Here is a 111903-nt window from a genome sequence, read left to right on the forward strand (position 1 = left end):
CTGCGGGCGACGCCGCCGACAGCGGGCCGTACGCCTCCAGCCAGCACACCTCGCTCTCCGCGTCGAGGCGGACGTGCTCCAGCTGGGTGCGGGCCAGCCCGGCCTGGATCTCGCGGTAACCGCCGGCACCGGGTCCGCCGAGCCATTCCTGCCAGCGCCGGCCGCCGGTCCCCGCCCCCCACACGAACTGCTTGCGGCCGCGCAGTTCGTCGGTGGAGGTCTGCACCAGGCCGTGGCCGTCGGCGTCCAGCGCGGCGATCCAGCGGCGCCGCCCGTCCGGGATGTCGTAGAACCAGTCCGCCGGGTACGGGGGTTGGGCGTCGGGATCCGGAGCGGACACCCGGTGCAGTCGTCGTTCGGCGCCGAACTCCCAGGCCTCGTCGGCCGGGACGACGATCCGGCGGTCCTCCGGTACGGCCGTGCTGGACCACCAGTAGCCGGGCACCGGGTGTTCGTGCGGATTGCGGACGCGGACGCAGGCGTACAGGAAGTCGGAGCCGTCCGGCAGCCAGAGGTCGACCTGGAAGGGCAGGTCGCGCAGCCGTTCCCATTCCCACAGGCGGAGCATGTCGCCGCCGTCGGGTGCGGGGACACGGGCCGCGTGCAGCGGGGCGCAGGAGAGCGTGGTGTGGCCGGTGGCGCCGATGTTCCACTCGATGCCGCCGGCGTACCAGGCGCCGTTGAGGGCGAGGTTGGCGGGCTGGAACACCGGGTTGCGGTACAGGAGTTCGCGGCCGCTGGGCAGGTGGACGAGGGAGGCGACGCGGCCGCCGAGGCCGGGCAGGACGGTGGCGCGCAGCCGGTCGTTCTCGATCACCAGGGCGTCGATCTCGCGAGGCGTGCGGGTTCTGCCGTAGCCGTCGCGGATGCGTACCGGGAGGAGGCTGCGCAGCGGTTCGTGGCCGAGCTGCCGGGCCATGTCCCGGGGCAGGTCCTCCCGGTCACGCTCGTCGACGCGGTGAATCTCGTCGAGGAGGCGGAGCGGCGGCAGCGGGTTGTCCGGGCCAAGCTCCGCCGCGGGCAGGGTCAGTACCTCACGTCGGATCCTCGTCACGATCACCATGGAACCCGGCGCCGGGTGAGCTGGCCAGGGGAGCTGCCGGTCAGGATTGCGCAAAGGCCGACGGGCCGAAGTCAGCGGGCGGCCCGCATCTCCGCCGTGATCGCCCAGCGTTCGTGGTCCCGCCAGGCCCCGTCGATGTAGATCATGTTCGGCGAGAAGCCCTCCAGCCGGAACCCGGCACCGCGGGCGAGCGCGATGGACGCGGCGTTGCCGGGCTGCGCGTTGATCTCCAGCCGGTGCAGCCGCATCGGCCCGAAGGCGTGATCCACGACCAGGCCCATCGCCTCCCGCATCAGGCCGCGCCCGGCCGCGTGCGCGAACACGCCGTAGCCGAGCGCACCGCACTGGAAGCCGCCCTCGACGATGTTGTTGATGTTGATGAACCCGGCGATCGCCCCGCCCTGCTCGCCGCCCTCCTTCTCGCACACCAGGAAACCCGCCTTGCTGCGGTCCTCGATCAGCCGTCCCGCGTAGCCGGCGTAGGCCGCGTCGGTGGTGGGCGGGAACAGCCAGGGCTCGTGGAGGTCCTTGCTCTCCCGGGCGCGGGCGATGAACTCGGCGCCGTCCTCGTAGGTGTACGGGCGGATCCCCACCCGGGGGCTCTCGGCGAGATAGCGGGAAGCGGTGTGCGGCATCCCGACACCCTACGCGGAACTGCCTGCGGCGCGGGTGAGCTCTCAGCGCAGGGCAGGCTCTCGCAGGGTCAGCGTGCCCGCGTCCGCGTCCAGCTCGGCGGCGACCCCGAGCGGCATGGTCAGGGCCGCCTCGCAGTGCCCGAACCCGAACTCCTCCAGCACCGGCACGCCGAGGCCGCCGAGCCGGTCGAGGAGCATCGGCCGCACCTGCTCGTAGGGCCCGCACCGGTCCCAGGAGCCGAGCAGGATCCCGGCGACGCCGTCGAGCAGGCCGGACCGCAGCAGCTGCGTGATGCTGCGGTCGAGGCTGTACGGCGCCTCGCCGACGTCCTCAAGGAGGAGCAGGCCGCCCCGCACGCCGGTGCGGGTGTGCGGGGTGCCGACGCCTGTGGCGAGCAGCCGCAGGCAGCCGCCGACGGTGACGCCCGTGGCCCGGCCGCCCACCAGCGCGGCGCCCCGGGAGGGGATGGTGCGGACCGTCTCCGGGGCGAAGAGGGTGGCCCGCAGGTGTTCCTGTGCCTGGGCGCTCTTGACGAAGTCGGCGCCGGCGGCCACCGGCCCGTACAGGGTGGCGAGGCCGAGCCGGGTCGCGAACGCCTCGTGCAGCACGGTCGCGTCGCTGAAGCCGACGAACACCTTCGGGCCGGCCGCGCGCATCGCCTCCCAGTCGAGCAGGTCGACGAGGCGCTGGGCGCCGTAGCCGCCGCGCGCGCAGAGGACGGCGGAGACGGACGGGTCGCACCAGGCCCGCTGGAGGTCGGCCGCGCGCTCGGCGTCGGAGCCCGCGAGGTACCCCAGCCGGCCGTCCGTGGCGAGCACGTGGGGTGCCGCCACCGGGTCGAGGTCCCAGCCGCGCAGGATGTCGAGACCGGCCTGGAGCCGCTCCTCCAGCACCGGCCCGCTCGGCGCCACGACGGCGACGCGGGCTCCGGCGGAGAGCCTGGCGGGCCTCGTCAGTTCGGTCACTTCGGCCGCTTCGGTCACTTCACCAGCTCCAGCTCGGGGATTTCGGGCACGTCCAGCCCGAACACCTGAGCGTAGAGGGCGAGCTCGGCCTCCAGCGCGCGGACCAGGGTCTCCGCGCGCCGGAAGCCGTGGCCCTCGCCCGCGAAGGTGAGGTGCGCGTGCGGCACCGGGCGGCCGTCGAGCCGGGCGAGGAAGCGTTCGCACTGCGCGGGCGGGCAGATCACGTCGTCCAGCCCCTGGAGCAGCAGGAAGGGCGCGGTGAGCCGGTCGGCGTGCTCGCTGGGCGACCGCTCGGCGTACCGTTCGGGCACCTCGGCGAGCGGGCCGATCAGGGATTCCAGGTACCGGGACTCGAAGTCGTGGGTCTCCCCCGCGCCCCAGCTGGTGAGGTCGAGGACGGGGTAGGAGATGGTGCCGCAGGCGTAGACGTCGGTGCCGGTCAGGGAGGCGGCGGCGGTCCAGCCGCCGGCGCTGCCGCCGCGGATCGCGAGCCGGGCCCGGTCGGCGGTGCCCTCCTCGGCGAGGGCGAGCGCGACGGCCGCGCAGTCCTCGACGTCGACCACGCCCCACTGCTCGCGCAGCCGCTCCCGGTACGCCCGCCCGTATCCGGTGGAGCCGCCGTAGTTGACCTCGGCGACCCCGATGCCCCGGGTGGTGAAGTAGGCGATCGCGAGGTCGAGGACGAGCGGTGTCCTGCTGGTGGGGCCGCCGTGCGCCCAGACGACGAAGGGCGGCAGCTCGCCCTCGGGGGCGGTGTGGCCGGGGTGGTGGGGCGGGTGGATGTGGGCGTGCACCTCGCGGCCGCCGGGGCCGGCGAAGGTGCGGACCTGCGGATCGGGGTAGTAGGCGGGGTCGACCGCGTCCCGGTGCGGGGTGCCGACGACCCGGGCGCGGCCGGAGGAGGTGTCGAGTCCGACGACCTCGTGGGCGGTGCGCGGGCCGGCGCCGACCGCGAGGACGCGGGTGCCGTGCACGGCGAGGGTGGCGGAGAACTCGGTCCACGGCCCGGCCGCGTCGGCGATCTCGCCGGTTTCCGGATCGAGTATCCCGAGGGTCATCGCCCCGCGGCCGTGCAGGACCGCGATCATCCCGTTGTCCAGCGCTGCGAACCAGTTCTGGCCGAGCCGCCAGAGCGGCCCCGCGAACTCCTCCTCGCGCGGGCAGAGCGGCTCGTCGTCGCGGTACAGGTTCCACCAGCCGCTGCGGTCGCTCGTGTACAGCAGCCGGTCGTCCGCGGACCACTCCACCTGGGCGACGGACTCGGTGGGACCGCCGGCCACGGTGCGGACCGCGTGCAGGACGCCGTCGGCGCCGACCTCGCCGACCAGCAGTTCCGTGCCGTCCCACGGCATCCGCGGATGGTCCCAGGCCAGCCAGGCGGCTCGGCGTCCGTCGTGCGACAGGCGCGGTCCGGTGACGAACCGGTGCCGTCCGTCGGTGAGTTCGCGCACCGCGGCCCGGTCGCCGGCGGCCGAGCCGTCCAGCGGTACGGCGGCGAGCACCCGGCGCACGTCGGTGGGCGCATCCCCGGTGAACTCCTCGAGGACGCACCAGACCTCGTCCCGGTCGAGCAGCAACTGCGGTTCGGCCCAGCGGGGTCCGGGCGGGGTCAGCGGCCGGGGTGCCTCACCGGGCCGGCAGAGGTACAGCCGCTGGTCGTCGAAGTGAACGAAGACCAGGAGCGGTTGGCCGCTGCCGTCGGGTACGGCACCGGCCCAGGGCCGTCCGCCGTACTCGATGACCCGGCTGCGCACGTTCCACGGCGCGGGCAGCACGGACTCGCCGGTGGAGCCGCGGACCAGGGTCCGGCGGCCGCCCTCCGCCGGCCGGGGCTCGGTCCACCAGGGTTCGTCGCCGACGAAGCCCACCCATTCGGCGAAGCCTTCGTGCGCCGCCGCCAGGGCCGCGTCGACGGGTGAGGGCCACGACCCGTACGCCTTCGTCTCCACGTTCTCTCCTCAACTCCTATGCCGTGCGCAGGAAGCGGTCCAGGACCCGGACGCCGAAGTGCAGGGCCTCGACGGGGACGCGTTCGTCGACGCCGTGGAACAGGGCCTGGTAGTCAAGGCCCTCGGGGAGCTTGAGCGGGGCGAAGCCGTAGCCGGTGATGCCGAGCCGGGAGAACTGCTTGGCGTCGGTGCCGCCCGACATGCAGTACGGCACCACGTGCCCGTCGGGGGCGAACTCCTCGACGGCGGCCCGCATCCGGGCGTACGTCGGTGAGTCCAGCGGCGCCTGGAGGGCGACCTCGCGGTGGTGGAACTCCCAGTCGACGTCGGGGCCGGTGAGGCGGTCGAGGGTGGCGCGGAACTCGTCCTCGGTGCCGTACAGGTAGCGTCCGTCGACGAAGGCGACGGCCTCGCCGGGAATCACGTTGACCTTGTAACCGGCGTTCAGCATGGTCGGGTTGGCGCTGTTGCGGACGGTGGCCTCGACCAGTTTGGCGGCCGGGCCGAGCTTGTCGAGGAGCAGGTCGACCTCGGTGAGGTCGGGTTCGATGCCGTAGAGGACGGCGAGTTCGGTGAGGGCGGCGGAGACCGTCGGGGTGAGCCGGAGCGGCCACCGGTGCTCGCCGATGCGGGTGACGGCGGCGGCGAGCCGGGTGACCGCGTTCTCCGTGTTGACCTTGGAGCCGTGCCCGGCCCGCCCGCGCGCGGTGAGTTTGAGCCAGGCGGTGCCGCGCTCCCCGGCGGCGACCGGGTAGAGCTGCCGTCCGGTGCCGTCGTGGAAGGTGAAGGCGCCGGACTCGGAGACGCCCTCGGTGCAGCCCTCGAACAGTTCGGGGTGGTGGTCGGCGAGGAACCCGGAGCCGTCCTCGGCGCTGGCCTCCTCGTCGGCGGTGAACGCGACGACGATGTCCCGCCGCGGCCGTACCCCCTCCCGGGCCCAGGCCCGCACGACCGCCAGGATCATCGCGTCCATGTTCTTCATGTCGACGGCGCCCCGCCCCCACACGACCCCGTCGCGGACCTCCCCGGAGAAGGGGTCGACGCTCCAGTCGGCGGCCTGCGCCGGTACGACGTCGAGGTGGCCGTGGACGAGCAGCGCGTCCGCGGCGGGGTCGGTGCCCTCGATGCGGGCGACGACGTTGGTGCGCCCCGCGGTCCGCTCCAGGAGGATCGGTTCGAGTCCCGCTCCGGCGAGCCGTTCGGCCGCGTACTCGGCGGCGGGCCGCTCCCGGCAGTCGCCGCCGCCGAAGTTGCTGGTGTCGATCCGGATCAGCTCGGCGGTGAACCGGACGACCTCGTCGAGTGCCTGCTGGTCAGCCATACTGCTCCTCCACCGCGGCCGAGACGATCGTGGTGACCGCCTTGAAGGTGCGGATGCCGTCGTACATGGTCCCCTCGGTGTACGCGACCTTCCGCTCGCCGGCCTGGTCCACGCCGGGGACGACGGTGGCGGCGAGGGCGAGGTGCTCGGCGTCGAACTCCAGGGCGATCGTGAAGGGCCCGCCGGTCACGGGTTCGTGGCGCACCGCGAGCTGGGTCGCGTCCTTGGCGGCGGCGCGGATGTCGGCGGCGGTCCGGGCGGGCGTCCGGCACACGGCCGCGTACCGGGACACGTGGTCCTTGACGGCGACCTTGCGGGCCTCGGGCGCGTAGCCGAGGGCGTCCTCGCAGGCCAGGTCGTCGCCGGTGACCAGGATGACCGGGACGCCGTACTCGGCGACGACGTGCGCGTTGAGCAGGCCCTCGCTGGCGCGGACGTCGTTCAGCCAGACGCCGGTGACGGAGTTGGGCAGGTAGGTGTGGGCGAGGACGCCCTCCATGCCGGCGCCGGTGTGGTAGCCGATGAAGGCGACGCCGTCGACGTCACCGTGCTGGACGCCCTCGACCATGGACAGCGTCTTGTGGCGGCCGGTGATCATCTGGGCGCGGTCGTCGAGCTGCTCCAGGAGCAGGTTGCGCATGCTCCAGTGGGCCTCGTTGATGAGGACCTCGTCGGCGCCGCCGTCGTAGAAGCCGAGGACGGCGGCGTTGACGTCGGAGGTGAACATCGGCCGGCACCGCTCCCACTGCGGCGCGCCGGGCAGCACGTCGCCGGGCCAGGTCACCCCGGTGGCGCCCTCCATGTCGGCGCTGATGAGGATCTTCATGGTGCTTCACGTTACGCGTCGACGGGTGAACTTCCTACGAGGCGGAACGAAGGTCGAGCCCACGCACTGCCGACCGGTGCAAGGAGAACGAACCCGATCGTCATGCCCCGTTGGATTCCGGCTTGTCCGCCGCGACTTCCTCGCAGGACTCGTCGGACGCGTGCGCGGTGATCCGAACCCGGGACGGGTCCGCGGCCCCGTCACGAGCGAGGACGTCGTCCACGAAACGCCGAGCATCCTCCCGCGTTCCTTGAGAGCGGCCTCCTTGCGCCGGTCCGCCTGATGGGCGCATGTGTCGGCGTAGGCGGAGGTGCCGACGTCGTTCGGATGGCAGCTCGCCCGGCTGAGGCACCGGAGGTCGCCGTCGCCCTCGGGGGCCGTCACGATCGTGTCGATGGGTTACATCGACGCCCCCTCGCCGCTCGAAAGAAGCACTCCGCCCACACCGTCTTGCCCGGCCCGTCGGACCGCGCGTGCCAGCCCCAGCGGGACGCGAGCCCCGCGACGAGGACCAGCCCCCGGCCCGCGGTGTCCTCGGGGTCCGGCGCGCGCAGGGACTCCGGGCGGGGCGGTGCGCGTTCGGCACGGGTGTCGGTGACCTCGATCCGGACCACCGTACGAGCGGGTCCGGTCACGTACAGACGCAGGTGGAAGTCCCGGCCGGACACATGCCCGTGCCGCACCGCGTTGGCGCTCAGCTCGCCGACGACCAGCGCGATCGCCTCGTGCGGGCCGCCGCCGTACGGGATCCCCCAGCTGTCCAGCCGGTGCGCGGCCGGCCTGCGGGCGAGCCGGGCGCCGCGCGGGGTGGAGGTGAAGCGCATCTCGAAGTCGCTGCCGGGTTTGTTCGTCATGCCGACAACGGTGTCCGCGGTCGCGTAGCGTGACCAGCGGTGACGCACTGACGCGGGCCGGTCGTACGCGCGATGGCGGTACGAGTACGAGCGGCGCGGCGTGACGCCGTCCCGGACAAGGGCGTTGGGGCAGGGAGGTGGTACGGGTGACCGAGGTGACGGACGAAGAGAACACCGCGGGCCAGGCGGCGGACGCCTCGGGCCGGGGCGTGGTCGCCGCGTTCGGCCAGACCATGAAGACGTTGCGGCTGCGGGCGGGCCTGGAACGCGAGGAGTTGGGCCGCCGGATCGGCTACTCCGCGTCCACGGTCACATCGTTCGAGCAGGGCCGACGGATCCCGTCCCCCAGGACCATCGACAAGGCGGACGAGGCGCTGGGGGCGGAGGGGCTGCTCACGGTGTGGAGGGAGCAGGTGGAGAGGGCGCAGTATCCGGTCTTCTTCCAGGGGATGGCCAAGTTGGAGAAGGAGGCCATCGAACTGCTCGCGTACGACACTCTCATGGTCAAGGGCTTGCTCCAGAGCGAGGAGTACATGAGGGCCGTACTCGCCATGCGGCGACCGCCTCTGGATCATGAGACGATCGAGCAGCGGGTTACGGCACGCCTCGCCCGACAGGACATCTTCGACCGCAAGCCCGCACCTCTGCTGAGCTTCGTGATGGACGAGTCGGTTCTACGACGTCCGCTAGGCGGAAAAGACGTACTGCGAGGCCAGTTGGAGCATCTGCTTCTCATCGGACAGAAGCGAAACGTCGAGATTCAGGTCATGCCGCTCGACTGCGAGGAAAGCGCGGGCGTGGACGGGCCGTTCACAGTCGTCACGCGCGATGACGGGAAGAAGTTCGCATACACCGAGGCACAGGGAGCCAGCACCCTTCAGACCGATCCGCAACAGACGGCGCTGGCCGCAGCGCGCTATGGGATCATCCGATCACAGGCTCTCACTCCGCGAGAGTCACTGGAGTTCGTCGAAGGGTTGCTGGGAGAACTATGAACACCGCTGAGTTCTCGGCCGTCGCATCCGACCTCGCCTGGTTCAAGAGCAGCTACAGCGGAGCGGAAGGCGGCGACTGCGTAGAGGTCGCCTGGCTGAAGAGCAGCTACAGCGGAACCGAGGGCGGCCAGTGCGTCGAGGTCGCGGCCGACCCCGGAGTCGTGTATGTCCGTGACTCCAAGGCCGTGGCCGGACCCGTCATCTCCGTGTCGCGTGCGGCGTGGGCGGGGTTCCTCGCGGTCCGCTAGCCCTCAGCTCTCCCGGCCCGCCAGTACCCACTTCGAGGGCAGCACGATCAGCTCGCCGTCCGGCGTGGACTCCGTGGTGTACAGGGGGAGTTCACCGCTCGCCAGGACCGTGAGGCCGGCGTTGCGCAGGTACTCCGGGACCGCGTCGTCGGCGACCTCGCCGGGGGCGATCCCGTGGCGGAAGACCGGGGCGAGTTTGGGCGGCGGGCCCGACGGGCTCTGGGCGAGGCCGCCGAGGACGGGGCGGGCGGCCTCGGAGAGCTCGACGAGGAAGGCCCGGCCGCTGCTGCCGACGAGGGTGGCGATGGAGTCGGCCAGCGGCTGCCGGTCCTCCGGCTCGCACTGGTGCAGGACTCCCCGCATGTAGACGTTGGCGTCGCCGAGTTCCACGTGCAGGGCCTGGGCCGCGCCCTTCTCGGCCGCGTCGAGGAGCCGGTAGCCGGCGCGTCCGCCCGGGTCGGCGTGCCGGGCGTGGTCCAGGGCGGCCTCGGATATGTCGGTGCCGAGGACGCGCGGGAAGCGGTCGGCGAGGAAGCGGGTCTGGGTGCCGTTGCCGCAGCCGAGGTCGACCAGGGGCAGGCCGGGGTCGGTGAGGTGCGGCTCGAAGAGGGCGATGTGGACGCCGGCGGTGACGTCGGGGTCGGCGTCCCAGAACACCGCCCCCGGTTCCTCGGACGCCTCACGCCAGAAGCCCTCCCAGGCACTGCGGTACCGACTCGTCACGCTCATGGCCCAACTCCCCAGGATGCAGCCGTATATGACCCGTCGTAAGTGACGGGCCAGTACGGTCTACCCTGCGCGGGTTTCGGCCACAAGCACCCGGCGCGTTCCTTCACTCCTCGTTCGACATACGTGCGCCCCCGGTCTGCGGTGCGCGGTCAGCGGCGCGGTGCGGTGAGTTCGAACCAGACGGTCTTCCCGGCGGCCGTACGGCTGGTGCCCCACTCCCGGGCCAGCGTGGAGACCACCCGCAGGCCGCGTCCGGCCTCGGCCGCGGGGTCGACGCCGAGCAGGGTCGGCAGGGTGTGGTCGTCGTCATCGACCTCGCACAGCAGGGTCTCGCCGCGGATCAGCCGGAGCTGCACCGGGCGGCTGTGGGAGTGCCGTAGGGCGTTGGTGACGAGTTCGCTGACCATGAGTTCGGCCGGGTCGGCGAGCCGGGCCAGGCCCCAGTCGTGGAGCTGCTCGCGGACCACGGCGCGGGCCCGGCGGACCTCGGCCGGGTCGAGGGCGAGCCGCCATTCGGCGACGTCCTCGGGCTCGATGCCGTTGAGGCGGGCCATCAGCAGGGCGACGTCGTCCTTGCGGCCGCCGCGGGTGTTGAGGGCGCGGATGATGGTGTCGCAGGCGTCGTCCATGGAGGCGGCCGGGTGGGCGGCGGACTCGCAGAGGGTGGCGAGGCCGACGGCGATGTCCTCACCGCGCATCTCGACCAGCCCGTCGGTGCACATGACCAGCCGGTCGCCGGGTTCGACGCGTACCCTCAGCGACTCGAAGGCGACCCCGCCGACGCCTATCGGCGCCCCGGTGGGCAGGTCGAGGAGTTCGCTGCGCCCGTCGACCGCACGGACCAGCACGGGCGGGATGTGGCCCGCGTTGGCGAGGTGCAGTTCGCTCCCGATCGGGTCGTAGACGGCGTAGAGGCAGGTGGCGAGGTAGCCGTCGCCGAGCCGCTGGGCCAGGTCGTCGAGGTTGCGCAGGAGCTGGGCGGGCGGCAGGTCCATGGCCGCCATGGTCTGCACGGCGGTCCGCAACTGGCCCATCATCGCGGCCGAGTTGAGGCCGTGGCCCATCACGTCGCCGACCACCAGGGCGGTGCGGGCGCCGGGGAGTTTCACCGAGTCGAACCAGTCGCCGCCGACCCGCCCGAGCAGGGTGCCCGGGAGGTACCGGGTGGCGATGTCGCAGCCCGCCATGCGCGGCGGGATGTGCGGCAGCATGCTGTCCTGGAGGGTCTCGGCGACGCTCTCCTGGTAGGTGTACATGCGCGCGTTGTCGAGCACGAGCCCGGCGCGGGCGGCGAGTTCGGCGCCGGTGACCCGGTCCATGTCGTTGAACATCTCGCGCTCGGGATGGCGCAGCAGGATCATGAAGCCGAGCACGACGTTGCGCGCCTTCAGCGGGACGACCAGCATCGAGCGGCCGGTGATCAGCGGCCGGATGTCCCGCTTCTCGAACTGGGAGGCGATGGCGTGGCCCATCTCCACGCTGATCCGCGGCACCAGGACCGGTTCTCCGGTGGTCATGCACTGGAAGAACGGGGTGTGCGCCGGGAACGGCATGGCCTCGCCGACCGGGACGACGTCGTCCCAGCGGCCGGGTTCGTCGGTGTGCTCCAGGGCGACCCGGTGCCACATGGTGGTGGTGTCGGGCACGCCGTCCGGGAACCCCTCGCCGGCGACGACCTGTTCGCGCAGGTAGGTGCCGGCGACGTCGGTGAAGCGGGGGACGACGGCTCTGCTGACCTCGACGATGGTGCGGGACAGGTCGAGCGAGGTGCCGATCCTCCCGCTGACCTCGGTGAGGAATTCGAGGCGTTCGCGGACGGCCGCGTACTCCAGGTCCTCGCCCTCGTCGTCGGTGAGTTCGGCGGGCACCGGCAGGCCCTGTGCGGCGGCACTCGCCGCACGCTCGCGGCGGGCCATCCGCTCGGTGCGCCGGGCGACGCCCCAGTCGGGGGTCACGGGCACCCGGTCGTTCTGGCTGAACTCCAGGACGGGATAACCGAGTTCGAGGACCTGGGCGACGATCCGGGCGCTTTCGTCGACGCTCATGCTGGGCAGGATCTCGGGCAGCCTGCGGGCCAGCTCCTCGGCGCCGGGGAAGTCGGTGTGCAGGGCGAAGCCGGGCGCGATGCGCTCGAAGGCGATGCCCTCGTCCTGCTCGGCCCGGCGCAGCCGCTCGGCGTCGGCGGCGAGCACCAGCAGCCGCTCGTTCCCCGGGCCGACCAGCGGATACGCCCACCAGAGCACGTCGGCGCGGTCGCGGTCGGGGACGGTGAGCCGGGCGCGGCCGGCGGCCGGGAAGTTGAGCCGTCCGTCGAGCGAGGACTCCAGGTCGGGGCCGAGTCCGTCGTACGCCGCGTAGGCGCCGTACGGGGTGATCTCGTCGTCCTCGGGGAGCGCGCCGGAGACGGGCAGCAGGTCGAGGACGGAGCGGCCGATGGCGTCCTCCTTGTCGGCCCCGAAGAGCCGCCGGGCGCCGGTGCTCCAGTGTGAGACGTCGCCGTCACGGTCGACGACGACCACGGCCAGGGGGATGCGGCCCGACACGCCGTCCCCAGCACCGAGGCCGGGATGCTTGTCCCGCTCGCTGCCATGGTCCATGGCCCAGGCCCTCTCTCCCCACGGCTCCGCAAAAGATCTGTGCCGCCCGTCACTACCGTACGGTGGCCGCCGGTTGCGATGTGTGGCAATCCTGGAATTGGTTCCAGCGGAGCGCACCGGCGCGCAGGTCCGCGCCCCCGTACGGTGCGCGAACCGCGTCCGCCGTGCCCTGGCCGCTCCCCGCTCTCAGTCCCCTCTCAGTCCTCGTGGCCGAGCTGGAGATCGCGTTCGGTGCGGCCGCCGCCCGCGACCTGGAGGACGGTGGCGACCGGTGGGTAACCGGCGGCGATGACGGTGTACTCACCGGAGGAGAGGTCCACGAACCGGAACGTTCCGTCGGCGCCGGTGGTGAGGGTGTCGACGACGTTGCCCGCGGCGTCGAGCAGCGTCACCCGGGCGTCCTCCACCGGCCGGCCGCCGCCGGCCCGGACGGTGCCCTTCAGCACGGCGCCGCCCGCGAGTTCGACGTTCTGCCGGGTCTCCCGGGAGGCCTGGACGGTGACCGGGAGGGCGGCCGGGCGGAAGGCGGGGGCGCTGCCGGCGAGGGTGTACTCGCCGGCCACCAGCTCGCTGATCACATAGCCGCCCTCGCGGCCGCTGCGGACGCTGGCGACGACCTCGCCGTGCACGTTGGTGAGGGTGACGGTGGCGTCCCGCACCGGGGTGCCGTCGGCGGTGAGCACGCTGCCGGCGAGCCGCCCGGCGCCGCCGAGGACGACGTCCAGCTCGACGGGCCGCTCGCCGACCGTCACGGTGACGGCCTGTGGCTGGTGGCCGCCGGCGGCGGCGATCAGGACGTACGACCCGGAGCCGGGCGTGGCCAGGGCGTAGCGGCCGTCCTCGGCGCTGGCACCGCGGCCGATCTGCCGGCCGACGGCGTCGATGAGGGTGAGCGCGGCGCGCGGCACCACGGTCCCGTCGGGATGCTGCACCGTGCCGCAGACGGGGATCCCGGCGCCGGCCCGGGGCGACCGGGCCTGCGGGATCGGGGTGTCGGCGGCTGTCGGTGACGTTTCGGCGGTGGGGTGGGACACCAGCGGTTTCTCCTTGAGGAAGCAGGCGACGAGCAGACCGAGGACGAGCACCGGGACCAGGTAGAGGAAGATCCTGGGCATCGCGTCGGCGTAGGCGCGGATGTAGGCGTCGCGCAGCGCCGGGGGCAGCGCGTGGACGAGCTGCGGGGTGAGGGACTCGGGGTCGGGCAGGCGGGCGCCGGACCGGGCCGGGAGACGTTCGTGCAGGGCGTCGGTGAGCCGGTCGGCGAAGAGGGTGCCGAAGACGGCGGCGCCGACGCTGCCGCCGATCTGCCGGAAGTAGTTGTTGGCGCTGGTGGCGGTGCCGAGGTCGGCGGGCCGTACGGAGTTCTGCACGGCGAGGACGAGCACCGGCATCACCATGCCGATCCCGGCGCCTAGGACGGCCATCCAGATGCTGTACTGCCAGCGCGGGGTGCCGACCTCGAGGCGGGACAGCAGCCACATGCCCGCGACGGACACGGCGCCGCCGAGCACCGGGTAGATCCGGTAGTGCCCGGTGAGGCTGATGAACTGTCCCGCGACGATCGAGGCGCCGACGATCCCGCCCATCATGGGCAGCATCAGCAGCCCGGACCCGGTCGCCGAGGCGCCGTCGACCATCTGCAGGAAGGTCGGCAGGTAGCTGGCGGCGCCGAACAGGGCGACCCCGACGACGAGTCCGACCAGGCCGGTGACGTTGAAGACGGAGTCCCGGAACAACCGCAGCGGGATGAGGGGTTCGGCCGCGTGGTGCTCGGCGACGGCGAACAGCACCCCGGCGACCAGCGCCCCCGCGCCCAGCCCGAGGACGACGTGCGAACCCCAGGCGTACTCCGTCCCGCCCCAACTGGTCAGCAGCACCAGGCAGGTGGAGGCGGCGGCGAGCAGCAGCGTGCCCAGCACGTCGAAGCGGCCCCGGACCTGCGGCTTCGGCAGCCTGAGCACGAGGGTGATGACGGCCAGCGTGACCAGTCCGAAGGGCACGTTGACGTAGAAGCACCAGCGCCAGGAGAGGTGGTCGGTGAAGTAGCCGCCGAGCAGCGGTCCGGCGACCGAGGCGAGGCCGAAGGCGGCGCCGATCAGGCCCATGAAGCGGCCGCGCTGCCGGGGCGGCACGATGTCGGCGATGATCGCCTGCACGCCGATCATCAACCCGCCGGCGCCGACGCCCTGGAGGGCGCGGAAGGCGATCAGCTGGTCCATGTTCTGCGCCCGTCCGGCGAGCGCGGAGCCGACGGCGAAGACGAGGATGGCGAACTGGAAGACGCCCTTGCGGCCGATGAGGTCGCCGAGTTTGCCGTAGACGGGGAGGCCCACGGTGGAGGTGAGCAGGTAGGCGGTGATCGCCCAGGACATCCTGTCGAGGCCGTGCAGCTCGCCGACGATCTTCGGCAGCGCGGTGGCGACGATCATCTGGTCCAGCGCGGCGAGGAGCAGGGCGAGCATCAGCCCGCAGAAGACCAGCCGGGTACGGCGCGGCCCGAGTCCGGAGACCGGGGCGGGTTCCGGCACGGGGGCGTCCGCGGACACCGCGGCCGGCTCCTCGTACTGCACCAGCGTCGTTCCGCCCACGTACCGCTCCCCTCGTCGCACCTGCGCACAATTGCCGCCTTATTTCCCGTAGGGCGACAACTGCGAGCAAGCGCGGCGAGTTACGGCACGAGACCGGCCGATCCGGAGATCCACCCGAACCGGTGAGGGAGCCAACACCCGCTGTTCATCGGGAGGTTGCCCGCCTCCGGACGAACCGGCACGTGAACCGGATACGCGACCGGTACTACTTCTCGACCTCGGTGGCGAGCTTGTCGAGCACCTGGTCGTAGATCCGGCCGAGGCCCTTGGGCGCGAAGGTCTTCTCGAAGAAGCCGCCGACGCCGCCGGCACCCTGCCAGGTGGTGTGCACGACGACCCGGGACTTCCCCTCGCCGGCCGGGGTGACCCGCCAGGTGGTGACCATGGAGGAGTTGCGGTCCTTCTCGACCAGCTCGCCGTCGGTGGGCTCGCTGACCTCCAGGAGGCAGTCCCGGACCCGCTTGCTGGTGGCCTGCAGCTTCCAGTGGACGAGGGTGCCCTCGCCGTCGCCGCCCTCGCGCACCTCGTACTCGCTGAAGTGCTCGGAGAGCAGCTTCGCGCGCGTGCCGCTGTAGTCGGCGATCGCGTCGAACACCGTCTCCGCGTCCGCGCCGACGACCCGCTCCGTAGTGGCCTCGACCTGCGCCATCGCTTTCCTCCAGCACCTGAGTTCTCGGGGTTGCTCCAAGCCAACCACCCCGGCACCCGGCCGCCCAAATCGGGGTGCCCAAGCGATCGGAAACGTGATCGGAAACGCCGTCCGCGCGGTCTCCACAGATCGTTCGCACGATCATGGGAACAGATGTTCTATTCTGTGGGCAGTGCTACCGAGGAGGCGTCATGCGCTGGGAGAACCTCACCGAGGAGGCCGATCACGGCCGGGCCGGCACCGCGCTGTTCGGCGCGGACGCGGTCACGACCCGGACCTTCGACACACCCGAGTTCCGTGGGATCACGTTCCACGAGGTGCGGGCACGGTCGATCATCAACCGGGTGCCGGGCGCCTCGCGGATGCCGTTCGAGTGGACGGTGAACCCGTACCGGGGCTGCACGCACGCGTGCGTGTACTGCTTCGCCCGCAAGACCCACAGCTACCTGGACCTGGACACCGGGATCGGCTTCGACACCCAGATCGTGGTCAAGACGAACGCACCGGAACTGCTCCGCCGCCAGCTGGGCTCGCGGCGCTGGCTGGGCGACCACATCGCGATGGGCACCAACGTCGACTGCTACCAGCGCGCGGAGGGCCGCTACCGGCTGATGCCGGGGATCATCTCCGCCCTCGCCGACCACGCGAACCCGTTCTCGATCCTGACCAAGGGCACCCTGATCCTGCGTGACCTCGACCTGCTGCGCCGGGCGGCCGACGTCACGGACGTCGGCATCTCGGTCTCGGTCGGCTTCGTCGACCCCGAGCTGTGGCGCACGGTGGAACCGGGCACCCCGGCCCCCGAGCGCCGGCTGGAGGTCGTCCGCGCCCTCGCCGGGGCCGGCATCGGCTGCGGGGTCCTGATGGCGCCGGTGATCCCCTTCCTCGGCGACCACCCGGCCCAGCTCCGGGCCACCGTCCGGGCGATCGCGGCGGCCGGGGCCACCTCGGTGACGCCCCTGGTGCTGCATCTGCGGCCCGGCGCCCGCGAGTGGTTCATGAGCTGGCTCGCGGCCCACCACCCGCACCTGGTCCGGCGCTACGAGCGGCTGTACGCGGAGGGCGCCTACGCACCCAAGTGGTACCAGCGCCGGATCACCCGTCAGGTGCACGAGCTGGCCGCGGAGTACGGCATCGGACCGAACCGCGCGGGCACCGCCCGCCGGATACCGGTACCGCCGGCGCAGGAGGAGCCCGCACTGCCGGAGCCGACCCAGCTCACCCTGCTCTGACCGGCCCGCGTACCTGGGGGCGTTCGGGCGCAACCCTCGGACCAATTGGGTCATTCATCGTCAGAATGCGTTCTTCCGGGTCCCGTTTCCGGGACGATGCGGCGAGGACCGTGGCACGTGCGGTCCGCTCCCCTCCGTCCTGGGAGGACCCATGCGAACACGCGCAGCCGTGCTGTGCGCCGTCGCCGCCGTCGTGGCCGGTTCGTTCACCGTCCCGCCCGCGACCGCCGCCACCCGAGCCCCCGTCCAGGCCTCCCCGGTGACCTGGAAGAAGTGCGGCACCACCGACTACCCGACGCTGCAGTGCGGCTCGGTCAAGGTTCCCCTCGACCACCGGAACCCGCGCGGGCGGCAGATCACGCTCGCCCTCTCCCGCGTCCCGCACACCGCGGCGGCCTCTCAGGGTCCGCTGCTGGTCAACCCCGGCGGCCCCGGCGGCAGCGGGCTGACCCTCGCCGGCTTCGTGGCGTCCACGCTGCCCAAGAAGGTGGCCGCCCAGTACGACGTCATCGGCTTCGACCCGCGCGGTGTCGGGAAGAGCACCCCGGCGATCGACTGCGCCCCCGGCTACTTCGACCCGGTGCGCCCCGACTCGGTCCCGGCCACCCCCGCCCTCGAACAGGCGAACCTGAAGCGGGTGCAGTCCTTCGCGGCGGCCTGCGGCAGGAAGTACGCGCGCCTGCTGCCGTACCTCGACACGGTCGACGCCGCACAGGACCTCGACTCGATCCGCCAGGCCCTCGGCGTCCCACGGATCAGCTACTTCGGCTACTCGTACGGCACCTACCTGGGCGCGGTCTACGCCAAGCTGCACCCGGACCGGATCCACCGCCTGGTCCTGGACTCGATCGTCGACCCCACGGGCGTCTGGTACGACGACAACCTGAGCCAGGACTACGCGTTCAACGACCGCCAGCGCGCCCTGATGGCATGGATCGCGAAATACAACTCGACGTACAAGCTCGGCACCGACCCGGCGAAGGTCGAGGCCAAGTGGTACGCCATGCGGGCCGCGCTGGCGAAGAAGCCGGCGGGCGGCAAAGTCGGCGCCGCCGAGCTGGAGGACACCTTCATCCCCGGCGGGTACTACAACGGCTACTGGCCCTACCTGGCGGACGCGTTCTCCGCCTACGTCAACGGCAGGAAGACCGCCGCCCTGGTCGAGGCGTATCAGAACTTCGCCGCCGTCGATTCGTCCGGCGACAACGGCTACAGCGTCTACGCGGCCGTCCAGTGCCGGGACTCCTCCTGGCCGCGGGACTGGAACCAGTGGCGCAAGGACAACTGGACGGCGTACGCGAAGGCGCCCTTCATGGTCTGGAACAACGCCTGGTACAACGCGTCCTGCGCGTACTGGCCGACGAAGGCGCTGCAGCCGGCGAACATCGCCAACCGGAAGCTCCCGCCGGTCCTCCTGTTCCAGGCCACGGACGACGCGGCCACCCCCTACCAGGGCGGCGTCACGGTCCACCGGCTGCTGGCCGGCTCCAGCCTGGTCGTGGAGCAGGGCGGCGGCAACCACGGCATCACGCTCAGCGGCAACACCTGCCTCGACGCCCGCCTCGCCGCCTACCTGACCGACGGCACGGTCCCGCGCGGCACCGGCACCGCCGACGCGGTCTGCGCCAAGACCCCCGACCCGAAGCCCCTCACCACCAAGGCGGCCTCGACGTCGTCCCGCGGCTCGACCCTGCACGGGCTGCTGGGGTTCCGCGGCTGAGCCGGTCCTGACGTTCCGTCGGGGGCGTTGTCAGACCCGTGGTCCACCATGGACGCATGAGTGATCTGACCCGTATCCCCGCCCCCGACGGAGTCGCCCCCGCCGCGCAGTACACGCACGTGGTGGCGGCGACCGGGCGGCTCGTCGCCGTCTCCGGCCAGCTGCCGCTGGACGAGGACGGCAAGCTGGTCGGCGAGGGCGATCCGGCGGCCCAGGCCCGCCAGGTCTTCGAGAACCTGCGCCGCTGCCTGGCGGCGGCCGGGGCGACCTTCGACGACGTCGTCAAACTCACCTACTTCGTCACGGACATGGCCCATCTGCCGGCCGTCCGCGCGGCCCGCGCCGCCCACATACCCGAGGACCGCCTCCCGGCCGCCTCCGCCGTCCAGGTGGCCGCGCTCGCCGGCCCGCAGTTCCTGATGGAGATCGAGGCGCTGGCGGTGGTGGCGGGCTGACGCCGAATCCCGGGCGGGCCCGGCCGTCCGCTCCCTAGGGTGCCGTCATGACCGACGACTCGCTCCACGGCCCTGCCCTCCGCATCCGCCCGATGACCCTCGCCGACTGCGACCGGGTCTCCGAAATTCGCGTCCGGGGCTGGCAGTACGCCTACCGGGGCCTGATGCCCCAGCCGTTCCTGGACGGGCTCAGTGCCGAGCGGGACGCCGAGCGGCGCCGGGCCCGGTTCCTGGACGGCGCGGACGGGGTGACGGAGCTGGTCGCCGAGCTGGGCGGCGCGATTGTCGGTTGGGCGGCGCACGGGCCCTACCGGGACGGTGAAGTACGCACCCGGGACGCCGAGTTGTACGCCATCTACGTGGACGCGGCGCACCTCGGCACCGGCACCGGGCGGGCGCTGCTCGCCACGGTCCTCGAACAGTGCGCCGGGCACCCCCGGGTGTACCTGTGGGTGCTCAAGGAGAACGCGCGCGCCCGGCGGTTCTACGAGATCGCGGGCTTCGCGGCCGACGGTGCGGAGGAGCCGTACGAGGTCGACGGGGTGCCGGTGCCCGAGGTGCGGTACGTCAGGGAGCTCGGCGTCACCTCTGCCTAGGGATGCGGGCGAGGGCCTGGCCCGCCGCCGCGGCGAGGGCGGGGTGGGCCAGGGCCTCGCTCAGGACGCGGCGGGCGCGGGTGTCGCCGAGGGTGCCGAGGCCGTCCACGCAGGCGAGGGCGACCCTGCGGTAGGGATCGTGCGGGCGCAGCCGGCGCTCCAGGGTGGTGATCAGGGCGGGGACGGACTCCGGCGCGCGGAGTTCGACCAGGAGCCGGACCGGCTGCAGGGCGTAGGCGACGCGGAGTTCGTTGGTGGCGAGGGCGGCGGCCGCGCGCGCGGTGCGCGGGTCCCGGAGCCGGGCGAGGGCGTGGGCGGCGGAGACGCAGCGGGGTGGGTCGCGGTGGTTGAGGAGGAGGACCAGGGTCTCGAAGGCCCGCCGGTCGCCGGCCGTCCCCAGTCGGAACGCGGCCAGCTCCCTGGCCCACAGAGGCTGTCCTGCCGCGGTGAGCACCTCCGCCAGTTCGTCGTGGTCCTCGGTGGCCAGGAGCCGGTCGAAGGCGGCCGTCCCCTGCGACTCCTGCCGCAAACGCTCCGTGAGTGATCGCAACTCTTCGTCCACGAAGCCCAGCGTAGAGGGGTTGCGGCAGACGAGGGACGTACATCACAAACTCGGGGGACTGGCGCGCTCGTTACCCGCCGGTTAAGCTCAATCGAGCGAGTCACCCACTCGCAGTAACGCTCACGCCGGTTTGGTGACGCAGCCGCCGTGAGGACGAAGGTCGGTTCGGTACCTCGTACCGCAGTACGACCCGGCTCCGGGACAGGGCCGGTCGGAATCCGCCGCTCCGGGCGTGTGCGCGCCCGCGGCGACAGCACCGGGCGTGTGCGCTCGCAGCCCGGCACCACCCGCATTCACGCAGCTCTCTCCGCACCCGGTGCGCCCCTCGGCGCACCCGGGCGCGTTCCCAGTCGTCACCCTCATTCCTGGAGTCCCGCGATGGCCACTCCCCAGTCCGACCCTTCCCTGTCCCCGCTCAAGACGATCGCCGTCGTCGGCCTCGGCACCATGGGCACCGGTATCGCCGAGGTCCTCGCGAAGGCCGGCCGCGAGGTGATCGGCATCGACATCAGCGAGGCGCAGGCCGCCAGGTCCCTCGCCGCCCTGGAGGCCGCCACCGCGCGTGCCGTGGAGCGCGGCAGGCTGACCGGGCAGGAGCGCGCCGACGCCCTCGCCCGGGTCCGCACCGGCACCGACCTGTCGGCCGCCGCCGACGCCGACCTCGTCATCGAGGTGGTCCCGGAGTCGTACGACATCAAGCACCAGGTCCTGCGGGAGCTGGACGGCATCGTCCGCCCCGGGACCATCCTCGCCACCGGCACCAACGCGCTCTCCGTGACCCGGCTGGCCGCCGACTCGGCCCGCCCCGAGCGCGTCCTCGGCCTGCACTTCTTCAACCCGGCCCCGGCGATGAAGCTGGTCGAGGTGGTCTCCTCGGTGCTCACCGCGCCGGGCGCCGTCGCCGCCGTCACCGACCTGGCGATCGAGCTGGGCAAGGAGCCGGTCGCGGTCGGCGACCGTCCGGGCTTCGTCGCGGACGGCCTGCTGTTCGGCTACCTCAACCAGGCGGCCGCGATGTACGAGGCGAAGTACGCCTCCCGCGAGGACATCGACGCGGCCATGCGGCTCGGCTGCGGCCTGCCGATGGGCCCCCTCGCCCTGCTGGACCTGATCGGCGTCGACACGGCCCGTACGGTCCTGGAGGCCATGTACGCCGAGTCCCGCGACCGCCTGCACGCCCCCGCCCCCATCCTCAAGCAGCTCAGCGAGGCGGGCCTGACCGGCCGCAAGTCGGGCCGCGGCTTCTACTCCTACGAGGCCCCGGGCAGCGCCACCGTGGTCCGGGACGCGCTGACCCCGCTGGACGGCGCCGCGCTCACCCCGGGCCGCACGGTCCGCTCGGTCGGTGTCGCCGGTTCCGGCACCATGGCCTCCGGGATCGCCGAGGTCTTCGCCAAGGCCGGGTACGAGGTCGTCCTCGCCGCCCGCAGCGAGGAGAAGGCGCAGGCGGCGAAGGCCCGCATCGGCAAGTCCCTGGACCGCTCCGTCGGCAAGGGCCGGATCACCGCCGAGGCGGCCGCCCAGACCCTGGACCTGATCACCCCGGCGGGTTCCTACGACGCCTTCGCGGACGTCGACCTGGCCGTCGAGGCGGTCGCCGAGGACCTGGAGGTCAAGCGGCAGCTGTTCCAGGCCCTGGACAAGGTCTGCAAGCCGGGCGCGGTGCTCGCCACCACCACGTCCTCGCTGCCGGTCGTCGCCTGCGCCCGCGCCACCTCGCGTCCGCAGGACGTGATCGGCATGCACTTCTTCAACCCGGCGCCGGCCATGAAGCTGGTCGAGGTCGTCCGCACCGTGCTGACCGGCGAGGACGTGCACGCCACGGTCCGCGAGGTCTGCGGCCGGATCCGCAAGCACGCCGTCGACTGCGGCGACCGGGCCGGTTTCATCGTCAACGCGCTGCTGTTCCCGTACCTGAACAACGCGATCAAGATGGTCGAGGAGCACTACGCGTCCCTCGACGACATCGACGCGGCGATGAAGCTGGGCGGCGGCTACCCGATGGGTCCGTTCGAGCTCCTGGACGTGGTCGGCCTGGACGTCTCGCTCGCCATCGAGAAGGTGCTGCACCGGGAGTTCCGCGACCCGGGCCTCGCGCCCGCGCCGCTCCTGGAGCATCTGGTGGCCGCGGGCTGCCTCGGCCGCAAGACCGGCCGTGGCTTCCGCGAATATGCCCGCCGCTGACGGCGTCGGCGACTGGTTCCGGGACGAGAAGGACTGGGGCGGCCTGCTCGACCCCGCGGACGTTCCCCCGCCCTTCGCGGGCGGGGGAAACCCCGGACCTGCGCATCAAGCTGCGCACATGCAGTACGTTCGGGTCATGTCCCAGCCCGCCAAGTCCTCACGTACCCCCGCCACGCCGGACGCGCCGGAGAGTGCCGCGGGCAGCCGCGCGGCGGCCCAGCGGCTCAAGATGCGCCGGGAGCTGGCGGCCGCCGCGATGGAGCTCTTCGCGACGAAGGGGTACGAGGCGACCACCGTCGACGAGATCGCGGCCGCGGCCGGGGTCGCCCGTCGCACCTTCTTCCGCCACTTCCGCTCCAAGGAAGAGGCGATCTTCCCGGACCACGACGACACCCTGATCCGCGCCGAGGCCGTGCTGAACGCGGCCCCGGCCCACGAGCACCCGCTCGACACGGTGTGCCGCGGCATCAAGGAAGTCATGAAGATGTACGCGGCGCACCCGGACATCTCGGTCGCCCGCTACAAGCTCACCCGCGAGGTGCCCACCCTGCGCGAGGCGGAGATCGCGTCGGTGGCCCGTTACGAGCGTCTCTTCACCCGCTACCTCCTCGGCCACTTCGACGAGCACGCCCACGCGGACGACGCGAACGACGACCCGCTGCTGGCCGAGGTCGCGGCGTCGGCGGTGGTCACCGCCCACAACCACGTGCTGCGGCGCTGGCTGCGGGCCGGCGGGCAGGGGGACGTCGAGCTGCAGCTGGACCACGCCTTCGCGATCGTGCGGAAGACCTTCGGGAACGGGATCGGGGCGGGCCGGGAGACCGAGCCCCGCCGGGCCGCGCCGGCCTCGGTCGCTTCCCAGGGCGAGGTGCTGGTGACGGTGGCCCGTACCGACGCCCCGCTGGACGAGGTCATGCGGACCATCGAACAGGCGCTCAAGGAGCGCTGAACCACCCTCCGGGAGTGCCCTCGGGCACTCCCCCGCTGTGACGACGGCCACCCGCCCGGGTGGCCGTTTTGGCATGTCAGAGCATCTTTTCAGGCAACTTTCCGACGCCGTTCGATCGATCATCGCTCATTTGTTACGTAAAGATTTCATCTGAGGCGAAGTAGTGGCACTCAGTGCCTTGCGGCCTGACACGCGGTGTCATACGTTGATGGAGTCCGGCCTGTCCCGGGAGCCCACCAGCTCCCCCGCCGGACGCCTGCGTCACAGGCAACCTCCCGCGCCACAAAGCGCTGCCGAAGCACCACCCCGCCGAACCGACGGCACCTTCCCGAAACCCTCAGCAGCACCGACGTAACCCTCAGCGCCCCTTCCCTCGAGGGGCGCAAGCATCGCCGGAGGCAACACCGTGACCACTCAGGCCATTCTGGACGCGATCCAGTCACCGGAATCGACGCCGGCCGACTTCGCGGCCCTGCCGCTTCCCGAGTCGTACCGCGCGATCACCGTGCACAAGGACGAGACGGACATGTTCGCGGGCCTGGAGACCCGCGACAAGGACCCGCGCAAGTCGATCCACCTCGACGAGGTCCCCCTGCCCGAGCTGGGTCCGGGCGAGGCCCTGGTCGCCGTGATGGCATCGAGTGTCAACTACAACTCGGTGTGGACCTCGATCTTCGAGCCGCTGTCGACCTTCGGCTTCCTGGAGCGCTACGGGCGCCTCTCCGAGCTGACCAAGCGGCACGACCTGCCGTACCACATCATCGGCTCCGACCTCGCGGGCGTCGTCCTGCGCACCGGCCCCGGCGTCAACGCCTGGAAGCCCGGCGACGAGGTCGTCGCGCACTGCCTGAGCGTGGAGCTGGAGTCCAGCGACGGCCACAACGACACCATGCTCGACCCCGAGCAGCGGATCTGGGGCTTCGAGACCAACTTCGGCGGGCTCGCCGAGATCGCGCTGGTCAAGTCCAACCAGCTGATGCCGAAGCCGAACCACCTCAGCTGGGAGGAGGCCGCCGCTCCCGGTCTGGTCAACTCCACCGCCTACCGGCAGCTGGTCTCCCGCAACGGCGCCGGCATGAAGCAGGGCGACAACGTGCTCATCTGGGGCGCGAGCGGCGGACTCGGCTCGTACGCCACGCAGTTCGCGCTCGCGGGCGGCGCCAACCCCGTCTGCGTGGTGTCCTCTCCGCAGAAGGCGGACATCTGCCGGTCGATGGGCGCCGAGGCGATCATCGACCGCAACGCCGAGGACTACAAGTTCTGGAAGAACGAGCGGGAGCAGGACCCGCGCGAGTGGAAGCGCTTCGGCAAGCGCATCCGCGAGTTCACCGGCGGCGAGGACATCGACATCGTCTTCGAGCACCCCGGCCGCGAGACCTTCGGCGCCTCCGTCTTCGTCACCCGCAAGGGCGGCACCATCACCACCTGCGCCTCCACCTCGGGCTACATGCACGAGTACGACAACCGCTACCTGTGGATGTCCCTGAAGCGGATCATCGGCTCGCACTTCGCCAACTACCGCGAGGCCTGGGAGGCCAACCGGCTGATCGCGAAGGGCAAGATCCACCCGACGCTGTCGAAGACCTACGCCCTGGAGGAGACCGGCCAGGCCGCCTACGACGTGCACCGCAACCTGCACCAGGGCAAGGTCGGCGTCCTCTGCCTCGCGCCCGAGGAAGGCCTCGGCGTGCGCGACCAGGAGATGCGGGCCAAGCACCTCGACGCCATCAACCGCTTCCGCAACATCTGAGACACCCGAGGTCATAGATGACTGAGCGTCAGATCGCCGAAGGCGGCCGGGAGTCCGCGCCGCAGGCGCCGAGGGAGAAGGACCGGCCGTGGCTCATGCGCACGTACGCCGGCCACTCCACGGCCGAGGCGTCCAACGAGCTGTACCGGCGCAACCTCGCCAAGGGCCAGACGGGCCTGTCGGTGGCGTTCGACCTGCCGACCCAGACCGGCTACGACCCCGACCACATCCTCGCCCGCGGCGAGGTCGGCCGGGTGGGCGTGCCCGTCTCGCACCTCGGTGACATGCGCCGGCTCTTCCAGGACATCCCCCTGGAGCAGATGAACACCTCGATGACGATCAACGCCACGGCGATGTGGTTGCTGGCGCTCTATCAGGTGGTCGCCGAGGAGCAGGGTGCGGACGTCACCAAGCTCCAGGGCACCACCCAGAACGACATCGTCAAGGAGTACCTGTCCCGGGGGACGCACGTCTTCCCCCCGGGGCCCTCGCTCCGGCTGACCACGGACATGATCGCGTACACGGTCTCCCACATCCCCAAGTGGAACCCGATCAACATCTGCAGCTACCACCTCCAGGAGGCCGGCGCCACGCCGGTCCAGGAGATCGCGTACGCGATGTCGACGGCCATCGCGGTCCTCGACGCGGTACGGGACAGCGGCCAGGTGCCGCAGGAGCGGATGGGTGACGTCGTCGCCCGTATCTCCTTCTTCGTCAACGCGGGCGTCCGGTTCGTCGAGGAGATGTGCAAGATGCGGGCGTTCGGCCGCATCTGGGACCAGGTCACCCGCGAGCGCTACGGCATCGAGAACGCCAAGCAGCGCCGCTTCCGGTACGGCGTCCAGGTCAACTCGCTGGGGCTGACCGAGGCGCAGCCGGAGAACAACGTCCAGCGGATCGTCCTCGAAATGCTGGCCGTGACGCTGTCGAAGGACGCACGCGCGCGTGCCGTGCAGCTCCCCGCCTGGAACGAGGCGCTCGGCCTGCCGACGCCCTGGGACCAGCAGTGGTCGCTGCGCATCCAGCAGGTGCTGGCGCACGAGAGCGACCTGCTGGAGTACGAGGACATCTTCGAGGGCTCGCACGTCATCGAGAAGAAGGTCGCCCAGCTGGTCGCGGACTCCCTCGCGGAGATCGACCGGATCCAGGAGATGGGCGGCGCGATGGCCGCCGTCGAGTCCGGCTACCTGAAGTCGCAGCTGGTCTCCTCGCACGCCGAGCGGCGGGCCCGGATCGAGTCCGGCCGGGAGAAGATCGTCGGCGTCAACATCTTCGAGACCACCGAGCCGAATCCGCTCACCGCCGACCTGGACACCGCGATCCAGACGGTCGACCCGGCGGTCGAGGCGAGGGTCGTGGCGGCGATCGGGCACTGGCGCGACACGCGCTACCAGCCGCCGTTCAACCACCCGCGGCCCTGCAAGGCCCTGGAGCGGCTGAAGGAGGCCGCCAAGGGCACCGACAACCTCATGGAGGCCACCCTGGAGTGCGCCCGCGCGGGCGTGACGACCGGTGAGTGGGCCGGGGCCCTGCGCGAGGTGTTCGGCGAGTTCCGGGCGCCCACCGGGGTCTCCTCGGCCCCGATCGCGGTCCCCGTCGAGCCGGGCTCGGCGCTGGCCGGGGTGCGGGCGAAGGTGGACGCCACCGCCCGCGACCTGGGCAGCGGCAAGCTCCGCTTCCTGGTCGGCAAGCCCGGTCTGGACGGTCACTCCAACGGCGCCGAGCAGATCGCGGTGCGCGCGCGGGACGCCGGCTTCGAGGTGGTCTACCAGGGGATCCGGCTGACGCCCGAGCAGATCGTGGACGCGGCGCTGGCCGAGGACGTGCACGCGGTCGGCCTGTCGATCCTCTCCGGGTCGCACGCCCAGCTGGTCCCGGACGTCCTGGAACGACTCCGTGTGGCCGGTGCCACAGATATACCCGTGATCGCCGGTGGCATCATCCCGAACGGGGATGCCGAGCAGCTGCGGGAAGCCGGAGTGGCCGCGGTGTTCACCCCGAAGGACTTCGACATCACCGGAATCATCGGCCGCATCGTCGACGAGATCCGGAAAGCGAACAAGCTCGACCCTCTGGAGGTCCCCGCATGACGACGCCCGTCACGCCCGTCAACCGTCTCCGCCCGCGGCGCTCGTGCCTGGCCGTGCCCGGTTCGAACCCCCGCTTCCTGGAGAAGGCGCAGGGCCTCCCGGCGGACCAGGTCTTCCTGGACCTGGAGGACGCGTGCGCGCCGCTCGCCAAGCCCGGCGCGCGGCACACCATCGTCAAGTTCCTCAACGAGGGCGACTGGACCGGCAAGACGCGCGTGGTGCGGGTCAACGACTGGACGACCGAGTGGACGTACCGTGACGTCGTGACCGTGGTCGAGGGCGCCGGGCAGAACCTCGACTGCATCATGCTGCCGAAGGTCCAGACGGCCCAGCAGGTCGTCGCACTCGACCTCCTCCTCACCCAGATCGAGAAGACCATGGGCTTCGAGGTCGGCAAGATCGGCATCGAGGCGCAGATCGAGAACGCCCAGGGCCTCAACAACGTCAACGAGATCGCCACCGCCTCCCAGCGCGTCGAGACGATCATCTTCGGCCCGGCCGACTTCATGGCGTCCATCAACATGAAGTCGCTGGTCGTGGGCGAGCAGCCGCCCGGCTACCCGGCGGACGCCTACCACTACATCCTGATGAAGATCCTGATGGCCGCCCGCGCCAACAACCTCCAGGCGATCGACGGCCCCTACCTCCAGATCCGCAACATCGACGGCTACCGCGCGGTCGCCCAGCGCGCCGCCGCGCTCGGCTTCGACGGCAAGTGGGTGCTGCACCCGGGCCAGGTCGAGGCGTCCAACGAGATCTTCTCGCCGTCGCAGGAGGACTACGACCACGCCGAGCTGATCCTGGACGCGTACGACTACTACACGTCCGAGGCGGGCGGCAAGAAGGGCTCCGCGATGCTCGGCGACGAGATGATCGACGAGGCCAGCCGCAAGATGGCCCTGGTCATCTCCGGCAAGGGCCGGGCCGCCGGCATGCAGCGCACGTCGAAGTTCGAGATCCCGGAGGCCTGAGCGCGATGCAGTTCGGACGTACGTACGAGGAGTTCGAGGTCGGGGCGACGTACAAGCACTGGCCCGGAAAGACGGTCACGGAGTACGACGACCACCTGTTCTGTCTCCTCACCATGAACCACCACCCGCTCCACATGGACACGAACTACGCCGAGAAGACGACGGACTTCGGCAGGAACGTGGTGGTCGGGAACTACATCTACTCGCTGCTGCTCGGCATGTCCGTGCCGGACATCTCCGGCAAGGCGATCGCCAACCTGGAGATCGAGTCGCTCAAGCACGTGGCGCCGACCTTCCACGGCGACACGATCTACGGCCAGACGACCGTGCTCGACAAGTGGCCCTCCAAGTCGAAGGACGACCGCGGGATCGTCTACGTCGAGACCAAGGGCTACAAGCAGGACGGCACGCTGGTGTGCATCTTCCGCCGCAAGGTGATGGTGCCGACCGAGACGTACATCAAGGAGCGCGGCGGCGAGCAGCCGGGCCGCCCCGAGCTGAAGGAACAGGGGAAGTAAGCGATGGCCCGTCTCGCCCAGACCGCCGGTCTGACCGACATCCAGCAGGAGATCCTCTCCACCGTCCGCGACTTCGTGGACAAGGAGATCATCCCGGTCGCCACCGAGCTGGAGCACCGCGACGAGTACCCGCAGCAGATCGTCGACGGCCTCAGGGAGCTCGGCCTCTTCGGCCTGATGATCCCCGAGGAGTACGGCGGCCTGGGCGAGTCCCTCCTCACCTACGCCCTGTGCGTGGAGGAGATCGCCCGCGGCTGGATGTCCGTCTCCGGCATCATCAACACGCACTTCATCGTGGCGTACATGCTCAAGCAGCACGGCACGCAGGAGCAGAAGGACCACTTCCTGCCACGCATGGCGGCCGGCGACATCCGGGGCGCGTTCTCGATGTCGGAGCCGGGCCTCGGCTCGGACGTCTCCGCCATCACCTCGAAGGCGGTGAAGGACGGCGAGGAGTACGTCCTGAACGGCCAGAAGATGTGGCTGACGAACGGCGGCACGTCCTCCCTCGTGGCCGTCCTGGTCCGGAGTGACGAAGGCCACCCCGAGGGCACCGCACCGCACAAGTCGATGACGACCTTCCTGGTGGAGAAGGAGCCCGGCTTCGGTGAGGTCCGGCCCGGCCTCACCATCCCGGGCAAGATCGACAAGATGGGCTACAAGGGTGTCGACACCACCGAGCTGATCATGGACGGGCTGCGCATCCCGGCCGATCGGGTGCTCGGCGGGGTCACCGGCCGAGGTTTTTACCAAATGATGGACGGGGTCGAGGTCGGCCGCGTCAACGTGGCGGCGCGTGGCTGCGGTGTGGCGCAGCGTGCGTTCGAACTGGGTGTCCGGTACGCCCAGCAGCGTCACACTTTCGGCAAGGCGATCGCCCAGCACCAGGCCATCCAGTTCAAGCTGGCGGAGATGGCCACCAAGGTCGAGGCCGCGCATGCCATGATGGTCAACGCGGCACGCAAAAAGGACTCCGGGGAGCGAAACGACCTTGAGGCCGGGATGGCGAAGTACCTCGCCTCCGAGTACTGCAAGGAGGTCGTGGAGGACGCCTTCCGGATCCACGGCGGCTACGGCTTCTCCAAGGAGTACGAGATCGAACGTCTGTACCGTGAGGCGCCGATGTTGCTGATCGGCGAAGGTACCGCCGAGATCCAGAAAATGATCATCGGGCGAAGGTTGCTCGAAGAGTATCGATTCCAGGGCTGATTGTCCCGGTACGGGGTGTTTTCTTCGAGAAGAAGATCACACCCCGTCAACGGTCTTCGGCCGCCGACTCGGCTTCCTGGCTTGCCCAGTTGCGGCCCCCGACCGGTACGATCCCGGAAAGCCGCCGTCCCCAATTCCCGCGCGGCATCATCCGCTACGAAGGTCATCCATGCCCCACAGCCAAACCTCTGCACATCGAGACAGCCTGGCCGGCGTACGCCTCGCGCGCGGAGCATCGCCGTGGCTTCTCCCGACCGTCGCCACCGCAGCCGTCAGCCTCCTGCGCGCCCGTCGCTCCGGCGCCGCCAAGGCCGTCGCCGTACCCGCCACCGCGCTCGCGGCGGGCATGCTGTGGTTCTTCCGCGACCCCGAGCGTGAGATCGCCCAGGGCCGTGTCATCTCCCCCGCCGACGGTGTGGTGCAGAGCATCATGCCGTGGAAGGACGGACGCACCCGGGTCGCGATCTTCATGAGCCCGCTCAACGTCCACGTCAACCGCGCGCCCCTCGCGGGCGAGGTGACGTCGGTGGAGCACATCCCCGGTGGCTTCGTTCCCGCCTTCAACAAGGAGAGCGAGAACAACGAGCGCGTAGTCTGGCATTTCGACACCGAACTCGGCGACATCGAGATGATCCAGATCGCCGGCGCGGTGGCCCGCCGTATCGTGCCCTACGTCCCGCAGGGCACGAAGGTCGAGCAGGGTGACCGCATCGGTCTGATCCGCTTCGGCTCGCGTGTCGACATCTACCTGCCGGAGGGCGTGGACGTCGCGGTCGAGGTCGGCCAGAAGACGGTGGCTGGGGTGACTCGCATTGACCGTGATTGATCCTGAGACCCAGGCGGGCTGGGTGCCCGAGGCCGACGAGATCGGCGACGACGAGGAGGAGATGCCGCTCTCTCTCCGCCTGTCGATAGCGGACACCCTCACGCTCGGCAACGCCACGTGCGGCTTCATGGCGGTGTACTTCACCACCACCGGCATCCTGATCCCGCACCTCACCGGGGACGACCAGTCGGCCGGCATGGCGCGCCACAGCGCCGCCACCGCCGTCATCCTCATGCTCTGCGCGGCCGTCTTCGACCTGTTCGACGGCCTGGTCGCGCGCAAGCTGCGCTCCTCCCCCATGGGCGCGGAACTGGACAACCTCTCCGACCTGATCAGCTTCGGCCTCGCGCCGGCCTACTTCGTGCTCGTCTACGGCATGGTGGCCGACGACGCGTACCAGAAGGTGGCCGCGGTCGGAGCGGTGGTGGTCCTGCTGGCCGTGGTGCTGCGCCTGGCACGCTTCAGCTGCGTGACACCGCCGAACGGCATGTTCCAGGGCATGCCGAGCCCCTTCGGTGCCCTGACGGTCGTCTCCATCGTCCTCCTGGAGCTCCCCTTCGTGGCGACGCTGCTCGCCATCCTGGGCACGGCCTGGCTGATGGTGAGCCGGGTGGAGTACCCGAAGCCGCGCGGCCGCCTCGCGGTCGCGATGCTGGCCTGGATCGTCCTCTCGATGGGGCTCCTGGTCTCCTGGGCCTTCGACGCGCCCAGCGGCCAGCTCCTCCTCCAGACCGGCTGCGCGCTGCAGCTGGTGATGGGCGCGGTGATCCCGCTGTTCGCCACGGCCCGCCGGGTGAACAACTTCCGCGACAACAGGCGCGAGGCGCGGGCGGCACAGCTGCCCTGACCCGCGCCAGAGCGTGCCATCGGGTGTGGCCCGAGCCTTGTAAGGCTCGGGCCACACCCGTTTCGGCTTCAAGGGCGTACGGGGTTGGCCTTTGACCGGTCAACCACCCCGGGCCGCGGCCGAGTTGCAGAGGAAGAGCCAGAGTAGGACGGTGGAAATTGGGTTGAACTTTACGGGTATTTGTCCCCATTCGGGGATGGGGATTACCCATCTCTTACGGATCGGAGGACAGCCATGGCTGCACCCACCCACAAGGACTACTCGGTCCCGCACATCTCGAAGCTTCCGGCGAACGAGGGCGACACCGTGCACCTCTTCGTCCGCGAGTACGACGGCACCCAGGGCAACCAGCCGCACGAGGTGGTGCTGATGCTCCACGGCCGGAGCGTGCCGGTTCTCGCCGGGTACGACCTCACGGTTCCCGGTTCCACCATCGACTACAACTGGGCACAGGACCTGGCCAAGCACCACTACGACGTCTTCCTGATGGACCTGCAGGGCAACGGACGGTCGCCTCGCCCGAAGATGGACGAACCCCGCAACACCAGCCCCACGCAGCGCAACGTCCTGTCCCCCAATCCGCTGTCGCCCCCGTACACCGGCCCGCCTCTCTACCCGCACCAGCTGGGCAACACGGAAAGCGAATGCGCGGAGCTGGCCACCGTGGTCGACTTCATCAGGTCGCTGCCCGCCAGGGACAAACCCATGGACTTCATCGGCTGGTCCGCCGCGGCACCGTCCATGGGTCCGTACACGCTGCAGCACCCCGAGGACGTCAAGAGCCTCTTCCTGCTGGCCCCCATCTTCCCGCCCGCGGGGCGGTGGTCGGGCGATCCCGCGGATCCCTTCGCCATTCCGGCGGCCACCTCACTGCCGGTCTCCGACCCGCCCACCCTGTACGGATTCCCGATGTTCGTCAGCGACAAGAAGACCTTCGTGAACTCGTGGACCAACGAGCAGGGCACCCCGCCGCAACGCGAGCCCGGCATGGAGCACACGGCGTGGGCCGCCATGATGGCGAACGACCCGGTCGGCAGCAAATGGGGCAACGAGCTGTCACCTGGCGTCTACGAGGGCATCCACCGGTTCCGGAACTCCTACTTCTGGGGCTGGACCAACGAGACGGTGCCCTACCAGGACGCGCTGGGCAACTACATCCTCGGTGACCGGATTCCCGTCGCCATCGTCTACGGAGAGCTGGACAAGACGGCCAACACCGCACCGAACGTCCCCGTCCCCCCGCCGCTGCGCTTCTCCGTGCCGGCCCTCTACAAGGCCATCGGCGGGCCCGAGAAGCTGATGTTCGAGCTGGAGGGTGCGGGACACTCCGTGGTCTGGGAGCGCCCCGCAGAGATCGTGCACGACATCGCCTTCCAGTGGCTCCACAACAAGCACAAGGTGTGGGGCCTCACAAGTGGCAGCTACTACCGTGACTCGACGGGCGTCCTGACGCCGCACTGAGCCCTCTCAGCTCAGAAAATCCCGCGCGATCTGCTCCGCCACCCGCTCCAGGATCGGCCCGGCCTCCGCGATGCACTTCACCACGTCGGGTTCGACCTCGGTGAGCGGGTAGGCGCGGCGGATCCCGGCCCGGCCGAGTGCCTCCGGCGGGAGGGCGAGGCGGCCGCAGACCGCGACGACCTCCTTGTCGGCGGCGCGCGCGGCCGCGGCCACCCCCGCCGGCGCCTTCCCGTGCAGGGTCTGCTCGTCCAGCGAGCCCTCCCCGGTGATCACCAGCGACGCCCGCTCCAGCGCGGGCGCGAAGCCCAGGACGTCGAGCATGACCTCGATACCGGGCCGGAAGCGCGCGCCGAGCAGCAGGGCGCCGTACCCGATGCCCCCGGCGGCCCCCGCACCCGGCGCGACCGCGTACTCGGCGGCACGCGGACCGGTCTCGGCCTCCAGGACCTTCGCGAAGTTGGCGAGCGCGGCGTCCAGGAGCTCCACGTCGTCCGGCGAGGCCCCCTTCTGCGGGCCGTAGACGGCCGGCGCGCCCTTCGGCCCGGTGAGCGGGTTGTCGACGTCGCTGGCGAGGACCAGGTCGACGGCGGACAGCCGCGGGTCGAGGCCCGACAGGTCCGCGCGGGCCAGCTCGGCGAGTCCGCCGCCGCCCGGCGGCACCGGTTCGCCGTCCGCGTCGAGGAAGCGGGCGCCGAGCGCCGACAGCATCCCGGCCCCGCCGTCGGTCGTGGCACTGCCCCCGACACCGAAGACGATCGTGCGCGCACCGGCGTCCAGCGCGGCCCTCAGCAGCTCGCCGGAGCCGTACGTGGAGGCCGTCAGGGGCGCGAAGACACCGCGGGGCAGCCGCTGCAGCCCGCTCGCCTCGGCCATCTCCACGACCGCGGTGTCGCCGCGCAGCGCGAACGCGGCGGTGACCTCCTGCCCCAGCGGTCCGGCGACCTCCCGCTCATGGCGTTCGAAGCCGGCCGCGACGGCCGCGGCCACCGTGCCGTCCCCGCCGTCCGCGACGGGCAGCGCCTCGACGTCGACGCCGGGCACGACCCGCCTGAGTCCCGCCGTGACCCGCTCGGCGACCTCCACGGCCGTCAGCGAGCCCTTGAACTTGTCCGCGGCGATGAGCACGCGCTGTGTCACCTGTATCCCCTTGCTCTCCGGGCCTCGCGCACGTCAAGGCCAGTCGCGCCGCTGTGACCTTAACCGGAGGACACCCTCGCCGTCATGCCCTGCCCGAAGCCTGGGAAGCGGCTGGGAACCGCCTGCGAAAACGGGTAGACCACAGCCATGACCAGTCTGGGGTCCGACTTCGCCGACCGCGTGCTCGGCGGCTGGCTCGGCCGGATCGCGGGCAACATGCTCGGCAAACCGGTGGAGCGGGGCGACCTGTGGACCAGGGAGCGCATCGACGGCTATCTGCGGCGGGCCGGCGCCCTGCCGCTCACCGACTACCTTCCCGAGCCCGCCGACGAGAGCGACGCGCTCGCCCTGCGCCCCGAGTGGCGGCAGTGTGTGCGCGGCCGGATCCACGGCAGCTGCCGCGACGACGACGTCGACTACGCGATCCTCGGCCTGCACCTCCTGGAGACCCACGGCTTCGGCTTCGGCACCGAGCAGGTCGGCGAGCTGTGGCTGCAACGGTTGCCGTACCTGCAGACCTTCACGGCGGAGCGGGCCGCCTACCGCAACCTCGTCAACGGGCTGAAACCGCCGCTCACCGCCACCTACGACAACCCCTGCCAGGAGTGGATCGGTGCCCTGATCCGTGCCGACGTGTTCGGCTGGACCTGCCCGGACGCCCCGCACCGGGCCGCCGCCCTGGCCCGCCGGGACGCGGTCCTCTCGCACTCCGGGAACGGGGTGTACGGCGCGATGTGGGCCGCCGCGCTGATCTCCGCGGCGTTCACGGCGCCGACGGTGCGGCAGGCAGTGGACGCCGCGCTCACCGTCGTACCGGCGAGCTGCCGCCTGGCCCGGACCGTGCGGCGGGTGGTCTCCCTGTACGAGACCCGGCTGAGCTGGGAGGACACCCTCACCACCGTCGCCGCCGAGACCGCCGGCCTCGGCTGGATCCACACCGTCCCCAACGCGGCCGTGCTCACCGCAGGCCTGCTGTACGGCGAAGGAGACTTCACCCGGACCATCACCCTCACCGTGCGCGGCGGCCTGGACACCGACTCCAACGGGGCGACGGCGGGCTCGGTCGCCGGGGTGCTGACCGGCGCGGCGGCCGTCCCGGCCCGGTGGCGGGACCCCCTGGAGGACACGGTCCGCAGCGCCGTCTTCGGCTTCGATCGGGCCCGCATCAGCGACTTGGCGGCACGCACCGTACGGCTCGCCGGGACCGGCACCGAGTCCGCACTGGCTACGCTTCCCGAGTGACCACGACTGACGCCTACGCCGCGTACATCGCGAGCCTCCCGCGCATTCTCGCCGGGGCCGCCGCGCTCATCCGGGACGCCGAGGGACGGGTACTGCTCGTCGAGCCCAACTACCGGGAGGGCTGGGCACTGCCGGGCGGGACCGTCGAGTCCGACGACGGGGAGACCCCGCGCCAGGGCGCCCGCCGGGAGACCCTGGAGGAGATCGGCCTGGACCGCGAGATGGGCCGCCTGCTGGCCGTGGACTGGGTGCACGGCAGCGGCCGCCCGCCGATCGTCGCCTACCTGTACGACGGCGGCATCGTCACCGAGGCCGACCTCGGAGCGATCCGGCTGCAGGAGGAGGAGCTGCTGTCCTGGCGGCTGGTCCCCCGGGAGGAACTCAGCGCACATCTGCCGGGCCCACTGGGCCGCCGCGTCCTGACCGCACTCGACGTCCTGACCGACGGCTCGGGCACCGCCGAGCTGGAGAACGGCCACCGCGTGGACTGACCGACCCGCCGATATCCGTTGCTGTATCCGTAGCCAGCGCCCTGCTTGGCGTAGCCGTGGGTGCGGCGGATGGTGTCGTCGATGTCCACGTATGCGGCCTGGTCCGCGCCGGGCAGCAGCGGGGTGTGACGGGACAGTTCGTGCAGGAACCGGCGGGCCACGGCGTGCAGTTGCCTCACATGCCCGTGGGTGGAGGAGCGCAGGAACGACCCCAGCGTGGACGGGGCCCGCACCCCGGAGAGCAGGCGGCCCATCGCACCGTGCCGAGCCGGTCCAAGTCGTCGATGCGGTCGGCGCCCGCGGCCATGCCGCCCACCAGCGACATCAGTTTCGCCGCAGGGAAGGCGCCGGTGCCGCCCTTCGAGGCGGGCAGCCGGACGTGCTCCCCGACCAGCGCGGGCAGACCGCACCGCTCGGCCAGCCGCACCACCGGCTCCAGCCCGCCGTACGCGATCAGGTTCGGATCATCGAACGCGGATGAGACCGCCGCCGCGGCATGGGAAGACTGCATCTCGGAAGTGCCTTGCCGATCGTGCCTGATGTGGTCCTGGAGAAACCCCATCATCGCAGGTCGCAAGGCACTTCTTGGTTTCTGGAAGAACCATCCACGGGCATCAAGCCGGGTGATCCGGCTTCAGCGCACCAGGCAAGGGGGTTCTGACAGTACCTGGATCACCAGGGTCTCCCAGACGTCCAAAACGCCTGTCAGCCTGGTTGAGTCGAAAGCGCCGACAACAATCCATGGACACACACTGCAGCTTTACCCGCATCAGTTCAATTCAGCTGCCACGAATGCGCGACCGTGTCGGCGCAATTGTTCAACGGCAGAAGGGACGGAGATCAATGGCGGACGCCCAATTCACCACTCGCACAGAACTTTTCGATCTGAGTGGGAAGTACGCCCTGGTCACTGGCGGCACCAAGGGCATTGGGATGATGATAGCGCGCGGCCTTCTCCAGGCGGGCGCCCGCGTTGTCATCAGCTCACGCAAGGCAGACGCGTGCGCGGAGGCACAGCATCTACTGTCCGAATTCGGCGACGTTCAAGCAATTCCCGCCGACCTGTCCAGGCACGACGAATGTCAGCGCCTCGCTGATCTTGTCAAGGTCGACTCGGAACGCCTGGACATCCTTGTCAACAACGCGGGAGCGATGTGGCGCGAGCCGCTGGCGACGTTCCCGGACGAGGCCTGGGACGCAGTGATCGACCTCAACCTCAAGTCGCCGTTCTGGCTGGTGCAGGCGCTGCTTCCCGCACTTCGCAGGGCGGGCACCGCCGATGATCCCGCGCGGATCATCAACATCGGCAGTATCGCTGCCATCCACGTCGCCCAGTCGCCCAACTACTCGTACGCCAGCAGCAAAGCGGCACTCCATCAACTCACCCGAGTGCTTGCCAGAGAGCTGGGCCCACAGCACGTCACGGTGAACGCGGTAGCACCGGGAGTGTTCCCGTCACAGATGATGGCGTCCACGCTCGATGCCATCGGCGACAAGATCGCGGCGGCGGCCCCTCTGCGCCGGCTCGGCCGCGACGACGACATGGCGGGCATCGCCGTGTTCCTCGCCAGCCGGGCCGGTTCCTACCTCACGGGCACCATCGTCCCGGTGGACGGCGGCATCGCGACGACCGCAACGGGTACCCCTTAGACTGCGGAACGGGCTTACGGTGAGGGGATGGCCACGATGGATCTACGCACCGAGATCCGGGAGTTTCTCAGCTCGCGTCGCGCCCGCATCACACCCGAGCAGGCGGGCCTGCCCGCTTACGGCGGCAACCGTCGGGTCAAAGGTCTGCGCCGCGAGGAGGTAGCGCTACTGGCGGGGGTGTCGGTCGACTACTACGTGCGCATGGAGCGCGGCAGCCTCGCCGGTGCCTCCGATGGCGTGCTCGACGCGTTGGCCTCAGCCTTGCAACTCGATGAGGCCGAGCGCGGCCACCTGTTCCGCCTCGCGCGCCGATCCAGGGCGCCCGGCGGCCCACGTCGGCGCAGGCCTGCCGTGACGGTGCGCTCGACGCTGCAGCAGGTGCTCGACGCGATCTCCGATGCGCCGGCCTGGATCTGTAACGGCCGTTATGACGTGCTCGCCATGAATCAACTCGCCCGCGCGCTGTTTTCACCGGTGCTGGCCGACCCGCGACGGCCCGCGAACACGACGCGGTTCGTCTATCTAAACCCCGAGGCGGCCAGGGATTTCTTTGTCGACTACGATCAAATCGCCGGTGACGCGGCCGCGAAGCTACGCATGGAAGCCGGCCGCAATCCGCACGACGAGGAGCTGATCGCCCTGGTCGGCGAACTGTCAACGTGCAGTGAGCTATTCCGGCAGCGGTGGGCGTCTCAGGACGTGCGGCTGCACCGGTCCGGACGCAAGCGGGTGCACCATCCGATCGTGGGCCGGCTCGACTTGGACGTCGAGTCCCTGGAACTGCCCGACGAACCCGGCCTGCACCTGAACGTCTACACCGCACCCGCGGGCACGCCGACCGCTGACAATCTGGCGCTCCTGGCGTCGTGGGCGGCCACCCGGCAGACGTCGGCGACCGAGCTCGAAGCACACAACGGATAGTCCAACCCCTTCAGCCGTACCAGGGTCCGTCTCCCCGATCAGCGCGGGCAGACCACACCGCTCGGCCAGCCGCACCACCGGCTCCAGCCCGCCGTACGCGATCAGGTTCGGATCATCGAACGCGGATGAGACCGCCGCCGCGGCATGGAAGGACTGTATCTCGGAAGTGCCTTGCCGATCTTGCCTGATGTGGTCCTGGAGAAACCCCATCATCGCAGGCCGCAAGGCACTTCTTCGCTTCAGATGGCCATCGAGTGGGAAAGGAGGACGGCGATGCGGCCGAGACTTTGTCGAAGCTGTAGTCAGCCACCCGTTGAGGTCTGTCAAATCGGCTTGATGACCCATGTCAAGCCGTGTTCACAAACCCTTTGTCGGGCGGGCCAGACTCAGACTGACCTGCCCCTGAAGCGGCGCTCGCGTTGGGCGTGGATCCCGTCGGTGGCGGCCGGTCGGTCTTGCGTAGCTCCCTCTACCTGGTGATGCTGACCCGTGCGCGATCAGAGTGAGCTGTCGGGTGGACAACCGGGGGGTAGTGGGTGAGCGCATCAACGGAGCACGATGCCGAAGGTCCGCTGGCGGAATTCGCAGCCTTGAGACAGGAGATCATTCAGCGGCAGGCCACTCAGCACAACGTCCTAGCGTTGCAACTGACCATCTCCGGAGCGGTGTTCAGCTTCGCCCTCACCGGTACGTCCAGGAGTGGATTCCTGCTGATCGTTCCAGTCAGCACGTACATGCTGTGCTCGCGCTTCGTCGAGGACCACGTCGGTATCGGACAGCTGGGCCGGTACATCCGCGAGCATCTGAGTCCACGCATACCGGGAGGCCTCGGCTGGGAATCCTGGGTCATCCAGAACCCCGCCAGGTTCGGCATTCCGGGGCTGTTGTGGATCTATGCGTACTTGGTCACCTATCCGGGGGTGGCACTGCTCGCTCTCGGAGCGGCAGCTCCCGCAACGTTCACGACGGACCATGGTCAACAAGCACTCGGCGTGACGGTCGGCCTGGTGATCGTATGGCTGCTCGGTCTGATAGTGACGGCCCTGTGCTGCCTGTTGTTGTGGCGAACGGCCAAGTCCACCCAGGACCCCGACCCGCCCCACCGCATCCACCCACCGGAACCGCACAGTGAGCCGGTGGAGTGATGACTGAGGACCTGCCTGGCGTACTCGGCGTAGGGAGCTGCATGCCCGTCGGGACAAGGCGCCCAGGTTGATACAGGCCAGAGACAACCCAAGCCCCTCGAGTCCGTGAACGAGGCTTGGTGATCCACGTCATCCTGTCGCGCTTCCACACGGCGGGGAAACGGCCCTCCTGAACGGCGGGCAGGCCTGTTTCCGGGGCGTATGTCTGGTAAACGGAGATCGCGGATGTCGTGTGCAGCGCGCGGATCCTGTGTTGCGGTTCGTCCATGACGTCCAGGGTGGGGCTCCTGGATTCCTGCCAGCCATTCATTTTCGAACGCGATCGGTGCGTGCAGGGACCTGCAGAGCTTGAGAGTTCAGGCGGGGACCACTTCAATGGCGCAGTGACCACGGCGCCGATGGATCCTACGAGAGGCATTGCCGGACGGGCCTCACTGGACGACGTCATGACAGAGCTGTCTCGGCACAGGCCGGTCTTCCACTCCGAAGCCGACCTTCAGCACGGTTTTGCCCGGGTCCTCTGGGAGTTGGCGCCGGACGTGCACGCGCGGCTTGAGGTGCCGCAGCGGGGGTCGGGCAAGACCGAGTATCTGGACCTCCAGTGCCTCGGACCTGAGAGCCGTACTGCGATCGAGTTCAAGTACTTCACCCGAGGTTGGACCGGCAGGGCCGGCTCTCCGGTCGAGGACTACGACCTGAAAGCACACGGCGCCACCGACCTTGCCCGCCTGCACTTCGTTCGGGACATAGCGAGGCTGGAGCGCTTCTGCCGCCGGTCCGATCAGAACGGTATAGCCCTCATGCTGTCCAACGAGACGTCCCTGTGGGCTCCGCCGGGCCCTGGCCGCCGACGTACTCGGGATCACGACTTCCGGATTCACCACGGGCGGGATCTCGCAGGGACGCTGCTCTGGGCCGAGGGGGCTTATGAGCCGAACACCTGCAGTCTGCGCGGTACTTACCCCCTCGAGTGGGAGACGTACTCGGAGCAGAGCGGAGCAGGTGGAGAGTTCCGCTACCTGGCGGTGTTCGTCGGTTCATCGGCAGGCGGAGCCGATGACGCCACAGGTGCGTAGCTGATTCGTGGATCACTCTGCGAAGCGCAACGAGCAGTCGCGAAAGACGACTCGCAGTCCGTCGCGCTCTGCGTCACGGTCCTGCAGAAAGTCTGACCTCGATAGCCGAAGGATCCCGAGGCTCCCGGCACTGCGAGTTCTGCGAGCTCCGTGATGAGGCTCGACCACACAAAGCTGCTCTGGCGCCCCAGCTTGAGGAGCAGCCAGTCCTGGGACCCAAGCAGCACGCTGCCCGGGTCCCGGCGTCATGGCCGCAGAGGTAACGGCCTGAGGAGCGATTACCAGTGACGGCCGGCTGGTCAGGGCTGCGAGACGTTGAGCGGCAGATCCCGGTGGAAGACCGCCATAACCCGGCCGGGGCCGTTGTAGTCGTCGACAATCTTTGTGTCGAAGCCGAGGCTGCGATGGAAGGCGATCGAGCCGGTGTTTTCGATTGACGTGATCGCCTTCAACCGTCGTGCACCATGACGTTCCGCTGCCTCGGCGAACGCCGCATACAGACGACGCCCGAGACCGGTGCCACGGGCGTCGTCCCGCGTGGCGATCAGATGCACGTACCCGGTGCCGTCTGGGGTGACGAACCCGAAGATGTAGCCACGGATTCCGTCCTCGGCCCGTGCCGCCAAGCAGGTGGAACCGAACTCCTGCACCAGTGCCAGAAGGTGCAGCGACCGAAGGTCGCGTTCGCCCCAGTAACGGGGGTGATCGGTCAGGATCTGGTGGAAGTCGGCCACCTCGGCAGGCGCGATGTGTATCCCCATGATGATGATCGTGGCATGCGCCTTGGCCGTTACCGGCGAAGGTCCGCACGGGTTGGGCAAGCTGTGACGCAAGCCTGGGCCCGTGAGTCCGCGTTACGTGAGCGGCGGGGGGGGGGACCGCAGGCGGGCTATTGGTGCCGGCCCCAAGCAACGCCTGGTGTTCGCCGACCGGCGCCTTGTCACGCTGGTGCACCTGCGGCTGGGGCTGCCGCATGCCGCTTTGGCAGAGCTGTACAGCGTGGACCGCTCCACCGTCTCCGTGGCGGGACCACCACCTTCAGCGACGCGCAAGGCCGCACCCTGTTCAGCGGGGTGGCCCGGCCCGGCCGGATGCACGACCAGACGGCCGTACGCATCGAGGGCATCACTGAACAGTTCCGCCGGCACCCGAAGACCAAGGCGGAGGTCGACGAGGGCTACCGGGGCCTGGCCAACGAGTTCCCCGCCCAGGTCACCGCCCCGCCGAAGAAACCCAAGGGCGACGCGCCGCTGGGCGAGCGCCATGCCTGGCGTGAGCAACGGCGCCGCCAGTCCTCCCGGCGGATCTGCGTGGAGCACACCAACGCCGAATACAAGCAGTGGCGGACCCTGCAGCGGTTCACCGGCCGCCGCGAAACCTACGCCGAGACCCACCAGGCCATCGCCGGACTGGCCTCCGACCGATCCGCCCGGCGGGCGACCTGCCTCAAGCCGGGCACCGAACTGGTACTCGCCCGCCAGGCCACCTGCTGATCACCCACCAGCCGACCCGCCAAGCCAGCACGTGGAAGATGGACCGCTGCCGTCCAGCGCAGCCAAGAGGCATGAAGCGCGCCCCCGATATCCGCTCGCTCCGAGCAAGCAAGCGTCCTACTCTCGGCCCATGAACAGGCCACTCGTCGCCATCTTCAGTGGCGCAGGGATCTCCACCGATTCCGGCATACCTGATTATCGCGGTCCGAACGGGCTGTGGCGGCGGGATCCGGAAGCTGAGAAGCTCGTGACCTACGAGTACTACATGCGCGACCCGGAGATCCGTCGACGCTCCTGGCAGATGCGGCGCAAGAACCACGCGCTCAAGGCCGAGCCGAACTCCGCCCACCTCGCCATCGCAGAGTTCGAGAAGTCCGGGATCCCCGTGCGGGTGATCACGCAGAACGTGGACGGCCTGCACCAGCTCGCCGGGATGCCTGCACGCAAGGTGCTGGAGCTGCACGGCACTGCACGAAGCGTGGTCTGCACGAAGTGTCACGACCGCGGGCCGATGGAGGATGCGCTCGCCCGCGTCGAGGCCGGCGAGCAGGACCCGCCCTGTCTGGAATGCGGCGGAATCCTGAAGTCGGCCACCGTCATGTTCGGCCAGACGCTCGACCCGGTCGTCCTCGGCGAGGCGCTCGCCATCTCCAAGGCCTGCACCGTGTTCGTCGCTGTCGGCAGCAGCCTCCAGGTGCAACCCGCCGCCGGGCTCGTGGGCGTCGCGGCCGACCACGGCGCCCGGCTGGTCGTCGTCAACGCCGAACCGACGCCCTACGACGACCGCGCCGACGAGATCGTCCGGGAGCCGATCGGCACGGCCTTGCCGAAGCTGCTCGCCGCGCTGCGGGCCGGTTAGAAGAGGCCCGCTCCCCGTTCGAAGTCCAGCAGGCGCTGCTTGCGCGGCAGGCCGCCGCCGTAGCCGGTGAGGCTGCCGTTGGCGCCGATCACGCGGTGGCAGGGGACGATGATGCCGACCGGGTTCTTCCCGTTGGCGAGGCCGACCGCGCGGGAGGCCTGGGGGTTGCCGAGGGCTTCGGCGAGTTCGCCGTACGAGCGGGTCTCGCCGTAGGGGATCAGGCGCAGCTGTTCCCAGACGCTGCGCTGGAACGGGGTTCCGCCCAGGCGCAGTTCGACGGTGAACTCCGTCAGCTCGCCCGCGAAGTAGGCGGTCAGCTGGTCCTCGGTCTCGGTGAAGAGGTCGTCGTCACGGGCGCCGAAGGTCTCCTCGGGCGGGCGGTGGCGCTGGTCCTCCATGTAGAGGCCGCAGAGGGTGCCGTCCTCGGCCACCAGGGTGAGGGGGCCGTAGGGGCTGTCGGTCACGGTGTGGTTCTTCACGGCGATGTCCTTGAACTCCTTCATACGGGCAGGAAGTTGATCGGGTGGCTGTCGGTCGCCCACAGGTACTGGACGGCGTACGCGCGCCAGGGCCGCCAGGCCGCCGCGCGGGCGGTGAGGGCGGCCGGGGTGCCGGGCAGGCCCAGTTCCTCGGCGGCGCGGCGGATCCCCAGGTCGGTGGGCAGGAAGGCGTCGGGGTCGCCGAGGGCGCGCATGGCGATGACGTCGACGGTCCAGGGGCCGAAGCCGGGGAGCGAGAGCAGACGGGCCCGTGCCTCGGACCAGTCGCTCTCGACGCCCAGGTGGAGGGTGCCGTCGGCGAGTTGGCCGACGAGGGTGGTGAAGGTGGTGCGGCGGGTGCGGGGCATCGCCAGGGTCTCGGGGTCCACGGCCGCGAGTGCCTCGGGGGACGGGAAGAGGTGGGTGAGGCCGCCCTCGGGGTCGTCCACCGGGGTGCCGTGGGCGGTCACCAGGCGGGCGGCGTGGGTGCGGGCGGCGGCCGTGGAGACCTGCTGGCCGAGCACGGCCCGGACCGCGAACTCCGCCTCGTCGACCGTGCGCGGCACCCGCCGTCCCGGCGCCTTGTCGACGAGCGGGGCGAGGAAGGGGTCCGTGCGCAGCTGGTCGTCGACGGCGACCGGGTCGGCGTCCAGGTCGAGCATGCGCCGGCAGCGGCTGATGGCGACGGGCAGGTCCCGCAGGTCGCTGAGGGTGAGCCGGCAGGCGATGTGGTCGGGCTTCGGGGTGAGGGCGGCGATGCCGTGGCCGTACGGCAGCCGCAGGGTCCGCCGGTAGGCGCCGTCCCGCCACTCCTCCACGCCGGGCACGGCGGTGGCCGCGAGGTGGCCGAAGAGGTTGTCGGGATTGAGGGGGGCGCGGAAGGGCAGGCGGAGGGTGAGCGTGCCGGGGGCGAGCTGGGCCGACCTGGGGCGGCGGTCGCGCAGTTCGGTCGGCGAGAGCGCGAAGACCTCGCGGACGGTGTCGTTGAAGGTGCGGATCGAGGAGAAGCCGGCCGCGAAGGCGACCTCCGCCATCGGCAGCGCGGTCGTCTCGATCAACAGCCGGGCGGTCTGGGCGCGTTGGGCGCGGGCCAGGGCCAGCGGTCCGGCGCCGAGTTCGGCGAGCAGCTGGCGTTCGACCTGCCGCGGGCTGTAGCCGAGACGGGCGGCGAGGCCGGGTACGCCCTCGCGGTCCACGACCCCGTCGGCGATCAGCCGCATGGCGCGGGCGACCAGGTCGGCGCGCTGGTTCCACTCCGGGGAGCCGGGGCTGGTGTCGGGGCGGCAGCGCTTGCAGGCCCGGAACCCGGCCTGCTGGCAGGCGGCAGCGCTCGGGTAGAACGTCATGTTCCCGGGTTTGGGCGGTACCACCGGGCAGCTGGGCCGGCAGTAGATACGGGTGGTCAGGACGGCCGTGAAGAACCAGCCGTCGAACCGCGCGTCCTTCGACTGCACGGCCCGTACGCAGTGCTCGCGGTCGAGGTGCATCCCTTTCTGCATGCGTCCAGCATCGGCCACCCGGGGTGGCCGATGCTGGCGGAAATCCGACACGAGGGTGCGCTGACCTCCGGGACCGCGACGATCAGGGGTTTCTGCGGCCGTCAGGCGAAGTAGTGGTCCTGGTCGAGGTCGGCCAGCAGCCCCGGCTGGGCGGGCCGCCAGTCGTACCGCTCGCGGGTGGCGGCGCCGGACGTGGGGTTGTCGTTGCCGACGAAGGCCGCCATCCAGCCGAAGTGGCCGGCCGCCTCCTCCCGTGCCAGGGACACCACCGGCAGGTCGAGGCGGCGGCCGATGACCTCGGTGATGCCGCGGACCGGGACGCCCTCGTCGGCGACCGCGTGCAGCACCGCCCCGGCCGGGGCGGTCTCCAGGGCCTTGCGGTAGAGGGTGGCGGTGTCCAGACGGTGCACGGCGGACCAGCGGTTGGTGCCGTCGCCCAGGTAGGCGGCGGCACCCTTGTCCCGGGCGACGCCGATCAGGAACGGGACGAAGGCGTGGTCGCCCGCTCCGTGCACCTGCGGGAGCCGGATCGCCGACACCCGCACCCCGCGGTCGGCCAGGGCCAGGGCGGAGCGTTCCGCCTCCGCCCGGTGGGTGCCGGGGCCCGCGGGGTCGGGCAGGTCCTCCTCGGTGCCGAGGCGGCCGGGGGCGAGGAGGCCGGTCACCGAGGTGACGACCAGGGGCCGGCCGGACTCGGCGAGCGCGTCACCGAGGGCCTTCAGCGCGGCGAGTTCGGTACGGAGTGCGCCGGGCATGTCGGAGAAGTCGTGGTTGTACCCCGTGTGGATCACCCCGTCCACCGCTCCCGCCGCCGCCCGCAGCCCTTCGACGTCGTTCAGGTCGCCGCGGTGCGCCTCCGCTCCCGCCCCCTTCAGGGCCGCCGCGGCCGCGTCCGAGCGGGCGAGGCCGAGCACCTGGTGGCCGGTGCCGAGCAGTTCGCGGACCACCGCGCTGCCGATGAACCCGGTGGCGCCGGTGACGAACACACGCATGACAGATCACCTCGTGGAGAGTGGATGTGCTGGGATGACCTCAGCGTGCGCCCGGCCCCGCGGCCGGGTCCAAGACCTGTTCCGTACCCGGTGATGCCCGTGCGGTCATGACCGCAGCTCACGGCGGCCGGAGCGGAGGTGCCGGGAGTAGAGTCGAGGGGTGCCCGATTCCTTCGTACCGCCGGTGGACCTGGAGCTGCGCCTGGTGCGCTACTTCACCGTGGTCGCCGAGGAGCTGCACTTCGGCCGGGCGGCCGACGCACTGCATCTCGCGCAGCCGTCGCTGAGCCGTCAGATCAGGCGGCTGGAGCGGGAGCTGGGCGTCCGGCTGCTCGACCGCACCCCGCGCGGCACCCGGCTCACCGAGGCCGGGGAGACCTTTCTGCCGCAGGCCAGGGAGCTGCTGCGGGCCGCTGCACGGGCCGCCGCCAGTGCCCGCTCGGCCGCCGCGCAGGGCCCGTTCACCGTCGGCTACACCACCCACCAGATCGTCACCCCGGCCGTGCGGGAACTGCGCCACCGGCACCCGGAGGCCGACGTCCGCACCCTGCACGTGGACTGGAACGAACCGCGCACCGCGCTCCTCGACCACCGGGTCGACGTGGTGGTGACCCGGTTCCTGTTCTCCGCCGACGGCCTGGACATCACGGTCCTCTACGACGAGCCGCGCGTCCTCCTGGTGCCGCTCGGCCACCGGCTGGCCGGCCAGGAGTCGGTCACCCTGGCCGACTTCGCGGACGAGCCGCTCCCCCGTTTCACCGGCGCCGACCGGATCGGCGCGAATCCCCCGGGCCACACCAACCTGGGCGCCCTGGTGGAGACGCTGGAGGACAAGCTGGAGCTGGTGGCGAGCGGTGAGGTGGTGTCGCTGGCGCCGGCCGGGTTCAGCGGCAACCTGCGGCCGGACATCGCCGCCGTCCCGATCGAGGACGCGGTCCCGCTCCAGGTGGTCCTCGCCGCGCGGGCCGGGGACCGGCATCCCCTGCTCCCCGCGTGGCGCCGGGCGGCGGAGGCCCATCTGGTCCCGTCCGGCGCCATCCGGACCGGGCGGCTGCACGCGGGGACCGGGGCCGGCCGGTGAGCGGGTCCGGGAGGGTCACGCTGAACGACGTGGCGGCTGCCAGCGGTGTCTCGCGCGCCACGGTCAGCTTCGTGCTGAACGACGACCCGCGCCAGACCATCTCGGCCGCCACCCGCGACCGGGTGCGGCAGGCCGCGCGCGACCTGGGCTACGTGCCGCACGGGGTGGCGCGGGCGCTGCGCGAGGGCAGTTCCCGGGTGGTGGTCCTGGATCTGGACCGGGGCCTGGAGGGCAACTACTCGCGCAGTTACGTCCGCGGCCTCGACGACGAACTCGCCGCGCACGGGCATGTCCTGCTGGTCCGGCACGGCCGGCACACGGCGCAGGCCACCCGGCAGGTGCTGGACGCGATCACCCCGCGGGCCGTGCTGCGGTTCGGGGAGCCGTATCTGACCGGTCACGACCTGGAGGACCGGGGCGGCGGCTGGAAGGACGGCCTCGCCGCGCACGCGGCCCTGCAGATCCGGTATCTCACCGAGCGCGGGCACACCCGGATCGCGCTGGCCCTGCCGGCGGACGACTCCGCACTGGCGCAGTCCCGGCGGCGGTTCGCCGGGCACACCCTGCACAGCCTGGGCCTGCCGCCCCTGGTGCCGTTCACGGTGGACCGGCCGCGGCGGGCGGGCACCGCGGCGGTGGCCGCGCTGCGCGCGGCGCACCCGGAGGTGACGGCGGTCGCCGCCTTCGACGACGAGCTCGCGCTGCGCACCCTGACCGCCCTGCACGACCTCGGTCTGGCCGTCCCCGGTGACCTGGCGGTGATCGGCTACGACGACACCGAGTACGGGGAGCTGAGCACCCCGGCCCTCACCACCGTGCACATCGACGCGGAGGCCCACGGCCGGCTGGCCGCGCGGACCGCGCTGGGGCTGGACACGGCGGGGCTGGTACCGGTGCCGGCGCGGATCATCGTGCGGGACTCGGTCTGAGCCGAGTCCCGCACGCGGAGGGCGGCACGCACCGGACCGTCAGCGCAGGTCCGCGCCCGTGCCCGGTTCCGCGGAGTCGTCGCCGCGCGCCACGCAGAGCGCCCAGATGATGAATCCGGACAGCGCGATCATCACGACGGACCAGACCGGGTAGTACGGCAGGGACAGGAAGTTGGCGATGATCACCAGCGCGGCGATCGCCACCCCGGCGCCGCGTGCCCACGTGGCCGGCTGGAGGAGGCCGATGCCGACGACCACGGCGATCACGCCCAGGACCAGGTGGATCCAGCCCCAGCTGGTGAGGTCGAACTTGAACACGTAGTTGGGGGTGGCGACGAAGACGTCGTCCTGGGCGATCGCCATGATGCCCCGGAACACCGCGAGCAGTCCGGCGATCATGAGCATGACGGCGGCGAAGGCGGTCAGTCCGCCGGCCCACGCCATCTTGGCGGTGTGCTGGCGCGGGTGGTGCGCGGGATGTGTGGCGGTCATGGGGCTGCCTCGATTCGTTCTCGGAGGGGGTGCTCAGCGCCCGTGGGCGGTGGGCACCGAGCCGGAGCCGGAGCGCTCGGCCGGCCCGTAGTCGCTCAGGACCAGTGCCTTGGCCCTGCGGAACTCCTCGTCCGAGATGTCACCGCGGGACTTCATCTCGGAGAGCTTGGCCAGTTCGTCGACGCTGCTGGTCTGCCCGGGGCCGCCCTTGGCGGTCTGCCGGATGTACGACTCGAACGCCTTCTGCTGGTCACGGGCCTGGGAGATCTCCCGCTGCCCCATCCCCTTGCCGCGGGCGATCACGTAGACCAGCACGCCCAGGAAGGGGACGACGATGCAGAGGGCCAGCCAGCCGGCCTTGGCCCAGCCGCCCATCGAGTCGTCGCGGAAGATGTCCACGATGACCCGGAACAGCAGGACCAGCCACATGATCCACAGGAAGAGCCACAACATCGTCCAGAAGGCGCTCAGCAGCGGATAGTCGTATGCGAGGTAGGTCTGCGCACTCATGTACGTCCTCCGTCCACGGCGCCGGCCGGTCGGCCGGGCCCTGCCGTCCCAGCGTGCGCACGTCGGGCGCCGGGGTTCCTCACCCGGCGCGGGTGATCGTGCGCGGCTCCCGGGACCGCGGCCCCGTCACTCCGGCAGGCGCCGCATCTCGACGACCCGCAGCCCGAGTGACAGGCAGCGGTTCAGCAGGCCGTACAGATGCGCCTCGTCGACGACGGGACCGAACAGGACCGTCTCGCCGGACATCGTCACGTGTTCCATCTCCGGGAAGGCCCGGGTCAGCGTCTCCGACATGGTCCCTTCGACACGGATCTCGTAGCGCATGAGCCGTCTCCCGCCGCGGGTCTGCTGCGGTCTGTCCGTTCCGTGATCCTGCCCCCGCGGCCACCGGCCGGCCTCACCCGGCACAGGTGAACCGCCGGGCGGGCGCTGCTCAGAGCAGTCCGCGCTCGCGGGCCCGGCGCACCGCGTCGGCGCGCCGGCCCACGCCCAGTTTCCGGTAGATGCTCTTGAGGTGGGTCTTCACCGTGTTCACGGAGACGTACAGATCGGCGGCGATCTCCTGCGTGGACATCATCTGCGCCAGCCGGCCGAGCACCTCGCGCTCGCGTCCGCTCAGCTCCTCGACGAGCAGCGACGGGCAGCCGGAACCGTCGCCGTGGAGCCAGCCCGCGGCCAGGCCGTGCAGCGGCGGGGTGTCCAGGAGGCGGCGGATCCCCGGCCCCGCGTCGAGGAACGGGCGGCGCAGCCGGTCCGGGCGGGCCTCCAGGAGAGCCCTGGCGAGCAGCTTGCGGGCGGTGCCGGGGTCCCCCGCCTCGGCCGCCGCGCGGGCCCGCACCAGCGTGGCCCGGACCGTGACGCCGGGGCCGGTCCGGGCGTCCGCGCACAGCCGGTCGGCCGTCTCCAGGGCTTCCTCGCGACGGCCGGCGGCGAGCCGCGCCCACGCGGCCTCCGCGGCGCACAGGGGTCCGGGCAGGCCGTCGATCCCGTCCAGCACCTCGGCGGCGGCGCCGGTCCGGCCCTCCGCGAGCAGGACGGCCGCGGCGGCCAGGGCCGTGTTCGCGCGGGCCCAGGGCGAAGGCTCCCGGGCCGTCACGGCGGGGTCGGCCGCGTGCGCGGCGGCGGCCGGGTCGCCGAGGGCGAGCCGCAGCCGGCCGCCGGCGAGGGCGCGGCAGGCCTCGGTCACCGGGTCGGGCGCACCGGTGCCGGGACCGGACTCGGCGGCCTCGTCCAGCAGGGCCCGGGCCCGCTCCAGCTCGTCGCGGTCGACGGCGACGGCGGCCAGCACCAGCTGGCCCAGCCCGGCGCCGGGGAACGGGCGTCCGCCCCGGCTGCGGGTCGCGTCGGTCGCGGCCAGGGCCCGGCTCGCCGCCCGGTCGAGCCGGCCGTCGAGGTAGTCGATCAGCGCCAGGTGGCCGAGGCAGTCCTCCCGTGGCAGTTCGGTCAGGGCGTCACCGGGCAGCTCGGCCACCTCGGCGAGGGCGGCCTGCGCCGTGTCGAAGTGCCCGGCCCAGACGCGGGCCGAGCCCAGGTGGGTGTGGAGGAGGGCGGTGAGTTCGGGGTGCCTGGCGAGGAGGCGGGCGGGCACCTCGTGGCGCAGCCGGGCGGCCGCGGCCACCGCCTGCTCGGCCCCGTCCGGCGAGCCGGTGAGCCTCGCGGCCAGGGACTCCAGGAGCGCGCTGCTCAGCCGGGCCGCGGCGCCGGCCGCACCGGTGGCGGGGGACTCCGCGGCGCGGCCGAGGTGGGCCACTGCGTGGTCGAGGTCGTACTCGGCCAGCGCGCGGGCCGCGCGTACCAGCTCCACGGCCGCTCCGGTGGACTCCGGGCCCAGCGCGGAGAACAGCTCCGTGAACTCGTCCGCGCGCGGGCCGGTGAGGAGCCGGCCGATCGCCAGGTCGTCGACGAGGGTGCCGGCGGCGCACTCCCAGTCGCCCGCCGCCGCGCCTTGGGCCAGCGCCTCGGGTACGGCGCCGTGGGCCCGCAGCCACCACGCGGCCCGCCGGTGCAGTTCGGGTTCGAGCCCCGGGGAGCGGGCCCGCAGATGGATCCGGAGGATCTCCCCGAACAGCGGATGCAGCCGGTACCAGGAGTGACCGAGGTCCTCGACGAAGGCGTTCTGCCGGCACAGTCCGGCCAGCAGCGGACCGGCGTCGGGACGGCCGGTCAGCGCCTCCGCCAGTTCGGGCCCGAACCGGTCCAGGACGCTGACCCGCAGCAGCAGGTCCTGTGTCTCGGGCGGCTGCCGTCCGACCACCTCGGCGAGGAGGAAGTCGGCGATGGTCCCGCGGCCGGCCTCGAACTCCTTGAGGTACGTCTCGGGGTCCGCGCTCTGCTGGGCGGCCAGGGCACTCAGCCGCAGTCCGGCCGCCCAGCCCCGGGTGCGTTCCACCAGGGCGCGGGCGGCTTGGGCGGGCAGCCGCAGGCCGTGCCGGGCCAGCAGGTCGGCCGCCTCCTCGGGGGTGAAGGCCAGCTCCTGGTTCCTGATCTCGGTGATGGCCGCCGCCGCGCGGTAGCGGTGCAGGGGCAGCAGGGGTTCGGTGCGGGTGACGAGGATCAGCCGGAGGCCCGGTCCGGCGTGGTGCAGCACGAACTCCAGTTGCTCGGCGGTCTCCGGGGCGGTCTGCCGGTCGAACTCGTCGAGGACGAGGATCGCAGGCCGGTCGCGTCCGCTCAGCTCGTCGGCGAGACGGGCCAGCAGCCGGTGGTCCACCGTGCACGGGCCCCCGGCAGAGCCGGCGGGCAGCGGTGTTCCGGCGCCGTGCAGGGCGTGCAGGACATGGGCCCAGAACATGCCTGGGCCCTGGTCGCCCGCCTCGTTGGTGAGCCAGGCGACCGGTCGGCCGAGCCGGGCCGCCCAGTCGGCGACGAGGAGGGTCTTGCCGGCGCCGGCCGCACCGTTGACCATGGTCAACGGGGTGTCGAGGGCCTGGTCGAGGTGTGTGGTCAGCCTGGGTCTGCGGACGAAGGTGGCGGGTCTGGCCGGCACCGCGAACCGGGTACGCAGAAACGGCTCCCCCAGGGGGTCGGCGTACCCGAGGGCCGGTCCCCGTGCGCTGTCGTCCCTCGCGGCCACAGAGATCACCTCCCGTGTCCGGTCGGCCGTGGTCGGCGCTCCGCACGATCAGGATCCCAGTGTTGCGGCCGGCGCGCAGGGCGTCAGGACGCCGGTGGTTCCTGGTCCCGGCGGGGCGGCGGGCTGCCGAGGCGGTCGGCGAGGAGCGGCTCCTGGGCGAGGACCGCGCCGGTACTGACGCTGACCGTGGCGACCAGGCAGACCACGATCAGCCAGGACAGCAGCACGAACACGGAGCCCACCGGGCCGTACTCGGCGACGGTGCGGTCGAGGGTCAGCGGCATGTAGAGCTGGGCGGTCGCGCTCAGGGCGGTGAGGGCGGCCGCCGTGATCAGGGCGCCGGGCAGCAGGGGCCGCCAGCCGATCCGGCCGCCGAGGAGCAGGTGCTGGGTCCACCACCACAGGCCGGTCTGGCAGACGAGGGTGACCGGGACGCCCAGCCAGACGCCCAGGCCGAAGCCGTTGTGCAGGGTGCCTTCCAGGAGCAGGGCGCCGATCCACAGGACGAGCCAGGCCACCCAGCGCCACGGGGCGATCCGGGGGCCGCCGCGGGGGATCTGCCAGGCGCGTTTGCACAGCCGTTGCACGGCCCGGCTGACGGCCGTGGCCGAGATCAGCGCCATCAGGCCGCCGATCACGCCGGTGGTCTGCCGCAGGTCCTCGTTCGGCGGCTGCATCAGCTGCTGGATGCCGGTGCCGACCGGGCCGGACAGCCCGAACACCGAGCGCAGGGAGTGCAGCAGCTGGTCCCGGACGACCGGTGGGGCGTAGGCGGCGAAGACGAAGAGCAGCGGGACGGCGGTCAGGAAGCACTGGGCGGCCAGGCGGGTGGCGGTGTCGAAGATGTTCACGGACACCAGCCGTTCGGCGAGGTGCGTGACGACCGGGAAGCGGGCCTCCGCCCGCCGGTGTGCGGCCTTCGCGGCGGCGACCGGGCGCGCGGTCCGGGCGCGCCACCAGGACACGGCGGATCCGCTGGTTCCGGACCCGCTGGTTCCGGACCCGCTGTGCGGCCTGCGCCCGCCGGTCGGCATCGCCTGCTCCCTTCCCTGCCGTCCAGGGTGCGGGGCGGGCGGTGCGACGGCACCCCGTGCCTTGCCTCAGGGCAGCTGCCGGGCGAACGCGTCGTAGGCACGCTCGTCGAAGAGCACGAACCGCACCTCCTCGACGGCCGTGTCCGCCTCCTGGACGGTCGTGACGGCGATCCGGGCGCCGTCGTCCATCGGCCAGCCGTAGATCCCGGTGGAGACGGCGGGGAACGCGACCGTGCGGGCGCCGAGTTCGTCGGCGCGTCTGAGGGACTCGCGGTAGCAGGAGGCCAGCAGCTCGGACCGGTCCTCACTCGTGGAGTGGACGGGGCCGACGGTGTGGATGACCCACTGGGCGTCGAGCTCGCCGGCCGTGGTGGCGACGGCCTGGCCGGTGGGCAGGCCCTTGCCGTAGTGGGAGGCGCGCAGCTTGCGGCAGTCCGCCAGGACGGCGGGGCCGCCGCGGCGGTGGATGGCGCCGTCGACGCCTCCGCCGCCCAGCAGCGAGGAGTTGGCCGCGTTGACGATCGCGTCGACGCTCTGCCGGGTGATGTCGCCCTTGACGAGGGTGATACGGGTCATGACTGTCGCAACCTCCTCCACACGGCCTTCGCCGCGTTGTGCCCCGACATGCCGTGCACGCCCGGTCCGGGCGGGGTGGCCGACGAGCAGATGAAGACGGCGGGATGCGGGGTGCCGTACGGGAACAGGGAGAGCTTGGGGCGGAGCATGATCTGCAGGCCGGAGACCGCGCCGGTGCCGATGTCGCCGCCGACGTAGTTGGCGTTGCGGGCGGCGAGTTCGGCGGGGCCCGCGGTGGCGCGGGCCAGCACGCGGTCGCGGAACCCCGGTGCGAAGCGCTCCAGTTGACGCTCCATCACCTCGGTGAGGTCGCCGCTCCAGCCGTTCGGCACGTGGGCGTAGGCCCAGAAGACGTGCTTGCCCTCGGGGGCGCGGGTCGGGTCCACGACACTCGGCTGCACGGTGATCATGAACGGCCGGTCGGGGGCGCGGCCTTCGCGGGAGGCGGCGCGCAGGGCGGTGCCGATCTCCGTGCTGTCCGCGCCGATCTGCACGGTCCCGGCGCGGCGCGCCTCCGGTGCCGTCCACGGGACCGGGCCGTCCAGCGCGTAGTCGATCTTGAAGACGCCCGGGCCGTACCGGTAGTCCCGGTAGTAGTTGCCGAGGCCCGCGATGCGGGCCAGGGCGGTGGGCGAGGTGTCGAAGATGTACGACCGGGCGGGCGGCAGGTCGTCGAGGCGCTTGACCTCGTAGTCGGTGTGGATCGCGCCGCCGAGGTCCGTCAGGTAGCCGGCGAGGGCGTCGGAAATGGCCTGGGAGCCGCCGGCGGCCACCGGCCAGCCGCGGGCGTGCGCGGCGAGCGCGAAGACCAGGCCGACGGCGCCGGTGGCGAAGCCGCTGAGCGGGGCCATGACGTGGGCGACGAGCCCGGCGAAGAGGGTGCGGGCCCGCTCGTCGCGGAAGCGCCGCATCACCAGGGCGGCGGGCGGCAGCCCGGCGAGGCCGAACCGGGCGAGGGTGACCGGGTCGCGGGGCAGCGCGGTCAGCGGCAGCGACATGAAGTCCCGGGCCAGGGTGTCCCACCTGGGCAGGAACGGCTCGACCAGCCTGCGGTAGGTGCCCGCGTCGCGGGGCCCGAAGGAGGCCGCGGTCTCGGCGACGGAGCGGGCCAGGACGGCCGCGCGACCGTCGGGGAAGGGGTGCGCCATGGGCAGGTCCGCGTGCAGCCACGTGAGGCCGTAGCGCTCCAGCGGCAGGGCCCGGAACGCGGGCGAGTTGATGCCGAGCGGGTGGGCAGCGGAGCACGGGTCGTGACGAAAGCCCGGGAGGGTGAGCTCCTCGGTGCGGGCGCCGCCGCCCACGGTGTCCCGTGCCTCGAAGAGCGCCACGGAGAAACCGCGCCGGGCCAGCTCCACGGCGGCCGTCAGGCCGTTAGGCCCCGCCCCCACCACGACCGCATCGAGCATCGACGGCACCTTCGGACCCCATTCGTCAGCCGACGGCCACACGCGTTCAGGATATGCCGGGGGACTGACAGCGCCCTCGCTCGGGTCACCAGTGCGGGTTCAGCAGCAGGTCCACGATCCGGTGGGCGGTGGCGGCGTCGCGGGCCGCGGTGAACGGCAGGGCGTTGTCGCCGGTGATCCGGAACGGCTCGCCGGCGACCGTGAGGTGGGCGCCGCCCGCCTCCTCGACCAGCAGCAGTCCTGCGGCGTGGTCCCAGGCGGCCTCCCAGGAGAACGCGGTGGCGTCCAACTCGCCCCGGGCGACGGCGAGATACTCCAGGCCCGCGGAGCCGCAGGCGCGCGGGGCGAAGCCGTCGGTCCACAGCGGGAGGAGCGCGCGCTTCTGCGCGTCGGTCGTGTAGTCCGGGTGGGAGGTGGCTATCCGCAGGTCCCGGCCCGCCTCGGGCGCGCCCGGGAGCAGCCGCGCGCCGTCGAGGAAGGCGCCCTTCCCCCGGACCGCGGTGGCGAGTTGCTCACGGGCCGGGGCGTAGGTCCAGGAGGCGAGCAGGACGCCCCGGTGGGCGAGCGCGACCAGGGTGCAGAAGCCGTCCTCGCCGCGTACGAACTGGCGGGTGCCGTCGACCGGGTCGACGATCCACACCGGCTTGTCGCCCTGGAGCGCGTAGTACGTCTCCGGGTCGGCGTGCACCGCCTCCTCGCCGACCACGACGGAGCCGGGCAGCAGGGCGGCGAGCGCCCCGGTGAGGTACCGCTCGGCCAGCCGGTCGGCGTCGGTCACCAGGTCGTGCGGGCCGCTCTTCTGGTCGACCTCGTGGTCGGCGAGCCGGCGCCAGCGGGGCAGGATCTCGGTCCGGGCGGCCTTGCGGATGGCGTCCTCGACGTCACCGCCGTGCTGGAGGAGAAACTCGTCGATGGTCTCCGTTGCTTCGATCATGCCTCCATGAGAGCACGCGCCACTGACAACAATCCCCACGCGTCGCATGTACGGAACATGGAATACGGACGAACAGGCGGTGCCGGCGGTCGGCGTGGCGTCGGCGGACCCACCAGGTCAGCGAGGCCGCGTCAGCGTCCGACCGCGTAGCCCTGCATCCCGCGCGGGTTGGCCGCCGCCGACAGCACCCCGGTCTCCGGGTCCCGGGCCACCGCGCACAGCCGTCCCTCCGACCAGCCCGGCCCGACCGTCACGTCGTGACCGCGCCGCCGCAGCTCCGCCACGACCCGCTCGTCCGTGCGGGACTCGACGGTCACGCTCCCGGGGCGCCGGCCGCGCGGGTAGAAGGAGCTGGGGAAGCTGTCGTTGTGCCAGTTCGGGGCGTCGATCGCGCCCTGGAGGTCGAGGCCGCCGCGGACCTCGCCGCGCAGGGCGACGGCGAGGAGGAAGTGCAGCTGCCACTGGTCCTGCTGGTCGCCGCCGGGCGTGCCGAAGGCCAGCACCGGGACGCCGTCGCGCAGGGCAAGGGACGGGGTGAGGGTGGTGCGGGGGCGCTTGCCGGGCGTGAGGGTGTTGGGCAGGCCCTCCTCCAGCCAGGCCATCTGGAGCCGGGTGCCGAGCGGGAAGCCCAGCTCGGGGACGACGGGGTTGGACTGGAGCCAGCCGCCGCTCGGCGTGGCCGCGACCATGTTGCCCCAGCGGTCGACGACGTCCAGGTGGCAGGTGTCGCCCCGGGTGGTGCCGTCGGCGGCGACCTGCGCGACCGTCGGCTCACCGGCGCCCAGCGGGTCGAAGGCGGTGCTCCTCGCGGCCTCCACGCGCGCGTACCCGGGCAGCCGGGGCTCGCGCCCGCCGGGGCTGCCCGGCCGCAGCTCGTCGGAGGCCTTGGCGCCGACCAGCTCCCGCCGCCCGGCGTTGTAGGCGTCCGAGAGCAGTTCGGCCAGCGGTACCTCGGCCGCGTCCCCGTACCAGGCCTCGCGGTCGGCCATGGCGAGCTTGCAGCCCTCGATCAGGAGGTGGACGTAGTCGGCGGAGCCGTGGGCGGGCAGTTCGGGGGGCAGCAGGGCGAGCTGCTGGAGCAGGGCCGGGCCCTGGCTCCAGGGGCCCGCCTTGCACACGGTCCAGCCGTTCCAGTCGTAGGAGACCGGGCTCTCGTAGGTCGCGGACCAGCCGGCCAGGTCGGCCGCGGTGAGGGTGCCGGTGTGCCGGGTGCCGCTGGTGTCCATGGTGGGGCGGGCCGCCTGCCGGACCAGTGCCTCGGCGATGAAGCCGGTGCGCCACACCTCGCGGGCCGCGTCGATGCGGGCCTCCCGGTCTCCGGCGCCCGCGGTCTCGGCGAGCAGCCGCTTCCAGGTGGCGGCGAGGGCGGGGTTGCGCAGCAGCTCGCCGGGGCGGGGTGCCCGGCCGCCGGGCAGGTAGAGCTCCGCCGACGACGTCCACTCGGTCTCGAACAGCCTGCGGACGCTCTCCACCGTGGCGCCGACGTTCTCCACGGCCGGGTGCCCGTGCTCGGCGTAGCCGATGGCGTACTTCAGGACCTCGTCCAGCGGCTTGCTGCCGTGGTCTCGCAGCAGGAGCAGCCAGGCGTCGAAGGCGCCGGGTACGGACGCGGCCAGCGGCCCGGTGCCGGGGACGAGGTCCAGGCCGAGGCCCCGGTAGTGGGCGACGTCCGCACCGGCCGGGGCCACGCCCTGTCCGCACAGCACCCGTACCTCGCCGCCGGCGGGGGCGAGCAGGATCGGCACCTCGCCGGCCGGCCCGTTGAGGTGCGGCTCGACCACGTGCAGGACGAAGGCGCCGGCGACGGCCGCGTCGTACGCGTTGCCGCCGTTCTCCAGGACCGCCATCGCCGACTGGGAGGCCAGCCAGTGCGTGGACGACACCATGCCGAAGGTGCCCTGGAGGGTGGGACGGGTGGTGAACTGCATCTGTCACCTCGCTGTGCGCACGGCCGGGCCAGGTGTCTGGCGGTTACATGCTTTCACGGCCGTGGCGAGGCGAACCCCCTCCGGGGCTCGCCTCTCCCCGTCAGTCCTTGTCCGAGTCGGGCTTGTTCGTCGCCGCCGCGTACGCCTGGGACGGGGTCATCGGGATCCCGTTGAGGCTGACCGTCTTGTACTGGCTGACCTTGGCGCAGGTCTTGGAGTCGTCGGCGGTGGAGGCGTTGGCGTTGGAGACGGCCGCCTTCGTGTCGCCGGAGCTGGCCGGGTAGGAGGTGCCGCTGCTCCAGTCGCTGCCGATCACCAGGACCACGCCGGTGCCGGAGCCCGACTTGAGGTGCGAGCTGGGGATGTCCAGGGCCTTGGCGACGGTCTGCGCCTCGGCCTTGTCGCCGCTGCCGTAGGTCAGGGTGGTCGTGCTCGCGGAGTCCGGGGCGTTGGCGGTGCTGGTGCCGGTGCTGAAGCCCTGGGAGATCAGGGAGTTCGCGATGGCGGAGGCGCGGCCCGTGATGTCGGTGCCGTTCTCGACGGTCACGGCGATCTGGGCGGCCGGGACGGTCGCGGTGGGCGTCGGCTTCGCGCTCGCGGTCGCCGAGGCGGCCGACGACTTCTTGCCCGAACTGGTGGTCAGCGACTGGTCGTTGGCCATGGTGGCGAACAGGTCCTTGGCGCCCGAACCGACCACCACGCGGTTGCTGTTGTTGGGGTCGGGCGCGGTCTGCATGGTGGTGAAGGTCATCCGCTTGGTGGGGACCTTGTTCACGTCGGCCGCGAGCGAGATCAGTTTCTTCACGCTGTCGAGGTCGTCGTCCACGGTGAGCGCCTTGGTGGCCGCGTCGGCAAGGCTGTAGACCGCGGTGGGGTCGGTGAGGGTGCCCGCGCTCTTGAACTTGCGGATCATCGCGCTGAGGAAGATGTGCTGGGAGACGGTACGGCCGAGGTCGCTGCCGTCGCCGAAGCCGTGCCGGGAGCGGACGAACTCCAGGGCGGCCTCGCCCTTGAGGGTGTGCGTGCCCTTGGACAGCTTCAGGTGCGAGTAGGTGTCGTACACGTTGTTGTTGACGCAGACGGAGACACCGCCGACCGCGTCGGACATCTTGACCACACCGGAGAAGTCCAGCTTGACGAAGTGGTCGATGGGGACGCCGGTGAGCTGGTGCACGGTGGCGACCTGGCAGGCGGCGCCGTACTGGAGGGCGCTGTTGACCTGGCCGTAGTAGCCGGAGGTGGACTGGCTGCTCGCACTGTCCTTGCAGGCCGGCACGTCGACCATGGTGTCACGCGGGATGCTCATCACCGTGGCGTTGGAGCGGTCGGCGGATATGTGGACCACCATCTCCACGTCCGCGTTGCCGTTGCCGGTCTGGACGCCGGTCGTCTTGCAGCCGCCGCCGAGCTTGCAGTCGGCCGAGCTGGTCCGGCCGTCCGAGCCGATCACCAGGATGTTGATCGGGGTGCGGCCGAACGCGTCGGCCTTCTCGGTGCCGCCCTTGCCGTCGAGGGAGACGCTGTTGATGTTGCCGTTGAGGTGCTGGTAGAACCACCAGCCCGCGCCGGCCGTGACCAGCACCAGGAGCGCCGTGCACAGTCCCACGATCTTCAGGACCCGCCTGCCGCGGCCCGCCGGCTTCGCCCGCCGGGAGCCCCCTCTGCCACCGCGGGTCTTCGCCGCCTGCCGGGCGGCGGCCCGGCCGCCGGTCGGCCGCGTCCCGTCCGGCAGGGCCCCACGCTGTCCGGGCACCCGGTCGGTGCGGCTGCGTGTGGCCTGGCCTCCCGGGCCGTCCCACGGGTCGGTCATCTTCCACTCCCATGAACGGTCGGGTCCGTCTGCGGGTACGGTCGGGCAGGTCGGGCGTCCGCGGCGGGTTACGGGCAGCCGCGAGGTGAGCCCATTTGGGTTGCGTGATTGCGCAATCTAACAAACCCACAGCCCCGACAGCACAAGCCCCACCCGAATTCACAGGTGAGGCATCTCATGAAACCTCCAGGACACACCCGCCGTCCGCCCCCGCGCACCGGCCCGGCTCCGCCCGGTCAGACACCGGCCTCGTACAACCGCCGCACCGGCACCGGCGCCTGGTGCGAGCGTGCGGTCAGCTGTCCGACGGTCACCCGCACCACGGTCACGATGTCCGGATCGTCCACGTAGTAGACCTGCCGCCGGCCCTCCCGGCGGGACCGCACCAGACCGGCCAGCCGGAGTTTGGCCAGGTGCTGGCTGACCGCCGGCAGGGCGCCGCCGACCCGGTCGGCGAGGCGCGTCACGTCGCTCTCGCCCTGGGACAGCGCCCACATGATGTGCAGCCGGGCCGGCGAGGCGAGCAGCCCGAACACCGCGGCCGCCTCCGTCAGCACCCCGTCGGAGGGGTCGGTGAAGCCGTCGCTGTTCTCCCCCACGGCCCGCTCCCTCCCATCACAGCCTCGGCACAGATGCCCACTCAGTGTAGGCGCACGGTCACCGCACCCCGCAGGGCCTCCCCGCAATGTCCGCCACGTGTTCTTCGCATTGTCATGGGCGCGTGACAGATCATCGACGGCTCGGCGTCGGGCGTATACCGGCGGCCACTCCCGTTCCTAAGCTTGCGCAACAACGCAACTCTGCGGAGCGGCACCCCCGCCGAGCGGCGGCGTCCGTGAAGCAGCACCCGTACTGGAGGACAACGAACGTGGGCATCATCGGCTGGATCGTCCTGGGTCTCCTCGCCGGAGCCATCGCCAAGATCCTGCTGCCCGGCCGCGACCCGGGTGGCCTGATCGGCACCACCCTCATCGGCATCGCGGGCGCCTTCGTGGGCGGCTGGCTCTCCTCCCGCTTCCTCGACCGCCCGGTGCAGAATCACTTCTTCGACCTCTACACGTGGGGCGCCGCGATCGCCGGCTCCCTGGTCCTCCTCATCGGCTACCGGCTGCTGTTCGGCAACTCGCGCGACTGAGTACCGGACGGGCCCGACGGTGACTCCGGTCACCCTCGGGGACCGGATCCAGTCACGACATTCCGGATGTACAGGGACCGTGGACGCACGACATTCCGGATGTAGGGGGACGGCCCGCGGCCGCTGTCAACAGCGCGCCGGGGACGCCCCACAGGCAAGGCACGGATTCCACTTCCGCCCCACAGGGACTCGTGTGAAACTGGCGTCCCGTCCGCAGTGCGGGCCACTCCGCACACCGTCCCCCAGCGAGAAGTGCGACTTGCGTTCTCTTCCACTGCCGCTCGCCCTCACCGCGCGCCTGACGCCGGTCGCCGTGCTCGCCTGTGCGGGCTGGGTGATGGCGTCGGGCCCGGACAAGACGACGTCCACCGGCAGCTCGGCCGACGCCTCGACCCAGCAGACGGCCGGTCAGTCGGCGGGCGACTCCCCCTCGACGTCCTCCGCCTCCACGACGGCCACCAAGGCGTACTCCGCCGCGCCCGCCCCCTGCGGCAGCATCACGGTGGCCACCATCAAGTCCCTGGTGCCCGGTGCGAAGACGGCCGGCAAGGAGATCCCCTCCACCGACACCAAGCTGCGCCGCACCTGCTCGTGGAACGCGCTCAAGGGGTACGACTACCGCTGGCTCGACGTCTCCTTCGAGATCATGGACACGAACACGGCGGCGGCCAAGGAGTACAAGGACCGCGTCGCGGAGAAGAGCGGCGGCGGAGCCGTGCCGGGCCTCGGCGACAGCGGCTACTCGGTGGTGAACCTCACCACCGAGGACAAGCAGCAGACCCGCGAGGGCGTGGTGATGGCCCAGGTCTCCAACGCGCTGGTGGTCGTCACCTACAACGGCAGCGACTTCGAGAACAAGAAGGCGCCCAGCACGGACGTGATCAACAAGGGCGCCATCCAGGCGGCGAAGGCCGCGGTGACCGCACTGAAGGGCAGCCAGTAGCCGGACCGGCTGCCCTCCGTGCTCACGGCCGGAGTGCCTTCGCGGGCGGCACCAGCAGGGTCAGCCCCAGGTACAGCACCAGGGACGTGCCGAGGCCGACCGCCCAGCCGTAGTCGGCGAGCGAGGACAGGGCCGGGATGGGACGGCCGTCGATCAGCGGTTTGAAGCTGGCGCCGCCGATCGCGAGGATGCCGCCCACCAGGAAGGCGACGACCGCCCGCCAGTTCCAGCCGCCGTCGTACCAGTAGCGGCCGCCCGTGCGGTACAGGTCGGTCAGGTCGAGGCGGGTGCGGCGCAGGATCCAGTAGTCGGCGATGAGGATGCCGGCGACCGTGCCGAGCAGACCGCCGACCAGGCCGAGCCAGGTGAAGATGTAGCCCTGCGGGTCGGAGTACAGCTTCCACGGGAAGATCAGCACCGCGAGGACCGAGGTGATGAGCGCGCCGGTGCGGAAACTGATCTTCCGGGGCGCGATGTTGGAGAAGTCGAAGGCGGGCGAGACCAGGTTGGCCGCGATGTTCACGGAGAGCGTCGCGACGAGGACGGTCACCAGGGCGTAGAGCAGGCCGACCACGTTGTCCGTCTTCGCGGCCAGCTGGACCGGGTCCCAGATCGGCTGCCCGTAGACGGCCTGCGAACCGGAGGTCACCAGCACCGACAGGAAGGCGAAGAGGGTCATGGTGGTGGGCAGGCCGAGGGCCTGGCCCCAGGTCTGCGCCTTCTGGCTCTTGCCGTACCGGGTGAAGTCGGGGATGTTCAGCGACAGCGTCGACCAGAAGCCGATCATGCCCATCAGGGACGGCCAGAAGATCTTCCAGAAGCCGCCGCCCCAGCCGAGCTTGGAGGGCTGGTCGAAGAGCGGGCCGAGGCCGCCGGCCTTGTTGCTCATCCAGATCAGCATCACGACGGCGCCGACGATCACGAAGGGCGCGGCCCAGTTCTCGAAGCGGCGGATGGTATCCATGCCCCGGTAGATGATCGCGACCTGGAGCACCCAGAAGAGCGCGAACGACAGCCACATGGTCCAGGCGTAGCCGCCGATGTGTGAGGCGTTCGCCCAGCTGTCGCCGATCAGCTTGCCGGCCAGGAAGTAGATGGCCTCGCCGCCGATCCAGGTCTGGATGCCGAACCAGCCGCAGGCCACCAACGCCCGTACGACGGCGGGCAGGTTGGCGCCGCGCACCCCGAAGGAGGCGCGGGCGAAGACCGGGAAGGGGATGCCGTACTTGGGTCCGGCGTGCCCGGTGAGCAGCATCGGCACGAGGACGATCAGGTTGGCCAGGGCGATGGTGAACACGGCCTGTTTCCAGTCCATGCCGACCGCGATGAGCCCGGAGGCCAGGGTCCAGGAGGCCGTGTTGTGGGCCATGCCGACCCAGAGCGCGGAGAAGTTGTAGGTGGTCCAGGTGCGCTTGGCGACGGGGACCGGCAGCAGGTCCTCGTTGGCGTACGGACCGCTCGGCGGCGGCGAGCCCGGGGAGAGCTCGACGCGCCCGTCGGTGACGGTGACTTGACCGGACGGCGGTATGGCCGTGGGAGCGGTGTCGGTCATGGGCAGGCCAATCAGGAGAGGCGGGACGGGAAAGGCCGTGCGGGCGGGGCGGGGGGTACGCGTGTGGGGTGCGCCCTGACCCCCTTCCCGGGACGGCGGGAAGGGGGAGACCAACTGCCAGGAGCGGGCTAGCCGTTGACGCCCGGGATGACCTTCGTCCCGTACGCGTCGATGGTGGCCTCCTGGGCGTCGTGCATGTCGTAGACGGCGAACTGGTCGACACCCAGCTCGCGCAGGGCGTTCAGCTTCTCGATGTGCTTCTCGGCCGGGCCGATGACGCAGAAGCGGTCGACGATCTCGTCGGGCACGAACTCGGTGTCGGGGTTGCCGCTGCGTCCGTGGTGCGAGTAGTCGTAGCCCTGGCGGGCCTTGATGTAGTCGGTGAGTTCGTCGGGTACGGCGGCGGAGTGCTCGCCGTACTTGGCGACCAGGTCGGCGACGTGGTTGCCGACCATGCCGCCGAACCAGCGGCACTGGTCGCGGGCGTGGGCGAGGGCCTCGGGCGAGTCGTCCTCGGTGACGTAGGCGGGGGCGGCGACGCAGATCCTGACCTCGGAGGGGTCGCGTCCGGCGGCGACGGCCGCGTCCTTCACCGCCTTGACCATGTACTCGGTGAGGTAGAGGTCGGAGAGCTGGAGGATGAACCCGTCGGCCTCCTCACCGGTCATCTTCAGGGCCTTCGGGCCGTACGCGGCCATCCAGACGGGGAGTTCGGCGCCCGGCTTGACCCACGGGAACCTGATGACCGTGCCGCCGAGGTCGGCCTCGCCGCCGCTGCCCAGCGCACGGATGACCTTCATGGCCTCGCTGATCCGGGCCAGGGTGTTGGGCTTGCGGCCGGCCACCCGCATCGCGGAGTCGCCGCGGCCGATGCCGCAGACCGTGCGGTTGCCGAACATGTCGTTGAGGGTGGCGAAGGTGGAGGCGGTGACCTCCCAGGTGCGGGTGCCAGGGTTGGTGACCATCGGCCCGACCGTCAGCTTGCTGGTGTTGGCGAGGATCTGGCTGTAGATCACGAACGGTTCCTGCCAGAGCACGGCGGAGTCGAAGGTCCAGCCGTAGCGGAAGCCGTTGCGTTCGGCCCGTTTCATCAGGCTGACGACCCGGGAGGCCGGCGGGTCGGTCTGCAGGACGAGTCCGAAGTCCATGGGGCGCGTCTCCTAGTTGAGGTACTGACAGGTGGAGCGCGGGGTGTAGACGCCGTGCCCGGCGTGGCCGGTGTACTCCCGCTCGGTGATGACGGGTACGCCGCGCGACAGGACCGTCTCGACCCGGCCGGTGAGCCGCTTGCCCTCGTACGCCGAGTAGTCGACGTTCATGTGGTGGGTCCCGGCGGAGACGACCTGCTCCGCATGGGGGTCGTAGATGACGACGTCGGCGTCGGCACCCGGGGTGATGGTGCCCTTCTTCGGGTACATGCCGAACATCCTGGCCGGGGTGGCGCAGGCGATCTCGATCCAGCGGCGGCGCGTGATGTGCCCGTCGACGACGGCCTGGTGGAGCAGGTCCATCCGGTTCTCGACGCCGGGCAGGCCGTTGGGGATCTTCGAGAAGTCGCCGCGGCCGAGTTCCTTCTGGCCGACGAAGCAGAAGGGGCAGTGGTCGGTGGAGACGACCTGGAGGTCGTTGGTGCGCAGACCCTGCCAGAGCTTGGCCTGGTGCTCCTTGGGGCGAAGGGGCGTGCTGCACACGTACTTCGCACCCTCGAAGTCGGGTTCGGCGAGGTTGTCGGTGGACAGGAAGAGGTACTGCGGGCAGGTCTCGCCGAAGACGGGAAGTCCTTCGTCGCGGGCGCGGGCCAGTTCGGCGACCGCCTCCGCCGCGGAGACGTGCACGACGTAGAGCGGGGCGCCGGCGACCTGGGCGAGCCTGATGGCGCGGTGGGTGGCCTCGGCTTCGAGGAGGGCCTTGCGGACCTCGCCGTGGTAGCGGGGGTCGGTCTCGCCGCGGGCCAGCGCCTGTTCCACGAGGACGTCGATGGCGATGCCGTTCTCGGCGTGCATCATGATCAGGCCGCCGTTCTCGGCGGAGCGCTGCATGGCGCGCAGGATCTGGCCGTCGTCGGAGTAGAAGACGCCGGGGTAGGCCATGAACTGCTTGAAGGAGGTCACACCCTCCTCGACCAGCAGGTCCATCTCCTTGAGCGTCTCCTGGTTCACGTCGGAGACGATCATGTGGAAGCCGTAGTCGACGGCGCAGTTGCCCTCGGCCTTGGCGTGCCAGGCGTCGAGGCCCTCGCGCAGGCTGTGGCCGACGCTCTGCACCGCGAAGTCGACGATGGTGGTCGTACCGCCCCAGGCGGCGGCCCGGGTGCCGGTCTCGAAGGTGTCGGAGGCGAAGGTGCCGCCGAACGGCAGCTCCATGTGGGTGTGGGCGTCGACGCCGCCCGGGATGACGTACTTGCCGGTGGCGTCGATGGTCCGCTCGGCGGTGAAGGCCTCGGCGGCGGGGGTGCCGGTCGCCGCGAGGGCGGCGATGCGGCCGTCCTCGATCAGGACGTCGGCGTGGATCTCGTCGGACGCGGTGATGACGAGTCCGCCACGGATTACTGTCCGGCCGGTCATGGGGTCCTCTCCTTCGTGGTCAGGTACGGGTCCGACGTGGTCAGGTACGGGTCCGACGTGGTCAGGTACGGGTCCGACGTGGTCAGGTACGGGTCCGACGTGGTCAGGCGCCGGTCCGACGTGGTCAGGCGCCGGTCCGACGTGGCTGGTCGCGCCCACGCGGCGGCAGCCGCATGTTCAGCACCGCCCCGCGCCCCTTGCGGGGCGCTTTTCCGCGGGGCGCTGTCAAGGCGCCGTCAGGGGGCCGTAGGCGTCGGGGCGGCGGTCCCGGAAGAACTGCCAGCGGTCGCGGACCTCGCGGAGCTTGGCCAGGTCCAGGTCGCGGACGACGAGTTCGGTCTCCTTGTCGGAGGCCACCTCGCCGACGAACTGGGCCTCCGGGTCCACGAAATAGGAGCTGCCGTAGAAGTCGTTGTCGCCCAGGTCCTCCACGCCGACCCGGTTGATCGCGCCGACGAAGTACTCGTTGGCCGCGGCCGCCGCCGGCTGCTCCAGCTGCCAGAGGTAGCGGGAGAGACCGCGCGAGGTGGCCGACGGGTTGAAGACGATCTCGGCGCCGCCGAGGCCCAGCGCCCGCCAGCCCTCCGGGAAGTGGCGGTCGTAGCAGATGTAGACGCCGATCTTCCCGACGGCCGTCTCGAAGACGGGCCAGCCGGCGTTGCCCGGCCGGAAGTAGAACTTCTCCCAGAAGCCCGGGACCTGGGGGATGTGGTGCTTGCGGTACTTGCCGAGGTACGAGCCGTCGGCGTCGATCACGGCGGCGGTGTTGTAGAGGACGCCGGGCTGCTCCTCCTCGTACACCGGCAGGATCAGGACCAGGCCCAGTTCGCGGGCGAGCGCCTGGAAGCGCTGGACGACCGGGCCGTCCGGGACCTGCTCGGCGTACTCGTAGAAGGCCTTGTCCTGGACCTGGCAGAAGTAGGGTCCGTAGAACAGCTCCTGGAAGCACAGGACCTGCGCGCCCTGTGCGGCCGCGTCGCGGGCCGCCTGTTCGTGGACCTGGATCATCGACTCCTTGTCGCCGGTCCAGGCGGTCTGGAAGAGGGCGGCACGAATCACTCGGCTCATCGGGACCTCCGGTCGCTCGGTGTGCGAGAAGGCTAGAAAGCCCGGAAGTCCTCTTTGAGTTGCATCGTGTCACGTCTGCGGGCGCCCGGCGTGGCACCGTGTCACGCTGCCGTCGGCTCATGTTTCACCGCCGTTTTCCCAGGTCGTCGCATGTTTCACTGCTGTTGCGCGTCGTGTGCGAGGAGTGCGATGTGCACGGAGGCCGCCTGCTCGAAGTCGTCGAGGTCGACGCCGAGCCGGGTCTGTATCGCCTCCAGGCGGCGGTACAGCGCGGGGCGGGAGACGTGGTGGAGCTGGGCGGTGCGGGACTTGTTGCGGCCGGTGGCGAGGTAGGTGCGCAGGACGCCGAGCAGGTCCTGGTCGGTGCCGTTCCCGCACAGCAGGCCGTCCAGCTCGCGTTCGGCGAAGGACTGGACGTGCGGGTCGTCGCGCAGCAGCCGGATCAGGCCGCGCAGGTGGACGTCCTTGAGGCGGACGACGGCCGGGAGGTCGAGGGCGGCGGTGGTGTCGGCGACCGCGTCGGCGACGTGCTGGGCCTCGCGCAGGCCGACCGGCACGTCGTCCCAGACGGTACGGGCGCCCGCGGCGGCCACCACCGCCCGGGGTCCCGCCGACTCGCCGTGCAGCCGGGCGGCGAAGTGCGCGGCGAGGGCGTCGGCGTCCTGGTCGCGGGCGAGGCTGAGGAGGACCGCGGTGGTCCGCTCGGTGAGTTCGGCGACGAGTCCGGGCAGGCCCAGCAACCGCAGGACGCGCTCCAGTTGGGCCGGTTCCGCGTCCCGTACGACGAGGGGGACGAAGGTCCGCCGGTTGACCGGGAGACCGGCGGCCCGCGCCCTGGGCAGCAGTTGGCGGGCCGGCACGACCCCGGAGACCAGGTCGGTCAGCAGGCTCTGCGCGGACTGCTCCTCCCAGGTGTGGGCGGAGCCGCCGCCGAGCATGCGGTGCAGGACGAGGGCCTCGGCGCCCCGCTCGGCCAGCAGCCGGCCGGTGGCGGTGTCGCCGCGGTAGCCGCAGAGCATGATCTGGCCCCAGCGTTCGCCCCGGCCGCCCAGTTCGGCGCGGATCCAGCCGTCGGCCGCGCCGCCGCCGGCCTGCCGGGCGATGCGCTCCCAGTCCCGCAGCACGTCGTCCACGGCCGACCGCTCCCCCGCGGTGGCGAGGACCCGGTGCGCGAGGTTGGTGACGACGACCGGGCAGGCGCTGTGCACGGCGACCTCGTCGAGGAGCCGCTGGAGGGGGGCGGCGGCCGTGATGAGGCCGGTGAGGGCGGTGCGGACCGACTCGGAGAGGCTGACGGCGGCGAACTTCCGCCGGACCAGGCGGGACTGGACCTCCTCGGTCAGCTCGGCGAAGGGGAAGGGGCGGTGCAGGACCACCAGGGGGAGGCCGCAGCGGTCCGCTGCGCGGCGCATGGCGTCGGGCGGGGCCGGGAAGGCGCGGCCGAGGCCGAGGACGACGGCCGCCGCCTCGGCCCGGTGCAGGGACTGGATGTACTCGGCCTGCTTGTGCGCGTCGCCGGCGAGCAGGACGCCGGTGGTGAGGACCATCTCGCCGCCGGTGAGCATGACGCCGACGTCGGGGGCCTCGGCGACGTGCACCCAGCGGACGGGGCGGTCGAGGTGGGCGGAGCCGGCCACCACCTCGGGGTCGCCGGCCAGGACCCGTTCCAGGGCGAGGATCTGGCGGACCGACAGTATGGGGTCTGTGGTGTGCGGGGGATCCCAAGTGGCGGTCATCTTGCGTGGTCCCTTGGTCGGGTTCGGTGTGTCTGTCGACTGCGGCGCCGTCGTGGCTGGTCGCGCAGTTCCCCGCGCCCGTGAAGGGGCGCTGCGCGACCGGCCCCCACCGGCCCGCAGCTCTCCACACGGCGAGTCGTGGCGCTTCCGGCAGAACGCCTAGTAGGCGCTCCTCAGCGCCTGTTCGAGGATGGTCGCGCCCTCCTCCGCCTCGGCCACCGTCAGGGACAGCGGCGGGGCGATGCGCAACGCGCTCGTGTTGTGGCCGCCGCCCTTGCCGATGAGGAGGCCGCCCTCGCGAGCCGCCTCCAGGACGGCCGACGCGGACTTCGGGTCGGCCTCGTCCGTGCCGGGCTTGACGAGTTCGACGCCGATCATCAGGCCGCGGCCCCGGACCTCACGTACGCCGGGCAGCTGGGCGGCGACCGCGCGAAGGCGTTCGATGAGCAGGCCGCCGACCCGGCGGGCGTTGCCCTGGAGGTCGTGGTCCAGGAGGTACGACAGGTTGGCGAGGCCGGCCGCCATGGTGATCTGGGTGCCGCCGAACGTCGAGATGCTGTTGGAGTCCAGGCAGTTCATGATCTCGGAGCGGGCCACCACACCGCCGATGGAGCTGCCGTTGCCGATGCCCTTGGCGAAGGTGAGGATGTCCGGCGGGCCGCTCTGCCCGTGTGCCTGCCAGCCCCAGAAGTGCTCGCCGGTGCGGCCCCAGCCGGTCTGCACCTCGTCGGCGATCCAGAGGATGCCCTGCTCCTGGAGGACCTTGCGGAAGGCCGCGTACAGCCCGTCGGGCGGGGAGGTGAAGCCGCCGACGCCCTGGATGGGCTCGGCGATCAGCGCGGCAGGCGGGCGGGTGTGGCCGAGGAGGTCGCGCAGGTCGTCGACGCAGGCCGCGATGAAGTCACGGTCGTTCAGCTCGGCGTACGGGCCGCGGGTGCGGACGCCGCCGTGGACGTACAGCGTCTGCAGCGGTGAGAGGGAGGTCGGGGACCAGCCCTTGTTGCCGGTGATGCCGACCGCACTGAAGGAGCGGCCGTGGTAGCTGTTGCGCATCGCCAGGATCGTGTTCGTGCGGCGGTACGTCGTCGCGAGCAGCAGGGCAGTGTCGTTGGCCTCGGTGCCGGAGGTGGTGAAGAAGACCCGGGCGTCCGGGATGCCGCTCAACTGGGCGATGCGCTCGGCGAGTTCGACCATCGGGCGGTTGAGGTAGAGCGTGGAGGAGTGGAGGATCCGGCCGGCCTGCTCGCTCACCGCCTTCGTCACCTCGGGCAGCGCGTGCGCGGTCATCGTGGTCAGGATGCCGCCGAAGAAGTCGAGGTAGCGGTTGCCGTCCGCGTCCCAGACGTGCCGGCCCTCGCCGTGGGTGATCTCCAGGGGCTCGTCGTAGTAGAGCGCGAGCCAGTCGGGCAGGACCTGGCGGTGGCGGGCGAAGAGGTCGTTCACGGCTGTACCAGCCCTTCGTAGGCGTCGGGACGGCGGTCGCGGTAGAAGGCCCACTGCTGCCGTACCTCGTCGATCAGGTCGAAGTCGAGGTCGCGGACGACGAGTTCCTCGCCCTTGTCGCTCGCGACCTCCCCCACGAACTGCCCACGTGGATCGACGAAATAGCTCGTCCCGTAGAAGTCGTTGTCCCCGTACTCCTCCTGGCCCACTCGGTTGATGGCGGCGACGAAGTACTCGTTGGCGACGGCGGCGGCCGGCTGCTCCAGCTGCCAGAGGTAGGCCGACAGGCCGCGCGAGGTGGCCGACGGGTTGTAGACCAGCTGGGCGCCGCCCAGGCCGAGTTGCCGCCAGCCCTCGGGGAAGTGGCGGTCGTAGCAGATGTACACGCCGACCTTGCCGACGGCGGTGTCGAAGACCGGCCAGCCGGCGTTCCCGGGCTTGAAGTAGTACTTCTCCCAGAAGCCCTTGACCTGCGGGATGTGGTGCTTGCGGTACTTGCCGAGGACGGTGCCGTCGGCGTCGATCACGGCGGCGGTGTTGTAGTAGAAGCCGGACTGCTCGACCTCGAAGACCGGGACGACGATCACCATGCCGGTCTCGCGCGCGAGTTCCTGCATACGGCGCGTGGTGGGGCCGTCCGGGACCGGCTCGGCCCAGCGGTAGTGCTCGGGCTCCTGGACCTGGCAGAAGTAGGGGGCGTTGAAGACTTCCTGAAATCCGATGATCTTCGCGCCTCGGCGGGCCGCCTCGCGGGCGTGTTCCTCGTGTTTCGCCACCATGGACTCGGTGTCGCCGGTCCAGGTGGCCTGGACCAGAGCGGCGCGTACGACGTTGGCCATGAGCTGCTCCTTCTACGCCCGTAGAGGGTCGAAAGTAGGCCTCCTCGGAGTCCTTGCCAAGACCATCGTCGTTAAGCCGCCGAGTCGATCGCGTTTCTAACCTGGCTGGCGGATGCGGGGGCCGTCCCGCAGGCGCCGTTGCGGGACGGCGCCGCTCCCGACCGCGGGTGCGTCGTGGCTGGCCGCGCTGTTCCTCCCCCGGCGTCCCTGACGGGGTGCGCCCGGGTCGCGTCTGTCAGGAGGCGAGGCCTGCCACCCGCAGCGCGTGGAGCAGGTCCCAGTGGCGCTGGTCCGAGATCTGCTGGGCCGAGCGGAGCAGCAGGGGCACCAGGCGCTGGGGATCGGGTTCCGCGCTGTGGGCCGCCTCCTCCGGGGGACGGACCTGGACGTATGTGTCCAGGAGGGCGCGGGCCTCGCGGTGGCGGCCCTCCGTGTCCAGGGCGAGGACGGCCTCGCCGATCTCCGGGGCGGGGCGGGCGACGCCCTGGCGCAGGATCTGCCGGCCGTCGTCGGTCCGGCCCGCGGCGGTCAGGGCGTCGGCGGCCGCGACGAGCCGGGCGGGCGGCAGCGAGGCCGCCTCCCACAGCAGCGTGGCCCAGTCGGCGCCGAGCCCGGCCCGCTGGAGGGCGTCCGCGAGCAGCGGGAACCGGGGCGCGGACCAGTGCGCGACCTCGGCGAGGAGCGCGTGCGCCTCTCCGGTGCGGCCCTCCGCCCGGAGCCGTTCGAGCCGCTCCACGGCCGCGGCCACGGCCCGTGCCGACTCCTCGTCGGACTCCGCCGGCGCCGGTTCCGGCCGCGCCGGCGCCTCGACGGCCCCGGCGAAGCGGGCGCCGCGCGGGGTGCGGCGGCCGGTGCCGGCCTCGGAGCCGGACGCCTCCGGCGCCTGCGGTACGACGGTGGGCGCGGCCTCGTCCTCGGCCAGGCCGGCGAACCGGGCGCTGCCCCGCCGGCGCTTGCGCTGCTTGGCCGGAGCCGGGGCGGGGGCCGGGGCCGGGGCCGGGGCGGGGGCGGGGGCGGGGGCCGGAGCCGGGGCGGGGGCCGGGGCCGGGTCGGGAACCACGGTGAGGGTGCCGCCCCGCGGGCGCCCGGCGGGCTCGGCCCGGTGTTCCAGCCTTCCCATCCGGGCCCGGAGCTCGGCGCACCGGGCGGAGGCGCGTTCGTGGTCGTCGCGGGCCCAGGCGAGGTCGATGTGCAGGGCCTCGGCCTGCTCGCGGGAGTGCGCGGAGTCGAGGGCGCGGCCGAGCCGGTCCAGCCGTTCCGCGGCGTAGCGCTGTTCGCGGAGGGTGACGTCGAGGCGGTCGCTCAGGTCCTCGCGGGCGCCCGGCCGGGTGTCGTACGCGGCGAGCGCGTCCGCGTGCAGCAGGCGGGCCTGCTCGGCCTCACGCGCGGCGGCCTCGGTGCCGTGGACGCTCACCAGGTCCTGGAGCAGCGCCTCCACGACGTCCCAGGGCGGTACCTCGCGGCCGGCGAGGCAGGCCTGCATACCGTCGGGGTCGCGCTGCCAGAAGACGGCGCACCAGCCGCCGCCCTGGTCCAGGCGCACCAGCAGGCCGTTCAGGTAGTTCGCGAACTCCCGCACTCGGCCAGGGAGTTGATGCACAGTCATCGCTCGACTCCCGCCAGACCGGAACACTCCGGCTCCGTAGGCAACACCAGTTGTGTTACGGGGTTGCTACGGGGAGTTTTCAGCGGGCGCGCGGAGCCGTCATTGCCCGATCTTGACCGATGCGCGTCACATTCCGACGCGCATCACTCCGACACACGTCACACCTCGACGCACGTCACACGACGACCGGGATGCAGCGCTCGGCCAGGTCGTCCATCGAGAGGCCGAGCGCGCGGGCCAGCGCGGCCACGGTGAAGAAGGCGGGGGTCGGCGCCCGCCCGGTCTCGATCTTGCGGAGGGTCTCGGCCGAGATGCCCGCCGCGGCCGCCACCTCCGTCATGCTCCGCCCGCCGCGCGCCTCGCGCAGCAACCGCCCGAACCGCTCGCCGCGTTCGCGCTCTTCCGGGGTGAGAGGGGTGCGCACCATGCCGTCATTCTAAGCCGTGATTCTCATCCGGTCGAGAAAGCCGGTATATTAATTGGCATGGTGGAACTGAAGACAGACACATCGATCGACGCCATGTACGCGTCGGGCCAGGTCGTGGGGCGGGCCCTGACGGCCGTGCGCGAGGCCGCCGGCATCGGCGTCTCCCTGCTCGAACTGGACGAGGTGGCGCGGGAGGTACTGCGCGAGGCCGGGGCCTCCTCCCCCTTCCTCGGCTACCGGCCCTCGTTCGCGCCCACCCCCTTCCCCGCCGTCATCTGCGCGTCCGTGAACGACGCGATCGTGCACGGCATCCCGACCGGCTACCGGCTGCGCGACGGAGACCTGGTCTCCATCGACTGCGGCGCCGTGCTGGAGGGCTGGGCGGGCGACTCGGCGATCAGTTTCACGGTCGGCAGGCCCCGTCCGGCGGACGTACGGCTCGTCGAGACGGCCGAGCGGGCGCTCGCGGCGGGCATCGCGGCGGCGGTCGTCGGCAACCGCATCGGCGACATCGCACACGCGGTCGGCCGGGTGTGCCGGGACGCCGGCTACGGCATCCCGCAGGACTTCGGCGGACACGGCATCGGCCGCCGTATGCACGAGGACCCCGGGGTCCCGAACGAGGGCCGCCCCGGCCGCGGCCTCCCGCTCCGGCACGGCATGGTCCTCGCGATCGAGCCCATGCTGATCGGCAGCGGCCGGGACGGCTACCACGCGGCCGAGGACGGCTGGACGCTGCGGACGAACGACGGCTCCCGGGCGGCGCACGCGGAGCACACGGTGGCGATCACGGAGGCGGGGCCGCGCATTCTCACCGCCAGGAACCCGGAGGACTGACGGAGGCCCGGCACGGCGCGACGAGCGGGGAGGACACGGCCCGGCCCGTCGCCCGAACGGCTGGACGTGCCCCCCTCCGGCGGGCGTGCGAAGGTGGTGTGACCGGGCCCCTGCAGGGGCACCCGCGTGGACCGGCACGTCGACCAGCGAGCGCGTCCCACCAGGCGCCGGGACGCCGGAACGGAACGAACGCTCATGACCAGCGGTTACCCCGGACCGGACAACTTCGGACAGGACCCTTTCGGAGAGTTCCTCGCACGCTTCTTCGGCGGCGGCGGAGCCCGCCAGGGCCCCCGGCAGATCGACATCGGCAGGCTGCTGAGCCAGCCGGCCAGGGAGCTGGTCAAGGGCGCCGCCCAGTACGCCGCCGAGCACGGCAGCCGGGACCTCGACACCGAGCATCTGCTGCGCGCGGCGCTCACCGCGGAGCCCACCCGGTCCCTGCTGAGCAGGTCCGGCGCCGACCCCGACTCGCTGGCGACGGAGATCGACGGCCGCGCGGGACCGGTCCAGCACCCGCCCGGCGAGGCTCCCCCGCCCACCTCGCTCTCCCTCACCCCGGCCGTCAAACGGGCCCTCCTGGACGCGCACGACCTGGCCCGGGCCGGCGGCGCCGGGTACATCGGCCCCGAGCACGTGCTGGGCGCGCTGGCCGCCAACCCGGACTCGGCCGCCGGACACATCCTGAACGCCGCCCGGTTCGCCGCCGCCGGTCTGCCGCCGGACGCCGCGGAGACCGACCGCTCGCTCGCCGGCCCGGACACCCGGCGCCGTACGAGCGGCACGCCGAACCTCGACAAGTACGGCCGTGACCTGACCGAGCTGGCCGGGGAGGGCCGGATCGACCCGGTGATCGGCCGCGACGACGAGATCGAGCAGACCATCGAGGTGCTCTCCCGGCGCGGCAAGAACAACCCCGTGCTGATCGGCGACGCCGGTGTCGGCAAGACGGCGATCGTGGAGGGCCTGGCCCAGCGGATCGCCGACGCAGACGTGCCGGACGGGCTCGCCGGACGGCGGGTGATCGCCCTCGACCTGTCCGGCGTGGTCGCCGGCACCCGGTTCCGCGGCGACTTCGAGGAGCGGCTCAACAACATCGTGGGCGAGATCCGCTCGCACTCCGACCAGCTGATCGTCTTCATCGACGAGCTGCACACCGTGGTCGGCGCCGGGGGCGGCGGCGAGGGCGGCGCGATGGACGCGGCCAACATCCTCAAGCCCGCGCTGGCCCGGGGCGAATTGCATGTCGTGGGCGCGACCACCCTGGAGGAGTTCCGCAAGATCGAGAAGGACGCGGCTCTGGCCCGCCGCTTCCAGCCGATCCTGGTGCCCGAGCCGACGGTCCCGGACACCATCGAGATCCTGCGCGGTCTGCGGGACCGCTACGAGGCCCACCACCAGGTCCGCTACACCGACGAGGCCCTGGTCGCCGCCGTCGAGCTCTCCGACCGCTACCTCACCGACCGCAGACTGCCGGACAAGGCGATCGACCTGATCGACCAGGCAGGCGCCCGGGTCCGCCTCGGCGCCCGTACCAAGGGCACCGACGTACGCGCCATGGAACGTGAGATCGAACAGCTCACCCGGGACAAGGACCAGGCGGTCGCCGACGAGCAGTACGAACGCGCCACCCAGGTACGGGACCGCATCGGCGAGCTGAAGACCCGCATCACCGAACTCTCCGGCGAGGACGAGGCGGACGAGGGGCTGAACCTGGAGGTGACGGCGGAGGCGATCGCCGAGGTGGTCTCCCGGCTGACCGGCATCCCGGTCAGCAGTCTCACCCAGGAGGAGAAGGAACGGCTGCTCGGCCTGGAGGCCCATCTGCACCAGCGGGTCATCGGCCAGGACGAGGCGGTCGCCGTCGTCTCCGAGGCGGTCATGCGCTCCCGCGCCGGACTCGCCAGCCCGCAACGCCCGATCGGCAGTTTCCTCTTCCTCGGCCCGACCGGCGTCGGCAAGACCGAACTGGCCCGCGCGCTCGCCGAGGTGCTGTTCGGCAGCGAGGAGCGGATGGTCCGGCTGGACATGAGCGAGTACCAGGAGCGCCACACCGTCTCCCGTCTGGTGGGCGCCCCGCCCGGCTACGTCGGCCACGAGGAGGCGGGCCAGCTCACCGAGGTCGTCCGCCGCCACCCCTACTCGCTGCTCCTCCTCGACGAGGTGGAGAAGGCGCACCCCGACGTCTTCAACATCCTGCTCCAGGTCCTGGACGACGGCCGCCTGACCGACTCCCAGGGCCGCACCGTGGACTTCACCAACACGGTCATCGTGATGACGAGCAACCTGGGCTCGGACGTGATCACGCGGCGCGGCGCCGGCATCGGCTTCGGCCCCGGCGGCCAGGAGGCGACGGAGGAGGCCCGCCGCGAGCAGGTCCTGCGCCCGCTCCGGGACCACTTCCGCCCGGAGTTCCTCAACCGCATCGACGAGATCGTCGTCTTCCGCCAGCTCACGAGCGACCAGCTGCGCCAGATCACCGAACTCCTCCTGGAACACACCCGCCGCATGCTGCACGCCCAGGGCGTCACGGCGCACTTCACGGACGCGGCCGTCAACTGGCTGGCCGAGCACGGCTACCAGCCGGAGTACGGTGCCCGCCCACTGCGCCGCACCATCCAACGGGAGGTGGACAACCAGCTGTCCAGGCTGCTGCTGGACGGCACGATCGCAGAGGGCAGCGAAGTGACCGTGGACACAGCGGACGGCCGCTTGGAGTTCCGCCCGCAAAACGCGCCCCTCTAGGGGCGCTGGGGGCACCCCGGCCGAAGGCTGGGGGAGGAACTGCGCGACCAGCCCCCACGCACCCGCACCCGGCTGCTACGGCGCAGGATCCACCACCTGAGCCGACCCTCCACCCCGCCGCACCGTCTCCGCCGCCGCCAGCCACTTCCCGCCCGGCAACCGCTGCACCCCGGTAGCCGCCCCGATCTCCGGGTTCAAGCTGAACACGTGCCCGATGGCCTCCAACTTCCCCTTCAACACAGGGTCGTTGTACAGCGTCGGCTCCAACTCGGTCTTCGCCGCGTTCCGCTGCGACGCCCGAGGCGCGGCGATCGCGTCCACCAACGGCAGATGCCGGTCGAGGAACTCGGTCAGCACCTGCAGCACCGTCGTGATGATGGTCGCCCCACCGGGCGACCCCACCGCGACCACGGGACGGTTCGCCTTGTCCAGGACGATGGTCGGCGAGATCGAGGACCGCGGCCGCTTCCCGGGCCCCGGCAGGTTCGGGTCGTGCACCGCGGGGTTCGCCGGCGTGAACGAGAAGTCGGTCAGCTCGTTGTTGAGCAGGAACCCCCGTCCGGGCACGGTGATCGCGCTGCCACCGGTCTGTTCGATGGTGAGCGTGTAGGAGACGACGTTGCCCCACTTGTCGGCGACCGTGAGGTGCGTGGTGTTCTCGCCCTCGTACGTGGTCGGCGCCGCCGTACCGGTCGAGCCGGGGTTGTTCGGGTCGCCCGGTGCGACCGGGCTGGTGAGCACCGCGTCGTCGCTGATCAGCTTCGCCCGCTCGTCGGCGTACCGCTGCGACAGCAGCCCCTTGGTCGGCACGTCCTCGAACGCGGGGTCGCCGACCCAGCGCCCCCGGTCGGCGAAGGAGATCCGGCTCGCCTCGATGAAGTGGTGCAGGTACTGGACCTCGCTCGCCTTGGAGAGGTCGGTGTTCTCCAGGATGTTGAGGGCCTCCCCGACCGTCGTGCCGCCCGAGGAGGACGGCGCGATGGAGTACACCTTCAGCCCGCGGTACCCCGTCTCGGTCGGCGCCTGCACCTTCGCCCGGTAGGCGGCGAGATCCTTCGCGGACAGCTTGCCCGCCCGTGCCTTCCACCCCGAAGCGGGGTCCACCGGCGGGTTGTCGACCGTCGACACGATGTCCTTGCCGAGGTCGCCCTGGTAGATGTCGGCGATCCCCTTCTTCCCCAACTCCTTGTAGGTCTTGGCGAGTTCGGGGTTCTTGAAGGTGGAGCCCACCACCGGCAGCTTCCCGCCCGGCAGGAACAGCCTGGCCGTGTCGGGGAAGTACCGGAACCGGGTCTCGTTCGCGGCGGTCTGCGACTGGAAGGTGTCGTCGACGACGAACCCGTTGCGGGCGATCCGTTCGGCCGGTTTCAGCACCGTACCGAGCCGCTCCGTCCCCCACTGGCTGAGCGCCGTCTGCCAGGTCGCGGGGGTCCCCGGGGTGCCGACGCTCAGTCCGCTGCTGACGGCGTCGGCGAAGGCGAGCGGCTGGCCGTTCTCCACGAACAGGTTGGAGTCGGCGGTCAGCGGCGCGGTCTCGCGGCCGTCGATCGTGTGCACCGTACGGGACTTGGCGTCGTAGTAGACGAAGTAGCCGCCGCCTCCGATGCCGGAGGAGTAGGGCTCGGTGACGCCGAGCGCGGCGGCGGTGGCGACGGCCGCGTCGACCGCGTTGCCGCCCTTGCGGAGCACCTCGATACCGGCGGCGGTGGCGTCCGCGTCGACGCTGGAGACCGCACCGCCGTAGCCCACGGCCACCGGGGTTTTCGCGGTGCCGGCGACGCCGGGGGCGGGCGGCGCCGCCGCTCCCACCGACACCACGGCGGCCGAGACCGCCAGGACCGTCAGTTTCCGCGCGACAGGGCGACGCATCCGCACCTCCAGTTCCGGAACGTCCGCGCAGCGTATCGACGGGGCCGCGGCCCCGACAGCCACATTCAGGGCACTGTCATATGACCGCCACACTTCGAACACGGGTACGTTCCGGCCACCTGTGACCGCTAGCATGCGCGCCCATGAATGACGACCTGCGCAACATTATCCTCGGCGTCGTGGCGGCCGGCATCAGCGCGGCGCTCGGCTGGCTGGCCCGAACCTCGCTGTGGCGCCGGAGCCTGCGCCGCAAGCAGGCCTTTTTCGGACTGCCGGAGAACTCGGAGTCCCTGCTGGTCGTCAACCGCGATCCGGCCACCTCCGAACCGGCGGTCCACCGTTTCGACGTGTTCGCACTCCTGGAGCTGGCCGCCCTCATCAAGGACTGCGGCGCGAACCTCCAGATGGTGACCCAGGACAACGTCCAGCAGGGCTTCGGCGAGCGGACCGAGTTCTGCGTCGGCGGCCCCGGGTCGAACCGCCGCATGCTCGCCCACATGTCCGCGATGCTGCCCGGCGTCCGCGTCAACATCGACCCGGAGCCCGGCCCGGACCGCGGCGCCTTCCAGATCGGCGCCGAGCGCTACCGCCTCGACCCGGGCATCACGGAGTACGTGCTGCTGGCCCGCCTCACCGCCGGCCAGCGCCCCGACGCCCGCCCGGTGTTCCTCTTCTGCGGGCAGCGCGCGATCACCAACCAGGCGGCCACCCGTTACCTCGCCCGCAACCACCAGCGGCTCGCCCGCAAGCACGGCAACAACTCCTTCGTCCTGCTCCTCAAGGTCGTCAACTCGCAGGCGTACGGCCCCGACGTGGTCGAACTCGTCGAGGACGTCTCCCGCGCCGCACAGGCACCGCTGCCGCCCGACGCGGCCGAGACGCCCCGCGCCTCGCACCGCGCCTCCTGACCGCCCGCACGGTTCAACAATCTTTACTCGTACGTAACTTACCGACGGGTTACTTGCAGTAAGGGGTCACGGTTACCGTCGGGTCACTTTGCTCTGACACAGACGGGGAGTGACCTGTGGGAACCCATCGCAAGGCCCTGCGCACGACCGCCGTGGGGGCGGTCTCCGCGACCCTGATCGCCGGCGGTGTCCTCGGGTTCGCCCCGGCCGCCCAGGCCGCCGCGAACGGCGTCCGGTTCGTCGACATCACCGGCGACGGCGGCACGACGCTCAAGGCGAACGTCGTCACGCCCGCGGGCGCCGACGGCGCGCACCGCTACCCGCTGCTCGTCATGCCCACGAGCTGGGGCTTCCCCCAGGTCCAGTACCTGGCCCAGGCCCAGAAGCTCGCGGACTCCGGCTATGTCGTGGTGGCCTACAACGTCCGGGGGTTCTGGCAGTCCGGCGGCGGGATAGAAGTGGCGGGGCCGCCCGACGTGGCCGACGCGTCCAAGGTGATCGACTGGGCGCTCGCCAACACCCCGTCCGACGCCGGGCACATCGGCATGGCGGGCGTGTCGTACGGCGCCGGCATCAGCCTGCTGGCGGCCGCGCACGACAGCCGGATCAGGGCGGTCGCCTCGCTGAGCGGCTGGGCCGACCTGATCGACTCGATCTACTCGGGCCGCACCGAGCACTCCCAGGCGACCGCCCTCCTGGACGGCGTCGGCCAGGTCACCGGCCGCCCGAGCGCGGAGACCAGCCAGGTCTTCAAGGACTTCTTCGCCGGCGACCCGTCCAAGGAACAGGAACTGATCGACTGGGGGAAGGAACGTTCCGCCGCGACCTATGTCGACCAGATCAACAAGAACGGCGCGGCGATCATGCTCGCCAACGCCTGGGGCGACACGATCTTCCCGCCGAACCAGATCGCCGACTTCTACAACCGGCTGACCGGCCCCAAGCGCCTCGAACTGCGCCCCGGCGACCACGCCACCGCCGAACTGACCGGACTGTTCGGGCTGCCCAACGACGTGTGGACGGACACCGGGCGCTGGTTCGACCACTATCTCAAGGGCGCGGACAACGGGATCGACCGCGAGCGGCCCGTGGAGCTCAAGTCCCGTACCGCGGGCGGCTACGAGGGCTATCCGGACTGGAAGTCGGTCGGCGCCACCCGGCGGAAGATCGACCTCGCCGGCACGGCCACCGTGCACGCGAACATCGACTCGGGCGCGGACGGCGGGACCGTCTTCCTGTCCAGCATCCTCGACCAGGTCGCCCAGCTGCCACCGGTCACCTCGATCCCGCTGCTCCCCCGCCGCTGGGCCGCCGTCTGGCAGTCCGGGCGGTACACCGGCACGCAACAGGTGCGCGGCACGGCCCGGTTGCACACCACCCTCACCCCCACCGCGGAGAGCGGCACCCTGATCGCCTACCTCTACGACGTGGGGCCGCTCGGCCTCGGCAGGCTGGTCACGAACGCGCCGTACACCTGGCACGGCAAGACGCCCGGCAAAGCGTTCGACGTGGACCTGGACCTGTTCTCCACGGCCTACGACGTCCCCGCGGGGCACCGGCTCGCGCTGGTGGTCGACACGGTGGACCCGCTCTACATCGAGCACAACCCGTCCGGCGCGCAGCTGACCTTCTCCTCGCCGGTGGACGACCCGTCGTACGTGTCCGTTCCGCTGCGCGAGCAGTGATCTCCGGCTGCCGCCGGCCGGGCCTGGCCCTTTGGCTGCTGCCCCTACGGCAGCAGCGTCCCTGGTTCGGCCGGGGCCACCTCGGCGGCCCCGGTCCTGGGACTGTGCCGCTCCCGCCTGGCCACCCAGCCGGCGAACCACGAGAGCAACATGCACATCCCGATGTAGATCGGCGAGATCACCATCACCACGGGGATGAAGGGCAAATCGTAGTCGAGGTTGGATGCGATCAGTTTCCCGGCATGGAGGAACTCCTCGTAGGTGATGAGATAGCCCAGCGAGGTGTCCTTCAGGGCCACCACGAGCTGGCTGATGACGGCGGGCAGCATGGCCCGGACGGCCTGGGGCGCCAGGACGTACGACATGACCTGCGTCTTGCGCATGCCGAGCGCGAACGCGGCCTCCTGCTGGCCGCGTTCGACGCTGTTCACCCCGGAGCGGAAGACCTCGGCGAGCACCGAGCCGTTGTAGAGGGTGAGACCGGCGACCAGGGCGGGCAGGGGCTGGACCTTCAGCGCCACGAAGACGAAGAAGATCATCACCAGGACCGGCATGGCGCGGAAGAACTCCACGACGACGGTGGCGAGCAGACGCACCGGCCGGTGCTCGGAGAGCCGTCCGGTGGCCAGCAGTCCGCCCAGCGCCAGGGAGAGCACGGCCGCCGTCGCGAAGGCCTTCAGCGTGTTGCCGAGGCCGCGCAGGAGGAGCTCCTGGATCCCCTCGTAGGCGAAGGGCATCCACTTCGTGGACGTGAACTGGCCGGCCGCGAAGAGGAGATGGACGATCCAGGCGAGCAGGGCCAGGATGACGGCGGTCGCGAGGACGCCGTATGCCGTGTGCCGCCTCCTGGTGACCGGTCCCGGGATGTCGTAGAGCGCGGTGGTCTCGGTCATCGGGCCACTCCCCATCTGCGCTCCATCAGGTGGAACAGGGCGCTGATGGCGAGGGTGAGGACCAGGTAGCCGACGGCGATCCAGAGGAACGTCCAGACGATGTTGTAGCCGAGTTCGCTCAGCGTCCGGTAGGTGCCGAGGAGTTCGGTGACGCTGAAGGCGCCCGCGATCGCGGAGTTCTTGGCGAGCGCGATGAGGGTGGAGCCGACCGGCGGGATCACCGACCGGAACGCCTGGGGCAGGATCACCAGCCGGAGGGTCTGCCCGAAGGTCATGCCCAGGCTGCGGGCCGCCTCGCCCTGTCCCCTGGGCACGGTGTTGATGCCGGAGCGCAGCGCCTCGCAGACGAAGGCGGAGGTGTAGCAGCCGAGGGCGAGGACCGCGAACACCTGGAAGGGCAGGACCAGTCCGAAGCGGGGCAGGCCGAGCAGCACCGCGAAGAACAGGAGGGTGAGCGGGGTGTTGCGGAGCACGGTGACCCAGGCCGTGCCGAAGGCGCGCAGGGAGCCGACGGGCGCGACCCGGAAGGACGCCATGACGAAGCCGAGGAGCAGGGCCAGCGCCGAGGAGTAGACGGTCAGTTCGAGGGTGCCGAGGAAACCCTCGGCGTAGGTGCCGAAGTTGTCGGTCAGTACGTTCATGCCGTCCTCGCTCAGCTCGCCGGATAGCGGTCGATCGGGGGCGGCGTGGGGGCGGGTACGCCGGACAGGCCGAGCGTCGCCTCGTACGCCTTCTTCCAGTCGCCGTTCTTCTCACGTGCCTCCAATGCGTCGTCCATCGCGAAGCGCAGGGCGGTGTCGCCGCGGGGGACGCCGATGCCGTACGGCTCCTTGGAGAAGGGCTTGCCGACGACCTTGAGTTCGCCGGGGGCCTTCGCCGCGTAGCCGATGAGGATGGCGTCGTCGGTGGTGACGGCGTCGACCTGGTAGGTGAGCAGGTTGTCGACGCAGACGGAGTAGGTGTCGTAGGCGACGAGGACCGCTTTCGGGTAGTCGGCCCTGATCCGCTGGTACGGCGTGGAGCCGGCCGCCGAGCAGACGCGCTTGCCGGCGAGGTCCTGGGGGCCGTGGATGTCGTTCTCGTCGTGGCGGACGAGGAGGGACTGGCCCGCCATGTAGTACGGGCCGGCGAAGCCGACCAGCTTCCTGCGGTTGTCGTTGATGGTGTAGGTGCCGACGTAGTAGTCGATCTGGCCGTTCTGCAGGGCGGTCTCGCGGTTGGCGGAGGCGATGGTGCGGAAGCGGATGGTCTCGGGGGCGAGGCCGAGGGAGGCGGAGATCATCCTGGCGATCTCGATGTCGAAGCCCGAGTAGACGCCGGTGGCCGGGTCCCGCTCGCCGAGGTAGGGCTGGTCCTCCTTGGCGCCGACGACGAAGTGACCGCGCTTCTTCGCCCGGGTCCAGGTCGGGGAGGCCGGCAGCCGGAAGCCCTGGGCGACCTGGTAGTCGGGGAGTGTGCCGGCCGCGGGGCCCTTCCGCGGCGGGCTGCCCTCCTTGCCGCAGCCGGCGGCACCGAACACGGCACCGGCGCCGCTGATCAGCGCGGTGAACAGGGCCAGGGCGGCGGGCGCGCGGGCCGCGGGCACGCGGGCCGCGGGCACGCGGGCCGCGGGCACGCGGGCCGCGGGCACGCGGGCCGCGGGCACGCGGGCCGCGGGCACGCGGGCCGCGGGCACGCGACGGGCGGGCACACGGGTGGTACGGACCATGGGTGGTGCTCCCCGCTCAGTGCTTGAGGATCTTGGAAAGGAAGTCCCTGGCGCGCTCGCTGCGCGGGGCGGTGAAGAACTCCTCCGGGGTGCGGTCCTCGACGATGCGGCCGTCGGCCATGAAGACGACCCGGTGGGCGGCGGAGCGGGCGAAGCCCATCTCGTGGGTGACGACGACCATGGTCATGCCGTCCCGGGCGAGTTGCCGCATGACCTCCAGGACCTCGTTGATCATCTCGGGGTCGAGGGCGGAGGTCGGTTCGTCGAAGAGGAGGGCCTTGGGTTCCATGGCGAGGGCGCGGGCGATGGCGACGCGCTGCTGCTGGCCGCCGGAGAGCTGTGCGGGGTACTTCGCGGTGTGCGCCGACAGGCCGACGCGGTCGAGGAGTTCACGCGAGCGCCGGTCGGCCTGTTCCTTCGGGCGCCGGCGGACCTTGACCTGGGCGAGGGAGACGTTCTGCAGGACCGTCTTGTGGGCGAACAGGTTGAAGGACTGGAAGACCATGCCGACCTCGGCGCGGAGCTTCGCGAGGGCCTTGCCCTCCTGGGGCAGCGGCCGGCCGTCCAGCGTGATGGTCCCGGACTCGATGGTCTCCAGGCGGTTGATCGTCCGGCACAGTGTCGACTTTCCCGACCCCGAGGGGCCGATGACGACGACCACCTCGCCCTTGCCGACGGTGAGATCGATGTCCTGGAGGACATGGAGCTCGCCGTAGTACTTGTTGACGTCCCGCAGTTCGATCAGAGGATCGACGGCCATCCGCAGCCCTACCCGCTCTCAGCTGTGTCGTGGTTGCCGCAAACTATCCAGCCGGGAGTGGGCTTGAGGCACGACACGCACTTTTCGGGCATTAGCCGTATTTATGCCATCCTTATCGCAGTTCGTCGTCGACCTGTTCATCCAGAACTCCGCATCGCGGTTCAGGCCTCGGCGACCTCCGCGTAGAGCTGGGAGAGTTCGGGAACCCCGCTCGCGGCCCAGTCGTGACCGGCCTCGACGACCTCGAACTCCCGCCCGGACGACAGCCGTACGACCGGCTCGCCGTCCGCCCGGATCTCCCACTCCGCGCCGGTCACGGTCCGGATCAGGACGGTGCCCAGGTACAGGCCGGCGTCGGTGCCGAGCCAGGTCAGGGTCTCCTCGTCGTCCCGCCAGCGCGGGAGCAACTGGTCGAGGGCCTCCAGCGAGGCCGGGGTGTCGTCGAGCGCGACACCCTCCTCGGCCGCCTGGGCGCGCAGGAGCTCGCACTCGGCGAGCAGATCGGGGTCGGCGTGGTGGGGGACGTCACCGGTCTTGCCGTGCCTGTTGCCCAGAAAGGGGATGTTCATGGCTCCAGGTTGACACTCACACCTCCAGGTCCACCACCACCGGAGCATGATCGGAAGCGCCCTTTCCCTTGCGCTCCTCGCGGTCGACGTAGGCGTCCTGCACGGCTTTACCGAATGCTTCGTTGCCGTACACCAGATCGATGCGCATGCCGCGGTTCTTGGGGAAGGCGAGCTGGCGGTAGTCCCAGTAGGTGTAGGGGCGGTCGTACTTCAGCGGGCGTGGGACGACATCGGTCAGGCCGGTCTCGCGCAGGGCGGTGAGGGCGGCGCGCTCGGCCGGGGTGACATGGGTGAGGCCCTCGAACGCGGCCACGTCGAAGACGTCGTCGTCCGCCGGCGCCACGTTGTAGTCACCGAGCACCGCGAAGGGGCGGCTGCCGCCCGCGTCCCCGGCGACGGCGGCCTTCAGTGCCTCGAACCACTGGAGCTTGTAGGCGTAGTGCGGGTGGTCGACCTCGCGCCCGTTGGGCACGTACACCGACCAGACCCGGACCGGCCCGCAGGTCGCCGAGATCGCGCGGGGCTCCACGCTGCCGTCGTAGCCGGGATCGCCGGGCAGTCCCTTGACGACGTCTTCCAGGCCGACCTTCGACAGCACCGCCACGCCGTTCCACCGGCCGGTGGCGTGCACCGCCGCCTCGTAGCCCAGCTCGCGCAGCTGCTCGAACGGGAACTGCGCCTCGGCGACCTTGGCCTCCTGGAGGCAGAGCACGTCGGTGCCGCTGCTCTCCAGCCAGGCGAGGAGCCTCGGCAGGCGGGCGGTGATCGAGTTCACGTTCCAGGTCGCGATGCGCATGCTCCACAACCTACCGGGCGCCTCTGACAACCGGCCCTCGGACGTCCGCCCCCGAACCTCGCCGCCCCGAACCTCCTGCCCCGCCTCTCCTCCGGCTCCGCCTCTCCTGCGGCCTCAGACGTCCGCCGAGGCGCCCGGCGCCAGCCGCTGGTGGTCCGTGCCGCCCAGGGCACCGATCTGGCGGTCGTAGATCGGCCGGGCCAGGTCGGTGAGCAGGGCGTCGTGGATGTCGTAGGCGCGCTGCGGCCTCACCTCGCGCACGTAGTCGATGACCTCGGAGATCTTGTTCCAGGGCGCCATCACGGGAAGCATCAGCGTCTCGACGGGGTGGCCGGGGACGGTGAGGGCGTCGCCGGGGTGGAAGACCCGGCCGCCGTCGATCAGGTAGCCGACGTTGGTGATGCGCGGGATGTCCGGGTGGATCACCGCGTGCAGCTCGCCGTGCACCTGGACGTCGAAGCCCGCGGCGGTGAAGGTGTCGCCGTGGCCGACGGTGTGCACCCGGCCCGGGAAGGCCGCGGCGAGCTGGTCGGCGACGGACTTCAGGGTCCAGATCTCGGCGCCGGGGTTCGCGTCCAGGGCGGCCCGCAGCCGGCCCTCGTCGAAGTGGTCGGCGTGCTCGTGGGTGATCAGGATCGCCTCGGCGCCGACGGCCGCGTCCTGCTCGCTGAACCCGCCGGGGTCGAGGACGAGCGTGCGCCCGTCCTTCTCCAGGCGCACGCACGCGTGGGACTTCTTGGTGAGCTTCATGGTCACCATCCTGCCCCCGGCCCGTCCCGCGGTCCGCGGGGACTCCCCGGTCCCCACCGGTCGCTCAGCCCTCGGGGGTGGTCTCCTCGCGGATGACCTGCTGGGCAACCCGGAACGCGCTGTTGGCGGCCGGTACGCCGCAGTACACCGCCGCCTGGAGCAGCACTTCCTTGATCTCGGCCGGGGTGAGGCCGTTGCGCAGCGCGGCCCGGACGTGGAAGCCCAGCTCCTCCAGATGGCCGCCCGCGACCAGGGCGGTGAGCGTGACACAGCTGCGCGAGCGCCGGTCGAGGCCCGGCCGGTCCCAGATCTCGCCCCACGCGTAGCGGGTGACGAACTCCTGGAAGTCCCCGGAGAACTCGTCGGCCTGCGCCAGTGCCCGGTCCACGTGCGCGTCCCCGAGCACCTCCCGGCGGACCTTCAGCCCCGCCTCGTAGGGGTCGGGCCGCCCGAACGGCTGCGGTGCCACGACGGCCGGGGCGATCTCGGCGATCGGCGCGACCTGGGGAGCGACCTGGGGCGCGACCTGCGGGACGGCCTGGGGCGCGGCGGGCAGCACCGGCTTGACCGGCGCGGCCGGGATGGCGATCTGGCCGGTGGTCGAGTCGTAGGCGGGCTGCCACGCGGTGGAGAAGTGCCGCACCAGCAGGTCGGTGACGGCGGCGGGCTGCTCGACCGGGACCAGGTGGGAGGCGCCGGGTACGACCGCGAGCCGGGCGTCCGGGATCCCGGCGACCAGGGTGCGGGCCTCGGCGGGGCCGGTGACCTGGTCGTCGGAGCCGACCAGGACGAGCGTCGGTACGCCGACGCGGGCGATCTCGTGCCGCACGTCGAAGCCGGCCAGCGCCTCGCAGGCGGCGATGTAGCAGCCGGGGTCGGTGGTGCGGACCATCTGGACGGCCCACTCGGTGATCGCGGGCTGGGCGGCGGCGAACCCGCCGGTGAACCAGCGCTCGGGCGAGGTCCGGGCGATCGGGTCGAGGCCGTTCGTCCGTACGATCACGCCGCGCTGCCGGAACTCGTCCGGCGTCCCGAACCGGGGCGAGGTGGCGACCAGCGCCAGCGAGGCGATCCGCTCCGGGTGCCGCAGCGCCAGCTCGACGCCGACGGCCCCGCCCAGCGCGCAGCCCGCGTAGCCGAAGCGCTGTACGCCGAAGGAGTCCAGCGTGGCCAGCAGCCGCGCGGTCAGCTCGGCCACCGAACCGGCGGGGTGCGCCGGGGCACCGCCGTGCCCGGGCAGGTCGTAGCGGAAGACCCGCCACTGCTGGACCAGCTCCGGGATCTGGCGGTCCCACATGTGCCAGGTGGTGCCCAGGGACGGGCCCAGAACCAGCACGGGGGCCTCCTCCGGCCCGTCGAAGCGGTATTGCAGGGTGTAGGACGTACTCTCACTCACCCGACTCACGCTCCCACATCCCACGGTTCCCCTATGCCGGGGGGTGTGAAGGGACGGGCCGGATCGGGTGAACGACCTCTCGACATCTCGGGCGACGAAGCGTTCGAGCCCCCGTCCCACCTCGCGTCGGGCTCCGATCCCGGCCGAGCACAACAGCCCACGAAGGCGAACGGCGCGATCAGGGGCCGCCGCCGGCAAGGGCGCCGACGTCGTCGGGTACCTCGCCGCCGGCCATCAGCAGCGCTGATATTGACAGGCTCGTACCAACGAGTTGGTGTCCACGCCCGCCAGGTGTCCGAGATTTCTGGGACGAAACGACTCCCGCACCGAGATGCAAAGCCAGCGGTGTTCGGGCCCTCGTGGACGATCGCTTGCGGTGGGATGTCGAGTCGACGTGTGGCGCCTGTGGATTCGAGGTCGCCGTGTGTGGTGGGCCTGGCCAAGGCGGGCGCCGCAGGCGCGGGCAGCGTCCAGGCCCTCGTTGGTGCCCTGCACGATGAGTTCGCGGAGGCAGCCGCCGTGGTCGCATGGTGCACGTGGTGGACAGCCTCGCAACCCTCCCGGCGCTGCTCCGCGCGGCGGCCGGTGTGGGTCGTCACGTCAGTCGGCGGGCGAACTGCGCCGGTGTCGCATGGTATTGCTTCTTGAAAGAGCGGATGAAGTGGCTGCTGTCGGTGAAATGCCAGAGCGCGGCGGCCTCGGAGACGCTGAGCCGTGATCCGGCGGCGGTGAGCGTCGCGGCCGCTTCTTCGAGGCGTCGGCGGCGGATGTAGGCGCTGAACGACTCGTCCAGACTCGCGAAGGCCCGCTGCAAGGTACGGACGGAGACGTGCAGTTGCGCCGCTATCGCGGCCGGCGACAACTCGGCGTCGGTGAGCCGCGCATCGGCCAGGTCCTTGGCCGCCTGCGCCAGCGCCGGGGTGAAGGTGGGCTCGCGGTCGTCGAAGTGGTCGAGGACCAGCCCCTTGGCCAGTTCGAGCAGGGCGTTGCGGGAGGCGTGCGCTGCCGCCGGGCTGAGGTCGCTCACGGTCCGCTGCACCATGCTGGTGTGTGCCATGAGGATCTGCGCCGCGGGCGAGGCGGCCCGGCCGGTGCGCGGTTTCCCGGCGACCAGGGGCCGCAGGGCGTCGCCGGGAAAGATGAAGATGCGGGTGCCGATCACGGGCGTGGTGTGGAAGTGGTTCTCCGTCACGACATGGTGCATGAAGTAGGTGCCGGCCGAGACGTACGCGTCACCGCCCTGATCGTGCGGGTCCTGCAGGGCCACCGCGCCACGCATCCCGACGTACAACCTGATCTCATCGTGCTCGTACGTCCCGACTGCCCGGGTGCTCACGGGTGAGGATCCCCAGAGCTCGTTGACGGCGGTGTCCTCCAGGGCCACCGAGCGCATCATTCCCTGGAAGCCGTCGACCGTGGAAGCGCTGAATTCCGGCAGCGGGTACAGGTCTCCCATACGGTCGTTCCAGGTGTCGATGAACGGCTCCCACGTTCCCCGACCGGTGCCGGTGGAGTCCGCGTCGACGGCGAACGTGCCTACCTTGCCGGCCGGGCCGAGGAATCGCGGCCTGCTCGTCATGTGCCCTCCACCCGATGAGGATGTCGCCGGAATCCCATCCGGTGTCGCGAAGGTACACGCTTTCGACGCACGGCCGTTCCTACGCTCGGTTTCGCTTCAACTCCCCACAACGATCCTTCACTTGCCGGGTGTACCCGGCGCCACAGACCCAAGCCTTGCTTCGGGTTCGAAGCGATGTGCCACGACCTCTCGGGCGAAAGCAGAAAAGACCATGAAGGCAGTGCGTTTCCATCAGTACGGCGATCCCGACGTCCTGCGCTACGAGGACGCGGAGCAGCCGGTTCCCGGCGCCGGGCAGGTACGGGTCCGTGTTGCGGCGACGTCGTTCAACCCCGTCGACGCCAACATCCGCGCCGGCTTCATGCAGGGACCGATCCCTGTGACGCTGCCGCACACACCCGGTATCGACGTCGCCGGCACGGTCGACGCGCTCGGCGGGGGCGTGACCGGCATCCAGGTCGGGGACCAGGTCATCGGCTTCCTGCCGATGGCGGGACCCGGCGCCGCCGCGGAGTACGTCCTGGCACCGGCCGAGGCCCTGACGCCGGCACCCAAGAGCGTCGAGCTGCCCGACGCGGCCGCGCTGCCGCTGGTGGGCCTGACCGCGTGGCAGGCGCTGTTCGAGCACGCCAAGCTGACCGCCGGGCAGCGCGTGCTGATCAACGGCGCGGGCGGAGCGGTCGGCGGCTACGCCGTGCAGTTGGCCAAGGAGGCCGGCGCCCACGTGATCGCCACGGCCGGCCCGCACAGCAGTCGGCGCGTCACGGCGGCGGGTGCGGACGAGGTCGTCGACCACACGGCCGCCGACGTCGTCGCGGCGGTGAGCCGGCCGGTCGACGTCGTGCTCAACCTCGCGCCGGTCGAACCGGCACAGCTGGCCGCACTCCTCGGCCTGATCCGCCCCGGCGGTGTCCTGGTGAACACCACCGTGTGGATGCCCGCACCCACCGACGAGGAGCGCGGCGTACGGGGCGTCGACCTGTTCGTCCGCAGCGACGCGGAGCAGCTGTCGCACCTGGTGGAGCTGGTCGACCGCGGCGAGCTGCGCGTCGAGGTCGCCCGGAAAGTGCCGCTGGCCGAGCTGCCGGCCCTGCACGCCGACGCCGCCGCGGGCGCACTGCCCAGCGGCAAGGTCGTCGTCACGCCCGGCGCCTGACGCCCACCCGACCGACCTTCGAGGAGGCGACCACGATGATCCCCGACGACGATCCGTCCCGCTCGCTGACCGTGGCGAACCCCGACGCCCCCGGCACGACGTACATCTCACTGGTGGGCAACACCTACGGAATGCTGGTCACCGGCGAGCAGACCGACGGCCGGTACTGCCTGATCGACATGCACGTCCCCGACGGCGGCGGCCCGCCGCCGCACCGGCACGACTTCGAGGAGATGTTCACGATCCTCGAAGGCGAGATCGAGTTCACCTTCCGCGGCGAAAAGCACACCGTACGGGCCGGGTCCACGATCAACATCCCTGCCAACGCACCGCACAACTTCCGCAACGCTTCGGGGGCGCCGGCCCGCATGCTGTGCATGTGCACCCCCGCCGGCCAGGACGAGTACTTCACGCGCATCGGCGATGTCGTCGCGGGCAAGGACGCGCCGCCGCCTCGGCTGTCGGAGGACGAACTCGCGGAACGCCGCCGCCGCGCGGCCGAGTTGGCCTCGGCCTACCGAAGCGAGTTCCTGTAGCCCGCAGGGCCGACAAGCCCGGCACCTGTCTACCGACGGCCGACGACCAGCGAGCCCGGACCGTTTCCGAGAGGTCGACGTGATCCCGGGATCGGCCAGCCCCGGTCCCGCTTCGGGCGCGCAAACGGGCGGGTACGCAAAGGGTCGATCGCCTTGACGAAGCGATCGACCTCTTCCAGCACTTCATGAACCACCGCGGCCAGCTTAGCCCGAGCCCAGTCGCCGCAAACCTCCCCAGCACGCTGTCAGCACTCCAGCAGCTTCGGGGTATCCGGTGAACACAGGTTCACCCACCGGCTCCAGTCGCACGGAAGACGGTTTACCAGCACCATGGCCCGACAGCTGGGCAGGGAACGCGTGCCGATCGCGATGGCTCCGGGAGTGCCGGAGGTGAGGAATTCGCCGGGGGCAGGCAGCTGTCGCCGGCGATCACCGCACCAGGGCAGAGACGACAGCGCACACGGAGCGCGCGGCGTCCAGCGGCTCCTGCATGCCGGCCGCCGTGCAGGCGAAGCCGGTGCCCCGCGAACCGGCGCACCACGTCATGCCGAAGGAATGCGAAACTCGAATTCGGGACGGTCCCACGGCACGACGGGCGGGTTCGCGAACGCGGTCCCCGTCCGCACCGCACCGACGCGGTGGTAGAAGTCCTCGGCAGGAACGTGCGACACGACCTTGACACGGTCGAGCCCGGCGGCGCGCGCCTCGGACTGCATGTGCGCGACGAGCAGCCGTCCAATACCCCGTCCTTGCACTTCGTCGGCGACGAACAGCAGGTCGAGCTCCGGTGGAGCGAGGACGAGCGAGTAGAACCCGAGGACCCGGCCTCCGTGCTCGTCGGCGCCGACGGCCACAAAGGCACGGTGGGTCTCGATGTAATCGGGACCGACCCGGTAGCCCGCGACTGCGGCTGCGTACTTACCCTCGTAGGCGCCCGAGCCACGCACGAGCCGCGTGAGCCGTTTGGCATCCCGCGCGACGGCCCTCCGTATCGTGATCGGCTGGCTGACCGGGGAAGTGCGTGAACTCATCGGGAGAGTATTTCGCACCGGGCATTGCCTTCGTGCGGCGGGTCGGCTGCTCGCGCGTGCGTTCCTGCACCGCTCCGGGGAACCACTCGCCCAGGACCCGATCGACCACGTCACTGCCGCCGAATCGGTCGCCCACCGGCAGCACCGGACCCGAGCCCCTGCCGAGCCGGTACAGGATGATCTCGGGTCGGCCGTCAGGCGGATCCTCCTCGACCTGTTCGCCGGCCCGGCGGCTGGAGCCACGCCCTCACCGCCCGCGCGACCCGCCCCCCTGGCACCCGAGGCGGCCGCAGCTGCCCTCTTGTCTCAGGGCCGGGGCCGGGCCCGGGGCAGCGGGCAGCGGGCAGCGGGCAGCGGGCAGACGAGACGGATGCCGACCTGAGCGCCAGTACGTCTTCGGCGGCGGGGCGTATCGAGCGCTCGCCGGATCACGCAGGCAATGGATCACTCTGCCCCGCTCTCCGGGTAACGTCAGGGTATGAGTCATCCACACCCCGACCTGAAAGCCGCCCCGCCCCTTCCCGAAGGAGGGCTGCGGGTCGTCGCCCTGGGCGGCCTGGGTGAGATCGGCCGCAACATGACCGTCTTCGAGCACGCCGGCAAGCTGCTCGTCGTCGACTGCGGCGTGCTGTTCCCCGAGGAGACCCAGCCCGGCGTGGACGTGATCCTGCCGGACTTCACCTCGATCCGGGACCGGCTGGACGACATCGTCGCCGTGGTCCTCACCCACGGCCACGAGGACCACATCGGCGGCGTGCCGTACCTGCTGCGCGAACGGTCCGACATTCCCGTCGTCGGCTCCAAGCTGACGCTGGCGTTCCTGGAGGCCAAGCTCAAGGAGCACGGCATCCGGCCGCGCACGGTGCGGGTGCGGGAGGGCGACCGGCGCGGCCTCGGACCCTTCGACTGCGAGTTCGTGGCGGTCAACCACTCCATCCCCGACAGCCTCGCGGTCGCGATCCGCACCCGGGCCGGGATGGTGCTGCACACCGGCGACTTCAAGATGGACCAGTTCCCGCTCGACGACCGCATCACCGATCTGCGCGCCTTCGCCCGCCTCGGTGAGGAGGGCGTGGACCTGTTCCTCACCGACTCCACCAACGCCGAAGTACCCGGCTTCACCACCTCCGAGCGAGACCTGAACCCGGCGATCGAGCAGGTGATGCGCACTGCGCCGCGCCGGGTCATCGTCTCCAGCTTCGCCAGCCACGTGCACCGCATCCAGCAGGTCCTGGACGCCGCCCACCAGCACGGCCGCAAGGTCGCCTTCGTCGGCCGGTCGATGGTCCGCAACATGGGCATCGCCCGTGACCTGGGCTATCTGAAGGTCCCCTCCGGTCTGGTCGTGAGCACGAAGGAGCTGGAGAAGCTCCCGGACCACAAGATCACTCTGGTGTGCACCGGCTCCCAGGGCGAACCGATGGCCGCGCTGTCACGGATGGCCAACCGCGACCACATGATCCGCATCGGCAAGGGCGACACCGTCCTGCTCGCCAGCTCCCTCATCCCCGGCAACGAGAACGCCATCTACCGGGTGATCAACGGGCTCACCCGGTGGGGCGCCCACGTGGTCCACAAGGGCAATGCCAAGGTGCACGTCTCCGGGCACGCCAGCGCCGGCGAACTCGTCTACTGCTACAACATCGTCAAGCCCCGCAACGTCATGCCCGTGCACGGCGAATGGCGCCACCTGCGGGCCAACGCCGACCTCGCCATCCGTACCGGCGTCGACCCCGAACGGGTCGTCATCGCCGAGGACGGCGTCGTCGTCGACCTGGTGGACGGGCGCGCGTCCATCACCGGCAAGGTCCCCGCCGGCAACGTCTACGTGGACGGCATGGAAGTCGGCGGCGCCACCGAAGCGTCCCTCAAGGACCGCCTCACCCTCGCCGCCGAAGGCGTGGTCACGGTGGTGGCGATCGTCGACGCAGACACCGGCGCCCTCGCCGAGCCCCCCGACTTCCTGGCCCGCGGCTTCGTCCACGACGACGCCACCTTCGAGCCGGTCATTCCCGTCATCGAAAAGACCCTGGCCACCGCGGCCGAGGAAGGCGTCGGGGACGCGCACCAACTCGAACAACTCGTCGCTCGCGCCGTGGCGAACTGGGCGTTCCGCACCCACCGCCGCAGGCCCCTCATCATCCCCGTCATCATCGACGCCTGAGCCACAGCCCGGCAGCACGGTCCCCGGTTCCGGCCGTGGCCCCGCCGCCATCGAGGTCGGGCACGCCCGGACCGGTCGGTGGCGAAGCCGCCGGGCCCGACGAGGCGGATCCCCTCGCCGCGGGCGGCCGACAGGTCCGCGAGGGAGTCGGTGTTGCGGGCGACGGCCCTCTCGCCGCGCTCCAGGGCCGCCTGCGCGAACATGCGGCCGAAGCCGCGGGAGGGACCGGTGGCACAGCGGCGGTGCACCCCGCCCAGATGTTGCACCAGACCGGACAGCGTCCTGTCGGGGCTTCGGCACCTGCACGTAGCGGCTGGGCACGTAGGCGACCGCTGCCGGGAACGCGTCCGGCTGTGCGTCGATCAGCCGCAGCAGGACGGAGAACGAAGGTCCGTGCCACGCGGATGCCTACCGTCATGCCGGACACCCGCAGTCGATTTTCACAGCGGTACAGCAGGCGAGCCCGCCGGCTACGCCCCGCCCGCGACGGGCGCACGGGCATGCGCACGTCGCGGGCCACCGCACGGGACGCGCGAGTGGACAGCGCGGGTGCCGGTGAAGCGTTCAGATCCCGGGACTCATCGACTCAGCCGCCGCTCTTGCGCCTGAACGACCGCTGGCTCGCAGCCGGGCCGTGCGCCGAACGCACCTTCGACGCATCGGACTTGGCGGCAGTGTCAGCGGCGTCCGCCTGCGCACCGCGCTTGCGCGCCAGGGCTTCGCGGAACTTGCGCTTGAGGTCGTAGTTGCCGTCGCTGTCCGGCTCCAGAGGGGACGTCTCGGGGGCAGCCGGCTCCGAACCTTCCGTAGATACGGGCTCTGCGGTCATGGTGACCTCCTGGGTTCGGGGGTGGGCAAGGACAGCTTGTCATGCTGGGCGCAGTGCGAGGCGCCGGCAACGTCATCCTGCTCCGATTCGGCGGGTGTCCCTCTCGCGGCCAGAGGCGTTCGCTTCGTAGGCAAGGCGCACAGGACGGCTGCGGGCCGGGCCGAGGGTGGTCGATCCCGTGGCGAGGCTGCCAGGGCAACGGCTCTCAGCCGTTGCGACGCACGAGGGCGGCCTTGCGGGCCTCGGCGAGCTTGCGGGCCTCGCCCGCCTTTCGGGACTTGCCGCCGGCGCCGCGGGAGGTGTCCTTGCTGGTGCCGAGGCCGCGGAAGGGAGCGTTGGTGTTCTTGGGCCGGGGGACGGCGGGCCCGCCGTCGAGCGGGATCCCGGAGGGAGCCTTGGCGCCGGTGATCCGGCTCAGCTCCGCCTCGCCCGAGCGCACCTTGGTGACGGTCGGCTCGATGCCTGCCTCGGCCATCATGCGGCTCGTCTCACGGCGCTGGCCCGCCAGCACGAGCGTGACCACGCTGCCGGCCTCACCGGCGCGGGCGGTGCGGCCCGCCCGGTGCACATAGTCCTTGGCGTCGGTGGGCGGGTCGACGTTGACCACGAGATCGAGGTCGTCGACGTGCAGGCCACGGGCCGCGACATTGGTCGCCACCAGAACGGTGATCTGGCCGTTCCTGAACTGCGCCAGGGTCCGTGTGCGCTGTGGCTGGGACTTACCGCTGTGCAGGGCCCCGGCATTCACCCCGCTGGCCCGCAGATGCCGGGTGAGCTGGTCGACGGCGTGCTTGGTGTCGAGGAACAGCAGTACGCGGCCGTCGCGGGCGGCGATCTCCGTGGCGACGGCGTAGCGGTCAGGGCCGTGGACGACCAGAACGTGGTGCTCCATCGTCGCGACCGTGCCCGCGGCCGGGTCGACCGAGTGGACGACGGGGTCGTGGAGGTAGCGGCGGACCAGCTGATCGACGTCGCGATCGAGAGTGGCCGAGAAGAGCATCCGCTGACCGTCGGGGTGCACCTGGTCGAGCACGTCGGCAACCTGCGGCAGGAATCCCAGGTCGCACATCTGGTCGGCCTCGTCCAGCACGGTGATTCTCACCCGTCCCAGACGGCAGGCGTTGCGCTCGATCAGGTCGTGCAGGCGTCCGGGGGTGGCGACGACCACCTCGGCTCCCTCGCGCAGCGCGGCGACCTGCCGGCCGATCGACATGCCGCCGACGACCGTGGCCATCCGCAGCCGCAGTGCCTCGGCGTACGGCGCCAGCGCCTGGGTGACCTGTTGGGCCAGCTCCCGGGTGGGCACAAGGATCAGAGCGAGGGGCTGCTTCGGCTCGCCGCGCCGACCGGCTGTACGTGTCAGCAGCGGCAGGCCGAAGGCGAGCGTCTTGCCCGATCCGGTGCGCCCGCGTCCCAGGACGTCGCGCCCCTCCAGGGCATCGGGCAGTGTGGCGGCCTGGATCGGGAAGGGTTCGCGCACCCCGAGTTCGCTCAGTGTCCGCAGCACCTCCCTCGGCAGTTCCAGACCGGCGAAGGAGGCGGCCAGGGGCAGCGCCGGGGTCGTTGCCCCGGGCTGGGCGGGACCGCTGTGAGCGATGCCGGAGTCATGGGGATGCTTCATGAACAGCCTTCCGCAAGGGAACGTACCGAGGAAGGCCCGGCAGGTGTGAACAGCCCACGCACAGGCCGAACCGAACAGGCAGAATCGCCCACCGCGACGACCACGCGAACGGGTGAGACTAACACATGGCATTACCTCGCGCCGCTGATACCGATCGCCCCCGTGTACGGGTGCCGGCGGCGGGTCGGCCTGGAACAACCGTTCTCCTTGAAGAACGGCCCCACCCCACGGGCGAGCTGTCGAGCCACCCGTCAAGCCTTACGAGCAGAGCTCCGGGCGGGGCAGCAGGCCCCTGCCACGCGCTGCACGGGCACACCACCGGATCCCGGCCGGGTGCAGGGCAGAACGTCGACGGCTCGACCCGCATCGGGCACACATCCTGAAAGCCCGCGCCGCACCCCGGCCACGGGTGCCCAGCCGCGCCGCCATCGCGTCGGCCAGTCGCCGCACCGGCGCCGTGCCGCGCGGACCGAGCCGCAAGGGCTCCGGCTCACCGGCATCCGGGGCGGTATCGGCCAGGCCGTGCTCGGCCGTGTTCATCCATGCGCAAGGACCAGTTTCTGCGTCCCGGTGACCGTGTGGTCAGCGGTCTTTGTAAAGCGGACGACCAGGACGTGCTTGCGATCGGCCGGCGCGGTCACCGAGAACGGCTTACCGTCGTTCAGGCCGGGCGCCTTGAAGTCCACCCGGGACCCAAAGGCTCCGCCGGCCATCTCGCAACCTCGGGCCACGGTAAGCCCGAATGGATCATGGTCATGACCGGTGGACTCGACCTCGTAGTCGACTTTCCTGTTGTCAGGTCGGGTCCCGGTCCCGACGTTCATGGTGACCCACGCGTGGACCGGAACGTCCGAGCAGACGGCGACGTCACTGTCTGCTTGAGGATCCGGATCGCCGTGGCCGTAGACGGGCGTCACCGCCAGGGCCACGCCCCCGAGCACGGCGACCCCGGCAGCGGTGGCAGCAGCGATGGCGAACCGGCGCGTGCGAAAAAGCGAGAACATGAACCCTCCCGGCATGTAGCTGTCGGCGACGAGCCGCCTGCCGCACGTGGCCGAACGCTGCAGCTTGGTGGCTCCCATCGGCGGGTGTGCCCGACCGCATTCCGGAACCTGTCCCGACGATCCGGGTTCCGGCACGCGAGTGCACTGGGCACGCCCCGCGAGGTAGGTGACGTCACGGATGTGGTGCCGGGTTCCAGTACCCACTGGCCGCCGGACGCACCCGGCGATGACCTCGGCATCAGCGGTCGGCGAAAACAACACCCGTGCTCGCACTGATCGCGTGCGCGGATCCGGCGGGGGCCACCTCTGTGCCGGCAGCCAGCGAGTGGATCGCCGGCGCCCCACCGCACATCCTGGAACAGGAACCGCCGTCATCAGCGACGCGATGCACACCCAGCGAGCACGCCGCCACGGCCGCTCGCAGATCCGCCGGACCAAGGCCGCCACCATGAACAGCTTCCTCTTCCCCGGAGCCCGCCAGGCCGTCCGGATCAAGCGTCGCCGCACCGACCGCAAGACCGGCGGGACCACCGTCAAGGCGGTCTACGCCGTCACCAGCCTGACCGCCGAGCGGTCCACCAGGGCCCAGCTCGCCGAACTCGCCCGCGACCACGGGAAGTTCGAGGCCCTGCACCATGTCCGCGACACCGCGTCCGCAGCGGCCAAGCCCGCTACCAGAACGATCCCATTCCCGTGCGTTCGACCCTGCCCGCTCAGGTCACCCTGCTGAGGAATCCCGCTCAGGTGTCCGGAGATCGCGACGGAACCACGGCCAGGCGTCTTTGAGGTAGAGGCCGAATGGTATCCACCAGACAAGGTCGTTGGTCGAGACGAGGACGACCGAGTCCACCGGCCATTTTCCCGTGACGATCAGCCAGAGCAGGCCGATGGGACCGAGGACCTTGCCGGTCATCCCGACCGCCGCGATGAGCCAACCGCGGGCCGGAACGCGGGCCACCTCCAGATACAGGATTCCGTACAGTCCGAGGACCATGCCGAGCGTCGCGAAGATCTGCGGGGTGTTCGACGCGGCCATGCCGGTGAGGTGGAAGAACCACTGCGGGTTGTACACGGCGTAACAGCCCCATGCGATGTTGTATATCCCCGCCGCGACGAAGGTCGTCCGGTGCAGCCGTACGGACTTCACTCGGCGGCCCCGCTCTGCGGCAGCCCAGGCGTGCGTGGGCCCACCCCGGGTGCGTGCCACGGCCAGCGCGCCGGCGGGCACGGAAATCCGATGACGGCGTACGCGTCGCGTGTCGCCGAGACGAAGGTGCCCACGGCGAGTGCCGACAGGCCCAGTCGCAGCCACGACGGCACCGGCGCCACATCGATGGCCAGCCTGCTCGGCAGGCGCCGCCAGTGCAGGATCACCGGGATGAGATGGGCCGGAATCGCCCCGTAGACGATCGCCGTGATCGTGTGGGTGACACGCTCGCCGGGCAGCAGTCCGCCCATCGGTTTGCGCACCTGGTCCTCGACCATGAAGTCGGCCGGGGTGATCGAGATCTCGCACAGGAGCAGCGCGGTGAGGACGACCGCCCATGCGCCCCGCCACGCGATCCACGGCAGAGTGCCCAACACCGCGACGTGGATGAAGCTGCGTCCCGCGTGCAGTTTCATTTCCGGTTGCAGGCCGGGCAGGTGCGCCGGCAGCCGGCCGCGGATCTCGTGGAAGCAGACGGTGTCAAAGCCGCCCAGCAGGCCCAGTACAGCCAGCAGCCACAGAGCGTCAGCCATCGATGTACTCCTCGATATGGCCGGTGCGGTAAAGCCGCAGGCCCGTCAACGGCGCCCGTATGCACACCCTCGGACGAAACCGCGGCGCTCCCGTGCCATCGCCCTGCTCGCTGCGGGCCGACGCGGACGCCTGCGGTGCGAGCCGGGCAGGAAGGCGCAGCCGATGTCGGCCCAGGCACAGCGCCGCACCATCGGGGGCCCATCGAAGCTCAGTGTCGTCGGCAAGCAACCGCATGCGCAGTTCAAACGGACCGAAACGCTCTTGGACGCGTTCCGCGTCGCGCGAGTGACGGCCCACCAGGCTTGTCACCCGCCGCCGCCCGATCTGCCGGATCCGCCTCTCCTCCCGGCCTTGCCCCGGACCCCGTCCGGGGTCGCGGCACGATCCGGCGGCAGATGCCGATCTCAGGTCACTGGTACGCCGGTACTCGATTTCACGCGGCTGGCAGTCGCGCAGTACTTCTACCGGAACCGGTATGCACGCCGCCGTCGCCGGTGGTCGCATCAGCCTGCCGACCACCCGGTTTGTCCACCGCTCCCCGCGCTGGACGTCGAAAACACCGCGACCGCGGACGCTGTGGTCACCGAGGTGGAACCGGAGAACCCCATCGGACCGCTCCTTCACCACGCCTCCCGGTGGCCTCGGCCAAGGGTACTCACCCTCCTCGGCGACGCCACGCACCTGATGTCCCCGTTCTCCGGCACGGGCGCCGGCCTCGCCCACACGCGACGGAGCCGGGAAGGCCCTCACGCACACGACCCAGAACCACTGTGGCTACGGCGAATCCTTCCGGGAGCGGTGCGGCCCGGGAGGGCGAGTCGGCTTCTGCAGTTGCGACCACGATGCGCTGGTCCGGTTCCTGCGGGATCGGCAGGGTCTGCGGGGTCGGGCACACCGGGCCGAGCAGCGGGGGGGGGTGCATCCGGTAGGTCGCGAAGTCCCACTTCTTGACCTTGTGTTCGGACGACATCGCGGCGAATTCCGGGCTCCTCATGGTCAGTTCGCCGATGAGGGCGGCCAGGTCCGGGTCCTCCGCCCCTGGAACACCACGCGCGGTGGTGTGCGGGCGCCCGCCCCGGATGTGCAGCGCTGTCGGGCTCGAAGTGTCCGGCGAACAGCGCGTGCCCGATGCGGTTCCAGGCCAGTACGTCGCTGCGGCGGCCCAACACGACCGCAGCGGCGTCACCGAAGGCAGGCTATCGAACCCCGCGCCGAGGAACGACACGGACGCGATCCTCACCCTCGGCCGACGGGACTTCCGGGCCGTACGCCCGTCGGGCCGTCACACGGCGTTCCGGGTACTCCCCGACGGCCTCCCGCTCTGACGCGGGGATCCTCCGCGGTCAAGTGCCGGCACCACAAGGCCGGGTCCTCACCTGCGCCGGCTGCTCCCACCGCGTACGGACCGCCGTGCCCGCCCATGACGCCGGGCCGCTCGACGCCCGTTGAGCGCTCTGCGGCGCCGTCCTCATGTCAGTCGGCGCAGGTCTTCCAGGTAGCGCAGGACGGCGGCGACCCGCCGGTCCACCTGGTCGGCGGGGGACAGGTCGAGCTTGGCGAAGATGCTGCGGATGTGTTTGTGGACGGCGCCGTCGGTGACGACGAGCCGTTCGGCGATGGCGCCGTTGCCCAGTCCCTCGGCCATCAGCGCGAGGACGTCCCGTTCGCGTGGGCTGAGGCGTTCGAGGCGGGTGTCCTGGCGGGAGCGGGTGAAGAGCTGGGCGACGACCTCGGGGTCGATGGCGGTGCCTCCGGACGCCACCCGGTGCAGCGCGTCGAGGAACTCCTCGACGCGGCCGACCCGTTCCTTGAGCAGATAGCCGAGGCCGCCGACGCCGGCGCCGAGCAGTTCGGTCGCGAAGCTCTGCTCGACGTACGCGGACAGCACCAGGACGGCGAGGTCGGGGCGGCGGCGCCGGGCCTCGACCGCCGCGACGATCCCCTCGTCGGTGTGGGTCGGCGGCATCCGTACGTCGAGGATGGCGACGTCCGGTCTGTGTGTGTCGATGGCGTCCAGTGCCTCGTCGGGGGTGCCCGCGGTGGCCACCACGTCGAGCCCCTCGGCGCGCAGCAGCAGGGCGAGCCCCTCGCGCAGCAACGGGTCGTCCTCGGCTATCACGAGGCGCAGTTCACGATCCACAGGGAAGATCCACCTTCAAGGTTGTCGGGCCGCCGGGCGGGCTGGACAGAGAGAGGGCGCCGTCGTGCGCCGCGATCCGGCGGCGGATGCCGGTGAGGCCGGAGCCGCCGGCCTCTCCCCCAGTGCCAATAGCCTGGGAGGTGCCCCCAGCCCCGCCCCGGCCGTCGTCCTCGACGCACAGGTGGAGACGGCCCCCGCGGGCGCGGACGGTCACCGCGGCCTGCCCGGCGGCGCTGTGCTTGGCGATGTTGGTCAGGGCCTCGGCGACGACGAAGTAGGCGGTCGCCTCGACGGAGGCGGCACACCGCTCGGGTACGTCCACGTCGACGCGGCAGGGCACCGCGCACTCCGCAGCCAGCCCGGACAGCGCTCCGGCGAGCCCGCGGTCGTCCAGCACCGGGGGCAGGATGCTCCGGGAGACCGTACGCAGCTCGGACAGGGCCTGCTCGGCGGCGGACTGGGCGCGTTCGAGGAGTTCGTCGGCTCCGGCCGGGTCGCGGGCCACCATGCGGCGGGCGGCACCGAGCAGGACGGTGACGCTGACGATCCGGTTCTGGGTGCCGTCGTGCAACGAGCGCTCGATGCGGCGCAGTTCGGTGGCGTGGGCGTCGAGGGCGGCCGCACGGGTGGCGGTGAGCTCCGCGACCCGCAAGGAGAGATCGGTGTCGGGGCCGGCGGCGAGGAGCCGGCGTCCTGGCCCGGCCTGCAGACGCGCCATGCCAGGGGCGAGCCCCAGGATGATCGCGATCCAGCCCACGCCCAGCAGGGCGACGGCGAGGGCGTCCGGCCAGGAGTGCGCGTGGCCGATCCCCACGGACGAGGCGGTCGTGTCCGTGGGCAGGAGCTTCCAGTACAGCGGAAAGGCGCTGTCCCGCACGGCGGAGACCGGCAGGACGACGCCGAGCAGCCCCAGCAGGAACCCCAGGGTGGCGTGCCGGACCAGCCAGCGCAGCTCCCGCCGGGTGGTCGGGTCGACGAGTGCGGCCCGCAGCTGCGTCGGCGGAGGCTCGGGGGCGACGACCTCGGGGCCCCGGCGGCCGAGCCGTTCGCGCTCCCGTCCGGCCAGGGAGTGCAGGGCGCTCAGCACGGCGGGCACCATGAGCAGCCCCACGCCGACCAGGCTCATCACGGCGGTCACGGCCAGCCAGAGAAGCACGAGAACGGCCAGGAACGCGGTACTGAGTCCGGATGCGAGCTGCGCGATCGCGATGCCGGCGGCGCTCAGGGCCCGTACGACGTTGTCCTTGAGCCCCGTACTCCGGTCACCGGCCGCGGCGTCCTGGTGGATGGCCATACGCCTTCCCTTCGTCGCGAAGGACCTTATGCCGGAGGCCTGTTCGCCGTCAGCCCGGGGGCGGAGGAGTACAGCCTGCTGTACCTCGAACCGGGCGGGCTACGGGATCGGCCGAGGGGGGCCGCGATCCATAGCGTCGGTGACGACAGCCGACCTCGGGAGGAAGCCCCCATGCCGAACAACGACCCCTACCGCCTGACCGGTGCCGACGCAGCACCCGGCGCACCGTCGCCCGCCCTCGCCCGCGGGGAGATCGCCCGCTCGCTGCTCTGGATCCTGGTGGTGATCAGCGCGGTCGCCAACATGGCGGCCTCCTACGGCGAAGCGAACACCTGGGTGCACCTGGCCTGCGGCGCGGTCACCGTGCTCTGCGGCGGAATCCTCGTCGTACGCAACCTGCGGGGCCGTCGATGAGCCCCGTCTTCGCCCGCGCCTCCCGCCCGGCCCCGACCGGGGATCACCCGGCTGCGCCGGCCATCGTGCTGGACCGGGTCGGCAAGGAGTACCCGGGAGGCGTACGCGCCCTCGACGAGGTGTCGCTGACCGTGGAACGCGGCACGTTCCTCGCCGTGATGGGCCCCTCGGGCTCCGGCAAGAGCACACTGATGCACTGCGCCGCGGGGCTTGACTCCCCGACCTCGGGCAGTATCCGTATCGACGGTCACGAGATCGCCGGGCTGAACGAGACCCGCCGCACCGAACTGCGCCGCGAGCGCATCGGGTTCGTGTTCCAGGCCTACAACCTGATTCCCTCCCTCACCATCGAGGACAACATCACGCTGCCCCTGCGGCTCGCGGGACGCACCCCGGACCGCGACTGGCTCCGCACCCTGGTCGAGCGGGTCGGGCTGGCCGACCGGCTCACCCACCGCCCGGCCGAGCTCTCCGGCGGACAGCAGCAACGGGCGGCCGTCGTACGGGCATTGGTGGCCAGGCCGGCCGTCGTGTTCGCCGACGAGCCGACCGGCGCGCTGGATCTGCGCAGCGCCCACGAGGTCCTGGACCTGCTGCGGGATCTCGTGCGTGAGCTGCGCCAGACGGTGGTGATGGTCACCCACGACCCGGCCGCCGCGGCGCGGGCGCACCACGTGCTGGTGATGGCCGACGGCCGGGTGGTCGATGCCCTGGAGGCTCCCTCCGCCCCCCAACTGGCCGAACGTCTGGTTGCGTTGGGAGAGGTCTGAGTCATGTTCCGTCTTGCCCTGCAGATGGTCCGGCACCGGATCACCGCGCTGATCGCCGTCGCGTGCGCGGTTGTCGGCGGCGCGGCGCTGATCACCGGCACCGGCGTACTGGCCGAGTCCGGCCTGCGCTCGCACCTGCCCGCCGGGCGCCTCGGCGGCGCGGACGTCGTGGTCGCGGCCGACCAGGAGTTCCATCCCGTCGAGGACCTGCCGATCGCGCTCCCGGAACGCCGTACCGTCCCGTCCCGGCTGACCGGTGAACTGGCCAGGCTGCCGGGTGTCACGGCGGCGGTCGGCGACATCGGTTTTCCCGCCGCCCTCGTCGACGCCCAAGGACGGGTCGTGGCGGCCGGGGATCCCCAGGCGTCGGGGCACGGCTGGTCCTCGACGAAGCTGCTGGACGCTCCGCGGGTCGAGGGCGGTGCGCCGTCCGGTTCCGGCGAGATCGCCGTGGACAGCGCCACCGCGGCCGCGGCGGGGGTGACGGTCGGCGACCGGGTCCAGGTCGTGGCCGCCGGACGGGCCGCCGCCGGTTACCGTGTCTCGGCGGTGGTCGGCTCACCCGGCGCGGGCGTCTTCTTCGCCGACACGACGGCCGTACGGCTGTCCGGTCGCGCGGACCGCGCCGACCTGGTCGGCCTGCGTACCGCACCCGGCGCCGCGGAACGCGTCGCCGCCGAGGTCCGTACGAAGCTGAAGGGCACCGGACTTGAGGTGACGACCGGCGCGGCCCGCGGGGATCTGGTGTCGCCCGGCGCGGGCGCGTCCCGCTCCCTCCTGGTCCTCCTCGCCGGTTCACTCGCCGGGATCGTCCTGCTGATCACCGGGTTCGTCATGGCGAGCGCGCTGGCCGTGTCGATCGCCGGGCAACGCCGGGACCTGGCCCTGATGCGGGCCGTCGGAGCAACTCCCAAGCAGATACGGCGACTTGCCGCCGCCCAGTCCACCGTCGTCGCAGCCGTGGCTCTGGTGCCGGGCGTGGCGCTGGGCTATCTGCTGGCCGGGCAGTTCCGCGGGCTGCTGGCGGACCGCGGTGTCATACCGTCCGAACTCCCGCTCACGGTCGGCCCGTTGCCCGCCCTCGCGGCCGCCCTCCTCATCGCCCTCGCCGTCCAGGTCTCGGCCAGGTGCTCGGCCTGGCGCACCTCCCGCATGCCGGCCACCGAGGCCGTCGCCGAATCACGCAGTGAGCCGCGCAACCCCTCCAGGACCCGGACCCGTATCGGCCTGCTGGTCGTCGTGGCCGCGACCACCATGTCCGCGGTGCCACTGTTCTCCCGTACGGTCCTCGGCGCGACGGCCACGTCCCTCGCGGGCATCATCGCGGCGATCGGTCTGGCCCTGGCCGGCCCGGCGCTGGTCCGGGGGATCGGGAACGCGGCGGCCCGGCTCACCCGGTCCGGCGTCTCCGCCCCCACCTGGCTGGCGATGGCCAACGTCCGCGCCTACGCCCTGCGCAACGCGGGGATCGTCAGCACCCTGGCCATGGCAGTCGTCTTCGTCCTGACCTACACCCTCACCCAAACCACCGTGCTGGCCGCCACCACCGACGACACCCGCACCGGCACCCTCGCCCAGCAGCGTCTGAGCGCACCGGTCCTGGGCGGACTGCCCGAGGGCACGCTCGCCGCCGTACGCGGGACGCCCGGTGTGGAGGCTGCGGTGCCGGTCGGCTCGACGACCGTGGTGTGGCCGTTCAAGCAGTTCGGCGACACCGAGACCGAGTCCGGCTCCGCGATGATCCTCACCCCGGACGCGTCCGACGTTCTGGACCTCGACGTACGAGAGGGGAACCTGGACCGTCTCAGTGGCGCAACCATCGCCGTCAGCAGCGATGCCGCCCGCTCGCGCGCCGCGGAAGTGGGCCACCGGGTGCGTCTCGTCCTCGGCGACGGCGCCCCGGTCGAGGCCACGGTCGTCGCCGTCTACGCCCGCGGCCTGGGCTTCGGCACGGTCGTCCTCTCCCACGACCTGGCGGCCGGACACACCACGGCCGGCCTCGACCAGTCGGTCCTGATCCGCACCGACGGCACGGACAAGGCCCGGCAGGGCCTGACCGTTCTGGCCGCGTCCCGCCCGGGACTGGCCCTGGAGGACACGCACGCCACGAACACCGGTGGTCTGCGGGACGCCCCGCCCGAGGTGTGGATCAACCTGGCCACCATCGTGGTCCTGCTCGTCTACCTGCTGCTCAGCATCGCCAACAAGCTCGTCGCCGCTACTGCCCAGCGCCGGGTCGAGCTGGGGGCCCTCCGCCTGAACGGCACCACACCGCGTCAGATCCGCGCGATGATGCGACGCGAGGCCGCGGTGACCGCCGCCACCGCACTCTCCACCGCGGTGCTGCTGTCCGTGATCCCCCTCGCCCTCCTGGGCCAGGGCTTCCTCGGCCGCCCCTGGCCCGCGGGCCCGGTCTGGCTCCTGCCGGCGCTGGCGCTCACGGTCACCGTCACGGCCTTCCTGACCATCGAACTCCCCACCCGCCAGGCGCTGCGCACTCCACCCGCGGACGCCGTCCGCGCACAGTGACCCGGCTCGCGTCCACGCCGGCCGTCGCCGGCGCCGTACCCGCTGCGACGACCCAGCCCGAGGCGGCGGTGCGCACGGAGGCGGCAGCCGCCAGAGCTGACGATCCCTCAAGTACAGCCTGCTGTACCACCACTTGGGGCGCGCACGGCAATGATCCGCAGGCACGGCGCTGGTGTGCTGGACGCATCACATCAGCCCCCTCCGAAGGGACCACGGTGAGCATCCAAGCCCCCGTCACCATCGAAAGCCCGGCCCGCCCCGCCCGCGCGACCGGCCTGCGAGGCAGCATCAGCCGCCGCCCCGTGACCTGGTTCTTCTCCCTCGCCTACCTGCTGAGCTGGACGGCGTGGACCCCGTACATCCTGTCCGAGAACGGTCTGGGCCTGTGGCACTTCGCCTTCCCCGGCGTCGGCGGCACCACCCAGCTCCTCGGCGTCCTGCCCGGCGCCTACCTCGGCCCGATCACCGCGGCCCTCCTCGTCACCGGGATCACCGAGGGACGCCCCGGACTGCGTGCCTGGCGCGGTCGCATGACCAAGTTCCGGGTCGGCTGGCGCTGGTACCTCGTGGTGCTGTTCTCGGTGCCCGCCGCGTTGACCCTCGCCGCGGTCGCGCTGGCCGGACACGGCCCCGCGATGCCGCCCGTCACGGTGCTGGCCGCGTTCCTGCCCGGCATCATCCTGCAGATGATCACCACCGGCCTCGCCGAGGAGCCCGGCTGGCGCGAGTTCGCCATGCCCCGCCTGCAGCGCCGCTACGGCCCGCTGCGCGCCACCCTCGTCGTCGGCCCGCTGTGGGGCGCCTGGCATCTCCCGCTGTTCATGTCCGAGTGGGGCAACTGGCCGCACGTGTCCTGGACCACGCCCCTGGAGTTCATCGCCACCGCGATCGCCTTCAGCTCCGTCATGACCTGGGTGTTCAACCGCACCCGGGAGAGCCTGCCGCTGGCCATGCTGCTGCACTGCGGCGTCAACAACTTCTTCTCCCTGGCCTGGTCCGACATGTTCCCCTCCCTGTCCACCTCAGACGCCGCGCACGCCTTCCTGCTCAGCTCCACCGTCGCGGCCACCGTCCTGCTGATCGCCACCCGCGGCCGACTGGGTTGCCCGACGGTACGCGATGCCCGTGCACCACAGGGCCGGACGGTCTGACCGCGGCGATCCTTGCCCCGTCCGCCGGACGGCGCCACCGGGGCACATGACCACCGTGGTCACGTCTGGCACCGGCAGGCCGGCGTCGACCTCACCGACCCCGCCGCCGCACCCACCACTGACCCGCTCTCCCCTCGCCGGCACGGCTTCGCCCCGGCGCTGACCGCCTGGGACAACGAACCTGCCGGGCCGTACCGGCCGACCGGGCTCAGCCCTCATCGCCGTCGTGGTCCGGCTCGGGAAGTCTCACCAGGCTGCCCTCGACCCCGCGGGGGAACCTTTCACCGATCCACCGAACGCGATCGCGGCAAGCCAGAAAGCCCAGGTCGTCGTGAACGTGACAGCGAAATACAGGGCAAGGCCGCTCGGCCGGCGAACACGGGTTGCGGCGGTCACGCTTTTTCCCTTACAAGGGTGTCGCACCGTGCCGGTTGTCGGCGAATCGGGTCGCGGTCCAGCCGCCCGGATCCATGCAGCAGCAGGACGGCCGGGCGCCGACGGCCCGCGGGCGGGGTCGGCGGGCCGACCAGGCGCAGTCCGCCGTCCGCGGTGACCGTCATGCAGGCCTCCCGCATGCCCCACCACCCGGTCCCTGCCGGCTGTTTTCGTCAGAGCTTCCTGTCGGGCCCTGCTCCTCTTCCTCCATGCGCGGCACGCGCAAGAACAGGGTGTCGAACGCCCCCGCACCGTGGTAGGTGGGGAGGGCCAGGGTGACCGTAGGACTGTCGTCCCCCGTGCGCCTCGCCCAGTCCACTCTGGGATCTCGTCCGGCGGGGTCCGGGAACGTCCGGCGGGGCCGTACGGGCAGGGGCTGGGGCGTGTACGGAGCGTAGGACGGGTACGGCGGTACTTCCGCAATCCCCGTACTGCGGCGCCCGCCCTGCCCTGCCGCGGCTTGTGCCGCGCCGCCGCTGGTCACCACGACCGTGACGCCGACGATGATCAACAGAAGCCCGGGCACCGTCGCGGGCTTGATGCCCTGCCCCATGAACCACCACGCGGCGAGCGCCGCCACCGGAGTCTCCAGCAGGAGCAGGACACTGATGGTCGTCGCCGATGTCCTGCCGAGGACGAAGTTCAGCGAGCCGAGCCCCAGGATCTGGGGAAGGACCAGCAGCCCGAGCAGCGACAGTTGCGTGGATCTGTCGAAGCCCGTCAGCGGGATGTGGGCCAGCAGGCAGACGGCGAGGAGTTCCAGACCGCAGACCATCGAAGTGAACGTCGAGTACAGCGGTGTGCTCACATCCGCCCGCGACCGTTCGCTCAGGGCGGTGTACCCGGCCTGGGCGACGGCCCCGCCCAGGGCGAGCAGGTCCCCCAGCAACGCCGTACCGCCGGACCTGATGTCGAGACCGCCCGCCGCGGCCGCTCCTACCACCGCGAGCGCGAGACCCGCCCAGGTCCGGCGGGACGTCCGGACGCCCTGGCCCGCGGCGATGAGGGCCTGCCAGACGGGCTGGGTGGCCACGAGTGCCGTGGACATGGCGACCGAGGTCAGCCGGGTGCTCGTCATGAAGGACGCGAAGTGCAGGGCGAGCGACGTGGCCGCGAGGAAGCCGAAGACCAGAGGCCGCCACTGCTCCCGGCGCAGCACGCCGCGCTCGCCGCGCGCGACACGCACCACCTCGCCACGGCGCAGCAACAGCAGGAAAGGCCCGAGTACGGCGAAGCCCAGGCAGTTGCGCCAGAAGGCCATGGCGAGCGGCGAGGCGGAGGCGAAGGCGGTGAGTGGGGCGGTGGCCGAGACAGAGAGCACGGTGACCGCCATCGCCGCCGTGGACAGCGGATCGAGCTTGGACTTCACGCGTTCGCACCGCCGTCCACGATCAACCGGGCGGTGGCGGATGCCGGGGTTCCGATGCCGTCGCGCGGGGAACGCGGCGGCGGAACGGGGGCGTTCGCACGGCGGCACTCCGCGCCGTCCCGCCCACCGCGGCCGAAGACGTCCATGCCGGGCAGGCCCAGCCGTGTTCCGCGGCGTACTCGCACGACCTGCCGCGGGGCCGCGGACATCGACGTACCGTCGGCCAAGGCGGACAGAGGGAACGGGTCGTCGGCGGTAAGTCCGATATCGGTCACTGGGTACGCGGTTTCTGTGCTGTGGGAAGCGGGAGCGGCGGCTCAGGGCTTCGCGGCGGAGGCGAGAGCGTCCGGCGCCGACGTGTCCTGGTCGTTCAGGCAGGCTGCAGGCGCCAGGGGTGCGGCAAGGAGAGCGAAGTGCCGGGGTTGCCAGGCGGCCCGATCCGTGAGGGACGTTCTGTGTCACGGAACGCGGGCAGCGCAGCGGCACCACGTTCCGCCAGGTCACGCAACGCAGGTCCCGCTCCACGGCCTGTACCGGAGCCGCGCGGGCCACCAGCGACCGAACGGCACGGCTGCCGCCACCACGCGGCCGCGGCAGCCGTTGAGTCTCCTCGGGGGCGTCGGCCGTCCGAAGTCCTTTATCGGACCGTGGCCGTGAGGGTCACCTCGATGTTCCCCCGGATGGCGTTGGAGTACGGGCACACTTCATGGGTGGCCTTCATCAGCTGGTCGGCGGTGGACTGCTCCAGGCCCGGCAGGTGCGCGGTCAGCGACACGGCCAGGGTGAAACCGCCGGCCTCCCGCGCCAGCAGGCTCACCTTCGACTGCACGGTCGAGGCGCGCAGTTCGACCCCCTGCCCGCTCGCGATCAGGCGGAGCCCGTTGTGGAAGCAGGCGGCGTATCCTGCCGCGAAGAGCTGCTCCGGGTTGGTCCTGTCACCGCCGGGGCCGCCCATCTCCTTCGGGACCGCCAGGACCTCGTCCAGGACGCCGTCGAGGGACCGGACTTCGCCGTTGCGGCCGTCACCGGTCGACAGGGCCTCGGTGGTGTAGAGCGCGGTCATGTTGTTTCCCTTTCATGGGTGTTTCTTCGAAGCCGGCACGGGGAGAGAGACGCCGGCTCGGCGGGCCCGCCCGGGTGGCGTTTCCTTCCAAGTCGCTGTCCGTCCGGTACGCCGGACATCGCGTCCAGGACGGGGTGGGCGGGGATGCCGTGTCCAGGTGAGTCGGGCCGAGCCGGAGCCGGCGCCGTGTGGACGGCAAGGCCGCCGTACCGGGTTCCGGGCCGGTGACGCCGGCCGGCCCCCGCCCGTGTTCCGTTCCGGGGCCGGCCCTGCGTCCTGCTCGTGGCTCCGAGTGTGCTGGCGCCGTCCGCTCGTAGCCTGCCCTTGCCAGGGGCAGGCTGCCTGGCGTCCGGGTGCTCGATACTCGACGCATGGACAAGAAGCCGCGGTTGGGGGAGTTCCTCAAGACCCGCCGGTCGCAGTTGCAGCCTGCGGACGTGGGACTCCCGGATTTCGGAGAGCGCCGTCGCGTGCCGGGTCTGCGCCGCGACGAGCTGGCACAGCTCGCCGGGGTGGGCCTGTCCTACTACACGCGGCTGGAACAGGGTCTCTCGCTCAACGCGTCACCGGAGGTGCTGGACGCGTTGGCCCGTGCCCTCGGTCTTGACGAGGTGGAGCGCGTCCATCTGCACGACCTGGCTCGTGCCTCGCGCCGCACCGGCACCCGACGCAGGGCCGCGCCGGAGCGGGCGGGTGACACAACCCGGCAGTTGCTCGGCGCGTTCGGCGACGCGCCCGCGGTCGTGCTCGGGCGCCGCAGCGACGTGCTGGCCTGGAACCGTACGGGACACGCCCTGTTCGCCGGGCATCTGGACCCGCACATCCCCGACCAGCCCGACCAGCGTCCGAACACGGCCAGGCTGGTCTTCCTGGACGCGCACACCCGGGACCTGTACGACGTGGACTGGCCGAAGAAGGCCAGGGACGTGGTGGGGAAGCTGCGGCTCGTCGTCGGACAGCATCCGGACGATCCCCGGCTGGCCGCGCTGATCGGTGAACTGGCCATGAAGAGCACGGAGTTCACCACGATGTGGTCCGAGCACCGGGTCAGGAAGTGGGACCTCGCGACGTACCGCATGCACCATCCGCTCGTAGGCCGCATGCAGCTCAACCTCCAGACCCTGAACGTCCCGCAGGAGGAGGGCCAGCGCATAGTCGTGGCGACCGCCGACGCCGGTACCACGTCAGCGGCAGCGCTGTGTCTCCTCGCCCAGGCCGGTGTTCCGACCGCTGTTCCGACCGTGCGGCAGGCGGGGCGTACCGGGGCTCCGGGATCCTCACGGGACGGGGCGGACAGCCGG

Annotated in this window: 102 protein-coding genes and 4 pseudogenes (2 of these 106 cut by a window edge); 42 read left to right on the plus strand and 64 right to left on the minus strand. The window is 71.4% G+C overall.

The features are described from left to right. The 7 genes from ACIQVL_RS08870 to ACIQVL_RS08900 all read right to left on the minus strand — a co-directional run. Positions 1-1063, minus strand: the 5' portion of a protein-coding gene (locus ACIQVL_RS08870) for a DUF5107 domain-containing protein (protein ID WP_403474867.1). 857 nt of this gene lie to the left of the window's left edge; 1063 of the gene's 1920 nt are visible here — the first part of the coding sequence; it begins with the start codon at positions 1061-1063; the stop codon falls past the left edge of the window. Positions 1064-1134: 71 nt separating this feature from the next. Continuing rightward, a complete protein-coding gene (locus ACIQVL_RS08875) occupies positions 1135-1698 on the minus strand; it encodes a GNAT family N-acetyltransferase (RefSeq protein WP_403437694.1) in 564 nt (187 codons plus the stop codon). A gap of 42 nt (positions 1699-1740) precedes the next feature. Continuing rightward, a complete protein-coding gene (locus tag ACIQVL_RS08880) occupies positions 1741-2664 on the minus strand; it encodes an LD-carboxypeptidase (protein WP_403475212.1) in 924 nt (307 codons plus the stop codon). A gap of 14 nt (positions 2665-2678) precedes the next feature. Continuing rightward, positions 2679-4613, minus strand: a complete 1935-nt coding sequence (locus tag ACIQVL_RS08885) for a prolyl oligopeptidase family serine peptidase (protein ID WP_403474868.1) — start codon at positions 4611-4613, stop codon at positions 2679-2681. Between the two features lie 16 nt (positions 4614-4629). Continuing rightward, positions 4630-5934: a M20/M25/M40 family metallo-hydrolase gene (locus ACIQVL_RS08890; RefSeq protein WP_403474869.1), complete on the minus strand. Its 1305-nt coding sequence runs from the start codon at positions 5932-5934 to the stop codon at positions 4630-4632. After that, the gene (locus tag ACIQVL_RS08895) at positions 5927-6760 is read right to left on the minus strand and encodes a M55 family metallopeptidase (protein ID WP_403474870.1); all 834 of its coding nucleotides are present in this window, start codon (positions 6758-6760) and stop codon (positions 5927-5929) included. The genes ACIQVL_RS08890 and ACIQVL_RS08895 overlap by 8 nt, the downstream gene beginning before the upstream one ends. Before the next feature lie 380 nt (positions 6761-7140). After that, positions 7141-7614, minus strand: coding sequence for an ATP-binding protein (locus ACIQVL_RS08900; protein ID WP_403474871.1), 474 nt, complete (start codon positions 7612-7614; stop codon positions 7141-7143). A gap of 146 nt (positions 7615-7760) precedes the next feature. Here ACIQVL_RS08900 and ACIQVL_RS08905 point away from each other — a divergent pair, with 146 nt between their 5' ends. Then, positions 7761-8609, plus strand: coding sequence for a helix-turn-helix domain-containing protein (locus tag ACIQVL_RS08905; RefSeq protein WP_403474872.1), 849 nt, complete (start codon positions 7761-7763; stop codon positions 8607-8609). Further along, complete coding sequence (locus ACIQVL_RS08910; RefSeq protein WP_403437685.1) at positions 8606-8857, plus strand: DUF397 domain-containing protein; 252 nt, start codon at positions 8606-8608, stop codon at positions 8855-8857. Before ACIQVL_RS08905 ends, ACIQVL_RS08910 begins: the two co-directional genes overlap by 4 nt. A 3-nt stretch (positions 8858-8860) precedes the next feature. On the opposite strand, the gene ACIQVL_RS08915 is transcribed toward ACIQVL_RS08910, so the two are convergent. From ACIQVL_RS08915 to ACIQVL_RS08930, 4 genes are all read right to left on the minus strand, one after another. Further along, positions 8861-9586 (minus strand): class I SAM-dependent methyltransferase, encoded by a 726-nt coding sequence (locus ACIQVL_RS08915; RefSeq protein ID WP_403437683.1) that lies wholly within the window; start codon positions 9584-9586, stop codon positions 8861-8863. A gap of 149 nt (positions 9587-9735) precedes the next feature. Beyond that, on the minus strand, positions 9736-12183 hold the full coding sequence (locus ACIQVL_RS08920) for a SpoIIE family protein phosphatase (protein ID WP_403474873.1): 2448 nt from the start codon (positions 12181-12183) through the stop codon (positions 9736-9738). A gap of 197 nt (positions 12184-12380) precedes the next feature. After that, a complete protein-coding gene (locus tag ACIQVL_RS08925; RefSeq protein ID WP_403474874.1) occupies positions 12381-14771 on the minus strand; it encodes an MFS transporter in 2391 nt (796 codons plus the stop codon). Between the two features lie 205 nt (positions 14772-14976). After that, positions 14977-15420 carry an SRPBCC family protein gene (locus tag ACIQVL_RS08930; protein WP_403437679.1) on the minus strand — a complete coding sequence of 148 codons (444 nt, stop codon included), beginning with the start codon at positions 15418-15420 and terminating at the stop codon, positions 14977-14979. A gap of 191 nt (positions 15421-15611) precedes the next feature. Between ACIQVL_RS08930 and ACIQVL_RS08935 the strand changes: the two genes are divergently transcribed. The 4 genes from ACIQVL_RS08935 to ACIQVL_RS08950 all read left to right on the plus strand — a co-directional run bounded on the left by ACIQVL_RS08935 (position 15612) and on the right by ACIQVL_RS08950 (position 19423). Then, positions 15612-16652: an Rv2578c family radical SAM protein gene (locus ACIQVL_RS08935; RefSeq protein ID WP_403437678.1), complete on the plus strand. Its 1041-nt coding sequence runs from the start codon at positions 15612-15614 to the stop codon at positions 16650-16652. A gap of 151 nt (positions 16653-16803) precedes the next feature. Next, positions 16804-18372 (plus strand): alpha/beta hydrolase, encoded by a 1569-nt coding sequence (locus ACIQVL_RS08940; RefSeq protein WP_403474875.1) that lies wholly within the window; start codon positions 16804-16806, stop codon positions 18370-18372. 56 nt (positions 18373-18428) lie between these two features. Continuing rightward, positions 18429-18827 carry a RidA family protein gene (locus ACIQVL_RS08945; protein ID WP_403437675.1) on the plus strand — a complete coding sequence of 133 codons (399 nt, stop codon included), beginning with the start codon at positions 18429-18431 and terminating at the stop codon, positions 18825-18827. A gap of 47 nt (positions 18828-18874) precedes the next feature. Further along, complete coding sequence (locus ACIQVL_RS08950; protein WP_403437673.1) at positions 18875-19423, plus strand: GNAT family N-acetyltransferase; 549 nt, start codon at positions 18875-18877, stop codon at positions 19421-19423. Here ACIQVL_RS08950 and ACIQVL_RS08955 read toward each other — a convergent pair. Then, on the minus strand, positions 19410-19985 hold the full coding sequence (locus tag ACIQVL_RS08955) for an adenylosuccinate lyase (RefSeq protein ID WP_403437672.1): 576 nt from the start codon (positions 19983-19985) through the stop codon (positions 19410-19412). The two genes, ACIQVL_RS08950 and ACIQVL_RS08955, sit on opposite strands and share 14 nt — an antisense overlap. A gap of 378 nt (positions 19986-20363) precedes the next feature. On the opposite strand from ACIQVL_RS08955, the gene ACIQVL_RS08960 reads away from it, so the two are divergent. The 10 genes from ACIQVL_RS08960 to ACIQVL_RS09005 all read left to right on the plus strand — a co-directional run bounded on the left by ACIQVL_RS08960 (position 20364) and on the right by ACIQVL_RS09005 (position 32790). Continuing rightward, a complete protein-coding gene (locus tag ACIQVL_RS08960; protein WP_403474876.1) occupies positions 20364-22169 on the plus strand; it encodes a 3-hydroxyacyl-CoA dehydrogenase family protein in 1806 nt (601 codons plus the stop codon). A 136-nt stretch (positions 22170-22305) separates the two neighbouring features. Further along, a complete protein-coding gene (locus tag ACIQVL_RS08965) occupies positions 22306-23118 on the plus strand; it encodes a TetR family transcriptional regulator (RefSeq protein WP_403475213.1) in 813 nt (270 codons plus the stop codon). A 406-nt stretch (positions 23119-23524) separates the two neighbouring features. Next, positions 23525-24868 (plus strand): crotonyl-CoA carboxylase/reductase, encoded by a 1344-nt coding sequence (gene ccrA / locus ACIQVL_RS08970; protein ID WP_403474877.1) that lies wholly within the window; start codon positions 23525-23527, stop codon positions 24866-24868. A gap of 17 nt (positions 24869-24885) precedes the next feature. Further along, positions 24886-26958 (plus strand): protein meaA, encoded by a 2073-nt coding sequence (locus ACIQVL_RS08975; RefSeq protein WP_403474878.1) that lies wholly within the window; start codon positions 24886-24888, stop codon positions 26956-26958. Beyond that, positions 26955-27929: an HpcH/HpaI aldolase/citrate lyase family protein gene (locus ACIQVL_RS08980; protein WP_403474879.1), complete on the plus strand. Its 975-nt coding sequence runs from the start codon at positions 26955-26957 to the stop codon at positions 27927-27929. Before ACIQVL_RS08975 ends, ACIQVL_RS08980 begins: the two co-directional genes overlap by 4 nt. 5 nt (positions 27930-27934) lie before the next feature. Next, on the plus strand, positions 27935-28447 hold the full coding sequence (locus ACIQVL_RS08985; RefSeq protein WP_403437666.1) for a MaoC family dehydratase: 513 nt from the start codon (positions 27935-27937) through the stop codon (positions 28445-28447). 3 nt (positions 28448-28450) lie between these two features. Next, positions 28451-29656 carry an acyl-CoA dehydrogenase family protein gene (locus ACIQVL_RS08990; RefSeq protein ID WP_403474880.1) on the plus strand — a complete coding sequence of 402 codons (1206 nt, stop codon included), beginning with the start codon at positions 28451-28453 and terminating at the stop codon, positions 29654-29656. A 169-nt stretch (positions 29657-29825) separates the two neighbouring features. Then, on the plus strand, positions 29826-30482 hold the full coding sequence (locus ACIQVL_RS08995; RefSeq protein ID WP_352362639.1) for a phosphatidylserine decarboxylase: 657 nt from the start codon (positions 29826-29828) through the stop codon (positions 30480-30482). 22 nt (positions 30483-30504) lie between these two features. Continuing rightward, a complete protein-coding gene (gene pssA / locus ACIQVL_RS09000) occupies positions 30505-31329 on the plus strand; it encodes a CDP-diacylglycerol--serine O-phosphatidyltransferase (RefSeq protein WP_294001429.1) in 825 nt (274 codons plus the stop codon). A 234-nt stretch (positions 31330-31563) separates the two neighbouring features. After that, positions 31564-32790 (plus strand): alpha/beta fold hydrolase, encoded by a 1227-nt coding sequence (locus tag ACIQVL_RS09005; RefSeq protein WP_403474881.1) that lies wholly within the window; start codon positions 31564-31566, stop codon positions 32788-32790. Between the two features lie 6 nt (positions 32791-32796). On the opposite strand, the gene ACIQVL_RS09010 is transcribed toward ACIQVL_RS09005, so the two are convergent. Further along, positions 32797-33933, minus strand: coding sequence for a glycerate kinase (locus tag ACIQVL_RS09010; RefSeq protein ID WP_403437995.1), 1137 nt, complete (start codon positions 33931-33933; stop codon positions 32797-32799). 141 nt (positions 33934-34074) lie between these two features. Here ACIQVL_RS09010 and ACIQVL_RS09015 point away from each other — a divergent pair, with 141 nt between their 5' ends. Together ACIQVL_RS09015 and ACIQVL_RS09020 are read left to right on the plus strand one after the other, a co-directional pair. Beyond that, positions 34075-35169 (plus strand): ADP-ribosylglycohydrolase family protein, encoded by a 1095-nt coding sequence (locus ACIQVL_RS09015; protein WP_403474882.1) that lies wholly within the window; start codon positions 34075-34077, stop codon positions 35167-35169. Beyond that, entirely contained in the window at positions 35166-35660 is a 495-nt protein-coding gene (locus ACIQVL_RS09020; RefSeq protein WP_403437659.1) for an NUDIX domain-containing protein, read from the plus strand. The genes ACIQVL_RS09015 and ACIQVL_RS09020 overlap by 4 nt, the downstream gene beginning before the upstream one ends. A gap of 175 nt (positions 35661-35835) precedes the next feature. Here the strand turns inward: ACIQVL_RS09020 and ACIQVL_RS09025 are convergent, their stop codons facing one another. Beyond that, the gene (locus ACIQVL_RS09025) at positions 35836-36171 is read right to left on the minus strand and encodes a hypothetical protein (RefSeq protein WP_403474883.1); all 336 of its coding nucleotides are present in this window, start codon (positions 36169-36171) and stop codon (positions 35836-35838) included. 332 nt (positions 36172-36503) lie between these two features. On the opposite strand from ACIQVL_RS09025, the gene ACIQVL_RS09030 reads away from it, so the two are divergent. From ACIQVL_RS09030 to ACIQVL_RS09040, 3 genes are all read left to right on the plus strand, one after another. Continuing rightward, positions 36504-37310: an SDR family oxidoreductase gene (locus ACIQVL_RS09030; protein ID WP_403437657.1), complete on the plus strand. Its 807-nt coding sequence runs from the start codon at positions 36504-36506 to the stop codon at positions 37308-37310. Between the two features lie 27 nt (positions 37311-37337). Further along, positions 37338-38231 (plus strand): helix-turn-helix transcriptional regulator, encoded by an 894-nt coding sequence (locus tag ACIQVL_RS09035; protein WP_403437656.1) that lies wholly within the window; start codon positions 37338-37340, stop codon positions 38229-38231. Between the two features lie 536 nt (positions 38232-38767). Next, positions 38768-39376 carry a hypothetical protein gene (locus tag ACIQVL_RS09040; RefSeq protein WP_403438017.1) on the plus strand — a complete coding sequence of 203 codons (609 nt, stop codon included), beginning with the start codon at positions 38768-38770 and terminating at the stop codon, positions 39374-39376. A 133-nt stretch (positions 39377-39509) separates the two neighbouring features. Here ACIQVL_RS09040 and ACIQVL_RS09045 read toward each other — a convergent pair. Then, positions 39510-39824 (minus strand): annotated as a pseudogene (locus tag ACIQVL_RS09045) (hypothetical protein); the annotation flags it as partial. Between ACIQVL_RS09045 and ACIQVL_RS09050 the strand changes: the two are divergent. Further along, positions 39823-40452 (plus strand): hypothetical protein, encoded by a 630-nt coding sequence (locus tag ACIQVL_RS09050; protein ID WP_403474884.1) that lies wholly within the window; start codon positions 39823-39825, stop codon positions 40450-40452. The pseudogene ACIQVL_RS09045 and the gene ACIQVL_RS09050 sit on opposite strands and share 2 nt — an antisense overlap. 299 nt (positions 40453-40751) lie before the next feature. Here ACIQVL_RS09050 and ACIQVL_RS09055 read toward each other — a convergent pair whose 3' ends face one another. After that, positions 40752-41213, minus strand: coding sequence for a GNAT family N-acetyltransferase (locus ACIQVL_RS09055; protein WP_403474885.1), 462 nt, complete (start codon positions 41211-41213; stop codon positions 40752-40754). A gap of 291 nt (positions 41214-41504) precedes the next feature. Between ACIQVL_RS09055 and ACIQVL_RS09060 the strand changes: the two are divergent. Further along, positions 41505-41945, plus strand: a pseudogene (locus ACIQVL_RS09060) (transposase family protein); the annotation flags it as partial. A gap of 130 nt (positions 41946-42075) precedes the next feature. After that, on the plus strand, positions 42076-42804 hold the full coding sequence (locus tag ACIQVL_RS09065) for an SIR2 family NAD-dependent protein deacylase (RefSeq protein ID WP_403475214.1): 729 nt from the start codon (positions 42076-42078) through the stop codon (positions 42802-42804). On the opposite strand, the gene ACIQVL_RS09070 is transcribed toward ACIQVL_RS09065, so the two are convergent. The 3 genes from ACIQVL_RS09070 to ACIQVL_RS09080 form a co-directional block, all read right to left on the minus strand. Next, positions 42801-43283: a methylated-DNA--[protein]-cysteine S-methyltransferase gene (locus ACIQVL_RS09070; RefSeq protein WP_403475215.1), complete on the minus strand. Its 483-nt coding sequence runs from the start codon at positions 43281-43283 to the stop codon at positions 42801-42803. The two genes, ACIQVL_RS09065 and ACIQVL_RS09070, sit on opposite strands and share 4 nt — an antisense overlap. Positions 43284-43303: 20 nt before the next feature. Continuing rightward, positions 43304-44770: an AlkA N-terminal domain-containing protein gene (locus tag ACIQVL_RS09075; protein ID WP_403444865.1), complete on the minus strand. Its 1467-nt coding sequence runs from the start codon at positions 44768-44770 to the stop codon at positions 43304-43306. 113 nt (positions 44771-44883) lie between these two features. Then, complete coding sequence (locus ACIQVL_RS09080) at positions 44884-45774, minus strand: SDR family oxidoreductase (protein ID WP_403474886.1); 891 nt, start codon at positions 45772-45774, stop codon at positions 44884-44886. A gap of 160 nt (positions 45775-45934) precedes the next feature. On the opposite strand from ACIQVL_RS09080, the gene ACIQVL_RS09085 reads away from it, so the two are divergent. Beyond that, a complete protein-coding gene (locus ACIQVL_RS09085; protein ID WP_403474887.1) occupies positions 45935-46855 on the plus strand; it encodes a LysR substrate-binding domain-containing protein in 921 nt (306 codons plus the stop codon). A 29-nt stretch (positions 46856-46884) separates the two neighbouring features. Beyond that, positions 46885-47784, plus strand: coding sequence for a LacI family DNA-binding transcriptional regulator (locus ACIQVL_RS09090; RefSeq protein WP_403444760.1), 900 nt, complete (start codon positions 46885-46887; stop codon positions 47782-47784). Between the two features lie 39 nt (positions 47785-47823). Here ACIQVL_RS09090 and ACIQVL_RS09095 read toward each other — a convergent pair whose 3' ends face one another. The 11 genes from ACIQVL_RS09095 to ACIQVL_RS09145 all read right to left on the minus strand — a co-directional run bounded on the left by ACIQVL_RS09095 (position 47824) and on the right by ACIQVL_RS09145 (position 60146). Next, positions 47824-48276 carry a hypothetical protein gene (locus tag ACIQVL_RS09095; RefSeq protein WP_403474888.1) on the minus strand — a complete coding sequence of 151 codons (453 nt, stop codon included), beginning with the start codon at positions 48274-48276 and terminating at the stop codon, positions 47824-47826. A 33-nt stretch (positions 48277-48309) separates the two neighbouring features. Next, positions 48310-48786, minus strand: a complete 477-nt coding sequence (locus ACIQVL_RS09100) for an SHOCT domain-containing protein (RefSeq protein WP_403444765.1) — start codon at positions 48784-48786, stop codon at positions 48310-48312. A gap of 126 nt (positions 48787-48912) precedes the next feature. Continuing rightward, positions 48913-49110 carry a hypothetical protein gene (locus ACIQVL_RS09105; protein ID WP_089107713.1) on the minus strand — a complete coding sequence of 66 codons (198 nt, stop codon included), beginning with the start codon at positions 49108-49110 and terminating at the stop codon, positions 48913-48915. A 109-nt stretch (positions 49111-49219) separates the two neighbouring features. Next, entirely contained in the window at positions 49220-51868 is a 2649-nt protein-coding gene (locus ACIQVL_RS09110; protein ID WP_403474889.1) for a LuxR C-terminal-related transcriptional regulator, read from the minus strand. Between the two features lie 74 nt (positions 51869-51942). After that, positions 51943-52824: a YhjD/YihY/BrkB family envelope integrity protein gene (locus ACIQVL_RS09115; RefSeq protein WP_403444771.1), complete on the minus strand. Its 882-nt coding sequence runs from the start codon at positions 52822-52824 to the stop codon at positions 51943-51945. A gap of 135 nt (positions 52825-52959) precedes the next feature. Continuing rightward, positions 52960-53469 (minus strand): O-acetyl-ADP-ribose deacetylase, encoded by a 510-nt coding sequence (locus ACIQVL_RS09120; protein ID WP_403444774.1) that lies wholly within the window; start codon positions 53467-53469, stop codon positions 52960-52962. After that, entirely contained in the window at positions 53466-54875 is a 1410-nt protein-coding gene (locus tag ACIQVL_RS09125; RefSeq protein WP_403444777.1) for a phytoene desaturase family protein, read from the minus strand. Before ACIQVL_RS09125 ends, ACIQVL_RS09120 begins: the two co-directional genes overlap by 4 nt. 85 nt (positions 54876-54960) lie before the next feature. Beyond that, entirely contained in the window at positions 54961-55809 is an 849-nt protein-coding gene (locus ACIQVL_RS09130) for an inositol monophosphatase family protein (RefSeq protein ID WP_403444781.1), read from the minus strand. 131 nt (positions 55810-55940) lie between these two features. After that, a complete protein-coding gene (locus ACIQVL_RS09135; protein ID WP_403474890.1) occupies positions 55941-57737 on the minus strand; it encodes a gamma-glutamyltransferase family protein in 1797 nt (598 codons plus the stop codon). A gap of 100 nt (positions 57738-57837) precedes the next feature. Continuing rightward, positions 57838-59547 carry an LCP family protein gene (locus ACIQVL_RS09140; RefSeq protein WP_403474891.1) on the minus strand — a complete coding sequence of 570 codons (1710 nt, stop codon included), beginning with the start codon at positions 59545-59547 and terminating at the stop codon, positions 57838-57840. A 236-nt stretch (positions 59548-59783) separates the two neighbouring features. Further along, positions 59784-60146 (minus strand): ArsR/SmtB family transcription factor, encoded by a 363-nt coding sequence (locus ACIQVL_RS09145; protein ID WP_403444788.1) that lies wholly within the window; start codon positions 60144-60146, stop codon positions 59784-59786. 269 nt (positions 60147-60415) lie between these two features. Here ACIQVL_RS09145 and ACIQVL_RS09150 point away from each other — a divergent pair, with 269 nt between their 5' ends. Both ACIQVL_RS09150 and ACIQVL_RS09155 read left to right on the plus strand, forming a co-directional pair. Continuing rightward, the gene (locus ACIQVL_RS09150) at positions 60416-60682 is read left to right on the plus strand and encodes a GlsB/YeaQ/YmgE family stress response membrane protein (RefSeq protein WP_403444790.1); all 267 of its coding nucleotides are present in this window, start codon (positions 60416-60418) and stop codon (positions 60680-60682) included. Positions 60683-60941: 259 nt separating this feature from the next. Then, entirely contained in the window at positions 60942-61625 is a 684-nt protein-coding gene (locus ACIQVL_RS09155) for a hypothetical protein (protein WP_403474892.1), read from the plus strand. A 22-nt stretch (positions 61626-61647) separates the two neighbouring features. On the opposite strand, the gene ACIQVL_RS09160 is transcribed toward ACIQVL_RS09155, so the two are convergent. The 9 genes from ACIQVL_RS09160 to ACIQVL_RS09200 all read right to left on the minus strand — a co-directional run bounded on the left by ACIQVL_RS09160 (position 61648) and on the right by ACIQVL_RS09200 (position 72860). Beyond that, a complete protein-coding gene (locus tag ACIQVL_RS09160; protein WP_403444795.1) occupies positions 61648-63177 on the minus strand; it encodes an NCS1 family nucleobase:cation symporter-1 in 1530 nt (509 codons plus the stop codon). Between the two features lie 128 nt (positions 63178-63305). Continuing rightward, positions 63306-64325 (minus strand): TIGR03842 family LLM class F420-dependent oxidoreductase, encoded by a 1020-nt coding sequence (locus tag ACIQVL_RS09165; protein ID WP_403474893.1) that lies wholly within the window; start codon positions 64323-64325, stop codon positions 63306-63308. A 12-nt stretch (positions 64326-64337) separates the two neighbouring features. Then, on the minus strand, positions 64338-65741 hold the full coding sequence (gene hydA / locus ACIQVL_RS09170) for a dihydropyrimidinase (RefSeq protein ID WP_403444800.1): 1404 nt from the start codon (positions 65739-65741) through the stop codon (positions 64338-64340). Positions 65742-65966: 225 nt separating this feature from the next. After that, on the minus strand, positions 65967-66809 hold the full coding sequence (locus tag ACIQVL_RS09175; RefSeq protein WP_403444803.1) for a nitrilase-related carbon-nitrogen hydrolase: 843 nt from the start codon (positions 66807-66809) through the stop codon (positions 65967-65969). 155 nt (positions 66810-66964) lie between these two features. Then, complete coding sequence (locus ACIQVL_RS09180) at positions 66965-68545, minus strand: PucR family transcriptional regulator (protein WP_403444806.1); 1581 nt, start codon at positions 68543-68545, stop codon at positions 66965-66967. Positions 68546-68704: 159 nt separating this feature from the next. Next, the gene (locus ACIQVL_RS09185; RefSeq protein ID WP_403444809.1) at positions 68705-69988 is read right to left on the minus strand and encodes an aspartate aminotransferase family protein; all 1284 of its coding nucleotides are present in this window, start codon (positions 69986-69988) and stop codon (positions 68705-68707) included. After that, positions 69985-70827, minus strand: coding sequence for a nitrilase-related carbon-nitrogen hydrolase (locus ACIQVL_RS09190; protein ID WP_403444812.1), 843 nt, complete (start codon positions 70825-70827; stop codon positions 69985-69987). The genes ACIQVL_RS09185 and ACIQVL_RS09190 overlap by 4 nt, the downstream gene beginning before the upstream one ends. Positions 70828-71062: 235 nt before the next feature. Further along, positions 71063-72433, minus strand: coding sequence for a hypothetical protein (locus ACIQVL_RS09195; RefSeq protein ID WP_403474894.1), 1371 nt, complete (start codon positions 72431-72433; stop codon positions 71063-71065). A 175-nt stretch (positions 72434-72608) separates the two neighbouring features. Then, on the minus strand, positions 72609-72860 hold the full coding sequence (locus ACIQVL_RS09200) for a helix-turn-helix domain-containing protein (RefSeq protein ID WP_403474895.1): 252 nt from the start codon (positions 72858-72860) through the stop codon (positions 72609-72611). 57 nt (positions 72861-72917) lie between these two features. Here ACIQVL_RS09200 and map point away from each other — a divergent pair, with 57 nt between their 5' ends. Together map and ACIQVL_RS09210 are read left to right on the plus strand one after the other, a co-directional pair. Continuing rightward, positions 72918-73697, plus strand: a complete 780-nt coding sequence (gene map, locus ACIQVL_RS09205; RefSeq protein ID WP_403474896.1) for a type I methionyl aminopeptidase — start codon at positions 72918-72920, stop codon at positions 73695-73697. 195 nt (positions 73698-73892) lie between these two features. Next, positions 73893-76442: an ATP-dependent Clp protease ATP-binding subunit gene (locus tag ACIQVL_RS09210; protein WP_403444822.1), complete on the plus strand. Its 2550-nt coding sequence runs from the start codon at positions 73893-73895 to the stop codon at positions 76440-76442. A gap of 75 nt (positions 76443-76517) precedes the next feature. On the opposite strand, the gene ggt is transcribed toward ACIQVL_RS09210, so the two are convergent. Then, the gene (ggt, locus tag ACIQVL_RS09215) at positions 76518-78311 is read right to left on the minus strand and encodes a gamma-glutamyltransferase (protein WP_403474897.1); all 1794 of its coding nucleotides are present in this window, start codon (positions 78309-78311) and stop codon (positions 76518-76520) included. Between the two features lie 143 nt (positions 78312-78454). Here ggt and ACIQVL_RS09220 point away from each other — a divergent pair, with 143 nt between their 5' ends. Continuing rightward, entirely contained in the window at positions 78455-79219 is a 765-nt protein-coding gene (locus ACIQVL_RS09220) for a hypothetical protein (RefSeq protein WP_403444827.1), read from the plus strand. A 116-nt stretch (positions 79220-79335) separates the two neighbouring features. After that, positions 79336-80904, plus strand: a complete 1569-nt coding sequence (locus ACIQVL_RS09225; RefSeq protein WP_403474898.1) for an alpha/beta fold hydrolase — start codon at positions 79336-79338, stop codon at positions 80902-80904. 44 nt (positions 80905-80948) lie between these two features. Here ACIQVL_RS09225 and ACIQVL_RS09230 read toward each other — a convergent pair whose 3' ends face one another. The 9 genes from ACIQVL_RS09230 to ACIQVL_RS09270 form a co-directional block, all read right to left on the minus strand. Continuing rightward, positions 80949-81797 carry an amino acid ABC transporter permease gene (locus tag ACIQVL_RS09230; RefSeq protein WP_403444832.1) on the minus strand — a complete coding sequence of 283 codons (849 nt, stop codon included), beginning with the start codon at positions 81795-81797 and terminating at the stop codon, positions 80949-80951. Beyond that, on the minus strand, positions 81794-82438 hold the full coding sequence (locus tag ACIQVL_RS09235) for an amino acid ABC transporter permease (RefSeq protein ID WP_403444835.1): 645 nt from the start codon (positions 82436-82438) through the stop codon (positions 81794-81796). The genes ACIQVL_RS09230 and ACIQVL_RS09235 overlap by 4 nt, the downstream gene beginning before the upstream one ends. 11 nt (positions 82439-82449) lie before the next feature. Continuing rightward, positions 82450-83505, minus strand: a complete 1056-nt coding sequence (locus tag ACIQVL_RS09240; RefSeq protein ID WP_403474899.1) for a glutamate ABC transporter substrate-binding protein — start codon at positions 83503-83505, stop codon at positions 82450-82452. 16 nt (positions 83506-83521) lie between these two features. Beyond that, positions 83522-84265 carry an amino acid ABC transporter ATP-binding protein gene (locus ACIQVL_RS09245; RefSeq protein WP_403474900.1) on the minus strand — a complete coding sequence of 248 codons (744 nt, stop codon included), beginning with the start codon at positions 84263-84265 and terminating at the stop codon, positions 83522-83524. A gap of 161 nt (positions 84266-84426) precedes the next feature. After that, positions 84427-84834, minus strand: a complete 408-nt coding sequence (locus tag ACIQVL_RS09250) for a DUF6278 family protein (RefSeq protein ID WP_403444844.1) — start codon at positions 84832-84834, stop codon at positions 84427-84429. 16 nt (positions 84835-84850) lie between these two features. After that, positions 84851-85630 (minus strand): exodeoxyribonuclease III, encoded by a 780-nt coding sequence (locus ACIQVL_RS09255; RefSeq protein WP_403444847.1) that lies wholly within the window; start codon positions 85628-85630, stop codon positions 84851-84853. Positions 85631-85744: 114 nt separating this feature from the next. Then, entirely contained in the window at positions 85745-86380 is a 636-nt protein-coding gene (locus tag ACIQVL_RS09260; protein WP_403444850.1) for an MBL fold metallo-hydrolase, read from the minus strand. Positions 86381-86444: 64 nt separating this feature from the next. Next, positions 86445-87776: a 4-carboxymuconolactone decarboxylase gene (pcaC, locus tag ACIQVL_RS09265; protein ID WP_403474901.1), complete on the minus strand. Its 1332-nt coding sequence runs from the start codon at positions 87774-87776 to the stop codon at positions 86445-86447. A gap of 595 nt (positions 87777-88371) precedes the next feature. Continuing rightward, positions 88372-89355 carry a helix-turn-helix domain-containing protein gene (locus ACIQVL_RS09270; RefSeq protein ID WP_403474902.1) on the minus strand — a complete coding sequence of 328 codons (984 nt, stop codon included), beginning with the start codon at positions 89353-89355 and terminating at the stop codon, positions 88372-88374. A 211-nt stretch (positions 89356-89566) separates the two neighbouring features. Between ACIQVL_RS09270 and ACIQVL_RS09275 the strand changes: the two genes are divergently transcribed. After that, positions 89567-90511 (plus strand): NADP-dependent oxidoreductase, encoded by a 945-nt coding sequence (locus ACIQVL_RS09275; protein WP_403429836.1) that lies wholly within the window; start codon positions 89567-89569, stop codon positions 90509-90511. A gap of 35 nt (positions 90512-90546) precedes the next feature. Continuing rightward, positions 90547-91047: a cupin domain-containing protein gene (locus ACIQVL_RS09280; protein WP_403429837.1), complete on the plus strand. Its 501-nt coding sequence runs from the start codon at positions 90547-90549 to the stop codon at positions 91045-91047. A 542-nt stretch (positions 91048-91589) separates the two neighbouring features. On the opposite strand, the gene ACIQVL_RS09285 is transcribed toward ACIQVL_RS09280, so the two are convergent. Continuing rightward, positions 91590-92078, minus strand: a complete 489-nt coding sequence (locus ACIQVL_RS09285; protein ID WP_403429838.1) for a GNAT family N-acetyltransferase — start codon at positions 92076-92078, stop codon at positions 91590-91592. Positions 92079-92556: 478 nt separating this feature from the next. Here ACIQVL_RS09285 and ACIQVL_RS09290 point away from each other — a divergent pair, with 478 nt between their 5' ends. After that, positions 92557-94242 carry a ribonuclease J gene (locus tag ACIQVL_RS09290; protein WP_403429840.1) on the plus strand — a complete coding sequence of 562 codons (1686 nt, stop codon included), beginning with the start codon at positions 92557-92559 and terminating at the stop codon, positions 94240-94242. A gap of 586 nt (positions 94243-94828) precedes the next feature. Here ACIQVL_RS09290 and ACIQVL_RS09295 read toward each other — a convergent pair. The 3 genes from ACIQVL_RS09295 to ACIQVL_RS09305 all read right to left on the minus strand — a co-directional run bounded on the left by ACIQVL_RS09295 (position 94829) and on the right by ACIQVL_RS09305 (position 97774). Next, on the minus strand, positions 94829-95071 hold the full coding sequence (locus ACIQVL_RS09295; RefSeq protein ID WP_358980388.1) for a DUF5302 domain-containing protein: 243 nt from the start codon (positions 95069-95071) through the stop codon (positions 94829-94831). 205 nt (positions 95072-95276) lie between these two features. Continuing rightward, positions 95277-96692: a DEAD/DEAH box helicase gene (locus tag ACIQVL_RS09300; RefSeq protein WP_403474903.1), complete on the minus strand. Its 1416-nt coding sequence runs from the start codon at positions 96690-96692 to the stop codon at positions 95277-95279. Between the two features lie 536 nt (positions 96693-97228). Next, positions 97229-97774, minus strand: a complete 546-nt coding sequence (locus ACIQVL_RS09305; protein ID WP_403474904.1) for a hypothetical protein — start codon at positions 97772-97774, stop codon at positions 97229-97231. Positions 97775-98081: 307 nt separating this feature from the next. On the opposite strand from ACIQVL_RS09305, the gene ACIQVL_RS09310 reads away from it, so the two are divergent. Continuing rightward, entirely contained in the window at positions 98082-98426 is a 345-nt protein-coding gene (locus ACIQVL_RS09310) for a hypothetical protein (RefSeq protein ID WP_403474905.1), read from the plus strand. On the opposite strand, the gene ACIQVL_RS09315 is transcribed toward ACIQVL_RS09310, so the two are convergent. The 5 genes and pseudogenes from ACIQVL_RS09315 to ACIQVL_RS09335 all read right to left on the minus strand — a co-directional run. Next, positions 98415-98768, minus strand: coding sequence for a hypothetical protein (locus ACIQVL_RS09315; RefSeq protein WP_403474906.1), 354 nt, complete (start codon positions 98766-98768; stop codon positions 98415-98417). The two genes, ACIQVL_RS09310 and ACIQVL_RS09315, sit on opposite strands and share 12 nt — an antisense overlap. A gap of 71 nt (positions 98769-98839) precedes the next feature. Then, the gene (locus ACIQVL_RS09320) at positions 98840-99436 is read right to left on the minus strand and encodes a hypothetical protein (protein ID WP_403474907.1); all 597 of its coding nucleotides are present in this window, start codon (positions 99434-99436) and stop codon (positions 98840-98842) included. Further along, on the minus strand, positions 99429-99941 hold the full coding sequence (locus ACIQVL_RS09325) for a DUF4166 domain-containing protein (RefSeq protein WP_403475216.1): 513 nt from the start codon (positions 99939-99941) through the stop codon (positions 99429-99431). The genes ACIQVL_RS09320 and ACIQVL_RS09325 overlap by 8 nt, the downstream gene beginning before the upstream one ends. 151 nt (positions 99942-100092) lie before the next feature. Beyond that, complete coding sequence (locus ACIQVL_RS09330) at positions 100093-100431, minus strand: hypothetical protein (RefSeq protein WP_403474908.1); 339 nt, start codon at positions 100429-100431, stop codon at positions 100093-100095. Between the two features lie 124 nt (positions 100432-100555). Then, positions 100556-100606, minus strand: a pseudogene (locus tag ACIQVL_RS09335) (hypothetical protein); the annotation flags it as partial. A 51-nt stretch (positions 100607-100657) separates the two neighbouring features. Here ACIQVL_RS09335 and ACIQVL_RS09340 point away from each other — a divergent pair. Then, a pseudogene (locus ACIQVL_RS09340) lies at positions 100658-100762 on the plus strand (VapC toxin family PIN domain ribonuclease); the annotation flags it as partial. A 143-nt stretch (positions 100763-100905) separates the two neighbouring features. On the opposite strand, the gene ACIQVL_RS09345 reads toward ACIQVL_RS09340, so the two are convergent. Together ACIQVL_RS09345 and ACIQVL_RS09350 are read right to left on the minus strand one after the other, a co-directional pair. After that, complete coding sequence (locus ACIQVL_RS09345) at positions 100906-101565, minus strand: response regulator transcription factor (RefSeq protein ID WP_403430569.1); 660 nt, start codon at positions 101563-101565, stop codon at positions 100906-100908. A 1-nt stretch (position 101566) separates the two neighbouring features. Beyond that, entirely contained in the window at positions 101567-102871 is a 1305-nt protein-coding gene (locus ACIQVL_RS09350; RefSeq protein ID WP_403474909.1) for a sensor histidine kinase, read from the minus strand. Between the two features lie 171 nt (positions 102872-103042). Here ACIQVL_RS09350 and ACIQVL_RS09355 point away from each other — a divergent pair, with 171 nt between their 5' ends. From ACIQVL_RS09355 to ACIQVL_RS09370, 4 genes are all read left to right on the plus strand, one after another. Beyond that, positions 103043-103285, plus strand: coding sequence for a hypothetical protein (locus ACIQVL_RS09355; protein WP_403474910.1), 243 nt, complete (start codon positions 103043-103045; stop codon positions 103283-103285). Further along, entirely contained in the window at positions 103282-104055 is a 774-nt protein-coding gene (locus tag ACIQVL_RS09360; protein WP_403429856.1) for an ABC transporter ATP-binding protein, read from the plus strand. The genes ACIQVL_RS09355 and ACIQVL_RS09360 overlap by 4 nt, the downstream gene beginning before the upstream one ends. Before the next feature lie 3 nt (positions 104056-104058). After that, entirely contained in the window at positions 104059-106584 is a 2526-nt protein-coding gene (locus ACIQVL_RS09365) for an FtsX-like permease family protein (protein WP_403474911.1), read from the plus strand. A 215-nt stretch (positions 106585-106799) separates the two neighbouring features. Next, positions 106800-107735: a CPBP family intramembrane glutamic endopeptidase gene (locus ACIQVL_RS09370; protein WP_403474912.1), complete on the plus strand. Its 936-nt coding sequence runs from the start codon at positions 106800-106802 to the stop codon at positions 107733-107735. A 392-nt stretch (positions 107736-108127) separates the two neighbouring features. On the opposite strand, the gene ACIQVL_RS09375 is transcribed toward ACIQVL_RS09370, so the two are convergent. The 4 genes from ACIQVL_RS09375 to ACIQVL_RS09390 form a co-directional block, all read right to left on the minus strand. Continuing rightward, entirely contained in the window at positions 108128-108295 is a 168-nt protein-coding gene (locus ACIQVL_RS09375) for a hypothetical protein (protein ID WP_403474913.1), read from the minus strand. Continuing rightward, positions 108292-109539, minus strand: coding sequence for a DMT family transporter (locus tag ACIQVL_RS09380; RefSeq protein WP_403429862.1), 1248 nt, complete (start codon positions 109537-109539; stop codon positions 108292-108294). Before ACIQVL_RS09380 ends, ACIQVL_RS09375 begins: the two co-directional genes overlap by 4 nt. Then, a complete protein-coding gene (locus tag ACIQVL_RS09385; protein WP_403474914.1) occupies positions 109536-109748 on the minus strand; it encodes a hypothetical protein in 213 nt (70 codons plus the stop codon). The genes ACIQVL_RS09380 and ACIQVL_RS09385 overlap by 4 nt, the downstream gene beginning before the upstream one ends. A gap of 428 nt (positions 109749-110176) precedes the next feature. Continuing rightward, positions 110177-110602 carry an organic hydroperoxide resistance protein gene (locus ACIQVL_RS09390; protein ID WP_403474915.1) on the minus strand — a complete coding sequence of 142 codons (426 nt, stop codon included), beginning with the start codon at positions 110600-110602 and terminating at the stop codon, positions 110177-110179. A 371-nt stretch (positions 110603-110973) separates the two neighbouring features. Here ACIQVL_RS09390 and ACIQVL_RS09395 point away from each other — a divergent pair, with 371 nt between their 5' ends. Then, positions 110974-111903 carry the 5' portion of a helix-turn-helix transcriptional regulator gene (locus ACIQVL_RS09395; protein ID WP_403474916.1) on the plus strand. 6 nt of this gene lie beyond the right edge of the window, so only the first 930 of its 936 coding nucleotides appear in the window; its start codon is at positions 110974-110976; its stop codon lies beyond the right edge, outside the window.

The organism is Streptomyces sp. NPDC090499, assembly GCF_044769305.1.
Lineage (GTDB): Bacteria > Actinomycetota > Actinomycetes > Streptomycetales > Streptomycetaceae > Streptomyces.

Excerpts from the sequence above, each read along its gene's own strand:
- ACIQVL_RS08875 (WP_403437694.1), bottom strand. The coding sequence starts at position 1,698 with ATGCCGCACACCGCTTCCCGCTATCTCGCCGAGAGCCCCCGGGTGGGG.
- ACIQVL_RS08890 (WP_403474869.1), bottom strand. The coding sequence starts at position 5,934 with ATGGCTGACCAGCAGGCACTCGACGAGGTCGTCCGGTTCACCGCCGAG.
- ACIQVL_RS08895 (WP_403474870.1), bottom strand. The coding sequence starts at position 6,760 with ATGAAGATCCTCATCAGCGCCGACATGGAGGGCGCCACCGGGGTGACC.
- ACIQVL_RS08900 (WP_403474871.1), bottom strand. The coding sequence starts at position 7,614 with ATGACGAACAAACCCGGCAGCGACTTCGAGATGCGCTTCACCTCCACC.
- ACIQVL_RS08910 (WP_403437685.1), top strand. The coding sequence starts at position 8,606 with ATGAACACCGCTGAGTTCTCGGCCGTCGCATCCGACCTCGCCTGGTTC.
- ACIQVL_RS08915 (WP_403437683.1), bottom strand. The coding sequence starts at position 9,586 with ATGAGCGTGACGAGTCGGTACCGCAGTGCCTGGGAGGGCTTCTGGCGT.
- ACIQVL_RS08920 (WP_403474873.1), bottom strand. The coding sequence starts at position 12,183 with ATGGACCATGGCAGCGAGCGGGACAAGCATCCCGGCCTCGGTGCTGGG.
- ACIQVL_RS08930 (WP_403437679.1), bottom strand. The coding sequence starts at position 15,420 with ATGGCGCAGGTCGAGGCCACTACGGAGCGGGTCGTCGGCGCGGACGCG.
- ACIQVL_RS08935 (WP_403437678.1), top strand. The coding sequence starts at position 15,612 with ATGCGCTGGGAGAACCTCACCGAGGAGGCCGATCACGGCCGGGCCGGC.
- ACIQVL_RS08940 (WP_403474875.1), top strand. The coding sequence starts at position 16,804 with ATGCGAACACGCGCAGCCGTGCTGTGCGCCGTCGCCGCCGTCGTGGCC.
- ACIQVL_RS08945 (WP_403437675.1), top strand. The coding sequence starts at position 18,429 with ATGAGTGATCTGACCCGTATCCCCGCCCCCGACGGAGTCGCCCCCGCC.
- ACIQVL_RS08950 (WP_403437673.1), top strand. The coding sequence starts at position 18,875 with ATGACCGACGACTCGCTCCACGGCCCTGCCCTCCGCATCCGCCCGATG.
- ACIQVL_RS08960 (WP_403474876.1), top strand. The coding sequence starts at position 20,364 with ATGGCCACTCCCCAGTCCGACCCTTCCCTGTCCCCGCTCAAGACGATC.
- ACIQVL_RS08965 (WP_403475213.1), top strand. The coding sequence starts at position 22,306 with ATGTCCCAGCCCGCCAAGTCCTCACGTACCCCCGCCACGCCGGACGCG.
- ACIQVL_RS08975 (WP_403474878.1), top strand. The coding sequence starts at position 24,886 with ATGACTGAGCGTCAGATCGCCGAAGGCGGCCGGGAGTCCGCGCCGCAG.
- ACIQVL_RS08980 (WP_403474879.1), top strand. The coding sequence starts at position 26,955 with ATGACGACGCCCGTCACGCCCGTCAACCGTCTCCGCCCGCGGCGCTCG.
- ACIQVL_RS08985 (WP_403437666.1), top strand. The coding sequence starts at position 27,935 with ATGCAGTTCGGACGTACGTACGAGGAGTTCGAGGTCGGGGCGACGTAC.
- ACIQVL_RS08990 (WP_403474880.1), top strand. The coding sequence starts at position 28,451 with ATGGCCCGTCTCGCCCAGACCGCCGGTCTGACCGACATCCAGCAGGAG.
- ACIQVL_RS08995 (WP_352362639.1), top strand. The coding sequence starts at position 29,826 with ATGCCCCACAGCCAAACCTCTGCACATCGAGACAGCCTGGCCGGCGTA.
- ACIQVL_RS09005 (WP_403474881.1), top strand. The coding sequence starts at position 31,564 with ATGGCTGCACCCACCCACAAGGACTACTCGGTCCCGCACATCTCGAAG.
- ACIQVL_RS09015 (WP_403474882.1), top strand. The coding sequence starts at position 34,075 with ATGACCAGTCTGGGGTCCGACTTCGCCGACCGCGTGCTCGGCGGCTGG.
- ACIQVL_RS09025 (WP_403474883.1), bottom strand. The coding sequence starts at position 36,171 with ATGCAGTCTTCCCATGCCGCGGCGGCGGTCTCATCCGCGTTCGATGAT.
- ACIQVL_RS09030 (WP_403437657.1), top strand. The coding sequence starts at position 36,504 with ATGGCGGACGCCCAATTCACCACTCGCACAGAACTTTTCGATCTGAGT.
- ACIQVL_RS09035 (WP_403437656.1), top strand. The coding sequence starts at position 37,338 with ATGGCCACGATGGATCTACGCACCGAGATCCGGGAGTTTCTCAGCTCG.
- ACIQVL_RS09050 (WP_403474884.1), top strand. The coding sequence starts at position 39,823 with ATGACAGAGCTGTCTCGGCACAGGCCGGTCTTCCACTCCGAAGCCGAC.
- ACIQVL_RS09055 (WP_403474885.1), bottom strand. The coding sequence starts at position 41,213 with ATGGGGATACACATCGCGCCTGCCGAGGTGGCCGACTTCCACCAGATC.
- ACIQVL_RS09065 (WP_403475214.1), top strand. The coding sequence starts at position 42,076 with ATGAACAGGCCACTCGTCGCCATCTTCAGTGGCGCAGGGATCTCCACC.
- ACIQVL_RS09075 (WP_403444865.1), bottom strand. The coding sequence starts at position 44,770 with ATGCACCTCGACCGCGAGCACTGCGTACGGGCCGTGCAGTCGAAGGAC.
- ACIQVL_RS09080 (WP_403474886.1), bottom strand. The coding sequence starts at position 45,774 with ATGCGTGTGTTCGTCACCGGCGCCACCGGGTTCATCGGCAGCGCGGTG.
- ACIQVL_RS09095 (WP_403474888.1), bottom strand. The coding sequence starts at position 48,276 with ATGACCGCCACACATCCCGCGCACCACCCGCGCCAGCACACCGCCAAG.
- ACIQVL_RS09100 (WP_403444765.1), bottom strand. The coding sequence starts at position 48,786 with ATGAGTGCGCAGACCTACCTCGCATACGACTATCCGCTGCTGAGCGCC.
- ACIQVL_RS09105 (WP_089107713.1), bottom strand. The coding sequence starts at position 49,110 with ATGCGCTACGAGATCCGTGTCGAAGGGACCATGTCGGAGACGCTGACC.
- ACIQVL_RS09120 (WP_403444774.1), bottom strand. The coding sequence starts at position 53,469 with ATGACCCGTATCACCCTCGTCAAGGGCGACATCACCCGGCAGAGCGTC.
- ACIQVL_RS09125 (WP_403444777.1), bottom strand. The coding sequence starts at position 54,875 with ATGCTCGATGCGGTCGTGGTGGGGGCGGGGCCTAACGGCCTGACGGCC.
- ACIQVL_RS09130 (WP_403444781.1), bottom strand. The coding sequence starts at position 55,809 with ATGATCGAAGCAACGGAGACCATCGACGAGTTTCTCCTCCAGCACGGC.
- ACIQVL_RS09135 (WP_403474890.1), bottom strand. The coding sequence starts at position 57,737 with ATGCAGTTCACCACCCGTCCCACCCTCCAGGGCACCTTCGGCATGGTG.
- ACIQVL_RS09140 (WP_403474891.1), bottom strand. The coding sequence starts at position 59,547 with ATGACCGACCCGTGGGACGGCCCGGGAGGCCAGGCCACACGCAGCCGC.
- ACIQVL_RS09160 (WP_403444795.1), bottom strand. The coding sequence starts at position 63,177 with ATGACCGACACCGCTCCCACGGCCATACCGCCGTCCGGTCAAGTCACC.
- ACIQVL_RS09165 (WP_403474893.1), bottom strand. The coding sequence starts at position 64,325 with ATGGACTTCGGACTCGTCCTGCAGACCGACCCGCCGGCCTCCCGGGTC.
- hydA (WP_403444800.1), bottom strand. The coding sequence starts at position 65,741 with ATGACCGGCCGGACAGTAATCCGTGGCGGACTCGTCATCACCGCGTCC.
- ACIQVL_RS09175 (WP_403444803.1), bottom strand. The coding sequence starts at position 66,809 with ATGAGCCGAGTGATTCGTGCCGCCCTCTTCCAGACCGCCTGGACCGGC.
- ACIQVL_RS09180 (WP_403444806.1), bottom strand. The coding sequence starts at position 68,545 with ATGACCGCCACTTGGGATCCCCCGCACACCACAGACCCCATACTGTCG.
- ACIQVL_RS09190 (WP_403444812.1), bottom strand. The coding sequence starts at position 70,827 with ATGGCCAACGTCGTACGCGCCGCTCTGGTCCAGGCCACCTGGACCGGC.
- ACIQVL_RS09195 (WP_403474894.1), bottom strand. The coding sequence starts at position 72,433 with ATGACTGTGCATCAACTCCCTGGCCGAGTGCGGGAGTTCGCGAACTAC.
- ACIQVL_RS09200 (WP_403474895.1), bottom strand. The coding sequence starts at position 72,860 with ATGGTGCGCACCCCTCTCACCCCGGAAGAGCGCGAACGCGGCGAGCGG.
- map (WP_403474896.1), top strand. The coding sequence starts at position 72,918 with ATGGTGGAACTGAAGACAGACACATCGATCGACGCCATGTACGCGTCG.
- ACIQVL_RS09210 (WP_403444822.1), top strand. The coding sequence starts at position 73,893 with ATGACCAGCGGTTACCCCGGACCGGACAACTTCGGACAGGACCCTTTC.
- ggt (WP_403474897.1), bottom strand. The coding sequence starts at position 78,311 with ATGCGTCGCCCTGTCGCGCGGAAACTGACGGTCCTGGCGGTCTCGGCC.
- ACIQVL_RS09220 (WP_403444827.1), top strand. The coding sequence starts at position 78,455 with ATGAATGACGACCTGCGCAACATTATCCTCGGCGTCGTGGCGGCCGGC.
- ACIQVL_RS09230 (WP_403444832.1), bottom strand. The coding sequence starts at position 81,797 with ATGACCGAGACCACCGCGCTCTACGACATCCCGGGACCGGTCACCAGG.
- ACIQVL_RS09235 (WP_403444835.1), bottom strand. The coding sequence starts at position 82,438 with ATGAACGTACTGACCGACAACTTCGGCACCTACGCCGAGGGTTTCCTC.
- ACIQVL_RS09240 (WP_403474899.1), bottom strand. The coding sequence starts at position 83,505 with ATGGTCCGTACCACCCGTGTGCCCGCCCGTCGCGTGCCCGCGGCCCGC.
- ACIQVL_RS09245 (WP_403474900.1), bottom strand. The coding sequence starts at position 84,265 with ATGGCCGTCGATCCTCTGATCGAACTGCGGGACGTCAACAAGTACTAC.
- ACIQVL_RS09250 (WP_403444844.1), bottom strand. The coding sequence starts at position 84,834 with ATGAACATCCCCTTTCTGGGCAACAGGCACGGCAAGACCGGTGACGTC.
- ACIQVL_RS09255 (WP_403444847.1), bottom strand. The coding sequence starts at position 85,630 with ATGCGCATCGCGACCTGGAACGTGAACTCGATCACCGCCCGCCTGCCG.
- ACIQVL_RS09260 (WP_403444850.1), bottom strand. The coding sequence starts at position 86,380 with ATGAAGCTCACCAAGAAGTCCCACGCGTGCGTGCGCCTGGAGAAGGAC.
- ACIQVL_RS09270 (WP_403474902.1), bottom strand. The coding sequence starts at position 89,355 with ATGACGAGCAGGCCGCGATTCCTCGGCCCGGCCGGCAAGGTAGGCACG.
- ACIQVL_RS09275 (WP_403429836.1), top strand. The coding sequence starts at position 89,567 with ATGAAGGCAGTGCGTTTCCATCAGTACGGCGATCCCGACGTCCTGCGC.
- ACIQVL_RS09280 (WP_403429837.1), top strand. The coding sequence starts at position 90,547 with ATGATCCCCGACGACGATCCGTCCCGCTCGCTGACCGTGGCGAACCCC.
- ACIQVL_RS09285 (WP_403429838.1), bottom strand. The coding sequence starts at position 92,078 with ATGAGTTCACGCACTTCCCCGGTCAGCCAGCCGATCACGATACGGAGG.
- ACIQVL_RS09290 (WP_403429840.1), top strand. The coding sequence starts at position 92,557 with ATGAGTCATCCACACCCCGACCTGAAAGCCGCCCCGCCCCTTCCCGAA.
- ACIQVL_RS09295 (WP_358980388.1), bottom strand. The coding sequence starts at position 95,071 with ATGACCGCAGAGCCCGTATCTACGGAAGGTTCGGAGCCGGCTGCCCCC.
- ACIQVL_RS09300 (WP_403474903.1), bottom strand. The coding sequence starts at position 96,692 with ATGAAGCATCCCCATGACTCCGGCATCGCTCACAGCGGTCCCGCCCAG.
- ACIQVL_RS09305 (WP_403474904.1), bottom strand. The coding sequence starts at position 97,774 with ATGGGAGCCACCAAGCTGCAGCGTTCGGCCACGTGCGGCAGGCGGCTC.
- ACIQVL_RS09310 (WP_403474905.1), top strand. The coding sequence starts at position 98,082 with ATGCACACCCAGCGAGCACGCCGCCACGGCCGCTCGCAGATCCGCCGG.
- ACIQVL_RS09320 (WP_403474907.1), bottom strand. The coding sequence starts at position 99,436 with ATGGCTGACGCTCTGTGGCTGCTGGCTGTACTGGGCCTGCTGGGCGGC.
- ACIQVL_RS09325 (WP_403475216.1), bottom strand. The coding sequence starts at position 99,941 with ATGCGACCACCGGCGACGGCGGCGTGCATACCGGTTCCGGTAGAAGTA.
- ACIQVL_RS09330 (WP_403474908.1), bottom strand. The coding sequence starts at position 100,431 with ATGAGGAGCCCGGAATTCGCCGCGATGTCGTCCGAACACAAGGTCAAG.
- ACIQVL_RS09350 (WP_403474909.1), bottom strand. The coding sequence starts at position 102,871 with ATGGCCATCCACCAGGACGCCGCGGCCGGTGACCGGAGTACGGGGCTC.
- ACIQVL_RS09355 (WP_403474910.1), top strand. The coding sequence starts at position 103,043 with ATGCCGAACAACGACCCCTACCGCCTGACCGGTGCCGACGCAGCACCC.
- ACIQVL_RS09360 (WP_403429856.1), top strand. The coding sequence starts at position 103,282 with ATGAGCCCCGTCTTCGCCCGCGCCTCCCGCCCGGCCCCGACCGGGGAT.
- ACIQVL_RS09365 (WP_403474911.1), top strand. The coding sequence starts at position 104,059 with ATGTTCCGTCTTGCCCTGCAGATGGTCCGGCACCGGATCACCGCGCTG.
- ACIQVL_RS09375 (WP_403474913.1), bottom strand. The coding sequence starts at position 108,295 with ATGACGGTCACCGCGGACGGCGGACTGCGCCTGGTCGGCCCGCCGACC.
- ACIQVL_RS09385 (WP_403474914.1), bottom strand. The coding sequence starts at position 109,748 with ATGTCCGCGGCCCCGCGGCAGGTCGTGCGAGTACGCCGCGGAACACGG.
- ACIQVL_RS09390 (WP_403474915.1), bottom strand. The coding sequence starts at position 110,602 with ATGACCGCGCTCTACACCACCGAGGCCCTGTCGACCGGTGACGGCCGC.